This is a genomic window from Ralstonia edaphi (genome assembly GCF_958350185.1).
GTDB classification, from domain to species: Bacteria; Pseudomonadota; Gammaproteobacteria; order Burkholderiales; family Burkholderiaceae; genus Ralstonia; species Ralstonia edaphi.
On record NZ_CATWHI010000003.1, the window covers coordinates 227,199 to 339,772 of the forward strand.

Annotated in this window: 107 protein-coding genes and 1 tRNA gene (1 of these 108 only partly in view); 53 read left to right on the plus strand and 55 right to left on the minus strand. The window is 64.6% G+C overall.

What is annotated here, in order from left to right:
* Window positions 1–28: 28 nt before the first annotated feature.
* From R2669_RS11465 to R2669_RS11595, 27 genes are all read right to left on the minus strand, one after another.
* The gene (locus R2669_RS11465) at window positions 29–793 is read right to left on the minus strand and encodes an enoyl-CoA hydratase (RefSeq protein WP_316900186.1); all 765 of its coding nucleotides are present in this window, start codon (window positions 791–793) and stop codon (window positions 29–31) included.
* Window positions 794–819: 26 nt separating this feature from the next.
* Window positions 820–1,773: a DegV family protein gene (locus tag R2669_RS11470; RefSeq protein WP_316900187.1), complete on the minus strand. Its 954-nt coding sequence runs from the start codon at window positions 1,771–1,773 to the stop codon at window positions 820–822.
* A 215-nt stretch (window positions 1,774–1,988) separates the two neighbouring features.
* Window positions 1,989–3,188, minus strand: a complete 1,200-nt coding sequence (locus R2669_RS11475) for an acetyl-CoA C-acyltransferase (protein ID WP_012761166.1) — start codon at window positions 3,186–3,188, stop codon at window positions 1,989–1,991.
* Window positions 3,189–3,221: 33 nt separating this feature from the next.
* Window positions 3,222–5,702, minus strand: coding sequence for a 3-hydroxyacyl-CoA dehydrogenase/enoyl-CoA hydratase family protein (locus R2669_RS11480; protein WP_316900188.1), 2,481 nt, complete (start codon window positions 5,700–5,702; stop codon window positions 3,222–3,224).
* 190 nt (window positions 5,703–5,892) lie between these two features.
* Complete coding sequence (locus R2669_RS11485; RefSeq protein WP_102064505.1) at window positions 5,893–7,680, minus strand: acyl-CoA dehydrogenase C-terminal domain-containing protein; 1,788 nt, start codon at window positions 7,678–7,680, stop codon at window positions 5,893–5,895.
* 51 nt (window positions 7,681–7,731) lie between these two features.
* Complete coding sequence (locus R2669_RS11490; protein ID WP_021196492.1) at window positions 7,732–8,322, minus strand: TetR/AcrR family transcriptional regulator; 591 nt, start codon at window positions 8,320–8,322, stop codon at window positions 7,732–7,734.
* Between the two features lie 405 nt (window positions 8,323–8,727).
* Window positions 8,728–10,392: an acyl CoA:acetate/3-ketoacid CoA transferase gene (locus tag R2669_RS11495; RefSeq protein ID WP_316900190.1), complete on the minus strand. Its 1,665-nt coding sequence runs from the start codon at window positions 10,390–10,392 to the stop codon at window positions 8,728–8,730.
* Between the two features lie 45 nt (window positions 10,393–10,437).
* Window positions 10,438–11,706: a cardiolipin synthase ClsB gene (clsB, locus tag R2669_RS11500; protein WP_316900192.1), complete on the minus strand. Its 1,269-nt coding sequence runs from the start codon at window positions 11,704–11,706 to the stop codon at window positions 10,438–10,440.
* Window positions 11,703–12,449, minus strand: a complete 747-nt coding sequence (locus R2669_RS11505; protein ID WP_027678228.1) for an endonuclease/exonuclease/phosphatase family protein — start codon at window positions 12,447–12,449, stop codon at window positions 11,703–11,705. Before R2669_RS11505 ends, clsB begins: the two co-directional genes overlap by 4 nt.
* Before the next feature lies 1 nt (window position 12,450).
* Window positions 12,451–12,936 carry a dihydroneopterin triphosphate diphosphatase gene (nudB, locus tag R2669_RS11510; RefSeq protein WP_316900194.1) on the minus strand — a complete coding sequence of 162 codons (486 nt, stop codon included), beginning with the start codon at window positions 12,934–12,936 and terminating at the stop codon, window positions 12,451–12,453.
* A gap of 116 nt (window positions 12,937–13,052) precedes the next feature.
* The gene (locus tag R2669_RS11515; RefSeq protein ID WP_316900196.1) at window positions 13,053–13,913 is read right to left on the minus strand and encodes a hypothetical protein; all 861 of its coding nucleotides are present in this window, start codon (window positions 13,911–13,913) and stop codon (window positions 13,053–13,055) included.
* A 148-nt stretch (window positions 13,914–14,061) separates the two neighbouring features.
* Complete coding sequence (aspS, locus tag R2669_RS11520; protein WP_316888585.1) at window positions 14,062–15,888, minus strand: aspartate--tRNA ligase; 1,827 nt, start codon at window positions 15,886–15,888, stop codon at window positions 14,062–14,064.
* Between the two features lie 98 nt (window positions 15,889–15,986).
* The gene (locus R2669_RS11525; RefSeq protein ID WP_147217251.1) at window positions 15,987–16,724 is read right to left on the minus strand and encodes a DUF502 domain-containing protein; all 738 of its coding nucleotides are present in this window, start codon (window positions 16,722–16,724) and stop codon (window positions 15,987–15,989) included.
* 31 nt (window positions 16,725–16,755) lie between these two features.
* The gene (locus R2669_RS11530; protein ID WP_147217249.1) at window positions 16,756–17,103 is read right to left on the minus strand and encodes an FmdB family zinc ribbon protein; all 348 of its coding nucleotides are present in this window, start codon (window positions 17,101–17,103) and stop codon (window positions 16,756–16,758) included.
* A gap of 244 nt (window positions 17,104–17,347) precedes the next feature.
* Window positions 17,348–18,787: a high affinity choline transporter 1 gene (locus R2669_RS11535; RefSeq protein ID WP_316900198.1), complete on the minus strand. Its 1,440-nt coding sequence runs from the start codon at window positions 18,785–18,787 to the stop codon at window positions 17,348–17,350.
* Window positions 18,788–19,016: 229 nt separating this feature from the next.
* The gene (locus R2669_RS11540; protein ID WP_316900200.1) at window positions 19,017–19,646 is read right to left on the minus strand and encodes a class I SAM-dependent methyltransferase; all 630 of its coding nucleotides are present in this window, start codon (window positions 19,644–19,646) and stop codon (window positions 19,017–19,019) included.
* Between the two features lie 23 nt (window positions 19,647–19,669).
* Window positions 19,670–21,247, minus strand: coding sequence for a ubiquinone biosynthesis regulatory protein kinase UbiB (gene ubiB / locus R2669_RS11545; protein WP_316900202.1), 1,578 nt, complete (start codon window positions 21,245–21,247; stop codon window positions 19,670–19,672).
* Window positions 21,244–21,900: a ubiquinone biosynthesis accessory factor UbiJ gene (locus R2669_RS11550; protein WP_316900204.1), complete on the minus strand. Its 657-nt coding sequence runs from the start codon at window positions 21,898–21,900 to the stop codon at window positions 21,244–21,246. Before R2669_RS11550 ends, ubiB begins: the two co-directional genes overlap by 4 nt.
* A gap of 146 nt (window positions 21,901–22,046) precedes the next feature.
* On the minus strand, window positions 22,047–23,096 hold the full coding sequence (locus R2669_RS11555) for a Tim44 domain-containing protein (protein ID WP_316900206.1): 1,050 nt from the start codon (window positions 23,094–23,096) through the stop codon (window positions 22,047–22,049).
* Between the two features lie 127 nt (window positions 23,097–23,223).
* Window positions 23,224–23,955 (minus strand): bifunctional demethylmenaquinone methyltransferase/2-methoxy-6-polyprenyl-1,4-benzoquinol methylase UbiE, encoded by a 732-nt coding sequence (ubiE, locus tag R2669_RS11560; RefSeq protein ID WP_012761151.1) that lies wholly within the window; start codon window positions 23,953–23,955, stop codon window positions 23,224–23,226.
* Between the two features lie 53 nt (window positions 23,956–24,008).
* Window positions 24,009–24,425 (minus strand): gamma-butyrobetaine hydroxylase family protein, encoded by a 417-nt coding sequence (locus tag R2669_RS11565; protein WP_316900208.1) that lies wholly within the window; start codon window positions 24,423–24,425, stop codon window positions 24,009–24,011.
* Window positions 24,426–24,458: 33 nt separating this feature from the next.
* Window positions 24,459–26,303, minus strand: a complete 1,845-nt coding sequence (locus R2669_RS11570) for an ABC transporter ATP-binding protein/permease (protein WP_316900210.1) — start codon at window positions 26,301–26,303, stop codon at window positions 24,459–24,461.
* A gap of 115 nt (window positions 26,304–26,418) precedes the next feature.
* Complete coding sequence (locus tag R2669_RS11575) at window positions 26,419–26,871, minus strand: HIT family protein (RefSeq protein ID WP_316900212.1); 453 nt, start codon at window positions 26,869–26,871, stop codon at window positions 26,419–26,421.
* A complete protein-coding gene (locus R2669_RS11580; RefSeq protein WP_316900214.1) occupies window positions 26,868–30,905 on the minus strand; it encodes a DUF3683 domain-containing protein in 4,038 nt (1,345 codons plus the stop codon). The genes R2669_RS11575 and R2669_RS11580 overlap by 4 nt, the downstream gene beginning before the upstream one ends.
* 200 nt (window positions 30,906–31,105) lie before the next feature.
* The gene (locus tag R2669_RS11585) at window positions 31,106–31,687 is read right to left on the minus strand and encodes a YqaA family protein (protein WP_316900217.1); all 582 of its coding nucleotides are present in this window, start codon (window positions 31,685–31,687) and stop codon (window positions 31,106–31,108) included.
* A 57-nt stretch (window positions 31,688–31,744) separates the two neighbouring features.
* Window positions 31,745–32,992: a nucleoside recognition domain-containing protein gene (locus R2669_RS11590; RefSeq protein WP_027678244.1), complete on the minus strand. Its 1,248-nt coding sequence runs from the start codon at window positions 32,990–32,992 to the stop codon at window positions 31,745–31,747.
* Between the two features lie 31 nt (window positions 32,993–33,023).
* Window positions 33,024–33,941, minus strand: a complete 918-nt coding sequence (locus tag R2669_RS11595) for an ion channel (RefSeq protein ID WP_147217242.1) — start codon at window positions 33,939–33,941, stop codon at window positions 33,024–33,026.
* Window positions 33,942–34,102: 161 nt separating this feature from the next.
* Between R2669_RS11595 and ilvA the strand changes: the two genes are divergently transcribed.
* From ilvA to R2669_RS11610, 3 genes are all read left to right on the plus strand, one after another.
* Window positions 34,103–35,623: a threonine ammonia-lyase, biosynthetic gene (gene ilvA / locus R2669_RS11600; protein WP_147214029.1), complete on the plus strand. Its 1,521-nt coding sequence runs from the start codon at window positions 34,103–34,105 to the stop codon at window positions 35,621–35,623.
* The gene (queF, locus tag R2669_RS11605; RefSeq protein ID WP_147214030.1) at window positions 35,623–36,459 is read left to right on the plus strand and encodes an NADPH-dependent 7-cyano-7-deazaguanine reductase QueF; all 837 of its coding nucleotides are present in this window, start codon (window positions 35,623–35,625) and stop codon (window positions 36,457–36,459) included. The genes ilvA and queF overlap by 1 nt, the downstream gene beginning before the upstream one ends.
* Before the next feature lie 222 nt (window positions 36,460–36,681).
* Complete coding sequence (locus tag R2669_RS11610; protein ID WP_316900219.1) at window positions 36,682–38,004, plus strand: transporter; 1,323 nt, start codon at window positions 36,682–36,684, stop codon at window positions 38,002–38,004.
* 1 nt (window position 38,005) lies between these two features.
* Here R2669_RS11610 and R2669_RS11615 read toward each other — a convergent pair whose 3' ends face one another.
* From R2669_RS11615 to R2669_RS11635, 5 genes are all read right to left on the minus strand, one after another.
* Window positions 38,006–38,542, minus strand: a complete 537-nt coding sequence (locus R2669_RS11615; protein WP_316900221.1) for a hypothetical protein — start codon at window positions 38,540–38,542, stop codon at window positions 38,006–38,008.
* A gap of 43 nt (window positions 38,543–38,585) precedes the next feature.
* A complete protein-coding gene (locus R2669_RS11620) occupies window positions 38,586–39,269 on the minus strand; it encodes a C39 family peptidase (protein WP_062739083.1) in 684 nt (227 codons plus the stop codon).
* Window positions 39,270–39,285: 16 nt separating this feature from the next.
* Window positions 39,286–39,720 carry a hypothetical protein gene (locus R2669_RS11625; RefSeq protein ID WP_316900223.1) on the minus strand — a complete coding sequence of 145 codons (435 nt, stop codon included), beginning with the start codon at window positions 39,718–39,720 and terminating at the stop codon, window positions 39,286–39,288.
* A gap of 124 nt (window positions 39,721–39,844) precedes the next feature.
* Window positions 39,845–41,134 (minus strand): hypothetical protein, encoded by a 1,290-nt coding sequence (locus R2669_RS11630; RefSeq protein ID WP_316900225.1) that lies wholly within the window; start codon window positions 41,132–41,134, stop codon window positions 39,845–39,847.
* 704 nt (window positions 41,135–41,838) lie between these two features.
* Window positions 41,839–43,554, minus strand: coding sequence for an AMP-binding protein (locus R2669_RS11635; protein WP_316900227.1), 1,716 nt, complete (start codon window positions 43,552–43,554; stop codon window positions 41,839–41,841).
* Window positions 43,555–43,786: 232 nt separating this feature from the next.
* Here R2669_RS11635 and R2669_RS11640 point away from each other — a divergent pair, with 232 nt between their 5' ends.
* The gene (locus R2669_RS11640) at window positions 43,787–44,296 is read left to right on the plus strand and encodes a gluconokinase (protein WP_316900855.1); all 510 of its coding nucleotides are present in this window, start codon (window positions 43,787–43,789) and stop codon (window positions 44,294–44,296) included.
* 16 nt (window positions 44,297–44,312) lie between these two features.
* Here R2669_RS11640 and R2669_RS11645 read toward each other — a convergent pair whose 3' ends face one another.
* Window positions 44,313–45,107 carry a hypothetical protein gene (locus R2669_RS11645; RefSeq protein WP_316900229.1) on the minus strand — a complete coding sequence of 265 codons (795 nt, stop codon included), beginning with the start codon at window positions 45,105–45,107 and terminating at the stop codon, window positions 44,313–44,315.
* Between the two features lie 54 nt (window positions 45,108–45,161).
* Window positions 45,162–46,133, minus strand: a complete 972-nt coding sequence (locus tag R2669_RS11650; protein ID WP_316877228.1) for an alpha/beta hydrolase — start codon at window positions 46,131–46,133, stop codon at window positions 45,162–45,164.
* 204 nt (window positions 46,134–46,337) lie between these two features.
* On the opposite strand from R2669_RS11650, the gene R2669_RS11655 reads away from it, so the two are divergent.
* The 3 genes from R2669_RS11655 to R2669_RS11665 are packed head-to-tail and all read left to right on the plus strand — an operon-like array spanning window position 46,338 to window position 48,046.
* Window positions 46,338–46,772: a YeeE/YedE family protein gene (locus R2669_RS11655; RefSeq protein ID WP_316900232.1), complete on the plus strand. Its 435-nt coding sequence runs from the start codon at window positions 46,338–46,340 to the stop codon at window positions 46,770–46,772.
* Window position 46,773: 1 nt separating this feature from the next.
* Complete coding sequence (locus R2669_RS11660; protein WP_316900234.1) at window positions 46,774–47,187, plus strand: DUF6691 family protein; 414 nt, start codon at window positions 46,774–46,776, stop codon at window positions 47,185–47,187.
* Between the two features lie 49 nt (window positions 47,188–47,236).
* Window positions 47,237–48,046 (plus strand): c-type cytochrome, encoded by an 810-nt coding sequence (locus R2669_RS11665; RefSeq protein ID WP_316888619.1) that lies wholly within the window; start codon window positions 47,237–47,239, stop codon window positions 48,044–48,046.
* A 110-nt stretch (window positions 48,047–48,156) separates the two neighbouring features.
* Here the strand turns inward: R2669_RS11665 and R2669_RS11670 are convergent, their stop codons facing one another.
* Window positions 48,157–48,990: a hypothetical protein gene (locus tag R2669_RS11670; RefSeq protein WP_147217157.1), complete on the minus strand. Its 834-nt coding sequence runs from the start codon at window positions 48,988–48,990 to the stop codon at window positions 48,157–48,159.
* Window positions 48,991–49,142: 152 nt separating this feature from the next.
* A complete protein-coding gene (locus R2669_RS11675) occupies window positions 49,143–49,724 on the minus strand; it encodes a tetratricopeptide repeat protein (protein ID WP_147217159.1) in 582 nt (193 codons plus the stop codon).
* Window positions 49,725–50,054: 330 nt separating this feature from the next.
* Between R2669_RS11675 and R2669_RS11680 the strand changes: the two genes are divergently transcribed.
* Window positions 50,055–50,633 carry a TetR/AcrR family transcriptional regulator gene (locus R2669_RS11680; RefSeq protein ID WP_316888621.1) on the plus strand — a complete coding sequence of 193 codons (579 nt, stop codon included), beginning with the start codon at window positions 50,055–50,057 and terminating at the stop codon, window positions 50,631–50,633.
* Window positions 50,634–50,647: 14 nt separating this feature from the next.
* On the opposite strand, the gene R2669_RS11685 is transcribed toward R2669_RS11680, so the two are convergent.
* Together R2669_RS11685 and R2669_RS11690 are read right to left on the minus strand one after the other, a co-directional pair.
* On the minus strand, window positions 50,648–51,418 hold the full coding sequence (locus R2669_RS11685; protein ID WP_147217163.1) for a glycosyltransferase family 2 protein: 771 nt from the start codon (window positions 51,416–51,418) through the stop codon (window positions 50,648–50,650).
* 54 nt (window positions 51,419–51,472) lie between these two features.
* Complete coding sequence (locus tag R2669_RS11690) at window positions 51,473–51,733, minus strand: phosphopantetheine-binding protein (RefSeq protein WP_147217165.1); 261 nt, start codon at window positions 51,731–51,733, stop codon at window positions 51,473–51,475.
* Between the two features lie 405 nt (window positions 51,734–52,138).
* Here R2669_RS11690 and R2669_RS11695 point away from each other — a divergent pair, with 405 nt between their 5' ends.
* From R2669_RS11695 to R2669_RS11740, 10 genes are all read left to right on the plus strand, one after another.
* A complete protein-coding gene (locus tag R2669_RS11695; RefSeq protein WP_316900236.1) occupies window positions 52,139–52,813 on the plus strand; it encodes a COG4648 family protein in 675 nt (224 codons plus the stop codon).
* A 25-nt stretch (window positions 52,814–52,838) separates the two neighbouring features.
* Window positions 52,839–54,536, plus strand: a complete 1,698-nt coding sequence (locus tag R2669_RS11700) for an AMP-binding protein (protein WP_316900238.1) — start codon at window positions 52,839–52,841, stop codon at window positions 54,534–54,536.
* Window positions 54,533–55,495, plus strand: a complete 963-nt coding sequence (locus R2669_RS11705; RefSeq protein ID WP_316900240.1) for a lysophospholipid acyltransferase family protein — start codon at window positions 54,533–54,535, stop codon at window positions 55,493–55,495. Before R2669_RS11700 ends, R2669_RS11705 begins: the two co-directional genes overlap by 4 nt.
* Window positions 55,492–56,088, plus strand: a complete 597-nt coding sequence (locus R2669_RS11710; RefSeq protein WP_206272290.1) for a LolA-related protein — start codon at window positions 55,492–55,494, stop codon at window positions 56,086–56,088. Before R2669_RS11705 ends, R2669_RS11710 begins: the two co-directional genes overlap by 4 nt.
* 13 nt (window positions 56,089–56,101) lie before the next feature.
* Window positions 56,102–58,522 (plus strand): MMPL family transporter, encoded by a 2,421-nt coding sequence (locus tag R2669_RS11715; RefSeq protein ID WP_316900242.1) that lies wholly within the window; start codon window positions 56,102–56,104, stop codon window positions 58,520–58,522.
* On the plus strand, window positions 58,519–59,382 hold the full coding sequence (locus R2669_RS11720) for a polysaccharide deacetylase family protein (RefSeq protein WP_316900244.1): 864 nt from the start codon (window positions 58,519–58,521) through the stop codon (window positions 59,380–59,382). The genes R2669_RS11715 and R2669_RS11720 overlap by 4 nt, the downstream gene beginning before the upstream one ends.
* A 72-nt stretch (window positions 59,383–59,454) precedes the next feature.
* Window positions 59,455–60,672, plus strand: coding sequence for a beta-ketoacyl-[acyl-carrier-protein] synthase family protein (locus R2669_RS11725; RefSeq protein ID WP_316900246.1), 1,218 nt, complete (start codon window positions 59,455–59,457; stop codon window positions 60,670–60,672).
* Complete coding sequence (locus R2669_RS11730) at window positions 60,669–61,472, plus strand: beta-ketoacyl synthase chain length factor (protein WP_316900248.1); 804 nt, start codon at window positions 60,669–60,671, stop codon at window positions 61,470–61,472. Before R2669_RS11725 ends, R2669_RS11730 begins: the two co-directional genes overlap by 4 nt.
* Window positions 61,469–61,930: a hotdog family protein gene (locus R2669_RS11735; RefSeq protein WP_316900250.1), complete on the plus strand. Its 462-nt coding sequence runs from the start codon at window positions 61,469–61,471 to the stop codon at window positions 61,928–61,930. The genes R2669_RS11730 and R2669_RS11735 overlap by 4 nt, the downstream gene beginning before the upstream one ends.
* A 23-nt stretch (window positions 61,931–61,953) precedes the next feature.
* Window positions 61,954–62,214, plus strand: a complete 261-nt coding sequence (locus R2669_RS11740; RefSeq protein ID WP_332394797.1) for a hypothetical protein — start codon at window positions 61,954–61,956, stop codon at window positions 62,212–62,214.
* Between the two features lie 88 nt (window positions 62,215–62,302).
* Here the strand turns inward: R2669_RS11740 and R2669_RS11745 are convergent, their stop codons facing one another.
* Window positions 62,303–62,851, minus strand: coding sequence for a single-stranded DNA-binding protein (locus R2669_RS11745; RefSeq protein ID WP_147217184.1), 549 nt, complete (start codon window positions 62,849–62,851; stop codon window positions 62,303–62,305).
* Between the two features lie 88 nt (window positions 62,852–62,939).
* Complete coding sequence (locus R2669_RS11750) at window positions 62,940–64,103, minus strand: MFS transporter (RefSeq protein ID WP_186829331.1); 1,164 nt, start codon at window positions 64,101–64,103, stop codon at window positions 62,940–62,942.
* Between the two features lie 243 nt (window positions 64,104–64,346).
* On the opposite strand from R2669_RS11750, the gene uvrA reads away from it, so the two are divergent.
* Window positions 64,347–67,211, plus strand: a complete 2,865-nt coding sequence (uvrA, locus tag R2669_RS11755; protein WP_316900252.1) for an excinuclease ABC subunit UvrA — start codon at window positions 64,347–64,349, stop codon at window positions 67,209–67,211.
* 66 nt (window positions 67,212–67,277) lie between these two features.
* Here uvrA and R2669_RS11760 read toward each other — a convergent pair whose 3' ends face one another.
* The 3 genes from R2669_RS11760 to R2669_RS11770 all read right to left on the minus strand — a co-directional run bounded on the left by R2669_RS11760 (window position 67,278) and on the right by R2669_RS11770 (window position 70,329).
* Window positions 67,278–68,954 carry a Na/Pi cotransporter family protein gene (locus tag R2669_RS11760; RefSeq protein WP_147217191.1) on the minus strand — a complete coding sequence of 559 codons (1,677 nt, stop codon included), beginning with the start codon at window positions 68,952–68,954 and terminating at the stop codon, window positions 67,278–67,280.
* 19 nt (window positions 68,955–68,973) lie between these two features.
* Entirely contained in the window at window positions 68,974–69,594 is a 621-nt protein-coding gene (locus tag R2669_RS11765) for a LysE family translocator (protein ID WP_316888635.1), read from the minus strand.
* Between the two features lie 126 nt (window positions 69,595–69,720).
* Window positions 69,721–70,329: an adenine phosphoribosyltransferase gene (locus R2669_RS11770; protein ID WP_316900254.1), complete on the minus strand. Its 609-nt coding sequence runs from the start codon at window positions 70,327–70,329 to the stop codon at window positions 69,721–69,723.
* Window positions 70,330–70,437: 108 nt separating this feature from the next.
* On the opposite strand from R2669_RS11770, the gene R2669_RS11775 reads away from it, so the two are divergent.
* Window positions 70,438–71,016: a DJ-1/PfpI family protein gene (locus tag R2669_RS11775; RefSeq protein ID WP_316888637.1), complete on the plus strand. Its 579-nt coding sequence runs from the start codon at window positions 70,438–70,440 to the stop codon at window positions 71,014–71,016.
* A 38-nt stretch (window positions 71,017–71,054) separates the two neighbouring features.
* Window positions 71,055–71,459 (plus strand): ribbon-helix-helix domain-containing protein, encoded by a 405-nt coding sequence (locus R2669_RS11780; protein ID WP_316877246.1) that lies wholly within the window; start codon window positions 71,055–71,057, stop codon window positions 71,457–71,459.
* Between the two features lie 9 nt (window positions 71,460–71,468).
* Here R2669_RS11780 and R2669_RS11785 read toward each other — a convergent pair whose 3' ends face one another.
* Window positions 71,469–73,448 (minus strand): monovalent cation:proton antiporter family protein, encoded by a 1,980-nt coding sequence (locus R2669_RS11785; protein ID WP_147217199.1) that lies wholly within the window; start codon window positions 73,446–73,448, stop codon window positions 71,469–71,471.
* A gap of 309 nt (window positions 73,449–73,757) precedes the next feature.
* Here R2669_RS11785 and R2669_RS11790 point away from each other — a divergent pair, with 309 nt between their 5' ends.
* The 12 genes from R2669_RS11790 to R2669_RS11845 all read left to right on the plus strand — a co-directional run bounded on the left by R2669_RS11790 (window position 73,758) and on the right by R2669_RS11845 (window position 83,594).
* The gene (locus R2669_RS11790; protein WP_147217240.1) at window positions 73,758–74,741 is read left to right on the plus strand and encodes a KpsF/GutQ family sugar-phosphate isomerase; all 984 of its coding nucleotides are present in this window, start codon (window positions 73,758–73,760) and stop codon (window positions 74,739–74,741) included.
* Between the two features lie 16 nt (window positions 74,742–74,757).
* Entirely contained in the window at window positions 74,758–75,354 is a 597-nt protein-coding gene (locus R2669_RS11795) for a KdsC family phosphatase (protein ID WP_147217201.1), read from the plus strand.
* Between the two features lie 4 nt (window positions 75,355–75,358).
* A complete protein-coding gene (gene lptC / locus R2669_RS11800; protein ID WP_147217203.1) occupies window positions 75,359–75,991 on the plus strand; it encodes an LPS export ABC transporter periplasmic protein LptC in 633 nt (210 codons plus the stop codon).
* Between the two features lie 59 nt (window positions 75,992–76,050).
* Window positions 76,051–76,638: a lipopolysaccharide transport periplasmic protein LptA gene (lptA, locus tag R2669_RS11805; protein WP_147217205.1), complete on the plus strand. Its 588-nt coding sequence runs from the start codon at window positions 76,051–76,053 to the stop codon at window positions 76,636–76,638.
* A gap of 30 nt (window positions 76,639–76,668) precedes the next feature.
* Window positions 76,669–77,457 carry an LPS export ABC transporter ATP-binding protein gene (gene lptB / locus R2669_RS11810; protein WP_147217207.1) on the plus strand — a complete coding sequence of 263 codons (789 nt, stop codon included), beginning with the start codon at window positions 76,669–76,671 and terminating at the stop codon, window positions 77,455–77,457.
* Window positions 77,458–77,553: 96 nt separating this feature from the next.
* Entirely contained in the window at window positions 77,554–79,062 is a 1,509-nt protein-coding gene (locus tag R2669_RS11815; protein WP_316888642.1) for an RNA polymerase factor sigma-54, read from the plus strand.
* Window positions 79,063–79,112: 50 nt separating this feature from the next.
* A complete protein-coding gene (gene hpf / locus R2669_RS11820) occupies window positions 79,113–79,466 on the plus strand; it encodes a ribosome hibernation-promoting factor, HPF/YfiA family (protein WP_004633388.1) in 354 nt (117 codons plus the stop codon).
* Between the two features lie 346 nt (window positions 79,467–79,812).
* On the plus strand, window positions 79,813–80,268 hold the full coding sequence (gene ptsN, locus R2669_RS11825; RefSeq protein WP_004633390.1) for a PTS IIA-like nitrogen regulatory protein PtsN: 456 nt from the start codon (window positions 79,813–79,815) through the stop codon (window positions 80,266–80,268).
* Window positions 80,269–80,341: 73 nt separating this feature from the next.
* The gene (hprK, locus tag R2669_RS11830) at window positions 80,342–81,316 is read left to right on the plus strand and encodes an HPr(Ser) kinase/phosphatase (protein ID WP_004633393.1); all 975 of its coding nucleotides are present in this window, start codon (window positions 80,342–80,344) and stop codon (window positions 81,314–81,316) included.
* Between the two features lie 186 nt (window positions 81,317–81,502).
* Complete coding sequence (locus R2669_RS11835) at window positions 81,503–81,856, plus strand: PsiF family protein (RefSeq protein WP_316888644.1); 354 nt, start codon at window positions 81,503–81,505, stop codon at window positions 81,854–81,856.
* A gap of 91 nt (window positions 81,857–81,947) precedes the next feature.
* Window positions 81,948–82,841, plus strand: a complete 894-nt coding sequence (gene rapZ / locus R2669_RS11840) for an RNase adapter RapZ (RefSeq protein ID WP_147217211.1) — start codon at window positions 81,948–81,950, stop codon at window positions 82,839–82,841.
* Window positions 82,842–82,940: 99 nt separating this feature from the next.
* Complete coding sequence (locus tag R2669_RS11845; protein WP_147217213.1) at window positions 82,941–83,594, plus strand: LON peptidase substrate-binding domain-containing protein; 654 nt, start codon at window positions 82,941–82,943, stop codon at window positions 83,592–83,594.
* 30 nt (window positions 83,595–83,624) lie between these two features.
* Here R2669_RS11845 and mutY read toward each other — a convergent pair whose 3' ends face one another.
* From mutY to mutM, 3 genes are all read right to left on the minus strand, one after another.
* On the minus strand, window positions 83,625–84,773 hold the full coding sequence (mutY, locus tag R2669_RS11850) for an A/G-specific adenine glycosylase (RefSeq protein ID WP_316888646.1): 1,149 nt from the start codon (window positions 84,771–84,773) through the stop codon (window positions 83,625–83,627).
* Window positions 84,774–84,876: 103 nt separating this feature from the next.
* A complete protein-coding gene (locus tag R2669_RS11855; protein WP_147217217.1) occupies window positions 84,877–86,820 on the minus strand; it encodes a dynamin family protein in 1,944 nt (647 codons plus the stop codon).
* Between the two features lie 287 nt (window positions 86,821–87,107).
* The gene (gene mutM, locus R2669_RS11860; protein ID WP_316900256.1) at window positions 87,108–87,983 is read right to left on the minus strand and encodes a bifunctional DNA-formamidopyrimidine glycosylase/DNA-(apurinic or apyrimidinic site) lyase; all 876 of its coding nucleotides are present in this window, start codon (window positions 87,981–87,983) and stop codon (window positions 87,108–87,110) included.
* A gap of 101 nt (window positions 87,984–88,084) precedes the next feature.
* Here mutM and R2669_RS11865 point away from each other — a divergent pair, with 101 nt between their 5' ends.
* From R2669_RS11865 to R2669_RS11900, 8 genes are all read left to right on the plus strand, one after another.
* Window positions 88,085–90,019, plus strand: a complete 1,935-nt coding sequence (locus tag R2669_RS11865; protein ID WP_316900258.1) for a tetratricopeptide repeat protein — start codon at window positions 88,085–88,087, stop codon at window positions 90,017–90,019.
* Complete coding sequence (lolB, locus tag R2669_RS11870; RefSeq protein WP_316900259.1) at window positions 90,019–90,642, plus strand: lipoprotein insertase outer membrane protein LolB; 624 nt, start codon at window positions 90,019–90,021, stop codon at window positions 90,640–90,642. Before R2669_RS11865 ends, lolB begins: the two co-directional genes overlap by 1 nt.
* 12 nt (window positions 90,643–90,654) lie before the next feature.
* Window positions 90,655–91,524 (plus strand): 4-(cytidine 5'-diphospho)-2-C-methyl-D-erythritol kinase, encoded by an 870-nt coding sequence (ispE, locus tag R2669_RS11875; RefSeq protein ID WP_147217224.1) that lies wholly within the window; start codon window positions 90,655–90,657, stop codon window positions 91,522–91,524.
* Between the two features lie 50 nt (window positions 91,525–91,574).
* Window positions 91,575–91,651, plus strand: a tRNA-Gln gene (locus R2669_RS11880).
* An 82-nt stretch (window positions 91,652–91,733) separates the two neighbouring features.
* On the plus strand, window positions 91,734–92,684 hold the full coding sequence (locus R2669_RS11885; RefSeq protein ID WP_004633415.1) for a ribose-phosphate pyrophosphokinase: 951 nt from the start codon (window positions 91,734–91,736) through the stop codon (window positions 92,682–92,684).
* Between the two features lie 152 nt (window positions 92,685–92,836).
* Entirely contained in the window at window positions 92,837–93,463 is a 627-nt protein-coding gene (locus tag R2669_RS11890) for a 50S ribosomal protein L25/general stress protein Ctc (protein ID WP_027678312.1), read from the plus strand.
* 170 nt (window positions 93,464–93,633) lie between these two features.
* Window positions 93,634–94,236, plus strand: a complete 603-nt coding sequence (gene pth / locus R2669_RS11895) for an aminoacyl-tRNA hydrolase (RefSeq protein WP_316877256.1) — start codon at window positions 93,634–93,636, stop codon at window positions 94,234–94,236.
* Between the two features lie 23 nt (window positions 94,237–94,259).
* On the plus strand, window positions 94,260–94,910 hold the full coding sequence (locus R2669_RS11900) for a DUF4124 domain-containing protein (RefSeq protein WP_316900261.1): 651 nt from the start codon (window positions 94,260–94,262) through the stop codon (window positions 94,908–94,910).
* Between the two features lie 69 nt (window positions 94,911–94,979).
* Here the strand turns inward: R2669_RS11900 and R2669_RS11905 are convergent, their stop codons facing one another.
* From R2669_RS11905 to R2669_RS11925, 5 genes are all read right to left on the minus strand, one after another.
* Window positions 94,980–95,243: a YfhL family 4Fe-4S dicluster ferredoxin gene (locus R2669_RS11905; protein WP_027678315.1), complete on the minus strand. Its 264-nt coding sequence runs from the start codon at window positions 95,241–95,243 to the stop codon at window positions 94,980–94,982.
* Window positions 95,244–95,293: 50 nt separating this feature from the next.
* Window positions 95,294–95,797, minus strand: a complete 504-nt coding sequence (gene coaD, locus R2669_RS11910; protein ID WP_027678316.1) for a pantetheine-phosphate adenylyltransferase — start codon at window positions 95,795–95,797, stop codon at window positions 95,294–95,296.
* 197 nt (window positions 95,798–95,994) lie between these two features.
* Complete coding sequence (gene rsmD / locus R2669_RS11915; RefSeq protein WP_147217230.1) at window positions 95,995–96,651, minus strand: 16S rRNA (guanine(966)-N(2))-methyltransferase RsmD; 657 nt, start codon at window positions 96,649–96,651, stop codon at window positions 95,995–95,997.
* 94 nt (window positions 96,652–96,745) lie between these two features.
* Complete coding sequence (locus R2669_RS11920; RefSeq protein ID WP_316900262.1) at window positions 96,746–98,098, minus strand: M16 family metallopeptidase; 1,353 nt, start codon at window positions 98,096–98,098, stop codon at window positions 96,746–96,748.
* Complete coding sequence (locus R2669_RS11925) at window positions 98,098–99,594, minus strand: M16 family metallopeptidase (RefSeq protein ID WP_316900264.1); 1,497 nt, start codon at window positions 99,592–99,594, stop codon at window positions 98,098–98,100. Before R2669_RS11925 ends, R2669_RS11920 begins: the two co-directional genes overlap by 1 nt.
* Before the next feature lie 60 nt (window positions 99,595–99,654).
* Here R2669_RS11925 and ftsY point away from each other — a divergent pair, with 60 nt between their 5' ends.
* From ftsY to R2669_RS11945, 5 genes are all read left to right on the plus strand, one after another.
* Window positions 99,655–100,851 (plus strand): signal recognition particle-docking protein FtsY, encoded by a 1,197-nt coding sequence (ftsY, locus tag R2669_RS11930; protein ID WP_316888658.1) that lies wholly within the window; start codon window positions 99,655–99,657, stop codon window positions 100,849–100,851.
* A 250-nt stretch (window positions 100,852–101,101) separates the two neighbouring features.
* On the plus strand, window positions 101,102–101,464 hold the full coding sequence (locus R2669_RS11935; protein WP_316888660.1) for a PAAR domain-containing protein: 363 nt from the start codon (window positions 101,102–101,104) through the stop codon (window positions 101,462–101,464).
* Between the two features lie 10 nt (window positions 101,465–101,474).
* Entirely contained in the window at window positions 101,475–101,999 is a 525-nt protein-coding gene (locus R2669_RS11940) for a PAAR domain-containing protein (RefSeq protein ID WP_316888661.1), read from the plus strand.
* On the plus strand, window positions 101,999–102,577 hold the full coding sequence (locus tag R2669_RS24820; RefSeq protein WP_425343189.1) for a lysozyme: 579 nt from the start codon (window positions 101,999–102,001) through the stop codon (window positions 102,575–102,577). The genes R2669_RS11940 and R2669_RS24820 overlap by 1 nt, the downstream gene beginning before the upstream one ends.
* Before the next feature lie 527 nt (window positions 102,578–103,104).
* A complete protein-coding gene (locus R2669_RS11945) occupies window positions 103,105–103,335 on the plus strand; it encodes a hypothetical protein (protein WP_316888663.1) in 231 nt (76 codons plus the stop codon).
* 79 nt (window positions 103,336–103,414) lie between these two features.
* On the opposite strand, the gene maiA is transcribed toward R2669_RS11945, so the two are convergent.
* Both maiA and R2669_RS11955 read right to left on the minus strand, forming a co-directional pair.
* Window positions 103,415–104,059 carry a maleylacetoacetate isomerase gene (gene maiA, locus R2669_RS11950; protein ID WP_316900265.1) on the minus strand — a complete coding sequence of 215 codons (645 nt, stop codon included), beginning with the start codon at window positions 104,057–104,059 and terminating at the stop codon, window positions 103,415–103,417.
* A gap of 26 nt (window positions 104,060–104,085) precedes the next feature.
* Window positions 104,086–104,787, minus strand: coding sequence for a fumarylacetoacetate hydrolase family protein (locus R2669_RS11955; RefSeq protein WP_147219270.1), 702 nt, complete (start codon window positions 104,785–104,787; stop codon window positions 104,086–104,088).
* A gap of 148 nt (window positions 104,788–104,935) precedes the next feature.
* Here R2669_RS11955 and R2669_RS11960 point away from each other — a divergent pair, with 148 nt between their 5' ends.
* The 7 genes from R2669_RS11960 (at window position 104,936) to ybiB (ending at window position 112,120) form a co-directional block, all read left to right on the plus strand.
* Complete coding sequence (locus tag R2669_RS11960; protein ID WP_316888667.1) at window positions 104,936–105,574, plus strand: ANTAR domain-containing response regulator; 639 nt, start codon at window positions 104,936–104,938, stop codon at window positions 105,572–105,574.
* 572 nt (window positions 105,575–106,146) lie between these two features.
* Window positions 106,147–107,427: a CmpA/NrtA family ABC transporter substrate-binding protein gene (locus R2669_RS11965; RefSeq protein WP_316877265.1), complete on the plus strand. Its 1,281-nt coding sequence runs from the start codon at window positions 106,147–106,149 to the stop codon at window positions 107,425–107,427.
* A gap of 63 nt (window positions 107,428–107,490) precedes the next feature.
* Entirely contained in the window at window positions 107,491–108,342 is an 852-nt protein-coding gene (gene ntrB / locus R2669_RS11970) for a nitrate ABC transporter permease (protein WP_147219248.1), read from the plus strand.
* An 18-nt stretch (window positions 108,343–108,360) separates the two neighbouring features.
* Entirely contained in the window at window positions 108,361–109,164 is an 804-nt protein-coding gene (locus tag R2669_RS11975; protein ID WP_316900267.1) for an ABC transporter ATP-binding protein, read from the plus strand.
* A gap of 478 nt (window positions 109,165–109,642) precedes the next feature.
* Window positions 109,643–110,233: a Crp/Fnr family transcriptional regulator gene (locus tag R2669_RS11980; protein ID WP_027678331.1), complete on the plus strand. Its 591-nt coding sequence runs from the start codon at window positions 109,643–109,645 to the stop codon at window positions 110,231–110,233.
* A 103-nt stretch (window positions 110,234–110,336) separates the two neighbouring features.
* Window positions 110,337–110,741 carry a VOC family protein gene (locus R2669_RS11985; protein ID WP_316900270.1) on the plus strand — a complete coding sequence of 135 codons (405 nt, stop codon included), beginning with the start codon at window positions 110,337–110,339 and terminating at the stop codon, window positions 110,739–110,741.
* A 368-nt stretch (window positions 110,742–111,109) separates the two neighbouring features.
* The gene (gene ybiB, locus R2669_RS11990) at window positions 111,110–112,120 is read left to right on the plus strand and encodes a DNA-binding protein YbiB (RefSeq protein ID WP_316900272.1); all 1,011 of its coding nucleotides are present in this window, start codon (window positions 111,110–111,112) and stop codon (window positions 112,118–112,120) included.
* 21 nt (window positions 112,121–112,141) lie between these two features.
* On the opposite strand, the gene R2669_RS11995 is transcribed toward ybiB, so the two are convergent.
* Window positions 112,142–112,574, minus strand: the final stretch of a protein-coding gene (locus tag R2669_RS11995; protein WP_102064433.1) for a pirin family protein. The gene runs 437 nt beyond the window's last position; only the last 433 of its 870 coding nucleotides appear in the window; its start codon lies off the right edge, out of view — the gene reads right to left on this strand; its stop codon occupies window positions 112,142–112,144.

Here is a 112,574-nt window from a genome sequence, read left to right on the forward strand (position 1 = left end):
GGTTTTCTTTTGCAGGGGAACGATTGGCTCAGTTGAATTTGGAGAAATCCGGGCGGCGCTTTTCGAAGAACGCCGTGAACGCTTCGCGCGCTTCCGGGGCACGCAGCATCTCGCCGAATTGCTTGCCTTCCACCGACATGCGCTCGGCGATCTGCGGCGTAGCGCCCTCCTTCATCAGGCGCTTGGTGGCGCGCAGCGATGCGGGCGGCAGCAGCGTCAGCTTGCGCGCCTGCGTCCGCACGAAAGCATCCAGCTCCCCGGCGGGCAGCACGCGATTGACCAGCCCCAGCTCGCGCGCTTCGTTCGCGTCGAAAGGCTCGCCGAAGAGCAGCTTGTCCGCCGCGCGGTGATAGCCAGCCAGTTGCGGCAGCAACAGGCTCGATGCGGCTTCCGGACAAAGCCCCAGCTGCGCGAACGGCATCGACAGCTTGGCCGTCTCGGATGCGTAGACGAGGTCGCAATGCAGCAGCATCGTCGTGCCTACACCCACCGCCGCGCCGCTCACCGAAGCGATCAGCGGCTTGGTCGCCGTGCTGATCGCCTTGAGGAACTGATGCACGGGCGCGCTTTCGTCCTTGGGCGGATTCTTCATGAAGTCTTCGAGATCGTTGCCCGCCGTGAATACGCTCTCGTGGCCGGCCAGCACAATCACGCGGATGGCGGGATCGGCCTCGGCGGCCACCAGGGCATCGGCCAACGTTTGATACATCGCGGCCGTGATGGCGTTCTTGCGGTCCAGGCGGTCAAACGTAAGCGTCAGGACGCCGTCTGCGGTCTCGGTACAAATCGACATGAAAACTCCAGGTGAAGCCTGCGCGGCTAAATCGGCACAGGCGAATCAGACAGATAACCGACGGAGAACGCGTTGGCGCCCACGTTCAACGCCACGGTCAGGCTCATCGGCGCGAGCAGCACTTCCACGCCGTGGTCCTGCGCGGTTCGCATCAACGCCTGCACAGGCTCCATGCGGCGCACGGTGTCGAGCGAACCGGAATACGTGATCGCCACCACGGGCGTGGCCAGACGCTCCTCGGCGATCATGGTTTCGGTATGCGCAAGCAGGCGGCGAATGCCTTCCTCGGAGCCCCGCACCTTGGCGATGGCTTCCGTCTCGCCACGATGCATATGGATGAGCGGACGCACGTTGAACGCCGTGCCCATCATGTAGCGGCTCCAGGTGATGCTCTTCTCGCCCTTCTGCTTGGCGCGCGTGTACATGTACAGCAACTCGTCGGGGACGAGGTAGACGTGCGAGGCATCGCGCAGGCGGTTTTCGATCACGTGCACCACGTCGCGCACCTCCGCGCCTTCGCGCAGCATGCGGGCGGCCTCGTGCACCATCAGTGCCTGGCCGGGGCCAATGGCGCCGGTATCCACGACCGTCAACTCGAACAGGCCCGAGCGGCCGGCATCCTTGCGTGGCTTGAAGCTCTTGGCCGTGGTGCCCACCACCGCGCCGGTGGCGTGGCTGTAGAAATGGCTGCGCGAGCTGGCAATCGTCAGCAGCAACGCGCGGTCGTGCTGCGTCACCACGTGCTTGAGCAGGAAATCTTCGATCTCGCGTTCGAGCAGCGGAATCGATTCGGCATAGTGATCCTGCTTGTCGACGAGGTACTTGCGATACAGCTGCGGCAGCGCCGCCTCGTCGCGGCGGTCTTCAACAAACAATTCGCCCGCACGAATGCGGAACGGCACCACGCCCAACCCAAGCTCATCGATCATCGAGCGCGGCATGTCGCATGCCGCGTCGGTCAACACGATTGTGTTTCCCATCGCGCCCTCCTCTTGGTGCACCGCCGGTGACCCGGTGGTGTGTCTCCTCTCTCGCGGAATCGTGGTTCCGCTTCTATGGCGATGCCGGCTGGGTGCCGGCCGCATTCTTCGGCGCGCTTGTTATGTAGTGCTGCGCGCGCCTGCGCAATCATGCGTGTTGAGACGGGCGATTTACAAGCAGGGGGAAGAACTTAGTCCTTCCCCCTGACGTGGGGTCACATGCGTTCGAAAATGCCCGCGGCGCCCATGCCGGTGCCGACGCACATCGTCACCATGCCGTACTTCTGGTTGCGACGGCGCAGGCCGTGCACCACCGTGGCCGCACGAATGGCACCGGTGGCGCCCAGCGGGTGGCCCAGTGCGATCGCGCCGCCCAGCGGGTTGATCTTGCTGGTGTCCAGGCCCAGGTCCTGAATCACGGCCAGGGATTGCGCGGCAAACGCCTCGTTCAGTTCGATCCAGTCGATCTGATCCTGCGTCAGGCCGCCGGCCTTCAGCGCGGCAGGAATCGCTTCCTTCGGACCGATCCCCATGATTTCCGGCGGCACACCGCGCACCGCAAACGATACGAAGCGCGCCAGCGGCACCAGGTTGAACTGCTTGAGGATCTTTTCCGACACCAGGATCAGCGCGCCCGAACCGTCCGACGTCTGCGAGCTGTTGCCGGCCGTCACGCTGCCCTTGTTGGCGAACACGGCGCGCAGCTTGCCCAGGCCTTCGACCGACGTATCGGCACGCGGGCCTTCATCCAGCGACATCGTGCGGGTCTTGATGTCGATGGCCCCGGTGCCCAGGTTCGGGAACTTCTCGATGATCTCGATCGGGGTGATCTCGTCCTTGAATTCGCCGGCTTGCTGCGCAGCGAGCGCCTTCTGATGCGACGCGAGCGAGAAAGCATCCTGCGCCTCGCGCGAAATCTTCCACTGCTGGGCGACCTTCTCGGCGGTCAGGCCCATGCCGTAGGCGATGCCGACATTCTCGTCACGCGTGAAGATGTCCGGCGACATCGACGGCGAGTTGCCCATCATCGGCACCATGCTCATCGATTCGACACCGGCGGCGATCATCACGTCAGATTCGCCCACGCGGATGCGGTCGGCAGCCATCGCCACGGCGGTCAGGCCGGACGCGCAGAAGCGGTTGACGGTGACGCCGCCCACGGTGTTGGGCAGGCCGGCCAGCAGCGCGCCGATACGCGCCACGTTCAGGCCCTGCTGCGCTTCGGGAATCGCACAGCCGACGATGGCGTCTTCGATCAGCGCCGGATCCAGGTTCGGCACCTGGGCCACGGCGCTCTTGAGGATGGTGGCCAGCAGGTCGTCCGGGCGCAGGTTCTTGAGCGTGCCCTTCGGCGCCTTGCCGATCGGGGAACGCGTCGCGGCGACGATGTAGGCGTCTTGCAGTTGCTTGGTCATGATGAAACTCCTGTCTCTCTGTCGTCGCGGCAATTAGTTGCGCACCGGCTTGCCGGTCTGCAGCATGCCCATGATGCGTTCCTGGGTCTTGGAGCTGCCGAGCAGATCCACGAAGGCCTTGCGCTCCAGCGCCAGCAGCCATTCTTCATCCACCAGCGCGCCGGCTTCGACGTCACCGCCGCACACGGCTTCGGCAATGCGCGAGGCGATCGTGAAGTCGTGCTGCGAGATGAAGCCGCCGTCACGCATGTTCACCAGCGACGCCTTGATCGTGGCGATGCCCGAACGGCCCGCCACCGGAATGCCCACCGGACGCAGCGGTGCGCGGTAGCCCGAATCGGACAGCGCACGCACTTCGTTGCGTGCAACGTGCAGCAGCTCATGCACGTTGAAGACGATGGTGTCGGTCGGTTGCAGGTAGCCGATCTTCTGCGCGTCCAGCGCGGAAGACGACACCTTGGCCATGGCCGCCGCCTGGAAACGGTTGGTCAGGAACTGCAGGATGTTGGTGCTGCCGGCTGCCTGCGCAGCCTTGGCTGCCGCCAGAGCCGCCTCCTTCAGGCCACCACCTGCCGGCACGAGGCCCACGCCCACTTCCACCAGACCGATGTACGTTTCCAGCGCAGCCACACGCTTGGCCGAATGCAGCAGCAGTTCGCAGCCGCCGCCCAGTGCAATACCCGACGCAGCGGACACAACCGGCACGCCGGCGTACTTCACGCGCATCATGCCGTCCTGGAACTTCTTGACGAACGGCTCGATGCCCTTGGCGCCGCCCATCATGAAGGCCGGCATGGCTTCTTCCAGGTTTGCACCGGCCGAGAACGGACCACCCGGTGCGCCCAGCTTCAGCGACGTCGGCTGCCACACCACCAGGCCCTTGTAGCCGGCTTCCGCCAGATCCACCGCGCGCGTCAGACCGTCAATGACGCTCGGTCCGATCGTGTTCATCTTGCTCTTGAACGAGACGATCAGCACGTCGTCCTGGCCGGCCGCGTCGTCCACCCAGATGCGCACGGCGTCGGTCTCTTCGATCGTCTTGCCATATGTGAGCGGGTTCACCGCGGTCGCACCCTTGATCGGTGCACGGAACACCTGGCGGCCGTACACCGGCAGCGTGCTGCGTTGCAGGAACGTGCCCTGCTTGGCCGACCACGAACCCTGTGCTGAATGCACACCACCGTTGTCCGCCACCGGGCCGGAGAACACCCACTGCGGCAGGGCTGCGTTCGACAGCGCCTTGCCGGCCTCGATATCTTCCTTCACCCACTCGGCCACTTGCTTCCAGCCGGCCTCTTGCCAGTCTTCGAACGGGCCGCTGTTCCAGCCGAAGCCCCAGCGGATCGCCAGATCGACTTCCGCAGCCGAATCGGCAATCTGCTCCAGGTACACCGCGATGTAATGGAACACGTCGCGGAAGACTGCCCACAGGAATTGCGCCTGCGGGTTGGTGGATTCGCGCAGCAGCTTCAGACGCTCGGCCGGCTCCTTCTTCAGGATGCGCACAACGATGTCGTCAGCCTTCTTGCCGCTCGGGCCGTACTGGCCGCTTTGCGGATCCAGCACCTTGATTTCCTTGCCTTCCTTCTTGTAGAAACCGGCGCCGGTCTTCTGACCCAGGGCGCCCGCCTCCACCAGCTTGGCCAGCACGGGCGGCGTGGCGTAGACCGGCGCGAACGGATCGTCCTTCAGGTTGTCCTGCATCGTCTTGATGACGTGCGCCATCGTGTCCAGGCCCACCACGTCCGCCGTGCGGAACGTCGCCGACTTGGCACGGCCCAGCTTCGAGCCCGTCAGGTCATCGACCACGTCAAACGGAATGCCGTACTTGGCCGACTCCGCAAACACCGCCAGGATCGAGAAGATGCCGACGCGGTTGGCGATGAAGTTGGGCGTGTCCTTCGCGCGCACCACGCCCTTGCCGAGCGCGGAGGTGAGGAACGTTTCCAGCTTGTCGAGAATGTCGCCGCGCGTGTGGGCAGTCGGGATCAGCTCAACCAGGTGCATGTAGCGCGGCGGGTTGAAGAAGTGCACGCCACAGAAGCGCGACTTCAGCTCGGCGTCAAACCCTTCCGAGAGTTCGGTGATCGACAGGCCCGACGTGTTCGACGCGAAGATCGCGTGCGGGGCGATGTGCGGCGCGACCTTTTTGTACAGGTCGTGCTTCCAGTCCATGCGCTCGGCAATCGCTTCGATGACGAGATCGCAGTCGCGCAGCTTCTCGATGTCGTCTTCGTAGTTGGCGGCTTGAATCAGGTTGGCGTCGTCCTTGATGCCCAGCGGCGCCGGCGACAGCTTCTTCAGGTTTTCGATGGCCTTCAGCGCGATGCCGCTCTTCGGGCCTTCCTTGGCCGGAAGATCGAACAGCGTGACAGGAACCTTGGCGTTGACGAGATGCGCGGCAATCTGCGCGCCCATCACGCCGGCGCCCAGCACGGCAACGCGCCGGACGAGGAAGTTGGAGCGCTGGCCGGCTTGGGGCTGCGCGCTGGTGGGGAGTTCAGTGCGGGTCATGGTGTCCTCGCGGAAAGAAGAGGAGTCGTCACCCCCGCACAAGCGGGAGCAACAAAAAGAGGCGTTGAAACCTGCTCGCGATCCGTAGCGAGCGGTTCGAGGTTGGCGGGAGAAGCCCAGCCGTACATGGGTACGGCGAGCATCGCAGAGCCAAGATCGGACCGCGCAGTAGGATCGTGGGCAGCTTTCCTTAGAACAGGTCGGCTTCGAGTGCCATCAGCGTCGCGCCGCCGGCACGTGCCATGCGGATCTGCGAAGCCGTCTCGGGCAGCAGCTTGGCGAAGTAGAAACGCGCCGTTGCCAGCTTGACCTTGTAGAAGGAGTCGCCGCTGTCTTGCTTTTCCAGGGCGATCTTGGCCATGCGGGCCCAGAAGTACGAGAACACCAGGTGGCCGACCACACGCAGATACGGCACAGCGGCGGCGCCGACTTCATCCGGGTTGGCCATGGCCTTCATGCCGATTTCCATGGTCAGCTTCTGGACCTTGTCGCCGATGTCGGCCAGCGGATTGATGAATTCCTGCATGGCTTCGTTGGTGCCTTCGGCTTCAACAAAGTCCTGGACCAGCTTGCCGAACTTCTTCATCTTGGCGCCCATGTCGCCCAGAATCTTGCGGCCCAGCAGGTCCAGCGACTGCACGGTATTCGTGCCTTCGTAGATCATGTTGATGCGGGCGTCGCGCACGTACTGCTCCATGCCCCATTCGGCGATGTAGCCGTGGCCGCCGAACACCTGCATGCCTTCGTTGGTGGCGATAAATGCGTTGTCGCTCAGGAAGGCCTTGGCGATCGGCGTCAGCAGCGCGACCAGATCCGCCGCGTCCTTGCGCACGGATTCGTCTTCGTGCGACAGCTCGCGGTCAATCTGCAGGGCGATCCAATAGCTGAATGCGCGGCCGCCTTCGGCAAAGGCACGCTGGGTCAGCAGCATGCGACGCACGTCCGGGTGCACGATGATCGGGTCAGCCGGCTTGTCCGGTGCCTTCGGGCCCGAGAGGCTGCGCATCTGCAGGCGTTCCTTGGCGTAGGCAGCGGAGTTTTGGTAAGCGACTTCGGTCAGGCCCAGGCTCTGCATGCCGACGCCCAGACGCGCGGCATTCATCATCACGAACATGGCGTTCAGGCCCTTGTTCGGCTCGCCGACCATCCAGCCCTTTGCGCCATCCAGGTTGATCACGCAGGTAGCGTTGCCGTGGATGCCCATCTTGTGTTCGATGGAGCCGCACTTCACGCCGTTGCGTTCGCCCGGGTTGCCATTCGCATCGGGAATGAACTTCGGCACCACGAACAGCGAGATGCCCTTCGTGCCGCCCGGCGCGTCCGGCAGACGTGCCAGCACCAGGTGAATGATGTTCTCGGCCAGGTCGTGTTCGCCTGCCGAGATGAAGATCTTCGTGCCGGTGATGGCATACGAGCCATCGGCCAGCGGTTCAGCCTTGGTGCGCAGGATGCCCAGGTCGGTGCCGCAATGCGGCTCGGTCAGACACATCGTGCCGGTCCACACGCCAGACACCAGCTTCGGCAGGTAACGCTGCTTGAGCTCGTCGGTGCCGTGTGCGTGCAGGGCTTCGTATGCGCCGTGCGACAGGCCCGGATACATCGTCCAGGCCTGGTTGGCCGAGTTCAGCATCTCGTACAGCGCGTTGTTGATCAGGATGGGCAGGCCCTGACCGCCGTACTCCGGATCGCAGCCCAGCGAAGGCCAGCCGGCCTCGACGTACTGTTGATACGCTTCCTTGAAGCCCTTCGGAGCGGTCACCACGCCGTCGCCGTGGTACGTGCAGCCTTCGCGATCGCCGGACTGGTTGAGCGGGAAAATGACTTCGGAGCAGAACTTGCCGGCTTCCTCGATCACCTGGTTGATGGTGTCGGCATCGATCTCCGCGTGCTGCGGCATCTCCTTCAGGTGGTTCTCCACGCCGAGAAGCTCGTGGAGAACAAACTGCATGTCACGCAGCGGTGCGGTGTATTGACCCATCTTGCAACTCCTTGGTGTGTACTGCGCGACCGCTAGGTGTGCGATGCCGCGTCAGGTTCGGTAAGACTGAATGAGTTTGTTGAGCGCCACCATGGCCAGTTCGGCACTGTTCGGCAACCGCAGGAAACGCGCATCGTGATGCAGACCCAGCTCCAGGCTGTACATCTCGAAGAGCATCAATTGCGGGTCCGCTTCTGCACGCAGATGGCCTTCTTCCTTTGCCTGTGCGATCGCGCGGGCCAATGCTGCACGCCAGATCGTCACGCTCTTGACGAGTTCGTCGCGCACCGGGCTTTCGGCACGATCGTCGTACTCCACCGCGCCGCTGATGTAGATGCAGCCCGTGGTGACTTCCTGAATGCGGCGCTCCATCCAGCGTCGCACCATGCTCCACAGGCGCGGCAGACCGCGCGGTTCCGTCAAGCTCGGGTAGAAGACTTCCTGCTCGAACCGTTTGTGATACTCGCGAACCACTTCCACCTGCAGGTCCTCACGCGAGCCGAAGTGCGCGAACACCCCGCTCTTGCTCATCTGCATGCGCTCCGCGAGCACACCGATCGTCAATCCTTCCAGTCCGTCGCGCGAGGCCAGTTCCAGCGCGGCATCGAGAATCGCTGCACGTGTCAGCTCGCCCTTGCGCATCGGCGTAGCTGCTGCGTGATTCGATTCGAGACGAGCGGTCGGGTGACGCATGATGATTTCTCTCCGTTCTTTTCTGGGGCGTGACACGCGAGAAAATTGGCTTACTGCAGGGCGCCTTTCGCGTGCCGGGCAGGACTGTAAACCAGCCTGCGCGAACACTCTAGCCCAAAATCGAACGGTCGTTCAATTATTTACAGGGCCCCTTGGAGCGGCAAGTGTTTTATTAGAAAGCGGCATCTAAATGGCAATGGGGAATCGCCATCTTTCGCGGTGCAGCGCGAATCCCGTAAAGCCTTTAAATAAAAGGCTTAGCGGGGTGTGCGCCGCACCCATAAAACGCGAGCTGCGCAGCATGGTGGAGGGGTTTTCTAGTGCTACCCATCAGTAAATAAACAGGTCAAAAAATCAGGCCGGTGGAATGCCTGTACACATGGCACCACGGCGGAAGATGCGCGCATCCATTTCCCGCAAGTCGGCTGCTACGGCCACCGCGGCAGCGCACTGGTCTAACACGTCACGCTGCAGGTCGATGCCCGGGGCGATTTCCGTCAGCGTGAGGCGCCGGGCGCCGCTGCCATCGTCGCGCATCTCGAAGACGGCGCGCTCGGTCACATAGCGCACGGGAATGCCCGATTGCGCCGCATATTCACCGTTGAAGGTCAGGTGCGACACGGCAGGCACGATCTTCTTGAGCCGTCCTTCGCGCACGATGCGCAGCTTGCCGTCTTCGGCTTCGACCTGGAGTCCCCCGGCGGTGAGCGTGCCCATGAATACGACCGAACGCGCGCTCTGCGTGATGTTGATGAAGCCGCCGACGCCCGCGACGACGGTATCGCCGCCCTCGCCAAACAGGCTGACATTGACGTTGCCGGCGCCGTCCAGTTCTGCCAGACCGAGGATGGCGAGATCGATACCGCCGCCTTCATAGAAGTCGAACTGCGCGGGCTGGTCCACCACGGCTTCGGGGTAGGCCGACGCGCCAAAGCTAAGGCCATCTGCCGGTGTGCCACCGATCGGGCCCGCCTCCACGGTAAGGGTGAAGCCGCGCGCGCCTTCCTGTTCAGCGAGGGCGCCGACGGCCGCGGGCATGCCGACGCCCAGGTTCACGACGCGCGGTTGCTGCGCGATCAGTTCCAGCACGGCGCGGCGTTGCACCAGCGTGCGGGCATCGAGCGCACCGTGTCGGCTCGTCTCCAGCGCCTCGCTGGCTTCGATGGCGTCTTCCTTGAGCTGGATCGCCTCGCCTTGCCATGGGCGGATGTAAGTCGGGTTGAACGCCTCGCCGAAGGTCATCTGGTGTTCGGCTTCATCCTCGGCAACGACCACGTAATCGACGAGGATGCCTGGCACGTGGATCGCCTGCAGGTTGTCATGCCGATCAACGAGCCGACGCACCTGCGCGATGACGATGCCGCCCGAGTTGCGCGCGGCCTGCGCCATGGCCAGCAGCTCGTGATGAAAGGCTTCTTCGTGCGTGCTGATGTTGCCGCGCGGGTCAGCAGCGGTGCCGCGCAGGAAGACGCAGTGCAGCGGGAAGCTTGGGTAAAAGAGATAGTCTTCGCCGCGAAAGCGTTCGTACTCGACCCACGAGGCTGTGCCCGCAGCACGCGCCGCCTTGGCGCGGGCGTTGATGGCGGCGCCGTGGTAACGCGCGTCAAGCTCGGTGCGGGGGTCGACGAAGGTGTGCAGGCCCATCTTCGTCAGCACGCCGGGCTTGCCGCCTGCGATGGCCCGGTACAGATGCGTGAGCACACCTTGCGGCAGGTTAAACGCGTCGCACTGCTCGGCAAGCGCCATGTCTGCGAGCCGCGTGGCCGAACGCCAATGGCCACCGACCACACAGCGCGTCATCCCGGGATTGCCGAAGTGGTTGACACCGCGCGTGGCGCGATCGCCCTGTCCGGCGGAGTAGACCAGCGTCAGATCGCGCGGCTCGCCCGTGGCCAGGAAGCGGCGCTCGAGCGCATGTGTGACGGCCTCCGCATGGCCGGCGCCGACAAACCCCGCGCATGCCACCGTCCATCCCGGCTGTACCAACCGCGCGGCTTCATCCGCTGTGATGACTTGCATGTCTCCTCCGTCTTGTTGTCTCTTGTAGGTATTAGATGTGTGCCGCTAATACTGCGCTGCGCGCCCGCTGATGACCACGCCAAGGCGCACGAGGCGATAGGCGCACCAATCCGCCAAGCGCCACCACCAGCGGCGTGCGGCGTGCGCGTCGGCCAGAACGCGGCGTGCGTGATGGGCGATGGCGTCTTCCAATGCGGCGCGCAATTCGTTGGCCACGGTGGCGTCCCACGCGACCACGTTGGCTTCGCGCGCCAGCAGCAGGCTGAATGGATCGATGTTGCTGGAGCCCACCGTCGCCCAGCGGTCATCCACCACGGCCACCTTGGCATGCAGGAAGCTGGCGGTGTATTCGTAGATCTCGACGTTGTCGCGCAGCAGCATGTGATACAGCGAGCGCGTTGCGTAGTGCTGCAACCGGTATTCGACCTGACCCTGCAGCAACAGCCGCACGCGCACACCGCGCTGTCGGCATGCAGCCAGTGCACGCATGAAACGCACGCCCGGCAGGAAGTACGCGTTGGCGATGATCACCTCGTGCCGCGCCGCGCCCAGCGCGCGCAGATATTCGCGTTCGATCGCGCGACGGTTGCGGACGTTGTCACGCAGCACCAGCGAAGCCAACACGGTTCCGGGCGCGCGTTCACTTTCTCGCCCCGAGGCGCCGCGATGCCGTGGCCGCGGGGTATCCGTCATCACCGGAAACTCAGCGGCGACGCCCGTGACGCCCACCTCGCGCATACCGGCGCGCACGCCCATCTGCCACCAGAGCCGGTCAACGGTCAGCGCTATCTGCGCGACCAGCGGCCCGCGCACCCGCACCGCGAAGTCGTAACGCGGGCCCAGCGCGGCGTCACGAAACGGCGCGTGATTCAGGTCGTCAATGATATTGATGCCGCCCACGAAGGCCACGTCGTCATCGATGACGGCGATCTTGCGATGCAGCCGTCGCAGGTGGCGGCGCTGCAGGCGGAAACCGCGTACCGGACGATAGATGCGCAGACGCACACCCGCTGCTTCCAGCATCGCGGCAATGTTGGCGGGGAGCAGGCCGGTGCCGAAACCGTCGATGGTCAGGTGAACATCCACACCGCGCTGTGCTGCGCGGGCGAGCGCTTCGGTCACGCTGTGGGCGGTGGCGTCGTCAGTGTAGATGTAGGTTTCGAGTGCGACGCGGCGTTGCGCGGCATCGATGGCTTCGATCAATGCGGGGAAAAACTCGGCGCCGCCGCACAGCAGGTCGACGTCATTGCCCGGCAGGGGCTTACCCCGCCGCCACTCGGAGCGCAGCGGCCCTGCATCGCGCACGACCTTCATGGATGTGCCAATTCAGCCAGCAGGGGCACGTGGTCGGAGCGCTGAGCCCATTCGCGGCCGGTCAGCGCGTGCGCACGTTCGATATCGAAACCGCGTACGTAGATGCGGTCCAGCCGCAACCATGGCATGTGGCTCGGGAAGGTGCGGACCGGGCGGGCATCGGCAGCCTTGTCGGCCACTTCGGTCGCACCAAGCGCCTGGCAAATCATGCGATCGAGGCGGTTGTTCCAATCGTTGAAGTCACCCGCCACCACAAGCGGCGCATCGGGTGGCACGACGGAACGCACGCGGTCGACGAGTGCCTCCGCCTGCCGCTGCCGGCTGCGTGCAAACAAGCCGAAGTGTGCGCAGAGCAAATGCACCTCGCCAAAGCCGAGATCGGTCACGGCGTGCAGCAGGCCGCGCTGTTCGAAACGGTGGTCGGAGATATCGAGATTTTCGGACAGCAGGATCGGAAACCGCGACAGGATGGCGTTGCCGTGATGGCCGTGCTCGTAGACGGCGTTGCGGCCATAGACCGTGTGCGGATAGACGTCGGTGGCCAGGTAGCGCAGCTGCGTGTAGTTCGGATCGAACAGCTCGGCGGCGACCAGGCGGTCGTTGCGGTCCTGTACTTCCTGCAGGAAGACGATGTCGGCGTCCATCGTATGCAGGCCCTGCCGCACGTCATGCACGCGCACGCGCCGGGCGATGCCTGTCACGCCCTTGTGGATGTTGTAGGTGGCAACGCGCAAACGGAGCATGTCAGGCCTGGTCCTTTGTCAGCGCCGCCTGACGAGCATGATAGGCAGCGAGGCGTTCGGGCAGCTGCAGGATGGCCTCGGCATTGCTGCGCGAGAAGCACCGCGCGGCGGCCTCTCGGTGAGGCAACCACTCGGCCTGCACATGCTCGCGCGGGGACATCCGCACCGGCACCTTGCCGCTCACCAGCAGGCCGAACCAATGCTCGGTGTTGCGCGTGATGCCCGGCGCGTAGCGATGCCGCCAGTGTGGGTAGATTTCGTATTCGATGTGGTGGCCCCAGTCGATCAGATGATGCTGGGCCGCGTCGATGCCGGTTTCTTCCAGCACCTCCCGGGCGGCCGTATCGACCAAGGGTTCGTCAAGTGCGTCGCAACTGCCCGTCACGGATTGCCAGAAACCCGGATGATCTGCCCGCTCCATCACCAACACATGCAAATCGGGCGTGTGAATGACGACGAGAACGGAGACGGGAATCTTGTGCGGCATGGGCGTGGGTTGCTGCGTGCTTCGATGACGGCGCGATCGCGCTGCAAGGCAATAGCTTACCGCAGCCAGAAGCGTGCCACCGTGACGCTCCTCGCGCTGCCATGCCGTGGCAGCGATCAGGCAGCGCGCAGCGGCCCCAGACCCGAGCGCGTGCGGGCGAGCCACAGCGCCGCCTCACCCGTCTCGGTTTCGTGACCCAGCTCGCGGCGGGCCACAGCGAGCAGCGGATCGAGCATCGCAGCATAGTCATCGGCCGCGCGCAGCGACTGCGCCCACAACGCCTCCGTACGCTCGCCGAGTTGCTGGCGCAGCCCAGTGAGCTGCGTGGTCAACTCGCGTTCGCGATTGCCCAGCGTGTTGAATTTCTGAATCAGGAAGCGCTGCACATCGGTCTGCTCCGATTGCGCGTTGGCCTGGTCGAAGCGCTCAACGATGGCCGAGGTTTCGCGCTCGATGCGGTGCAGTTCGCTGGTGCCCTCACGCTCGGCGGCTTCCAGCGCTTGCAGTGCTCGGCGTTCGGCCTGCAAAACGCGCGCGTGCTCCGCAAAGCGGAGTTCTGCCGCCAAGTGAGCTTCAGCCAGCGGACGCGGTGTGTCGTAGACGAGCGGATGCACCGGCATGCCGGGTGCGGCTGGCGGCAATGCCGCCTCAGGCAAACGCAGGTTGGCGACCGCGTGCAGCCAACGCATCCGCTCCGCTGCAAGGTGACCCAGTGCGCGCATCGCCTCAGCCAACCCCGGAGACGTCGCCGATGCGGGGCCGCCGGGATGTGCGCTCTGCGCCGCTGCTGCAATTTCGGGCACGCAGGCCGCAACCGTGGTGGCCACAGCTTCGGTCATCGCGATGGCGGCGCGCCGGGTGGCACGGCGAATCTCGATCCACGCCAGCAGTATCACCACCAGCGCGGCGATCAGCCACGTCAGCAGGAACTCCGCGTGGGCGACGACCCATGTGCGCGCAAAGTCGATGTAGTCCATCTAAACACTCCTCCTTCGTTGTCACCCAACGTGACAGAAACGAAAGATTCGGTTTAGCAGCCAATGTTCCCAATGGAAGGCGCCCAAAAACAAACCGCGCCGCCCTTGTCAGGCGGCGCGGTTTGTCGTGGAGCGTCAGCGCGGGTGCTTAGGCAGTCGTTGCTGCCGTCGGCGCAGCGACCTTGGCCTCGGCGGCGCGCAGGCGGATGTGCAGTTCGCGCAGTTGCTTTTCGTCGACCGGGCTCGGTGCCTGCGTAAGCAGATCCTGCGCACGCTGCGTCTTCGGGAAGGCGATCACGTCGCGAATCGAATCCGCACCGGCCATCATCGTGACGACGCGGTCCAGACCGAACGCGATACCGCCGTGCGGGGGCGCGCCATACTGCAGTGCATCGAGCAGGAAGCCGAACTTGGCACGCGCTTCCTCATCGTTGATCTTCAGCGCACGGAACACCTTGCTCTGCACTTCTTCGCGATAGATCCGCACCGAGCCGCCGCCGATTTCCCAGCCGTTGAGCACCATGTCGTAAGCCTTGGCGATGCACTTGCCCGGATCCGTTTCCAGGTATTCCAGGTGCTCGTCCTTCGGGCTCGTGAACGGGTGGTGCATGGCCACCCAGCGCGCGTCTTCCTCGTCGTACTCGAACATCGGGAAGTCGATCACCCACAGCGGCTTCCAGGCGTCTTCGAACAGGCCGGTGTTCTTGGCGAAGTCCGAATGGCCGACCTTCAGGCGCAGCGCACCCATCGCGTCGTTGACGACCTTGGCGCGGTCGGCACCGAAGAACAGGATGTCGCCGTCCTGTGCGCCGCTGCGCTTGAGGATCTCGGCGATCGCCGCGTCGTGCAGGTTCTTCACGATCGGCGATTGCAGGCCGTCGCGGCCCTTGGCTACTTCGTTGACCTTGATCCAGGCCAGGCCCTTGGCACCGTAGATTTCGACGAACTTCGTGTACGCGTCGATATCGCCACGCGACAGCGAAGCACCGCCCGGCACGCGCAGTGCCACGACGCGGCCGCCTTCAGCGTTGGCAGGGCCCGAGAACACCTTGAAGTCGACGTCCTTCATGGCGTCGGTCAGTTCGGTGAATTCCAGCTTGACGCGCAGGTCGGGCTTGTCCGAACCGAAGCGGGCCATCGCCTCGCGGAACTCCATCACCGGGAACTTGGCGTCCAGCTCGACCGACATGGTGTTCTTGAACACCATGCGGATCATTTCTTCAAACAGGTCGCGAATCTCCTGCTCCGTCAGGAACGACGTTTCGCAGTCGATCTGGGTGAATTCGGGCTGGCGGTCGGCACGCAGGTCTTCGTCGCGGAAGCACTTGGTGATCTGGTAGTAACGGTCGAAGCCCGACACCATCAGCATCTGCTTGAAGAGCTGCGGCGACTGCGGCAGCGCGAAGAACTGGCCGGCGTTCACGCGCGACGGCACCAGGTAGTCGCGCGCGCCTTCGGGCGTGCTCTTGGTCAGCATCGGCGTTTCGATGTCGATGAAGCCCTTGTCGTCCAGGTACTTGCGCACTTCCATCGCGACCTTGTAGCGCAGGCGCAGGTTGTACTGCATCTGCGGGCGGCGCAGGTCCAGCACGCGGTGCGTCAGGCGCGTGGTTTCCGACAGGTTGTCGTCGTCCAGCTGGAACGGCGGCGTGACGGAGGCGTTGAGCACCGTCAGCTCGTGGCACAGCACTTCGACCTTGCCGCTGGTCAGGTTGGCGTTGGTGGTGCCTTCCGGGCGGGCGCGCACAACGCCCTTCACCTGCAGGCAGAACTCGTTGCGCACGCCTTCGGCCACCTTGAACATCTCCGGGCGGTCCGGGTCGCAGACGACCTGCACCAGGCCTTCACGGTCGCGCAGATCGATGAAGATCACGCCACCGTGGTCACGACGACGATGGGCCCAGCCCGACAGCGTAACGCTCTGGCCGAGCAGTTGTTCGGTGACCTGACCGCAGTATTGAGTACGCATTTGCATGTTGTGGTTTTCCGCGAAGCGCGCCGCCACTACAGCGTCGCGCGTGAAAGTTGATTGGGGGGGGGCCGGCGTCGATTCGACTTCGTTCCGTCGCCGGCTCAGGGTGCCGCGATGGCGCCGCCCTCTGCAGGCAGCGCGGTCGGATTCGAAGGGTCGCGCGGCCCTTGAGCCGGCGACCGGTCCTCCGTCTGTTGAGAGGCATCGGGGGGGTCCATGCGGCGCGGCAGCGCTTCAGGCGCCACCACACCCATCGACACGATGTACTTGAGCGCCGCGTCCACCGTCATGTCCAGCTCGATGGTGTCGGCCTTGGGCATCATCAGGAAGAAGCCCGACGTCGGGTTCGGCGTGGTCGGCACGTACACACTGACGTACTCGCCTTGCAGGTGGTTCTCGACATCACCGCCGGGGCGGCCGGTCAGGAAGGCGATCGTCCAGGAGCCTTCACGCGGATACTGCACCAGCAGCGCCTTGCGGAACGCATTGCCGTTGGACGACAGCAGCGTGTCGGACACCTGCTTCACGCTCGAATAGATCGGGCCGACCACGGGAATGCGGCCCACCAGCGCTTCCCACCACGTCACCAGCTTCTGGCCGATGAAGTTGTGCGCCAGCACCCCGACGATCAGGATGAACGCCAGCGTGAGAATCGCGCCAACGCCGGGAATGCGCCGGCCAAACAGCTGATCCGGCTGCCATGCCGAGGGCAGCAGCGCCAGGCTCTGGTCCATCGTGCCGATGATGAGCGACAGCACCCACAGCGTGATCGCAAGCGGGACAAGCACCAGAAGACCGGTCAGGAACCATGTCTTGAGTGCGCTGGTTTTCTGTTTCATGGGGCGATGGACCGAGAGGTGAGCGATGCGATCAGTGGCAAGCGCACGACGTGCCGCAACCACCGGACGCGGCCGGCGTGCTCGCACTGGACGACGCACTGTCCGACGACGAGGCCGGTGCAGCGGCTGCGGGCGCAGCGGCATCCGCCTTGGCCGCCGTACCGGTTGCGGGCGCCGCAGCCGATGCGCCGCCCGAACCGCCGCGGAAATCGGTCACATACCAGCCCGAACCCTTGAGCTGGAAGCCGGCAGCAGTGAGCTGCTTCTTGAACGCCGGCGCGCCGCATGCGGGGCAATCCGTCAGCGGGGCGTCGCTCATCTTCTGCAGCACATCTTTGGCGTGGCCGCAGGCGTCGCATCGATAAGCATAGATCGGCATGGTGTCCTCACCCAGGAACAAACAAATGACAAGAAAGCGATTGGTTGCCCGTGCAGGCCGCGAACGCGGTGCGGGAAATACGCACGGGCTCGCGAAAGATTGGGGCAACTGCGCGCCGTACAAGTGCTGGCGCGCAAAGCCTTGAATTATAAACCCTTTTGAGGGAATTCCCGACCGCAGATTCGGAGCGGCCGATGGCGATGCGCGACAAAGTGGCACACCGCGCACGCCCGCAACGAGACGCTCAGGCTTGCGTAGCCGCCTTCGTGGTCGGCGCGCGGTTCTCGATCCACTGCGGGCCGAGCGAGCCCAGGACCATGGCGCCGAAGCTGGCCAAGAGGCCCACCAATTGTGGCGGAAGCATCGCATCCGACAGGAAGACCTCGCACCAGATCCACGCCGCCAGACCGAAGATGATGGCCAGAAGACCGCCCTGCTTCGTCGCGCGCTTCCAGAACAGGCCGAAGGCCAGCGGCACAAACGCTGCCACCAGCGTCACCTTGTAGGCGCTTTCGACCATGTGGAAGATCGACAGATGCGAGTTCAGCGCAAACAGCGTCACCAAGATCGTGAACGTCAGCACCACGGCCTGCATCACGCGCAGGAAACGCTTGTCGTCCATGTTCGGCAGCAGCGGGCGCAACACGTTTTCCGCAAACGTCACGGAGGGTGCGAGCAGCGTTGCGCTCGCGCAGCTCTTGATGGCGGAGAGCAGCGCGCCGAAGAACATGACCTGCGCGAAGATGGGTGCATGCTGCAGCACCAGGTTCGGCAGAATCATCTGCGAATCGGTATCGATGTACTTGGCCACCATCTGCGGGTCGATGAGCGTGGCGGAATACGCCAGGAACATCGGCACGAACGCAAACATGAAGTACAGCACGCCGCCCAGCACCGACGCCGTGCCGGCGATGCGCTCGGTGCGCGACGACGTCACCCGCTGGAACACGTCCTGCTGCGGAATCGAGCCGAGCATCATCGTGATCCACGCCGTCACGAAGCCAATGATTTCGATCGGATTGAACGCCGGCCAGAACGAAAACTTGCCCGAAGCCGCCGCGTGCGCCACCACCGTGCCGACGCCGCCGGCCTGCCCCGACACTTCCCAGCCGATGTACAGCATGCCGATCACGATGATGATCATCTGGATGAAGTCCGTCACCGCCACCGACCACATGCCGCCGAACAGCGTGTAGACGAGCACGCTGCCCGCGCCAATCATCATCCCAAGATCCTGAGAAACCGCGCCGTCAGACACGGTGTAGAACACCAGGCCCAGCGCCTTCATCTGCGCCGCCACCCAGCCGAGGTACGACACGACGATGCACAGGGTGGTCAGCGTTTCGGCCACGCGGCCAAAGCGGTTGCGATAGAAGTCGCCAATGGTGAGCAGGTTCATCCGGTACAGCGGCTTGGCGAAGAACAGACCCACCAACACCAGGCACAAGGACGAACCAAACGGATCGGCCACCACGCCGTGCAGGCCGTCCTTGAGAAATTCCGCGGGAATCCCGAGCACCGCCTCGGAGCCGAACCAGGTGGCGAACACCGTGGCGGTCACGACGTAGAACGGCAGGCTGCGGCCAGCCACGGCGAAATCGGCGGTATTGCGCACGCGCAGTGCAGCCCACAGGCCGATCCCGACGGAAATCACCCAGTAAACAATGACGAACCAGATCAGCATGGCAGCGCGGAAGGAAGCTGGAAAACCCATGGCGACCCGGTTTGGGCCCAGAGGCGCCGGGCAAAGTGGCCGGATTATAGCGATGGGACTGGGCGCCGGGGCATCGGTGCCAGCACGAATGCCGCCCCATTTGCCAGATTTTTGGGCGACGGCCCGCAACGGGCGTCAGCAGGCTTTTTGTTGACCGGGGCCCATGTTGCTTCGCACCAACACTGGCCAGGAAAACAGCTCAATCGGCGCGGCGGCGCCAGACTTGCCAGCGCTCGCGCCCCGCGAACACCGGAATCGAGTCCGTTTCCGCGATCGGCATATCGCTGATGCGCTCAAACGCGGGCGACAGCAGCGCGTCCAGTTCGGGCTGCGTGGTCTCGAACGGCGGTCCCTTGGGCACCGCCTCGCGGCCTTCCACGACGGCAAAGAAACCCGCCAGCAACCCGCCCGCCGGAAGCAGTTTCGCCACTTGGTCAGCGTAGTCGGGCCACAGTCGCCGAGGCATCGCACACAGGAATGCACGCTCGTAGATCCACTGCACCGGCCGAGGCGGCGAAAAGCGGAAGAAATCGGCCAATTCCACCACGTCGGCGTGCGGGCCCAGCACCGCCCTGGCCGATGCCACGGCACTCGGCGCAAAGTCGATCGCCGTGACGGGCCAACCGCGCTCGGCCAGCCAGCCGGCCTCGTAGGCGTTGCCGCAGCCGGGAATCAGCGTGGAAAGCGGCGCAGGCTGCGCTTCACAGAATTGCCGGAAGGCCACGGGCACGCCGGCCGCATCCCAGGGCGTATGCTCGCGGCTGAACCGCTCGTCCCAGAAGGCGGGATCGGCGGCGTCACGAGATTGGAAGACGGGCGGTTCGGCCATGGCGCTCGAAAGTTGACAGCGGATCAGTAACGGCCCATCCAGGCCAGCACATGTGTCGCGATGATGCCGACGGCGAAGCCGCCGACGAACAACAGCGCAGCAGACAACAACCGGTTCGTGCGCTTTTGCTCGGCAAGCAGTGCGGTCAGTGCGACGGTCTGCGCGGTGCCGTCCTCGCGGGAGCGGCGATCCAGGATCTGGTGCAGCAGGCGCGGGAAGTCCGGCAGCTTGTTGGCCCATTGCGGCGCCTCGACCTTCAGGCGCTCGACAAAACCGCGCCAGCCGATCTGTTCGTGCATCCAGCGTTCAAGGAAGGGCTTCGCCGTCTTCCACAAGTCCAGATCCGGATCGAGCTGGCGGCCAAGACCTTCCACGTTGAGCAGCGTCTTTTGCAGCAGCACCAGCTGCGGCTGCACTTCCACGTTGAAGCGGCGCGAGGTCTGGAACAGCCGCATCAGCACCAGGCCGAGCGAGATCTCGCCCAGCGGTCGATCGAAATACGGCTCGCAGCACGCACGGATGGCGCCTTCCAGCTCTTCGACGCGCGTCTCTTCGGGCGCCCAGCCGGACTCGATATGCAGCACGGCCACGCGGTGGTAGTCGCGCTGGAAAAACGCGAGGAAGTTTTGCGCGAGGTAGTTCTTGTCGAACTCCGAAAGCGCCCCGACGATGCCGAAATCCAGCGCGATATAGCGGCCCAGCGTCTCGGGTGCCACGCTCACCAGGATGTTGCCGGGGTGCATGTCAGCGTGGAAAAAGCCGTCGCGAAAGACCTGCGTGAAGAAGATCTCCACGCCGTCGCGCGCGAGTTTGTGCATGTCGACGCCGGCAGCGCGCAGCTCTTCGGTGTGCGAGATCCGCATGCCGTGCATGCGCTCCATCACGAACACTTCAGACGTGCACCAATCCCAGAACACTTCGGGCACCAGCAGCAGGTCGGACTTGGCAAAATTGCGGCGCAGTTGGCTGGCGTTGGCCGCCTCGCGCATCAGGTCCAGCTCGTCGTGCAAGTACTTGTCGAACTCGGCGACCACCTCGCGCGGCTTCAGGCGCTTGGCATCGGCCCACAGCTTTTCCATCCACGTGGCGAGGTCTCGCATGAGCGCGAGGTCGCTGTCGATCACGGGCAGCATGCCCGGGCGCAGCACCTTCACGGCCACCTCGCGGCCGTCGTCGGGGCCGCCGCGCAACGTAGCGAAATGCACCTGGGCAATCGACGCGCTCGCCACGGGGTGATGATCGAAACGATGGAACAGCGCCGAGAGCGGCTTGCCGAGCGATTTCTCCACGATGGCCGCCGCCACCTTCGGGTCGAACGGCGGCACGCGATCCTGCAGCTTGGCGAGTTCGTCGGCCACATCGGGCGGCAGCAGATCGCGGCGCGTCGACAGCACCTGCCCGAACTTCACGAAGATGGGCCCAAGCTGCTCCAGCGCCAGGCGCAAGCGCACCCCGCGGGGCAGCTTCGGCTTGCGCCCGAGCGTGAGCAGCCAGACCAGCGCGCGAATGCGGCGGCTCTTGAAGCCCGACAACGCAAGCTGATCCAGCCCGTAATAGAGGATGACGAAAACGATCTTGCCCAGCCGGAAGAAGCGCGTCATGCCGATTCACCCTGACGTGCGGTCCGGGTGGCCGGCTGCGGGCGTTTTTCGAGCCGCTCCAGCCGCTTGACCAGACGCGCTTCGGCATCTCGCAGCGCCGCCACATCGGCGGCGAACTGCGCCAGGCGCGCGTGGCGCACGAGCGTGGGCTGCTCATCGGTCAGGTAAGACGCCACCGATTCCACCAGCGAACGGCCCACGCGCGTGGCTTCGGTGCGGGCAGCCTGGGCGCCGCTCACCATGCGCTGCGCGATCACGTCGCCAAACACGCGCGAGAGGTCTTCCGCCGCATCCCAGCGTAGGTTGCGCAGCAGCGTCGATAGCACGTTGGCAAATTCGGCCTCGCCCTCGATGCGCACGTGCTTGAGCACGGCGGCCTGCCCGCCTGCGGCGTAATCGGCAGCAGCGGCCGCAAGCGGCACGACAACGGTCACGGCAGGTTCAACGTCAGGCTCGGGAGCGGTCACCAGGCCGGCGGCGTCCACCTGCAACGTCATCGACATCGGCGCCAGGTCAAAGCGCGCCACGCGGCCCGCAAACGGGCGCAGCGTCTCTTGCGCCCAGGGCTCCTGGCGCAGCAGATGGTTGAGCGCGAGCAGCAGCGGCTGCATCAGCACAAGCGGAAATGGAGACGAAGTGGCTGTCGAAGACATGCGGTGATGGTGCGCTGAAACAGCAAGAGAGCAGCAAAAAGCGGGCTAGCGGCAGGCAACAAAAAGGGCCCGCACCAGACGGTCGGGCCCTATTTTACGGGGAATGCTGAAACAGCCGTTTTGCGCCGCTTCAAGTTGCTACAGCATCACTGCAACTGCTGAATACCCGCCAACACCCAGCCGCCCGCGCCCTGCGTCGGCTTGGTCAGGTTCCACACCTCCGCAAACGGCTGGGCGGGCGCATTGGCTTCTTCGCGAATCATGCCCGAGAAGCGGACGCTCGCGAGGTACTCGGCGGCCTGCGTTTCGATACCCAGCATTTCGGCTTCAACCGAGACCACGTCGGTCTTGTTGGGCGAGGTGCCGCGGTCAGCCAGGTCCATCTTGATCTCGGCGAACATCTCCGGCGTGGTGAACTCGCGGATGTCGTTGAGATTGCCGGCATCCCAGGCGGCCTGCAGGCGAATGAAGTAGACCTTGGCGTTGCGCAGGAACGCTTGCGTGTCGAAATCTGCCGGCACGCCCCACGGCTGCTGCGGCGCAGCCGCGGCAGGTTGCGCGTGGGCAGCGGGCGCGCCCGATGCGGCCGGACCGCCCAGGTTCCACGATTGTGCAGCCGTTGCGGCGCCAGCGCCCAAGCCCGACGTGTTGCCGGTGCTCAGCGATGCGGCCGCCGGCGCAGAAGCCTGCGGGGCCGGCGCGGCAGGTTGCGGCACGTAGGGCTCACGATCGCCACCCAGCGACGGGCCGCCCGTGGCGTAGGCCGGACCTTGCGGACGGCTGCCGCGCACCTTGCGGATGATCCACATCACCACGAACGCGACAAGCGCGATCAGGATCAGGTTCGACAGCAACGAGGCAAGGCCCGCGCCCAGACCGAACTTCGACAGGAGATAACCGAGGCCCAGGCCGGCAGCCAGGCCACCCAGCATGCCGCCCCAGTTACGTCCGGGCTTTGCGGCCGGCGCGGCCGGAGCTGGTGCGGCCGGCGATGGTTGCGCGGCGGGCGCGGCCTGCTGCGTGGGCGACGGCGTTGTGGCCGGCGGCGTCTGCTGACGTTGCGTCACCGTGGACGACTGCTTGCCGATGCTGCGGCTGCCGCCCATGCGCTTGGCGTTGGCGTCGATTGCCGTGCCCAGTGCGAGCGTCGCGACCAGCGCGCCCGCCATCAATTTTCCACCCCAATGCAAACTCATCGCTGTCTTCTCTCCAATGGCAGTGACGCCATTAGATGAAGACGTCAATGCCGAAATTCAATGTGAAGGATCGTGGCATATCGCCGCAGCGCGCTGCATCGCCCATCTGGCGGAACGACGGAAACACTTAGAGGCGACGGCCGACGTGCAGAGCCACGACACCTGCTGTCAGATTGAAGTATTCGACCGAGTCCAATCCGGCCTGTTCCATCATCTGCTTGAGCGTTTCCTGATCCGGGTGCATGCGGATGGATTCGGCCAAGTAGCGGTAGCTTTCGGGGTCGCCCGCCACTTTGCTGCCCAACCACGGCAGCACCTTGAACGAGTACAGGTCGTAAGCCTTCTCCAGCGGCTGCCACACCTTGGAGAACTCCAGCACCATGACCTTGCCGCCTGGCTTCACCACGCGACGCATCTCAGCGAGCGCGCGATCCTTGTGCGTCATGTTGCGCAAGCCGAATGCCACTGTCACCACGTCGAAGTAAGCATTCGGAAAGGGAATGTGCTCAGCGTCGCACAGCGCGGTGGGGGTGAGCACGCCGGCATCGAGCAGGCGATCACGGCCGACGCGCAGCATCGACTCGTTGATGTCGGTCAGCCACACCTCGCCGGTGGGGCCGGCCTGGCGGGCGAACGCCTTGGCGAGGTCACCCGTGCCGCCCGCGATGTCGAGCACCTTGTAGCCCGGGCGGACCGCTGCCTGGGCGATGGTGAACATCTTCCACACGCGGTGCAGGCCGCCGGACATCAGGTCGTTCATCACGTCGTACTTGCTCGCGACGGAATGGAACACGCCGGCGACCTTGCCGGCCTTTTCCTGCTCATCGACCTGCTGAAATCCGAAGTGGGTTTGGCTCATGACAAAAAAAGGATGCGGATGCAGCGCGCAGGCGCCGCGAAGTGAATCGGGAATCAGTGGCTGTGGCCGCAGGCGTGACCGGCGTTCTCGGCCATCGGGGCGTCGCGGTCGACGCCGGCAGCAGCCAGGCGATCGAGATAGCCCTGCCACAACGCGTCGTGCTCAATGCCGAGGCGGTACAGGTAGGCCCAATCGAAGATGCCGGAATCGTGACCGTCGGAGAACAGCGGCCGGATCGCGTAGTTGCCCACCGGCTCGACGCCGACAATGCCCACCTCACGCTTGCCGGTCTGCAGCACTTCCTGGCCCGGCCCGTGCCCCTGCACTTCGGCCGACGGCGACAGCACGCGCAGGTATTCGAACGGCAGGCTGAACTGCTTGCCATCGGCAAAGGCGATCTCCAGCACGCGCGATTGCGTGTGGACGGTGATGCCGGTCGGGTGCGGAGTGTCGGCGGAAAGTCCGGCCATGAAAACGTCTCGTCGAGTCAGAAAAACGATGTTTCAGGAAGCGGCCAGCGCAACGTGCGCGGGCTCTTCCACCACCCGATAGCTTACCGCAGTCAACGGGTCGCCTTCGGGGACGTAGCGCAGGCGGCGATGGTGGAATCGTGCCACGGTGCTGCGGTGCGCCACGCTGACGATGGTCACATCGGGCATCGATTCGAGCATCAGGCTGTACATGAACGCTTCGGTGTCTTCGTCGAGTGCGCTCGTGGCCTCGTCGAGGAAGAGGTAATCGGGGCGCTGCAGCAAAGCCCGTGCAAAAGCCAGGCGCTGCTGCTCGCCGGGCGACAGGCGCAGGCTCCAGTTGCTCACCTCGTCCAGGAGGCCCGCCAGCGCCGGCAAGCGACAAGCGATCAGCACCTGGGTCAGACGCTCCGCGGTGTATTGGGTGGCCAGATCCGGATATGACAGCGCATCGGCGAGCGTGCCCGAGGGCAGATAGCTGCGCTGCGGCAGGAACAGCACGCGGGCATCGTCGGGAACTTCGATGCGGCCGCTGCCATAGGGCCAGATACCGGCCACGGCGCGCACCAGCGTGCTTTTGCCGCAGCCTGACGGACCGTTGACAAGCACACGCTCACCGCGAGCGAGCGTCATGTCGAAGGGCTCGACCAGCACGTCTTCGGGCTTGCGGTTCGGCAGGTTCAGCGCAAGACCACGGGCTTCGATGGCGGGTACGGCCGCGGTTTCCACCTCGACATCGCGCACGCCGGCGCGGTGCTCTTCTTCACGCTCGGCGGCACGGATGGCACGCTGGAATTCGATCAGACGGTTGGTGGAAGCCTTCCAGGTGACCAGCGTGCGGTAGTTCGTGACAAACCACGACATCGCGTCCTGAACCTGCCCGAACGCGGTGGCGACCTGCATCATGCCGCCCAGCGTCAGCGTGCCGCCAAAGTAGCGCGGCGCCGACACCAGAAACGGGAAGATGATGGCGAACTGCGCATAGCCGGAACTGGCAAAGGTCAGGCGCCGCGTGTAGTCCATCAACTGGTTCCAGTTGGCGCGGATGCGCTCGAAGCGGCCGCGCAGGATGGCTTTCTCGGTCGGCTCGCCGCGGTACAGGGCGATGCTCTCGCTGTTCTCGCGCACGCGCACGAGCAGGAAGCGGAAGTACGCCTCGTAACGCTCCTGCTGGAACGACAGCCCGATCAGTGGCCGCCCCACAAAGTGGATGATCACCGAGCCCACGATCGAGTACAGCAGCGCAAACCACACCATGTAGCCGGGAATCACAAAGTCGTGGCCACCCAGGCTGAACGCCAGCGGCCCCGACACCGCCCACAGAATCCCGAAGAATGACACCAGCGTGACAGCCGAATTCAGGAAGCCCAGCGCCAAGGTGAGCGTTGCATCGGTGAACGTGCGCAGGTCGTCGGCGATCCGTTGGTCGGGGTTGTCGGCGCTGTGCGTCTGCTCCAGGCGGTAGAACGCCTGCTTGCTAAGCCAGTCGTCGAGGAAGCTGCCGGTAATCCAGGTCCGCCACCGCATCTGCAGCATCATCGAGTAGTACAACCGCATGATGGAGCCAAAGATCAGCAATGCGGCGATCCATGAAAAGCGGCCCAGTTGCGTCCAGAATTCGCCGTAGTTCTTCTGCTCGAGCGCGTTGTAGAAAAGTCGATTCCAGTCCGTGAACAGCACGTTCATGTAGACCAGAAACAGGTTCAGGGCGATCACCAGCGCGAGCAGCCCCCAGGCCTTGTGGCGATCTTCCGAAAACCAGTACGGACGAATCAGTTGCCAGGTTTCCGACAAATTCAGCCGCCCATGGTGGACGGTCAGTTCGGAGATGGAATCCTTGTGGGAATCGGGCGTGGCGGCGGTGCGCGGTGTCGTCATGGCGAGGGCGTTGGCGCAACAGAAAGAGAATCAGACGCCGTGCGCGTCACAGGGGTTCCGCGCACGACGGGGCGATGCGTTACCAGGCGTTACCCACCGTATCGCCGAAGGGGGCTCAGGCGTCGGCCAGCGCCGCTTGCAGCGCGTACGACAGCGCCGGCAACTTGGCCGTGATCTCGGCCATGCGCGCAGTATCGGGCGCGCGTTGCTCGGGGCCCCACACGGCTTCCGGGAAATGCGTGTCCCACCGATAGCGCGGGATGACATGCCAATGCAAATGCGGCACGAAATTGCCGAAGCTGGCGAGGTTGATCTTGTCGGGCGCCAGTTCGGCGCGCAGCACGCGCTCAACCCGGGTGACGATGTCCATCAGCCAGTGGCGATCGGCATCGGACAGATCGGTCTGCTCGGCCACGTGGTCGTTCCAGATGACGCGGCAAAAGCCCGGAAAGCGCGCGTGCTCGACCAGTACCACGCGCGCGCGGCCATTGCGCCAGACGGGCTCGCCGCCGTCCGTCTCGCACAACGCGCAGCCGGGCGCGCGCTCGCCGGTCGTCGCAGCCGTCACACCAGAACCCGCTCGATGCCGCCGGCGTTGGCCTGCGCGACGTAGTCCTGCAGCCAGGTTTCGCCGAGCACGTGACGCGCCATCTCGACCACGATGTAGTCGGCCTGCACCGAAACATCTTCGGTGTAGCGCGACAGGCCCTGCAGACATGCCGGGCAGCTCGTGAGGATCTTCACGTCGCCGTTGAACGCCTCGCCGCCTTGGCCGCTGGTCTGGCCCAGACTGCGCAGCTTGTCGGCGCCCTTCTGCATCTCTTCTTCCTTGCGGAAGCGGACCTGCGTGGAAATGTCGGGGCGCGAAATCGCCAGCGTGCCCGACTCGCCGCAGCAGCGGTCATTCTTCTCGATCGCGCGAGTCTGGCCATCGGCGCCGATGTTGCCGCCCATCAGCTGGTTGACCAGCTTGGTCGGGTCCATCGTCTTGATCGGGGTGTGGCAGGGGTCGTGGTACATGTACCGCGTGCCCTGCACACCGTCGATCTTCACGCCCTTCTCCAGCAGGTATTCGTGAATGTCGATGATCCGGCAGCCCGGGAAGATCTTGTCGAATTCATACCCCGCGAGCTGGTCGTAGCAGGTGCCGCAGCTCACCACCACAGTCTTGATGTCGAGGTAGTTGAGCGTGTTGGCCACGCGGTGGAACAGCACACGGTTGTCGGTGACGATCTTCTCGGCCTTGTCGAACTGGCCCGTGCCGCGCTGCGGATACCCGCAGCACAGGTAGCCCGGCGGCAGCACCGTCTGCACACCGGCGTGCCACAGCATTGCCTGCGTGGCCAGCCCCACCTGCGAGAACAGGCGCTCCGAGCCGCAGCCCGGGAAGTAGAAGACCGCCTCGCTGTCGGGCGTGGTCGCCTTGGGATTGCGGATGATCGGGACGATCTCGTTGTCCTCGATGTCCAGCAACGCGCGCGCGGTCTTCTTGGGCAGGTTGCCCGGCATCTTCTTGTTGATGAAGTGAATCACCTGCTCGCGCACGGGCGGCTTGCCTACCGTCGCGGGCGGCCGGGCGGTCTGCTTCTTGGCGAACTTCTTCAGGATGTCGTTGCCCAGACGCTGCGCCTTGTAGCCCCAGTCGAACATCACCTTGCGGGTGAGGTTGATCGTCTCGGGGTTGGTCGCGTTCAGGTAGAACATCGCCGCTGCCGTGCCGGGGTTGAACTTCTTCTGCCCCATCTTGCGCAGCAGGTTGCGCATGTTCATCGACACATCGCCGAAATCGATCTTGACCGGGCACGGCGTCACGCACTTGTGGCAGACCGTGCAATGGTCGCCCACATCGGCAAACTCTTCCCAGTGCTTGACCGACACGCCGCGGCGCGTCTGTTCTTCGTACAGGAAGGCCTCGATGAGCAGCGAGGTGGCAAGAATCTTGTTGCGCGGGCTGTACAGCAGATTGGCGCGCGGCACGTGCGTGGCGCACACCGGTTTGCACTTGCCGCAGCGCAGGCAGTCCTTGATCGACTCCGAGATGGCGCCGATGTCGCTCTGCTGCATGATGATCGACTCGTGCCCCATCAGGCCGAACGACGGCGTATAGGCGTTGCGCAGATCAGCGGCCAGGCCTTGCGGGTCGTTGATGTCGCGCAGCAGCTTGCCCTTGTTGAAGCGGCCGTTCGGATCGACGCGGCGCTTGTAGGCAGCGAAGTCGGCGATCTCTTCGTCGGTCAGGAATTCCAGCTTGGTGATGCCGATGCCGTGCTCGCCCGAAATCACACCGTCCAGCGAACGCGCCAGCGTCATGATGCGGGCCACCGCCTTGTGGGCGTCCTGCAGCATGTCGTAGTCATCCGAGTTGACGGGGATGTTGGTGTGCACGTTGCCGTCACCGGCGTGCATGTGCAGGGCCACGAACACGCGGCCGCGCAGCACTTTCTTGTGGATCGCCTGGGCCTCGTCGAGGATCGGCTTGAACTCGCCGCCGTTGAAGATCTTGCGCAGCTCGGCGCGAATCTCCGACTTCCACGACACGCGGATCGTCCGATCCTGCAGCAGGTGGAACAGGTTGGCGTCAGGCTGATTCACTAGACGGTCGTCGATGGTCTGCGCAAGGTAGCCCAGGCCAAGGCCGATGAGGCTCGCCCGCGCCGTGGTGACAGGCGTGTCGAGATGGTCCAGCAGATATTGCCAACGTGCACGCGTGGCGCGCAGCAGTTGCTGCGCCTGTTGCACGCGGTCTTCCAGCAGTTCAGCGCTGGGGATTTCGTTGGCGTCGTCGGTGCGGCCCAGCGGCAAGTTGCTGCCGGCAAAGAAATCGAGCAGCGCGTCGGTCAGCTTGAGCTTGCTCTTGATCGACAGCTCGATATTGATGCGCTCGATGCCGTCGGTGTACTCGCCCATGCGATTGAGCGGGATCACCACGTCTTCGTTGATCTTGAAGGCGTTGGTGTGCTTGGCAATCGCGGCCGTGCGCGAGCGGTCCAGCCAGAACTTCTTGCGGGCCTCGGGGCTCACGGCCACGAAACCTTCGCCGCTCTTGCCATTGGCCAGGCGGATTACTTCCGAGGTGGCGCGCGCCACGGCGTCATCGTCGTCGCCGACGATGTCACCGATCAGCACCATCTTCGGGAACGCGTTGCGCTTGCTCTTGGTGGCGTAGCCGACCGCGCGCAGGTAGCGCTCGTCCAGATGCTCCAGGCCCGCGAGGATCGCGCCGCCGGGCTTCTTGGTCTCGGCGTCGAGATAATCCTTGATCTCGACGATGCTCGGGATCGCATCGCGCGCCTGGCCGAAGAACTCCAGGCACACGGTGCGGATCGACTTCGGCATGCGGTGCAGGATCCAGCGCGCGCTGGTGATGATGCCGTCGCAGCCTTCCTTCTGCACGCCGGGCAGACCGGCCAGGAACTTGTCGGTGACGTCCTTGCCGAGGCCTTCCTTGCGGAACTTGCGGCCTTCGATGGTGAGCGTCTCGGTGCGCAGCAGCTTGGCGCCGACCGGCGCATTGCCGTCGAACCACTTCAGCTCGAAGGTGACGACCGGCGCATCGTGAATCTTGCCGAGGTTGTGATTGAGGCGCTGGACTTCGAGCCAGTTGCCGTCCGGGTCAACCATGCGCCACCAGGCGAGGTTGTCCAGCGCGGTGCCCCACAGCACGGCCTTCTTGCCGCCCGCGTTCATGGCGACGTTGCCGCCGATGCACGACGCGTCGATCGAAGTCGGGTCCACAGCGAAGACGAGACCAGCCTTGTCCGCCGCATCCGCCACGCGACGCGTCACCACGCCGGCGCCCGAATAGATGGTCGCCACGGGGTGGTCGACGCCCGGCAGGTCGGTCATCTCGACCGCATCCAGACGCTCCAGCTTTTCCGTATTGATGACGGCCGAGAACGGCGTGAGCGGCACGGCGCCGCCGGTGTAGCCGGTGCCGCCTCCGCGCGGAATGATGGTCAGACCCAGCTCGAAGCAGCCCTTGACGATGCCGGCGATCTCTTCTTCCGTATCGGGCGTGAGCACGACGAACGGATATTCGACACGCCAGTCGGTGGCGTCGGTCACGTGCGACACGCGCGACAGGCCGTCGAACTTGATGTTGTCCTTCGCGGTGACGCGGCCGAGCACTTTCTGGGCGCGGCGGCGCAGGTCATACACCTGGGCGAACTCTTCCTGGAATGCCTTGACGGCGCGGCGGGCATGCACGACCAGTTGCTCGACCTTGGTGGCGCGCTCGTCGCCCACGGGGTCGTGATGCGAATCGTGGTCGGCCACACGGCGCTTCTCGATCTCCGCCAGGCGGTGATTGAGTGCGTCGATCAGCATCTGCCGGCGCTTCGGGTTGTCGAGCAGGTCGTCCTGCAGATACGGGTTGCGACGAACCACCCAGATGTCGCCCAGCACTTCGTACAGCATGCGTGCCGATCGGCCGGTGCGACGCTCGGCGCGCAGTTCGTCCAGGATCTGCCATGCAGACTCGCCCAGCAGACGGATGACGATTTCCCGATCCGAGAACGAGGTGTAGTTGTAGGGAATCTCGCGCAGCCGGGGCGCAGCGTCCTGCGCCGTGAGTTTGGCGTCGATCAGAAGTGGGGCATTCATGGCGTGCCGCTGGGGAGGAGGTCGCGGCAAGGAGGACAAGAGCCGCGCGGTCTTTAAAGGGCGATTGTACTGCAACGCGCGCCGTTGATGCGTTGCAGCAACGGTATCCCTGCGGCTGATATGGGCGGGAAAAGCGTCGCGTTTTCAATGGCTTGCGAAAAGCGCGGAGGCCTGCGAGTGCGCCAAACACCACGCAAACGTCACATCATCACAGCCTTGATCCAGCCGAGGATGCCGTGCCAGAAGCCGTCGGGCAGGGTCATGAGCGCCGCGGTCATGGCCAGATAGCGCAGGAATTTGCCGATGGCCATGTACATGACGCTGGGCCAGAACTTCAGGCGCAGCCAGCCGGCCAGCGTGCAGAGCGGGTCGCCGATGCCCGGCAGCCACGACACGAGCAGCGACACCGGCCCGATGCGGCGCATCCAGCGGAAGTACTTCTTGTCGAGCGGGGGCTCACGGTGGCGCGTGGGGTGCGGCACGTGCTGGGCGTGCTCGGCGTTGTGCTGCCGGCGGCGGCGCGCCAGGTGGTAGCGCACCAGCGCCAGCTTGGCCGCATAGCCCATCCACCAGTCGACCATGCCGCCCAGCGTGTTGCCGAGTGTGGCCACCACGATGGCGGGCCAGAACATGTCCGGATTGAGCTTGATGTACGCAAAGACCGCCGGCTCGGAGCCCAGCGGCAGCAGCGTCGCCGAAATGAAACTGACGACGAAGATGGCAGGCAGCCCGACCTTGGGCAGGGCGAGCGTGGCAAAAAGCGTGTCGATCCACTGTTCCATGCGATCGATTGTAGAGGGCGGGCGGCCGCGGCGTCGCTTGGGGGCCGCCCTAGCCGGTCAGGCGAAGAACAGGTAGGCGACAAGCACGGCGCCGACGAGCCCGATCAGGTCGGCCCACAGCCCGCAGGCCAGCGCGTAACGCGTGTCCTTGATGCCGACGCTGCCGAAATACACGGCCAGCACGTAGAACGTGGTCTCGGTCGAGCCCTGGATGATGGCGGCCAGCTTGCCCTGGAAGGAATCGACGCCGTAGGTCGTCATCACGTCGACCATCAGGCCGCGCGCGCCGGCGCCCGACAACGTCTTCATCAGCCCCACGGGCAGCGCCGGCACAAAGCGCGTGTCGATGCCCAGGTGCGTAAACAGCGCAGAAAGCCCCTGCATCAGAACATCCATGCACCCCGCCGCGCGAAACACGGCAATCCCCACCAGCACCGCGACGAGGTACGGAACGATGCCGATGGCGACCTGGAAGCCGTCCTTGGCGCCATCGACGAAGGTTTCGTACACATTGATGCGACGAAATGCCCCACAGACCAGGAACGCCACGACGATGGTGAGGATGGCGCCCGCGCCGATCAGGCCGATCCACGCGGCCATCTGCTGCGGCGGAAACTGGCGCAGCCACGCAAACAGCAGCCCCATCGCCGCGACAAAGCCGCCGAAATACGCCAGCAGCGCCGGCTTGAACAGATTGATGCGTTGGTACCACGCCACGGCCGCAATGCCCGCGCAGAAGCCGATGAACGTGGACAGCAACGTCGGCAGGAAGATGTCCGCCGCGTTGAAACCCACCAGCCCCTGTTTGACGGCCATGGCCTGACGGATCGCGATGACGGACGTCGGTACCAGCGTCACCCCCGCCGTGTTGAGCACCACAAACATCAGTTGCGCATCGCTGGCGCGCTGCGGCTGCGGGTTGATCTGCTGCAGCTCGCGCATGGCTTGGAGGCCGAGCGGCGTGGCGGCGTTGTCCAGACCGAGGACGTTGGCCGACACGTTCATCATCATCGCGCCGTTGGCGGGGTGGCCGGCCGGCACGGAGGGAAACAAGTGCCGCATCACCGGGTTCACGAGCCGCGCAAACAGATCGACCACGCCGGCGCGCTCGCCCACGCGCATGATGCCGAGCCACAGCGCCATCATGCCGGTGAGGCCGATGGCGATTTCGAAGCCGGTGCGCGCGGCATCGAACATACCGGTCAACATGCGCGAGAAGACTTCCATGTCGCCCTGCACCACCTGCACGCAGGCGGTGACGAAGGCGACGAGAAAGAAGGCGAGCCAGACGAGGTTCAGGGCCACGGGGGTTGCGCGTTGGAATCGGACAAGCCGCTCATTGTGCCTGCGGGGGCGTCTCGATCGGGTGGATCAGGTGGAAGTTGTCGTAGTCCACCGACGTGACGCCGCCCTCGTCGCGGATGAGGTCGGCATAGCGATAGTTCCAGCGGATCTCGTCGTGCCGCCAGGAATAGCGGGCCTGCACGGTCTGCGCGGCGGTCTCGTCGGCGCCCTCGATGGTCAGCAGCAGCAAGGCGTCACCGGCGGCGAGCGATTCTGCGGTGGCGCGATGCAGCGGGCTGGTCTCGTCGATGACGTGCATCATCACCCAGCCCAGCAGGAAGATCGGGTGCTCGCTGCGCTCCAGCTTCAGGTCGTGAATCTTGTAGATCGAGTAGCCCTCGGGCGAGACCTCGTCCTGCATCAGGCGCAGCCGGGCGGTGGCCTCGGCGATGACGTTCTGGCGCGCATTGGCGGCGCGCAGCATCAGCGTGGACTTGCCGTTGAGCGGCCGCACGACAACGTTGCGGGCAAACATGATCTTGGCGCGCGGGCGTGAGAATCGCGCAAACACCATTCCCGTCGCCATGGCGATGCCCGACATGCCGATGAAGATCTCCAGCGTGGCGATGACGTGGGCGTAGAGCGTTTGCGGGTGCATGTCGCCGTAGCCGACCGTGGCCAGCGTCTCGACGCTGAAGAAGAAGGCGCCGACGAAGCCGGGCGGCGACTGGTTCGCGATCGCGCCGTCGCCGAGCGAATACAGCCCCGCGAATACCGCATTCAGCGCCAGGAACATCGTCGCCAGCAACGCGAAGAAGGTCGGCCAGTTGACCTCCAGCGCATGGTGATAAACGTCGCGCCAGCCCAGCGGCGGCATGCCGTAGGCAATGACGTGCTGCGTTCCGGACCAGACTTTGCGGCCCCGGCGCGCGCGTCCGGCACGCTCGGAGGAAGACGACGGGGTGTTCATGGAGGCCTCTCGCCGATGATGCGCCGCGCCCGCCCGGACGCGGCCGGGGCAGTGTACCGACCGGCGCGCCCGTCCGGCAAGGCAGGCCAGGCGGGCCGGTCGGCCCAGGCGCCGCGTGATAGGCTTACGGGCTCTGTTCACGTCCAACCCCGGTCCGCACCATGGCCATCGATTACCTCAAGAAAATCCTGACTGCGAAGGTCTATGACGTCGCGGTGGAAACCGAGCTGAAGTTCGCGCCGAACCTGTCGGCGCGCACCGGCAACCGCGTCTACCTCAAGCGCGAGGATGACCAGCCGGTGTTCTCGTTCAAGCTGCGCGGCGCCTACAACAAGATGGCGTCGCTCACGCCGGCCGAGCGCAAGCGCGGGGTGATTACGGCATCGGCGGGCAACCACGCGCAGGGCGTGGCTTTCAGTGCGGCGCGCATGGAATGCAAGGCCGTGATCTGCATGCCGGTGACGACGCCGCAGTTGAAGATTGACGGCGTGCGCTCGCGCGGCGGCGAATGGGTCGAGGTCGTGCTGCACGGTGAAAGCTATTCCGACGCGTACAACCACGCCGCCAAGCTGCAAGAGAAGCACGGCTACACCTTCGTCCACCCGTTCGACGATCCGGAAGTGATTGCCGGCCAGGGCACCATCGCCATGGAAATCCTGCGCCAGCATCCGCAGCCGATCCATGCGATCTTTTGCTCGATTGGCGGTGGCGGGCTGATCTCGGGCATTGCGGCCTACGTGAAGGCCGTGCGGCCGGACGTCAAGGTGATCGGCGTGCAAAGCGTGGATTCCGACGCGATGGCGCGCTCGGTGGCCGCCGGCAAGCGCGTCGAACTGAAGGAGGTGGGCCTGTTTGCGGACGGCACGGCGGTCAAGCTTGTCGGCAAGGAAACGTTCCGCCTCACGCGCGAACTCGTCGACGAGATCATCACCGTGGATACGGATGCCATCTGCGCCGCGCTCAAGGACGTGTTCCAGGACACGCGCAGCCTGCTGGAGCCTTCGGGTGCGCTGGCGCTGGCCGGCCTCAAGCAGTATGCCGAAACGCATAAGCTGAAGAACGAATCGCTCGTGGCCGTGGCCAGCGGCGCGAACATGAACTTCGACCGCCTGCGCTTCGTGGCCGAGCGTGCCGAAGTGGGCGAGGCGCGCGAAGCCGTGTTTGCCGTGACGATTCCCGAAGAGCGCGGCAGCTTTAAGCGCTTCTGCGAACTGGTCGGCTGGTCGCGCAACGTGACGGAGTTCAACTACCGCATTGCCAGCAAGGACGCCGCGCATATCTTCGTGGGCGTGCAAATTGCGTCGCGCGCAGAGGGCGACAAGATTGCCGAGAACTTCCGCAAGCACGGTTTCCCGACGCTCGACCTGTCGAACGACGAACTGGCCAAGCAGCACATCCGCTACATGGTGGGCGGCCGTTCGCCGCTGGCAGAAAACGAGCATCTCTACCGCTTCGAGTTTCCCGAGCGGCCGGGCGCGCTGATGAAGTTCCTCTCGAGCATGAGCCCGAACTGGAACATCAGCCTGTTCCACTACCGGAATCAGGGCGCGGATTCGAGCAACATCCTCGTCGGCATCCAGGTACCGAAGAACGAGAAGCGCGAGTTCAAGGCGTTCCTCGCCACGCTGGGCTATACCTATTGGGACGAAAGCGAGAACCCCGTCTACAGCCTGTTTTTGTGATGAGCAACCAACCCGAACATTCGCCGCTCGGTAAGACCTCCGCCTACAAGACGGAATACGACCCGAGCCTGCTGTTTCCGATTCCGCGCCAGCGCAAGCGCGACGAGATCGGCCTTGCCGCCGGCACGGCCCTGCCCTTCTTCGGCGTGGATCTCTGGAACCTGTACGAGCTGTCGTGGCTGAACCTGCGCGGCAAGCCGCAGGTGGCGCTGGGCACCGTGATCGTGCCGGCCGATTCGCCCAACATCGTTGAATCGAAGTCGTTCAAGCTGTATCTGAATTCGTTCAACCAGACGAAGGTGGCGTCGCACGAAGCGCTGCAGCAGTTGATCCACCACGATCTGTCGGAAGCGTGCGGAGCGCCGGTGCAGGTCCGCATCGTCACGCACGAAGAATTTGCCCGGCAACGCATGGGCGAACTCGACGGCCTGCTGCTCGATCGGCTGGACATCGAAACGGATGTCTACCAGCCTACGCCCGAGCTGCTGCATGCCGACGAGGAAGAAAGCCCGGTCGAAGAAACGCTGGTGTCGCACTTGCTGAAGTCCAACTGCCTGGTGACGGGTCAGCCGGATTGGGGCAGCGTGCAGATCCGCTACGTGGGTGCGCCGATCAACCAGGAGGCGCTGCTCAAGTACCTGATCTCGTTCCGCGAGCACAACGAATTTCACGAGCAATGCGTGGAGCGGATCTTTACGGACATCCTGCGTCAGTGCCGGCCGGTCAAACTGGCCGTCTATGCACGCTATACGCGGCGTGGCGGGTTGGACATCAACCCGTTCCGCACCAACTACAACACGCCGTGGCCGGATAACCTGCGCAATGCACGTCAGTAAGCGCTGACGCTGCGTAAGACACACGAGGCGCCTCCGGGCGCCTTTTTTCTTGCCGGGGCGATCGGCCAAACGGGCATGCGCCCCTCGTCCATTTTGTGGACGCCAACGCCCTGTCGTTTCACGTTCGCTCGCCTATAGTGGTATCCGCAGTACGCCACCCGGGGGAATCGTGAAGGGTCCGTCCGCGCAAGCGGGCCGGGCGCTCTCGACGGGGGACATGCCATGACGAAAACGCCATGGAAGCCGCAAGGTGGGTCAACCCACGCGGTTACGTGCGCATGCCTGCTGCTCTGTGGCGGGCCGGTCCTTGCACAGACCAACGAGCCGGTGGACGACAAGCCACCCAGCCTGGAAGCGCTGCAGCGCGAGCTTGCCGATACGCAGGCGCGCCTGCAGGAACTCAAGCGCTCGATCCAGCAACAGGAAGCGTATCTTCGGCGCATGCGGCGCGCGCTCGGCATGAGCGAGGGCCGACTCGATACCGTGCGCGGTGCCGGTGCTCCCGGCGCGGGGGGCGATGCATCTCAAATTGCGCAGAACGACGAGCCGGGCACCACGCCAGTCGGCAAACCGCCGGAGCCGCCTGACCGACCGCCACGCATCGCGCAGATCTTCGACGAGCCCAGCGCGCTGACACCACCGGGCAAGGTGGTCGTCGAGCCGTCATTGCAGATGGCGTATTCGTCGTCAGACCGCGTGGCGCTGGTGGGCTACACCATCATCCCCGCGCTGCTGATCGGGCTGATCGACGTGCGGCAGGTGAAGACCACCACGCTGACCGGCACGGTGGCGGTGCGCTACGGCTTGGCACGGCGCTGGGAACTGGAAGCGCGCGTGCCCTATGTCTACAGCGCGAGCGATACCGTCAGCCGCGAGCTGTTTACCGGCACGGCGACGGACAACGCTTTCAGCTCGCACGGCCGCGGCATCGGCGATGTGGAGTTGACCGCGCGGTACCAGATCAATGCGGGCGGTGTCGACAAGTCGTTCTACATCGGCTGGCTGCGTTTCAAGACGCGCACCGGCAAGGATCCATTTGAAGTCACCACCGATTGCGTGACGCGCTGCGTGAGCAATACCACGGGCACCGGCCTGCCGCTGCAGCAGCCGACGGGCTCAGGCTTCTTCGCTGTACAGCCGGGGCTGACGTGGCTGTTCCCGACGGACCCGGCCGTGTTCTTCGGCAGCATCAGCTACCTGCACAACTTCGAGCGCAAGGATGTCAGCCTGAACCTGGTGGACGGCTCGAAGCAGTTCCTGGGCGACGTGAAGGCCGGCGACATCATCGGCCTGAACTTCGGCATGGGCCTGGCGCTGAACGAGAAGGCGTCGTTCTCCATCGGCTACGACCAGAGCATCATCGCGCCGACCAAGCAGAACGGCCAGCGCGTGCCGGGCTCGGTGCGAACCATTCTCGGCACGTTGCTGGTCGGCTATTCGTACCGGCTCTCGCCCAAGATGACGCTGAACCTGTCGGTGGGTGCAGGCCTCACGCGCGACACGCCGGACCTGACCGTCACGCTGCGCCTGCCGATCCAGTTCTAGCTCAGTGCAGCAGGGTGACGACGTTGGCCAGGGCGCCCTGCAGCACGTTGGAAAGATTCAGTTGACGGAACTGCGGCAGGCTGTTGACCGCTGCGTTGATGGTCGTCACGGCTTGCAGCGTCTGGTTGTTCAGACTGTTCTGGATGACCGTGGCCGCTGCAGCCGCGCCGGCGGCCACATCGGGCGGCGCGACATTGTTGGGCCCGTTCTGCACGAGGTTGACCGTATTGACCACCGAGGCCAGTTGCTGCGCCTGCGTGGCCGTCATGCGCGCCACATCGGGGATGTTGACCGATGCGCTCGCCATCAGATCGCCGTTGACGTAGACCGCGCGGTCGATGCCGAACGAAATGTGCAGCCCCGCGAGCGAGGGCACATCGAACCCGCCGCGCATGTCGTCGAGCTTGTCTTCGGACACGGCGTGCCAGGCATGGACCGGATTGTTGTCCATGCTGTCCATGCCGGCCGCATACGCATGCCCGGCCGCAGCCAGCGCGAGCCATCCCGCAGCCCGCGCCACCTTGCCAAACCGCTTCATGATGTCCTCCTGCCCGGCCACCGCAGGGCCACGCGCACACGATTCAGAAGTCGGACGGACCATGCTTGGGAACGACGATGTTTCCCAGGCCGCTGCGGTCCATGCCTTCCTCCAGCGGCGCACGCGGTGCCACGCGCCAGTCCGATGAAGCGTTGAACGTCGCCCCCGCCTCGCGGTTGTGGACGACGAACAGCAAATGGTTGTCCCACATGCTCTCGAAGCTCGCACGCGGAATCGCACGCGTGCCCATGGCCGGATCGCCCACGAGCACGCGCCCTTCCTGCACGCCCTTGACCACCACGAAGTGGTGATAGCCGTTCTCGGTCAACAGCACGATGGCCGGCAAGTGGGCGTCCTTCAATGCATCCAGCGGCTGCTCGAAACCGTCGGCCTCAAAGCCCAGAGAGGCCAGATAGCGTTTGATGTCGAGCAGCGAAAAGCCTTCTCGCCGGATCTTCTCCTGATTGCCATGCTCGTACATGGCCTGGAACACGGTCTGCTCGCTCACCGGGTAGCCGTACTGATACGTGAGCAGCGTCGCCACCGCGGCCGACCCGCAACTGAAGTCGAAACGCTGATGCACGGTGCGCAGGTAGCGCGCGGCCTTCATGCTCGTCACCGGCACGGCATAGGTGCCGCCGCCCGTGCCGAGCATGTCGATCGCGCCCGCCCACGCAGGCCCGCACGCCAGCGCCATCAGCACCGCACCCAACGTCTTGCGCATCATTCCGTCCTTCACAAGCTCAAGGCCGGAACTGCACGTTGACGATGGTGGCGTTCTGGATCAGCACGTTCGCTCCGCTGTTCTGGATGACCGTGGGGATCCCGCTGGCATTGGCAAACGAGCCGTCGCGCACGATGTTCGACCCCGTCGCCACGTTGACGGCGGCGTTGTCGCTCACGGTGCCCGACAGGCGCGCGTCATTGACGGTCTGGTAGAGATCCTGCGTGCCGCCGCGATAACTGTCGAGCCGATCGGCGCCCACCGCATGACCGAACCCAGGCACCGACACGGCCGCGGCGACCGGGGGACGCACCGCTTCCGTGTCGGCGACCTGCGCACCGTCTGCGATCGGCACATCGTCCGACGCCATCGTTGCTGCCGCTGGCCACACTGCCAGGCCGCATGCCAACCACCATGCCGCCCATCCTGCTGTGGTTCTTCTGTCGGATCGCATCGAAAGTCTCCTATACGCTCCAACTGCGGGCCGGACCACGGATGCAGTCCGGCCCTCTCCACCGCCATACGTGCAACGTCACCGCACGCGCGGCGGCACTTCCCCGCTCATGCCTGATACCGGGCTACTTGCCGACATTCAGGTTGGCCTGCACGTTGATGCTTTGCTGGATGAGGGACGCGAAGCCGCTGTTCTGGTTCGCCACCATCACGCCTGCTGCAGACTGGCCCACGCTGGTCATGGCGTTGGACATGTTGAACGTGCCTGCGTCCACCATGACCGTGCCGCCGGCACCGCCCGTGCCACCCACCGCGCCGTTGCCGACGCCGCCGTTGCCAACGCCACCTGCGCCGCCGGCCGCACCGACTGCGCCCACAGCGCCATTGCCCGCTGTGGACGACGCTGCGCCGTTGGTCGCGCTGCCATTGGTCGCGCTGCCGCCTGCGCCGCCGTTGCCTGCCACGTTGGTCGCTGCGCCGCCAGCAGCTCCGGCCCCGCCCGTGCTCGTGCCCGTGGCAGCGCTCGTGCCCGTGCCCGCACCGGCCGATGCCGTCGACGTGCCGCTGGTGGTAGCGCCTCCAGCGCCGCCTGCCCCGCCTGCCGAGGCACTGCCGCCGCCGGTGGCCGAGCCGCTGCCGCGATGACGGTTAGCATCGCCGCCGCTGGCGCTGGACGTGCCGCCTGCCCCGCCGCCACCGCCGCCCGCTGCGCTCGTGCTACCCGCCGCGCCGCCAAGACCCGCGCCCAGGCTGGCAGACAGCGTGCCGGAGCTGCCGCCGTTACCGCCACCGCCCGCATCGCCGCCGGCAGCTCCACCGTTGCCGCCGTTGCCCGCCACGGCCCCGCCGTTGGTTGCGCTGCCATGCGTCACGCTGCCCGAGCTGCCACCAGCGCCGCCGCTGCCGCCCGCACCGCCCGCGCCACCGTTGCCGCCAGCCCCTGCGCCGCCGTAGCCGTATCCGCCACGTCCTCCAGCCCCGCCATTGGCCGAACCGCCATTGTTGGTGGCGACATTGCCGATGCCCGACACGCTGATGTTGGTGACGGTGCCGTCCAGCTTGGAGACGGCAATCGCCTTGCTGGTGTTGAAGGAGTTGGTGAATGTTGCCGTTGCCATGCCGCCGTTGTTGGCAGCGGCGGTTCCATAGCCGTCAGCATTGGCCCAGCCGCTGTTGTCGCGGTTGCTGCCCTGGCTTTGGTTGTTGTGCTGATTCGAGTTGTCGGTTGCCGTTGTCGTTGTGGTGGTTGCGGTGTTCGTCGTCGTGTCTGTGCTGGTATTGGTTCTGGTGATGGTCGACGTGTTGGTTTGGGTCTTGTCACCCGCGCCGGACGCCGTATTCCCGATATCGGCCAATGCAACGCCAGAGACCCCCAATCCCATGGCGATCGCGGTGGCCAGTAAGGTCTTCTTCATAACGCACTCCATAAAGGTGAGAGGGACGGCTGGAAACGCAGCCAGTCAGGCCGGCGCGCTCTGCCTGTGGGAACAACATGACCCACCCCGGGGCGGCTCGTTTGCATAATCGGTGCCAACTTCCGGGCCCGCCCGACACCGCGGTTCTAAGCAATTGAAAACGCAAAAGTTTCACCGGAACGCGCGCACATAAGCGCGGGCCGTGCCGCGCAATCGTGTCGAGATGTGCAACGTTTGAGGGGTTGTTTGGGCCCTTCCGGTTGCAGCGCCGATACAACGCCATGGAACGCACGGCGGCCATGGCATGCATGACCTTCGCGCCAAGACGCAAACCACACGGACGGATGGGCGCAGCGCCGGTGTTTGAGACAGGCGATTGGCTGGGTGTTTCAGGCGTGATACATCGGCGCATCGGCGCTCACATTGCATGAGCGGCAGCCCTGCGCCGACAGAGCATCCCGTGGCGCACGTTGCGTCGGGTTGCGTGTCTCGACGACGTTTGTATCGCGAGCTGGGGGCCTCTTGCGGCCGCTCGGCTGCGAGCGCCCCCTATCAGCAAGACGCATGCGGGAAACGTGTCTCGGTTTTTACCTCGCGGCTTGCCCCGGGCAGGCAAACAAAATTGCGCGCGGCAAGCATCGTCATGGCAACGAAAAGCCGCGCGCAACCGGTTCGCATTTCAACTGCGAAACTGCGAGCTCGCTTCAGGCCGTGGCGGCCACCGTCAGCTTGAGCTCTTCGATCATGCGATCGCGCATGACGAACTTCTGCACCTTGCCCGTCACCGTCATCGGCATCTCGGTGACGAAGCGGATGTAGCGCGGAATCTTGTAGTGCGCGATCTGGCCCTGGCAGAACGTACGGATTTCGTCTTCCGTGGCCTGCTGGCCGGGCTTGAGGACGATCCACGCGCAGACCTCTTCGCCGTACTTCGGGTCGGGCACGCCAAACACGTTGACGGCCTGCACCTTCGGATGCCGGAAGAGGAATTCTTCGATCTCGCGCGGGTAAACGTTCTCGCCACCGCGGATCAGCATGTCCTTCACGCGGCCGACGATGTTGCAGTAGCCCTCGGCATCGAACGTTGCCAGATCGCCCGTGCGCATCCAGCCGTCGTGGATGGCGTCGGCGGTCTTGGCCTCGTCGTCCCAGTAGCCGAGCATGACCGAATAGCCCTTGGTGCACAGCTCGCCCTTCTCGCCCACCGGCACCACCTCGCCCGCACCGTCCACGAGCTTGACCTGCAGATGCGGCTGGATGCGGCCGACCGTGGTCACGCGCTTGTCGAGCGGATCGGTCACGGCGCTCTGGAAGGAGACGGGACTCGTTTCCGTCATGCCGTATGCGATGGTGACCTCGCGCAGGTTCAGCTCCGACACGACGCGCTTCATCACCTCGATGGGGCACGGCGATCCGGCCATGATGCCGCCGCGCAGGGTGGATACGTCAAAGCTCTTGAAGTCCGGATGTTCGAGCTGCGCGATGAACATGGTCGGCACGCCGTGCAGTTGCGTGCAGCGCTCTCCCGCCACCGTGCGCAGCGTGGCCAGCGGATCGAATGCTTCGCCCGGGAACACCATGCACGCGCCCGTGGCCGTGCAGGTCAGCACCGACATGACCATGCCGAAGCAGTGATACAGCGGCACCGGAATGCACAGCCGATCGCCGCCGCGCAGGTTCATCGCCATGGCAACGAAGCGCGCGTTGTTGACGACGTTCACATGCGTGAGCGTGGCGCCCTTGGGCGCGCCGGTCGTGCCGCTGGTGAACTGGATGTTGATGGCGTCGTCGGGCGAGAGCGTGGCCGTGATGGCATCGAGCGCATCAATGGGTACGCTTTTTCCGCGCGCGATCACCTCGGCAAAGTTGAGCATGCCCGGCGTATTGGCTTCGCCCATCCGGATGACCCAGCGCAGCGCAGGCAGCTTGGCCGCGTTCAACGCGCCCGGTTGCGCGGTCGCCAGTTCGGGCGCGAGCGTCTGCAGCATTTCCAGGTAGCGCGAAGTCTTGAACGCTTCGGCCGCCACGATGGCCTTGCAGCCGACCTTGTTGAGCGCGTATTCCAGCTCTGAAAGCCGATACGCAGGGTTGATGTTGACGAGGATGAGCCCGAGGCGCGCCGTCGCGAACTGCGTGAGCACCCATTCGACGCGGTTGGGCGACCAGATGCCGATGCGGTCACCCCGCTCGAGCCCCAGCGCGTGCAGGCCGGCGGCCAGCGCATCGACCTGTTCGGCAAAGGCGCGCCACGTCCAGCGCACGTTCTGCTCGCGGAACACCACCGCCTCGTCGTCAGGGCAGCGGCGCACCGTGTCGGCCAGCAACGCCGAGACCGTCACGTGTGCGAGCGGCACCGACGTATCGCCCACCACATACGACGCACCGTTGCGCGGTCGCGCGTCGAAAACCTCACCAGCCATGGATGTCTCCTCCAATCAACGTTGGCCTTTTTGGGGCCTTGTTCTGAATGATTTGTAACCACTGCTTCAAACGCAATTTGACGCAGGTTGACGTATTTGGCAATCCGTTGCCCGACGAACAATGACGCGGAACAATTGCTGCGCTGCAGCAGCAAAAATCGGTGGGCGTCGTCTTCAACGCGCTAACATGCCGGCCTGATGTTTTGCGCTTTCTTGCTCGTAGGGAATGACGATGATCGTAGTAGTGATGGGTGTTTCGGGTTGCGGCAAATCCACGGTGGGCCGGAAGATCGCCGAGCGGCTGGGCTGCGCTTTCCGTGATGGCGACGAGTTCCACTCCGAGGCCAACCGCGCCAAGATGCACGCCGGCATTCCCCTGAACGACGACGACCGCAAGCCGTGGCTCGAATCCATCCGCGCCTACATGGACGAGAAGACAAGCAACGGGCAATCGCTGGTGGTGGCGTGCTCTGCGCTGAAGCAGCGCTACCGCGACGTGCTGCGCGGCCCCGCCGGCAACGCTGAATTCGTCTATCTGAAGGGCGATTTCGATCTGCTGCAAGGCCGCCTTGCTGCACGGAAAGACCACTTCTTCAACCCGAACCTGCTGCGCAGCCAGTTCGACGCACTGGAAGAGCCGACCGACGCCGTCGTCGTCGACATCGCGCTGCCGCCCGAAGCCATCGTCGACGAGGCTGTCGCGCAACTGCAGGCACGCGCCGCGCACCGCCCGGCCGCCTGAACCTGCCCGATCAGCGCTAGCTGCGCGTAAGTTGCTGCAACACGGCCTGCACCTCGCCGTTGCACACGCGGCTCATGCGCTCCTGCTCACGCGGCGTATCGATCTGCTCGTGCGCCTGAAGCCCCAGTTCGATCAGCGATTGCGCACGCGGCAGCCAATGGCGCGTGAGCGCTGCCTGCAAATCGGCGGCAATGCGGTCAGGGTCTCCAAAGTAGAGCCGGCCGCCGTATTCGCTCTCGATCTCCTTGCGGATGACCTCGGCAGCGTGCGGCAGCACGGCGCGGTTGACGGCCACATGCCGCAATTCGTGCTCGCGGATGGCGTTGTACGCGCACGTGCCCGGCGCAAATTCGCGCGCGACGGTCACCCGAAAATTGTTCAGCACCAGCTCCACCGAAATGGACGGCCGCAGGCAGGTCGTGGCCGGCTGCGTGGCGATCGCCATGTATCGGCTCGTCACGTCGAAGCGCGCCAGCAGCGTCGCATACGTCTTGCCCAGCACGCGCGCTGAGCGATCGTACGGTGGCGCTTCGGCAGTGAGCTGCTCGACCGAGCGGTCGTTGGAAAAGGACAGCGGCGTTTCGGTGGCACGCACCTCCACGCGCATCGGGCCCAACGCCTGGTCGCACGCCTTGAGCCAGTGCGATTTGTTGGCATTGAAGGCGTGGGCGCCCGTTGTTCCGGTCGCGGCCACGACGTTTTCGATCGGCGCAAAGCGCACATCCGCCAGCCTCAGCCGATGCAGCCGACTCCACTGCCAGGCACCGGCCGCCACGGCCAGCACCACACCCAATACCACCACCCGACGCATGCTGGGCTCCCCGTTTGCGCATCCCGACCGGGCTACGCAGGGGCGCCGGTTGGGTCATGCCGGTGTCAGTTCCACCGGTTCTCGGTTCTCATGCTGGGCGGCAACCAGTCGCCTGATCTGCTCGCCCGATCGTTTGAGCGCTACGCGCGCCTCTGGAAGGAAAGGATAGAAGATCGGCCACACGTGCGGAAGCCGCCGCCCCATTTCTACCGAAACGGATACCCCGGCCGCCCGCGCGCGCTCGGCCATTCGGAGGGTATCGTCGCGCAGCACTTCGCTCGTGCTGACATAGCAGTGCAGCGTGGGCAAGCCCGTGAAATCGGCATACAGCGGCGAGGCGAGCGGATGATCCGTCGGTGCGCCCGAATCACCCAGGTACAACGCGGCCCCGTGCGCCATCCATGCGCCGCGAAACATCACGTCGGATTCATCGTTGTCGATCAGGCTTTGGCCGGTGGCGGCAAGATCCGTCCACGGCGAATACAGCACGGCGCCGGCCGGCAGCGGATCCGCCGCATCGCGCAAGGCCACTAGGAGCGCCAACGCCAGTCCGCCGCCAGCGGAATCGCCCGCCACGACAATGCGCGATGGGGGGACGCCTTGCGCCAGCAGCGTGCGATACGTCAACAGCGCATCTTCCACCGGGGCTGGAAAGGGATGTTCAGGTGCCAACCGGTAGTCCGGCACGCACACACGCGCCCGCGCATGCGTGGCGAGCCCAATGGTGATCGGGCGGTGGGTGCGCGGGCTGCAGAAAAAGTAGCCGCCGCCATGCAGGTAAAGCACGACCGGCGCGTCGTCGTGCAGGTCCGGATCGGCGGGTTCGATCCATTCGCCGGTGAGGCCATCGCCGTGGGCTCCAATGGCCGGCACGATGCGCCAGTCCGGCGGCAGCTCCACCGGCAAAGGCATCTTGCGCTTCTCGGCATGCAGGCGCGTGGCGATGGGATCGAAGGGCTCCCGCTCGGTCGGCTTCTTGACCTGGTTGCGCACCATTCGTGAGACGACCCAGTTCTGCCAGCTCATCGCGCAACCCTCCGCTGCAAAACCCGAGCCTAGCGAGGAAGCACTGCCCAGACAATCGGTTCCCGCCCTGTTTTGGCGCGAGTGTCCCCATCGGGCAACGCCCGGATGGCCTGGCCCTTACTTGCCCCGGCACATGACAAACAATCTATAAATTTATATATTATTGGAATCTAGATTGTCTTCCGCCCCGCGCCCTTTTTTCCCATGTCGATCGACTTCGCACATTTCACTCCCGGCGCTGCCCTCGTCGGCGGCCTGATCATCGGGCTGGCGGCAGCCGTGCTGGTGCTGGGCGCAGGCCGCATTGCCGGCATCAGCGGCATCGTCGGTGGGCTGCTGCTGCGCCCGCGCGGCGATATGGACTGGCGCATCGCCTTCCTGGTCGGCTTGATGGGCGCACCGGTGATTGCCGCACTGCTCGGCCACCCCGTAGTTCCGGAAATCGTCGCCGGTTGGGGCGAAGTGTTGGCGGCCGGGTTCCTGGTCGGCATCGGAACGCGCTACGCAGGCGGCTGCACCAGCGGTCACGGCGTGTGCGGGTTGTCGCGCGGCTCGGTGCGCTCGCTGGTGGCCACGCTCACCTTCATGACGGCCGGCATCGCGACCGTGTACGTGGTGCGCCACGTGGTCGGAGGCTGACATGGCCATCGTGATCGCGCTCGTTGCGGGCCTGCTGTTTGGCGCGGGGCTCATCGTGTCGGGCATGGCCAATCCGGCCAAGGTGCTCGGCTTTCTCGACCTGTTCGGTCAGTGGGACCCTTCATTGGCGTTCGTGATGGCCGGAGCCATTGCCGTCGGCACGATTGCCTTTTTTGTGGCGCGGCGGCGCGGCCATTCATGGCTGGGCACGCTGATCCAGTTGCCGTCAGCCACTGGCGTGACGACGCGGCTCGTGCTCGGCAGCGCCGTCTTCGGCATCGGCTGGGGACTGGCCGGTTTCTGCCCGGGCCCGGCATTGGTGGCGCTGGGCGCGGGCGTGCCAAAGGCTGTCGGCTTTGTCGCCGCCATGCTGGCGGGCATGGCCGTCTTCACGTGGCTGCAACGCAAGCGCTAGCCAGGCGGCACTGCCGCATATCAACCACAACAAACCTACAGGGGACAACATGACGCTCCGCACACTCGGCGCTGCATTGGCGCTGGCCATCGGCACATCCGCATTTGCACAAACAACGCCGGCGACGCTGCCGGTACCGGACGAAGCCACCATCCCCGCCGGCCCCATGGGCGACGCCATCAAGCGCGGCAAGCTGATCCTCACCGACACCAAGCGCCAGCTGCCGCACAACGTCGGCAACGGCCTGAACTGCACGAGCTGCCACCTCAATGGCGGCACGACGCCCTACGCATCACCATGGGTGGGGCTGACTGCCGCGTTTCCGGAGTACCGCTCGCGCAGCGGCGCGGTCATCTCGCTGCAGCAGCGCGTGAATGATTGCTTCCAGCGCTCGATGAACGGCAAGCCCATCGCCTTCGATGGCGAAGACATGAACGCCATCCTCGCCTACATGAAATGGCTCTCCAGCGGCGTGCCCGTGGGCACCAACGTGACAGGGCGCGGCTTTGAAAAGATCGACACCGCGCTCGCGCCCAACCGCGACAACGGCAAAACCGTCTACGCCCAGCGCTGCGCTGCCTGCCATGGCGTCGAGGGCCAGGGGCTGCCCAACCCGCAAGGCGGCTACCTGATGCCGCCGCTATGGGGCAAGGATTCGTTCAACGTGGGCGCGGGCATGGCGCGCATGTATACCGCCGCGGCCTTCGTGAAGCACAACATGCCGCTGGGTCAGGGCGGCACGCTGACCGCGCAGGAGGCCGTGGACGTGGCAGCCTTCTTTACCCAGCAGCCCCGCCCCGACTATGCCGCTCGCGCCAAGGACTGGCCCAAGGGCGACAAGCCCAAAGACGCGCGCTGAGCGCCGCCAGCCTTAAAACAAAAAGCCTGCGACGCAACCGCCGCAGGCTTTTTGCTTTCGCACTTCGGGGCGTTGAACGCCCTCGCAGTGCTTTCCCCGTTCAATCCTGATCAGTTGACCTTCAGCTGACCGCCGCGGCCCAGGCCGCCCTTGACGTCTTGCGCCTTGTAGCTGCGCAGCGCGACGACCATCTTGTTCCATGCGTCGATAAAGGCGACCACCGTGGCCTTGCCTTCCGGCGTCGCCGAGAAGCCCGCCAGGCCACCGCCCACGCCACCGCCAAAACCGGCCAGCACGGCGCCGTAGTTCGTCGCGGTCGAGCTGCCTTCGGCGGCGGCGATCTGCACGGCCGAGCGCACGTCGAACAGGGTCAGCGTCACGACCGAAGCCTTCGACTTTACGCTGCCGGCCAGCGCGGCGATGGCGCTGTTGCCCAGCAGGCCGCCCACGGCACCTGCCACCCCGCCGATCGGCGAGTCGTTGATGATGATCTGCGGCTCCATGTAGTAATCAGCCGCCACGCGCTGACCCTTCTGCTGCTTCGAGCCGGCGCGGTATTCGCCGGAGTTGCGCTGCAGATCGGTGATGCGCGACAGGCGCGCGTCCGTCTTCTGGTTGCCGATCGACGTGATCACGAAGCAGTTCGATTGCTGCACGGCCATGCGCAACAGCGGATCGATCGTCGTCACCTTGGTGGCGCTGCCGAACTGGCCGTACCAGTCGGCGTTGCGGCCGTCGTCCATGGCGATGGTGCCCAGCGGCGAGGCGCAGCGCTCGAGCGTCGGGTCGGCGCCCACGCTGGAGCCGCCGGCCGCGGCGCCGCTCACGCCGGCGTTCTGGCCGCCCGGAGTGACCATGCCGCCGCCTGCGCAGGCGGTCAGGGAAGCGGTGATCAGTGCTACGCCTGCGGCCTTGGCAGTGCGGCTGAGAAGATTGGTGTTCATATTGTTGTGTGGCTCACATTGAGTCGATGTTCGGCTTATGCGTCCTGCGACTCAATAAGCCCCCCTTGATCAGGCGTGCGAGGTGTGCAACAGGCTTTCCCCCTCCCCGAACTGCCTTGAAACGCTTTGAAACGGATGACTGCGGCGTCTGCTCAATACCAGTACCAGCTCGTCTGACGCCAGACGCCGAGGTACGGATAGCCCGAATACCAATAGCCGTAATAGGTGCTGCGCCATTGCGCGCGCCACTTGTAGTCGTCTTCGTCGGATTTCTTGGCGGCGCGGGCTTGCTCAAGCAGCTTCTTCGATTCCTTGTCGCCGCGGCTCACGGCAATCGAGAGCCATTTTTCGGCTTCGCGCGGGTCGGAGCCCATCTCTTCCAGCCCGAACAGGTAGAACGCGCCGAGCGCCTTCTGCGCCTGCAGGTTGCCGTGCTCGGCCGCCTCGCGCATCCAGTTCAGTGCCTGGTAGCTGTCCTGGCGGACGCCGTCGCCGCGGAAATAGCGCAGACCCAGGTCGTAGGCGGCCTTCGGCTCTCGCTTGGCAACTTCCTTGAGGGCGGTCATGCGCGGATCTTCGTCGGGGATATTCGCCTGGTCAAACGACACCTGGGCTTTCGGCCGATCGGCACAGCCGCGGTCGTCGCATACCCGCACCACATCGCTGGGCGGCTGCGGCTGGGCACACGCGGCCAGCAGTGACACGACCCCCAACATCAGCAAACGATTCCGCATTCGCCTGACCCTCTTTTTATTGTTGCTGTTGATTGGAGAGAAAGTCCGTTGAGCGCCTGGCGAGTGCCGGTCGTTTTTTGCGATCCCGTTCGCAAAACCGGCGCCGCCAGATCGGCCGCACAATGCTTTCCCTTCCGCGTCCCCGCACGGTGTGCGGGCACATGATATAGATCGGTCTACTTTAGCGGGAAGCCGGCGCCGTTGTGTTATCAAAGCGTAAAGCTGACATGGCAACAACACTTTGCGGCCAATCGGGTTCGGGGCAGATCCCCCAAGGTCGCAACAAAGCGCCGATGCTAAGATGCGGCACAGCAATCAAGAGAGGTGGCAATGCGCGCAAGCAAGCGCCAACAGGTGGTGGACAAGGCCGGCGAGCTGTTTTCCCAGCACGGCTTTCACCCCGTGGGCGTCGATTGGATCATCGATGAGTCGGGCGTTGCTCGTATGACGCTGTACCGCCACTTCGCCGGCAAGGAAGATCTGATCAAGGAAGTGCTGGAGCAGCGCTATACGTTCGTCATGGGCAGCATTGCAGAGAAGCTCAGCCCCATGCCCGACGCCACCGCCCGCCTCAAGGGCATCTTCGACTGGTACGGCACGTGGTTCCGCACCCCCGAGTTTGCGGGCTGCCTGTTCGAACGCGCGCTGGCGGAGTTTGGCGCCACCTGCCCCAAGGTGACCGACGTGGCGGTGCGCTACCGCGACGATCTGCTCGCCATGATGGAAACGCTGCTCAGGGATGTGGTGCCCGCCAAGACGGCACGGCAACTTGCGGGGGTCTACGTGATGCTGCTGTCGGGCGCCACGGCCGACGCCCGCGCGATCGGCGATCCGTCCGCCGCGTCGCAAGCCTGGCACGCCGCCGAAACCCTGCTGAACCAGGCCAGGGCCGCCACGGAAGCGGTCTGATCCCGCCGCGCAAGCTACCAGCCGCGCTGCACCCGACGCGCAATCATCGACGGCAACCGCAGCATGCCCTCCGCCGTCAGGCGCAGATGCATCCCGAAGAGCAGGACGTTGTCCCGCAGATACCGGAAATGCGAGACGCCGCCCTCGTGCGCACGGAAGTAGCGCACCGGCGCCGCCAGCCGGATCGGGCGCACGCCCGCCCAACATAGGCGCACCGCCGCTTCCGGATCGAAATCGAAACCGCGCATCCATGTGTGCCGACGCATGATCTCCGCGAGCGGCGCTATCGGATAGACGCGAAAGCCGAACAACGTATCGCCAATACCGGCCCACAGGGTCTCAATGTCTGCGCAGCCATTGGAGAGGCGCCGGCCGTGCACGCGAATCTGCGGCGCCGTCGCGTCGAACACCGGTTGGCCGAGGATCATCGCGTCAGGCGCAGCCTGCGAAGCGGCCATGAATTCGGGGATGAGGTCTGCGGGATGCTGACCATCGGCGTCCATGGTCAGCACGTAGGAAAAGCCTGCCGAGGCAGCGGCTTCCAGCCCGGCCAGCACGGCCACGCCTTTGCCGCGATTGCGCGGCAGCACGATCACGCGCAGCCCCGGGTCTTGCGCGGCCATGGCCTGCAGGCGTTCGGTGCTGCCGTCGGTGCTGCCGTCTGCCACGACCCAGACAGGGTTCCACTGCGCACGCGCGCTGCGTACGGTGTCGTCAACCTTGGGGCCAGGGTTGTAGCTGGGAATCAGAACGAGGTGCGTGGTGGAAGCGCCGGTCATCGGCATGGCGTCGGTCCGGCCAAACGTTGAAAGCGGAATGCGTCGGGCGCTGGCGCGAGCCTATCGCGTGCGGTGCGCTGCCACGTAGGCCGCGAGTGAGCCCAGCGAGGCGAAGATCTTCTGGTTGTCGGGATCGCCCGAGCGCAGCTCGAAGCCGTATTTCTTGGAGATCAGCAGCGCAACTTCGAGGATATCGATGGAATCGAGCCCGAACCCTTCGCCATACAGCGGTGTGTCGGCGGTCAGGGCATCGAGTTGAATGTCTTCGAGATTCAGTTCGCCGATCATGAGCGCGGCGAGCTCTTTTTCCAGGTCGTTCATCGGTCTTGCAACCACAGGCGGCATGCGGTGGGGATTGCGGCAGAGCCAACGACGATCTCCTTGCCCGAAGCCCCTGCCTTGTCCAGCCCAGCCTGTGAAAGGGGGTCGTTTAAGCTAGGCGGATTCTAGACGAAGGGTCACACCCCGTATAGCGCGAAACCGTGACAAAGACCGCATATCGCGACGATGACACGAAGTGACGCAAACGATTCAACGGCTTGCCCGGCACCGCAAAGCGGCAAGGGGCACGCGGAAGGCTCTGTCAAGCGCCGTACATCCGGTTACAAACACATCGCCAAGGGATCCGGCAAGACAGGCCCGCGGCCCTAGAATGTGCCCGCCCCATGATCGATTTGCCCGCTCACTGACAACCATGCAGTGCCACTCCTGCCACCTCGTCCCGCCATGCACCCACTGACCAGCTTTGCGCGCGGCGCTGCCGGCGTGGGCGCCGTGGTGGCGTATCAGGCCGGCGCGCACTACGCAGCAGCCACGCCGGGCGCGCATGGCGTGGGCCTTGCGATGGCGCTGGTGCCGCCGCTGGCAGTTGCGCTGGTGGCAGCCGCACGTTCGACGCATCGCACATGGCTGGTGCCGCTGTGGCTGCTCGTCTGTGGAGTGCTGTGGATGGTGCGCGCGTCGCTGGCCATGCATTTCGACTGGGGCCTGTACGCAGAACATGCAAGCTTCAACCTGATGATGGCCTACGTGTTCGGCCGCACGCTGGTGGCGGGGCGCGAGCCGCTGTGCACGCGCTTTGCCCACATCGTGCACGGCACGCTCACGCCGCGCATTGCGCGCTACTCGCGGCAGGTCACGCTCGCATGGACGCTGTTCTTCCTCGCAACCGCGGCCGTGTCCACCGTGTTGTTTGCCACGGCATCGACCGTAACGTGGTCGACGTTCGCGAACTACCTTTCGCTGCCGTTGGTGGGCATGATGTTCGTGGCGGAATACCTCTGCCGCCGCATCGTGCTGCGCGGCGAGCCGCGCTCCAGCCTGTTCGATGCGGTACGCGCCTATCGGCAATCGCAGCAATCGGGGCACGCCACACCCATCGCCACAGAGCGGTCCCGCTGAACCCACACGCCTCAAGATTTGCTTCATGCCGACTTACCCGCTGGTCTCTCATTCAACGCTCGACCAAACGCTCGCGTGGCGTGACGGCGCGCCCGTTTCAGCGCGCGCGTTCCTGGCCGACGTGGTGGCGCTGGCCCCGATGCTGCCGCCCGGCGGCCACGTGTTCAACGCCTGCGCAGACCGCTACCGCTTTGCCGTCGGCCTGTGCGCGACGCTGGTGGCCGGCAAGGTCAGCCTGCTGCCGCCCATGCTGACGCCGCAGATGGTGCGTCAGCTCTCCGCATTCGCGCCGGACGTGTTCTGCCTGCACGACGCGGCTGCATGCCCCGTCGACCTGCCGGGCTTCCGTTATCCCGACGCGTTAACCGGCGACGCATCGCCCATCGACGTGCCGCAGATCGACGCGTCACAGGTCATGGCGGTGTTGTTCACGTCCGGATCCACCGGTACGCCGGTGCCGCATCGCAAGACGTGGGGCGCGCTGGTGCGCTGCATGCGCACGGCAGTCGACCACCTCGGCCTGAGCGACGGGCGCGCTTTCACGCTGGTCGGCACCGTGCCGGCGCAGCATATGTACGGCTTTGAGGTGACGGTCCTGCTGGCCCTGCAGGGCGGCTTGGCGTTCAGCAACCGGCAGCCGTTCTATCCGGCGGACATTCGGGAGGCGCTGGAAGCCGTACCGCAGCCGCGCGTGCTGGTGACCTCGCCGGTGCATCTGCGGGCGCTGTTGGCATCGGAGCCTGCGTTGCCGAGCGCATCGCTCGTGCTGTCGGCGACTGCGCCGCTGTCGGAGGCGCTGGCGCGGGAGGCCGAGACGCGCTTGTCCGCGCCGCTCCTGGAGATTTACGGCAGCACCGAAACCGGCCAGATTGCAACGCGCCGCGCCGCACAGCAAACCGCGTGGCGCCTGTACCCCGATGTCCGCATGGAGTCGCGCCCCGGCACGCCGGAAGACGACGGCCCAACCGTGTGGGTCTACGGCGGCCACGTCGAAGCCGCGGTGCCGATGGGAGATGTGATTGAGCTGATCGACGAGACACATTTTCTGCTGCACGGGCGCAAGGCTGACCTCATCAACATTGCCGGCAAGCGGTCGTCGCTGGCGTATCTGAACCACCAGCTCAATGCGATTCCGGGTGTGGAGGATGGCGTGTTCTACATGCCGGACGATACGCCCGCCGCCCCACGCACGCACGGCGGCGCGGCAGTCACGCGCCTCGTGGCGCTGGTTGTAGCGCCGGGGCTGAGCGCAGCGGATGTACTGCGCGCGCTGCACGACCGCATCGATGCAGCATTTCTACCGCGCCCGCTGCTGCTGGTGGACGCGCTGCCCCGCAACGAGACCGGCAAACTGGCGCGCGACGTGCTGGCCGCACTGGTCGCACAACATTCGCACCGCAACGCGCACAAGCCTGCCATGCGCTTCACCATTCCCGTAGATCACCCGGCGCTGCCGGGGCATTTCCCCGGTCAACCGATCGTGCCGGGGGTTGTGCTGCTCGACCATGCGCTCCACACGATCGGTGCGGCACTGGGCCGCTCGTTGGATGCCTGCAAGATCAGCTCAGCCAAGTTTCTCAGCCCTGCGGCGCCCGGGGAATGGCTCGACCTCGCGTTCGAAACGACGGCGAGCAATGCCGTGCGCTTCACCATCCGCGCGGGCGAGCGCGAAGTGGCCAGCGGCGTGCTGTCCGCATCGGCGCCGCAGGGCGTTGCCGCATGAAGCGCACCGACTGGGCCGAGCGTCCGGAGCGCAGCAACCTCGCGCTGCTGCGGGTGATGACGTGGCTGTCTCTTCGGCTGGGGCGGCCGTTTGGCCGCGTCCTGCTGTGGCTGATTGCGATGTATTTCGTCGCAGCGTCGCCGCAAGCGCGGCGTGCTTCGCGTGACTATCTGCAGCGCGCGCTCGGGCGGCCGGCCACGCTGCGTGAGGTGTTCCGCCACATGTTCACCTTCGCCACGACCATCCATGACCGCATCTACCTGATCAGCGGCCGCTTCGATCTGTTCGACATCCGGTTGCAGGGCCAGCACCACGTGCACGACGTGCTGGCGCAGGGGCGCGGCGCGTTCCTGCTCGGCGCGCACCTGGGCAGCTTCGAGGTGGTGCGGGCGCTCGGCCGCACGGTGCCGGACCTGCGCGTGGCCGTCGCCATGTACGAAGAGAACGCACGCAACATCAACGCCGCGGTTGCCGCCATCAACCCGGCAGCGGCGCCGGAGGTCATTCCGCTGGGCCGCGTAGACGCCATGCTGCAAGTGCGCGAAGCGCTGGATGACAACCGGCTCGTCGGCATGCTGGCCGATCGCACGCTGCTGCGCGACGCGGGGCCGTCCGTTCAGCAGATGGATTTTCTGGGCAGCCCTGCAGCGTTTCCGCTGGGGCCGTTGCACATGGCGGCCATGCTGAAGCGCCCCGTGCTGTTCATGACGGGGCTGCACCTTGGCGGCAATCGCTACGCCGTACATTTCGATCCGTTGGCGGACTTCACCGATGTGCGCCGCGAAGACCGCACCGCCGCCGTGCAAGCCGCCCTCGCCCGCTATGTGGAACGCGTTGAGCACTACTGCCGCATCGCGCCCTACAACTGGTTCAACTACTTCGACTTCTGGCAGGATGCCGACGCGGCCGACGCGCGTGATCACGCCCCGGCCGAGCGCCAGACCACCCCAACGCCATGACTGCAACGCGCCTATTCCTCCGCGCCTTTCTGGCCATGCTCGCAGCCAGCCTGTTGGCCGCGACCGCCCACGCCGCAGATACCGCCTGGACGCTCGACCGACTGATGTCGACCCTCGCACGCAACAAGTCGGGGCGTGCGACGTTCACGGAAACCAAGACGCTCTCGATCGCGGCGCAGCCCATCGAATCCTCCGGCGAGCTCGTGTTCGTCGCGCCCGATCATCTGGAAAAGCGCACCCTGGCGCCGAAGCCCGAGCACCTCGTGATTGACGGCGACAAGCTGACCGTGGAGCGCAACCAGCGCAAGTTCACGATGCCGCTGTCGCAGTACCCCGAGCTGGGCGCCTTTATCGAGAGCATCCGCGCGACGCTGGCCGGTAACCGCTACGCGCTCGAAGCGATCTACAAGGTCGCCATCGCAGGCCACGGCGATGACTGGACGCTCACGCTTTCGCCGCTCGACGCACGCATGCAGAAGGTGGTCAGCACCATCACGCTGGAAGGCACGCGCGATGTACTGCGCAGCGTCGCCATCCGCCAGGCCGACGGCGATCATTCGCTGATGCGCCTGCAACGCGTGCCCGGCAACTGAAGACGGCGCGCACATGAAACGCTTGTACGCCCTGCGTCGGCCTGCGGTGCTGGTCTGGTTGACCGGCCTGCTGCTGTGCGCGGTCGTGATCGGGCGTACCAGCTTTACAGCGGACTTGTCGGCGTTTCTGCCGCGATCGCCGAGTGCGGAGCAGCGCGTGCTGGTCGACCAGTTGCGCGAGGGGCTCGTGTCGCGGCTCATCCTCGTCGGCATTGAGGGCGGCGACGCGGCCACGCGCGCAACGCTGTCAAAACAGCTCGCCGCCAGGCTGCGTGCCGACGCACGGTTCAGTGCCGTCAATAACGGCGAGCCCGTGAGCGAGGCGCGCGACCGGCAGTTCGTCTTCGACCACCGCTATGTGCTCAGCCCCGCCGTCACGCCACAGCGCTTTTCCGCCGAAGGGCTGCACGCTGCGCTGGGCGAAAGTCTCGATCTGCTGAGTTCATCGGCTGGGCTCGTCGCCAAGAACATGCTGCCGCGCGACCCGACCGGCGAGGTGGCGGCGCTCGTCGGCCAGCTCGACAACACGGCGCTGCCGTCGTCGATGCATGGCGTGTGGGCATCGCGCGATGGCCGGCGCGCCGTGCTGGTCGTGCAGACAGCTGCAGCCGGCTCCGACACCGATGCGCAGGCACAGGCCATCGATACCGTGCGCCGCGCATTTGAGGCGGCCGCCCGCACCGTGCCGAACGCGACGTCAACGCGCATCGTGATGACGGGCCCGGGCGTGTTCTCCGTGGAGTCACGCGACACCATCAAGCGCGACGTCGAGCGGCTTTCCACGGTGAGCCTCTTGCTGGTGGTGGCACTGCTGCTGACGGTGTACCGCTCGCCGCGCACGGTGGCGCTGGGCTTGCTGCCGGTGCTGTCCGGCGTGGCGGCGGGCGTGGCGGCGGTCAGTCTTACGTTTGGCCCGGTGCACGGGCTTACGCTCGGGTTCGGCACCACGCTCATCGGCGAGGCGGTCGACTATTCGATCTACCTGTTTGTGCAATCCGCTCGCCTGCATGGCGCCACTCCCAACGACAGCCTGCGTGCATGGATTGCCACGTATTGGCCGACCATCCGCCTGGGTGTGCTGACCTCGGTGTGCGGCTTTGCGTCGATGCTGTTCTCGGGCTTTCCGGGGCTCGCGCAGTTGGGGCTGTATTCGATTGTGGGATTGGTGACGGCCGCGCTCGTGACGCGTTACGTGTTGCCGCATCTGCGTGGTGCAGAAGTAGCGACGCGTGATGTCTCGCGCGTGGGCACGTGGCTGACGCGAGCGACGTCTGCCGCACCGCGCCTGCGCTGGCTGTTGGCGGCGGCGCTCATCGGCGCATGTACGGCGCTTGTGTTGCACCGCGATGGCTTGTGGAGCCGCGAACTCGCCGCGCTGAGCCCCGTGCCCGCGAAGAGCCAGGCGCTCGACGCCAGCCTGCGCGCAGACGTGGGTGCGCCCGATGTGCGCTATCTGGTGGTGATTCAGGCTGCAACGGAACAGGCGGCGCTGGAAGGCGCCGAGAAGATCTCCGCGCAACTGCAACCGCTGGTAGACAACGGCGTGCTCGCCGGCTTCGAAAATCCCGCGCGTTATCTGCCGAGCGATGCCACGCAGCAAGCGCGCCTTGCAAGCCTGCCCCCCGCCGATGCGCTGGCCGCCCGCATGCGCAGCGCCGTTGAAGATCAGCCGATCCGCGTGAGGCCCGATCTCTTCGCCCCGTTCATCGCCGATGTAGATGTGGCACGCAAGCAGCCCCTTTTGCGGCGCGCAGACCTGAAGGGCACGTCGATGGCATTGGCGGTGGACGCGCTGCTGACCGAGCGCGCCGGCCAATGGAGCGCCATGCTGCCACTGCGTGCACCAGCGGCCGCGCCGGCCACGGCAAATAACGCCACAAATCGTCCCAGCCTGGACGCCGCCCCGATTCGCTCGGCCGTCGCACAAGCGAACGTGCCCGGCGCGCTCTTCGTCGACATGAAGGCTGAAGCCGACCGGCTGTACGTGGATTACGTGCGGGAAGACCTTCGCCTCTCGCTCGCCGGTTTTGCGGCAATCGCGTTGCTGCTGCTCGTGGCGCTGCGCTCACCGCAGCGGACGCTCCGGGCGTTGGCGCCGCTGGTGGCGGCGGTGCTGGTGGTAACGGCCGGCTTTGCGCTGGCGCGCGTGCCGCTGACCATCCTGCATCTGGTCGGCATGCTGCTGATCGTGGCCGTGGGCTCGAACTACGCGCTGTTCTTCAATCAACGCACGCAGGCCAATGCGCCGCAGACGCTGGTGTCCCTGCTGGTGGCCAACCTGGCGACGGTGGCCGGCTTCGGCCTCCTGGCGTTTTCCCGCGTGCCGATGCTCGAAACCTTCGGGCTGACCGTCGGCCCGGGCGCCATGCTGGCGCTGGTGTTTGCCGCCATCCTGGCGCCACGCGCCCATCACGATCAGCACGCCGCCGCATGAACTCACCAACCACCTCACCGCTTGGCACAGCCCGCCGCTGGAAGCCGAGCCCGCTGATCAACGGCGCGCTGGCACTGCACGCCGGTGCGGCCGTTGCCGTTGCGGCCGATCCATCGACGTGGCCGTGGGCGGGCGGCAGCGTCATCGCTTCGCATCTCGTTCTGATGGCGGGCGGTTTGTGGCCGCGCAGCAGCTGGCTCGGCCCGAACTGGACGCATCTGCCCGCCACGGCGGGGCGGCAGATCGCGTTGACCATCGACGACGGCCCTGACCCCGATGTCACGCCGCGCGTGCTGGACATGCTTGACCAATACGGCGCCAAGGCCACCTTCTTTTGCATCGGCGAATTGGCGCAGCGGCACCCGCGCTGCGTCGAGGCCATCGTCGTGCGCGGGCACGCGGTGGAAAACCACAGTCAGCGCCATCGGCATACGTTCTCCCTGCAGGGGCCGGGCGCGTTGCGACGCGAGATTGCCGCCGCACAGGACACGCTCACGCAGATCACCGGCACGCGCCCGCTGTTCTTCCGCGCGCCGGCCGGACTGCGCAATCCGTTTCTGGAGCCCGTGCTGTGTCAGCTTGGCCTGCAACTGGCGAGCTGGACGCGCCGCGGCTTCGACACGCGCTCGCGCAACGCCGAAGCCATTGCCCATCGCCTGCTGCACGGTCTCGCGCCACGAGACATCCTGCTGCTGCACGACGGCCACGCGGCGCGCGATGCACAGGGGGCGCCTGTGCTGCTGGCCGTGTTGCCGAAGATGCTGGAAGCCGCCGCCCGCGCGCAATTGCAGTGGACGACGTTGCGCGCTGCCCTTCCCGTCCAGCCGGCGCAGACCACGCGTCCGCAAATGGCCATTTGATAAAATTTGTTAAGAATCGGCGCGCCAGTCTGCCGGACCATCCCACCCCACCATCGCCGCGACATCCTGCCCGTGAAGCCCGTCCTGCTCACGCATTTCACCGCCACGAGCTGCCTCGGACGTGGCCTTGACGCCACGCTCGACGCGTTGCGCGGGCAACGTGGCGGCCTCACGCCGTGCACCTTCCCGCGCGCTGATCTCGACACGTGGATCGGCGAAGTGCCCGGAGCCGATGCCGCGCCGGTACGTGCAGATCTGGCCGATTTCGATTGCCGCAACAACAGGCTCGCCCAGATCGGTCTCACACAGGACGGTTTTGCCGAAGGCGTTGAAGCCGCCAAGGCCCGCCATGGCGCCACGCGCGTCGGCGTATTCATCGGCACCAGCACGTCGGGCATTCTCGAAACCGAACGCGCCTACCAGCAGCGCGATCCGCAAACGGGCGCGCTGCCGGCGAGTTTTCACTACGCGCAGACGCACAACATCTATTCGCCCGCCGCGTTTGTGCGCGCGTACTTTGGGCTGAGCGGGCCGGCCATGGTGATTTCGTCGGCGTGCTCGTCTGGCGCCAAGGTGTTTGCCTCGGCGCGGCGCATGCTGGCTGCGGGCCTGATCGATGCGGCGGTGGTCGGCGGTGTCGATTCGCTGTGCCTGACCGCGCTGTACGGATTCAACTCGCTTGAGCTGCTGTCGCGGCAACCTTGCCGACCGTACGATGTGGCGCGGGACGGCATCTCCATCGGCGAGGCCGCAGCCTTTGCGCTGCTGGAGCGCGCCCCCGACGCCAACGACGCGCTGGACGACGGCGCCATCCTGCTGCTCGGCATTGGCGAATCGAGCGATGCGCATCACATGTCGTCGCCGCATCCCGAAGGATTGGGCGCCCGCGCGGCCATGGCGCAAGCGCTCGCCACCAGCGGCCTGAGCGCAACGGACATCGATTACATCAACCTGCACGGCACCGGCACGCCCAGCAATGACGCTGCGGAGGCGCGGGCCATCCAGGCGCTGTTCGACGGCACGGCGTGCAGTTCGACCAAGGGCGCGACCGGCCACACGCTCGGCGCGGCCGGAGCGTTGGAAGCCGTGATGACAGCGCTGGCGCTGCGCCATCAATTTCTGCCTGCCGGCATCAACACCACGCAGCCCGACCCGGCCTTGAACGTCAACTACCTGACAACCAGCCGCGCCGCACCTGTTCGCGCGGTACTGAGCAACGCGTTTGGCTTTGGCGGCACGAATTGCAGCCTGGTCTTTGCCCGCGCAGGCGATGTGGGGGTGTCGTCATGACCGGCCTGAGCGTCTTCATCGAAAGCATCGGCGTGCTGGGCCCCGGCCTGCAGGATTGGCCGCACACGGCTGACGTGCTCGCAGGCCGCGCATCCTACGCACACGCGCCGACGGAATTGCCGCCGCCAGCCGGCCTGCCGTCGGTGGAACGTCGTCGGACGGGGCCGGTGGTCAAACTCGCGCTCGCAGTCGGCCACGAAGCCGTCGCAGCCAGCGGACGCGATGCCGCCACGCTGGCCACGGTCTTCAGCTCGTCCGGCGGCGACGGCCATAACTGCAACGCCATCTGCGAGACCTTGGCAGGCGACGATCGCAAACTGTCGCCCACGCGCTTTCACAACTCCGTGCACAACGCGCCCGCCGGCTACTGGAGCATCGCCACACACGCGATGGCGCCGTCCAACGTGCTGTGCGCGTACGACGGCAGCTTTGCCGCCGGCCTGCTGGACAGCCTCTGCCAGGTCGCAATTGACGCCACGCCCACGCTGCTGATCGCCTATGACGGCGACTACCCGGAACCGCTGAATGCGGTGCGGCCCGTGCCCGACACGTTTGGAGTGGCGCTGGTGCTCGCGCCCGAAGCCAGCCCGCGCACGCTCGCGCGCATTGACGTCGCGCTGACCGACGCGCCGCCGACGGCTTTGGCACATACCGGCCTGGAAACCCTGTGGCACGGCAACGCCGCAGCCCGCGCGCTGCCACTGCTTGAAGCGCTGGCCGCACGGCGCGCTGGCCGCGTGGTGCTCGAGTATTTGCCCGAGACCCGCGTGCAGATCGACATCACCTTCGGCATGCCATGACGTCAACTGCGCAGCCGGCTCTGCCACTCGACCGCAACTGGATCGCGGCGCGCATTCCGCACAGCGGCGCGATGTGTCTGCTCGACACCGTTATCGCCTGGGACGATGCGCACATCCACTGCAGCGCCACGAGCCATCGTGACGCCGCCAACCCACTGCGTTCGCATGGTCAACTGGCTGCCGTCTGCGGCATCGAATACGCCGCTCAGGCGATGGCCGTGCATGGCGCGCTGTGCGATGCTGCGCAAGCACGCCCGCGCGCCGGTTTTCTTGCCAGCGTGCGCAGCGTTGAAGCCCACGTCCCGCGCCTCGACACCATCGACGCACCGCTCGACGTCGAAGCTGAACGCATCGGCGGCGACGGCAACAACGTGCTGTACCGATTCACCGTGCGCAGTGGCGCACGCATCCTGTTGACCGGCCGCGCCGCCGTGGTGCTCGACGCGTCCGTTGCATGAACCTGTTTGTGAGGATTCCCGCCGTGAAAGGTCGTCTGCTTTTGATCCCCGCGCTGCTGCTGGCGCTGCTCAGTCCCCTGGCCCATGCCGACTTGTCCGAGACCAAAGAAGACATCAAGCAGGGCACGAAGGAAGCGGCCCGAAAAACGGGCCATGCCGCGAAGGAAGCCGGGCATGCGACGGCCAACGCCGCGCGTACGGTCGGCCATGGCGTGAAGAATGCGGCGCATGCGACCAAATGCGGCGTGAAGCATCTCTTCAAGAAGCCATGTGAGAGCGACTAGAACGCCGCAACCCTGCAGACTGAAGGCCAACAAAAAACCCGGCGTCCTTGGCGGACTGCCGGGTTTTTTGTTGTGTGCCGAGAGGGACTTAGAACGGAATATCGTCGTCCATATCCTCAAAGCCATTCGACGGTGCCGGCTGACGACGTGCACCGCCGCCCTGACCGCCGCCTTCGCCGCCGCGCGAGTAGCCACCGCCTTGGCCTTGACCTTGGCTGCGGCCACCGCCGTAACCACCGCCACCGCCGCCTTCACCGCCACGCGAGTAGCCGCCACCGCCACCACCGCTGCCGCCGCCCTCACCACCGCGGCCGCCGAGCATCTGCATCTGGTCTGCGACGATCTCGGTGCTGTATTGCTTCTGGCCGTCCTTTTCCCATTGACGGGTCTTGAGACGACCTTCGATGTAGACCGACGAACCCTTCTTCAGGTATTCGCCCGCAATTTCAGCGAGACGGCCGAAGAAGGCGATGCGGTGCCACTCGGTGGCTTCCTTCATTTCGCCGCTGGCCTTGTCCTTGTAGCGGTCGGTGGTGGCCACGCGAATGTTGGTGACAGCGTCGCCGCTGGGCATGTAACGCGTTTCCGGATCGGCACCGAGATTGCCGACGATGATGACTTTGTTGACGGACGCCATGATGAGTTTCCGAAGGTAATTGAAGGGATGCCGCCGTAAAGGGCTAACGAAAAAAAGCCGACTGAAAGTGTAGCGCTGAATGCCGACCCTAGTGCCGACGCAACGCCGGCATCTGCATGGGGCTGGCGATTATAAGCCAGGCAAAAGCCAGTGCGGCGCAGGATAGGAATACAGCATGCTGCCCCGCGTGCAGCAGAATCCAGCCGCCGCCCGCACCGCCCGCAAACAGGCCCAGCGCCTGCGTCGTGTTGTACACGCCCATGGCCGCGCCCTTGCGTACGCCCGGCGCGTATTTCGACACCAGCGACGGTTGCGACGCCTCCAGCACGTTGAAGCCGAGGAAGTAGACCAGCAGCGCAATCGCCAGCGCGGCGAGCGTCGGATTCACTTCGCCCAGAGCCAGCTGCGCCACCATCACCAGCGCCACGGCAGACAGCAACACCGCCTTCATCTTGCCGCGCTTCTCGGCGGCAATGATGGCCGGCACCATCAGCACGAACGACACGCCCATCACCGGCAGGTAGATCTTCCAGTGCGAATCCACCGGCAGGCCGGCGGCTTCCAGCATGTGCGGCAGCACGACGAACAACGCCGTCTGCGTGGCGTGCAGGGCGAACACGCCAAAGTTCAGGCGCAGCAGTTCAGGGTTGCGCAGGACTTCTCGGAACGGCGCTTTCACATGCTCGGGCGGACGCGGCGGGTTGGGCACCACCCACAGCACCACGCCGATGGCGACGATGGCCAGCACGCCAATCGCCGTAAACATGCCCGGCATGCCAACCCAGCGGAAGATGACCGGCGCACTCACGATGGCGACGGCAAACGACAGGCCGATGCTGCCGCCGATCATGGCCATGGCCTTGGTGCGATGCTCCTCGCGCGTGAGGTCGGCCACGAAGGCGATCACCGCCGACGAGATCGCGCCTGCGCCCTGGATAGCCCGCCCCACGGCAATGCCCGCCACGCTGTGCGAAAACGCCGCCACCAGGCTGCCCACCGCAAAAATCACCAGCCCCGTCACGATGACGGGCTTGCGTCCGAAGCGATCCGACAGCCAGCCGTACGGGATATAGAGCACCGCCTGCGTGAGGCCGTATACGCCGATGGCGAAGGCGACGAGCTGGGTGTTGTTGCCGTCGGGCAGCGTTTTCGCAAACACCGCGAAGACCGGCATGATCATGAACAGACCCAACATGCGCAGCGCGAAGATGCCGGCCAGCGAGGCGGCCGCGCGCAGCTCAAGGCCGTTCATGCGGCCGGAGGCGGAAGTCATGGATGGGGAAGCGGAGGACATGGTGCGGAAACCGCCGCGAAAACCAGGAAGAAAAAGCGGCGACAAGAACACTTGAACGGTCTCACGGATTGCCCCATCTGGGGGCAGATACCAGCAAAACCGAAGTTCGGTATATTAGCAGGCTTACCCTTTTCCACCCCTCCGCCGATTGCCGCAGGCGGTCCGCACCCCGACGCCGCATTCAGCTGCACTCAGCCGCACATGGACGAAATCAAGATTCGTGGGGCCCGTACCCACAACCTGAAGAACATCAACCTCGATCTGCCGCGCAATCAGCTGATCGTGATCACCGGGCTTTCTGGGTCGGGCAAGTCGTCGCTCGCGTTCGACACGCTGTATGCGGAGGGGCAGCGGCGCTACGTGGAATCGCTGTCGGCGTATGCCCGGCAGTTTCTGCAACTGATGGAAAAGCCCGACGTCGACCTGATCGAAGGTCTGTCGCCGGCCATTTCCATCGAGCAGAAGGCCACCAGCCACAACCCGCGCTCGACGGTCGGCACCGTCACCGAAATCCACGACTACCTGCGCCTGCTGTATGCGCGCGCCGGTACGCCTTACTGCCCCGATCACGGCCAGCCGCTCGAAGCGCAAAGCGTGTCGCAGATGGTGGATGCCGTGCTGGCGCTGCCGGCCGACACGAAGCTCATGATCCTGGCGCCCGTGGTGGCCAACCGCAAGGGCGAACACGTCGACCTGTTTGAGGCGATGCAGGCGCAGGGTTTCGTGCGCTTTCGCATCCGCTCAGGCGGCGGCACGGCGCACGAGGCCGAGGCCAAGGTCTACGAAGTCGACAATCTGCCCAAGCTCAAGAAGAACGACAAGCATTCGATCGAGGTCGTGGTCGACCGCGTGAAGGTCAACCCGGAACTCAAGCAGCGACTGGCCGAATCGTTCGAAACCGCGCTGCGCCTGGCCGATGGCCGCGCCGTCGCGCTGGAAATGGATACCGGCAAGGAGCACGGCTTCAGCTCCAAGTTCGCCTGCCCGATCTGCTCGTATTCGCTGCAGGAGCTGGAGCCGCGGCTGTTCTCGTTCAACAACCCGATGGGCGCGTGCCCGCACTGCGACGGCCTGGGCCAGATCACGTTCTTCGATCCGAAGCGCGTGGTGGCATTTCCGAATCTGTCGCTGGCGTCGGGCGCCATCAAGGGCTGGGACCGCCGCAATCAGTTCTATTTCCAGATGCTCCAGAGCCTGGCGGCGTTCTACGACGTCGACATCGATGTGGCGTTTGAAGACCTGCCGGCTGAAATCCAGCAAATTGTGCTGCACGGCTCGGGCAAGCAGCAGATTCCGTTCACGTACATCAACGAGCGCGGCAAGACCACGGTGCGCGAGCATGCGTTCGAAGGGATCATTCCCAACCTGGAGCGGCGCTACAAAGAGACGGACTCCATCGCCGTGCGCGAGGAGCTGGCCAAGTACCAGAACAATCAGCCGTGCCCCGAGTGCCACGGCACCCGCCTGCGCCGCGAGGCCCGCTTCGTCAAGATTGGCGAGGCCGACCAGGCCCGCGGCATCTACGAGATCAACGGCTGGCCGCTGCGCGATGCGCTCACGTATTTCCTGACGCTGAACATGCACGGCGCCAAGCGGGAGATTGCCGACAAGATCGTCAAGGAGATCACCGCGCGGCTGAACTTCCTGAACAACGTCGGGCTCGATTACCTGTCGCTGGAGCGCAGCGCCGATACGCTGTCGGGCGGCGAGGCGCAGCGCATCCGGCTGGCGTCGCAGATCGGCTCGGGGCTGACCGGCGTGATGTACGTGCTCGACGAGCCGTCCATCGGCCTGCACCAGCGCGACAACGACCGGCTGATCGGCACGCTCAAGCACCTGCGCGATCTCGGCAACTCGGTGCTGGTGGTGGAGCACGATGAAGACATGATCCGCGCGTCGGATTACGTGGTCGACATCGGCCCCGGCGCCGGCGTGCACGGCGGTCAGATCATCGCCGAGGGCACGCCCAAGCAGGTGGAGCAATCGCCGGGGTCGCTGACGGGCGACTACTTGTCGGGCAAGCGCCGCATCGAGGTGCCCCAGCAGCGCACGGCACCGGACGAAGAGCGCTGGCTGCGCATCATCAACGCCAGCGGCAATAACCTGAAGAACGTGTCGGCCGATATTCCGATCGGGCTGCTGACGTGCATCACGGGCGTGTCGGGTTCGGGCAAGTCGACGCTGATCAACGACACGCTGTACCACGCGGTGGCGCGCCATCTGTATGGCTCGACGCCGGAGCCGGCAGCGCACGATCGCATCGACGGGCTGGAGCATTTCGACAAGGTCATCAACGTCGACCAGTCGCCGATTGGCCGCACGCCGCGCTCGAACCCGGCCACCTACACGGGCCTGTTCACGCCGATCCGCGAGCTGTTTGCCGGCGTGCCGTCGGCCAAGGAGCGCGGGTATGACCCGGGCCGCTTCTCGTTCAACGTCAAGGGCGGCCGCTGCGAAGCATGCCAGGGCGACGGCGTGCTGAAGGTCGAGATGCACTTCCTGCCCGACGTGTACGTACCGTGCGACGTGTGCCACGGCAAGCGCTACAACCGCGAAACGCTCGAAGTGCTCTACAAGGGCAAGAACATCACCGAAGTGCTGGAGATGACGGTGGAGCAGGCGCACGAATTCTTTGCGCCGGTGCCGGTGGTGCGCCGCAAGCTGCAGACGCTGCTGGATGTGGGCCTCGGTTACATCCGCCTGGGGCAATCGGCGACGACGCTGTCGGGCGGTGAAGCGCAGCGCGTGAAGTTGTCGCTGGAGCTATCGAAGCGCGACACGGGCCGCACGCTCTACATCCTGGACGAGCCGACCACCGGCCTGCACTTCCACGATATCGAGCTGCTGCTGAAGGTCATCTACAAGCTGCGCGACCACGGCAATACGATCGTGATCATCGAACACAACCTCGACGTGATCAAAACGGCGGACTGGCTGCTCGATCTGGGCCCCGAAGGCGGCGCGGGCGGTGGGCAGATCATTGCCAAAGGCACGCCGGAGGATGTGGCCAAGAGCAAGGCGAGCTTTACCGGCAAGTACCTGGCGCCGCTGCTCAAGCGGAAGTAAGCGCGGTCATCCGGCAACAAAAAAGCGCAGCTTCGGCTGCGCTTTTTCTTGGCGCCAATACCACCTTCAGTGGCTGGCTGGCGCTGTCTCGGCTTCCACCTCATCCGCGTCTTTCATGCGGCTGCGGTTCAGCGCCCCCGCTTCATCCAGCACCGAATACGCGGCTGCGCAGAACAACGAATTCAATCGCTTGAAATCGCTGATGATGTCCAGGTGCAGCGAGCTGGTCTCGATGCTCTCGGCCGTCTGCGCCGAGATCCGCGTGAGGTGACTGCGCGAGTAGCGTTTCTCCAGATCGCGGAAGTGCGCCTTTTCCAGCATCAGCTTCTGCGCGCTGCGCAGGTCACCGGTGAGGAACACCGACAGCGCCAGCTTCAGGTTCGTAACCAGACGCGCGTGCATGTCTTCCAGCTCTTCCATGCCGGCTTCGGAAAAGGCCAGCTTGTGCGCGATCTTCTTTTCGCGCACGTCCTGCAACAGGCGATCGAGAATGTCGCCGGCGTGCTCCAGGTTGATGGTGAGCGAGATGATGTCGGCCCAGCGCTTGCCCTCGCGCGCGTCCAGCGCTTCGTGGCTCAGCTGCGTGAGGTAGAGCTTGATGGCGGTGTAGAGCGCATCGACCTCGTCGTCGATCGCGCGCGTGGTTTGCAGCAGGCGCACGTCGTTGGTCTTGAGCACGCGCAGCGTGTTGTCGAGCATGTGTTCAACGCGATCGCCGATGCGCAGCACCTCGCGCGCCGCGTTGCCCAGCGCCAACGTTGGCGTGGCCAGCGCCGACGGATCGAGATAGCGCGGCGCGACCAGGTCGTCGATATGCGCGCCGCCCGGCAGGATGCGCGCGCACAGTCGCGCCATCGCTTCGGTAAAGCCGATCAGCAGCACCGCCAGCGCCACGTTGAACACCACATGAAACGCCACGACCACGTGTTGCGGCGCCACGCCCGCGTGCGGCGCCCACGCTGCCAGCGTGTCCAGGAAGGGCAGCGCCAGCGCGGCGCCCAGCATGCGCGAGAGCAGATTGCCGAGCGTTGCCCGGCGCGCGGCTTGACTTGATGACGGCGTGGTCGCCAATGCGGCCACGGCACTACCGATATTTGCGCCCAGCACGATCGCAAACGCCACCTTGACCGACACCGCGGCCGACGCCGCCAGCGTCGCGCAGAACAGCACCACAGCCAGGCTCGAATAGCACAGCAGCGTGAGCACCGCGCCAATCAGCATGTTCAGGCCGGTGTCTGACGAGAAGGAGCTCAGCAGCACGCGCAGCGCATTGGCTTCCACCATGGGGCTCGACGCGACCGAAATCAGCTCCAGCGCCATCATGATCAGCCCCAGACCGATGAGCACCCGCCCAAAGTGCCCCACCGCACTGCCCTTGCGCGACAGATGCAGGATCACGCCAAAGAAGATCAGCAGCGGCGACAGCCACGACAGGTCCAGTGCAAACACCTGCGCCATGATGGCGGTGCCGACGTTGGCGCCCAGCAGAATGGCCAGCGCCGACGACACGCCCATCAACCCTTGCGCGACGAATGCCCCGACGATGGTGGCCGTCGCGTTACTGCTCTGCACCAGGCACGTCACGCCAATGCCGGCCAGCAGCGCGGAGAACCGGTTCGAGACGCTGCGCGACAGCAGGCGACGCAAGTCCGCGCCGTACAGACGCAGCATGCCGACCTTGACGGTCTGCGTGCCCCATACCAACAGGGCCACGCCGGAAAGCAGCTTAAGCAGGGTGATCATTGTTGCCGTGCAGTCTTACTTATTTGGTCAGAGCCACGCGCAGGCCCAGCCCAATGAAAATACAGCCGCTCACCCGATCGAGCCACAGCGAGGCACGCGGCGTACGGCGCATCCAGCCGCCCAGCGCGGCCGCACACCAGCCGTAGATGCTGAACACGACGATGGTCTGCGCCATGAACACGCCGCCCAGCAGCAACATCTGCAGCGCTGCGTGGCCCGCCTGCGCATCCACGAACTGCGGCAGGAACACCACGAAGAACAGCGTCACCTTCGGATTGAGCAGATTGGCGAAGACGCTCTGGCGATACACACGCCACAGGTCGGGCGCCGTCTGGGGTCCAGCAGGATTCAGGCCGACGCCGCCCTTGCTGCGCAGTGCCTGAATCCCCAGCCAGATCAGATACGCCGCACCGAGCCAGCGGATCGCCTGGAACGCCACAGGCGACGATTGCAGCACGGCCGCCAGCCCCAGCGCCGCCAGCGTCGTATGGAAAAGGCAGCCTGACGCAAACCCCGCTGCCGCTGACAGCCCCGCCTTACGGCCCTGGCTGGCACCGCGTGCGATCACCTGCAGGTTGTCCGGGCCCGGCATCACCGTGATCGCGATCGAGGTCAGCAGGAACAGCAATACGTGGGGCATCGACGTCTCCCGGGGTGCGGCGGCAATGGAAAGAGTCATGCTACTGCGCACGGCAGCAGCGCGTCATATTTTTGTCACATGAACGTATGCGGCCCGTGCATCACGCGAAGGTCGCCGACGGCCCGCTCAGTGCCGGTCGAAACGGCAGACCGTGAAGAGCGGCAGACCGCCTTCGATCAGCAGTTGCGAGCCGCCCAGCTCGGGCAGGTCGACAATCGCCGCACCTTCCACCACCGTTGCCCCGAGCCGCTCCAGCAGGCGCTTTCCGGCCATCATGGTGCCACCGGTGGCGATGAGATCGTCGATCAGCAAGACGCGGTCGCCGGGCTTGCAGGCATCGGCGTGGATTTCCACCGTCGCGCTGCCATATTCGAGCATGTATTCCTCAGCCACCGTGTTGAACGGCAGCTTGCCCTTCTTGCGGATCGGCACAAAGCCAAGGTTCAGTTCATACGCCACGATCGAGCCGAGGATGAACCCACGCGCATCGATGCCCGCCACGAGGTTCAGCCCCTGCTCCATGTAGCGATGGACGAAGACGTCCACCAGCACGCGCAGGCTCTTCGGGTCCTGCAGCAGCGGCGTGATATCGCGAAACATCACCCCGGCCTGCGGCCAGTCCGGCACCGTGCGGATACGGTCACGCAGGTAGCGCGACACATCTCCGAGTTCGGTGGACGCGGGAACGGACGACAGCGTCAGCAGCGCCGCCTGGTGATGAGGGACTTGGCTCATGGCAAAAACGGGAAAGCGGGAAACGTGGTCTGCGGTAATGGGCTACCACCCGTGCCGAATGGCACCGAACCACAATGGGCAAACCGCAACCATACAGGAGACACGGCAATGGCAAAGAAAATTCTGATGCTGGTCGGCGACTACGTCGAGGACTACGAAGTCATGGTCCCTTTCCAGGCGCTGCAGATGGTCGGTCACACGGTGCATGCCGTCTGTCCGGACAAGCGTGCCGGCGATTCCGTCGCCACAGCCGTCCACGATTTCGAAGGCGCACAGACGTACTCCGAAAAGCCCGGCCACCGCTTCACCGTCAACGCCACGTTTGCCGATGTCGACCCGGCAGCGTACGACGCACTCGTCGTGCCCGGCGGCCGGGCGCCTGAATACCTGCGACTGAATGGCCGCGTGCTGGAAGTCGTGCGTCACTTCTTCCAGGCTGACAAACCCGTCGCCGCTATCTGCCACGGTGCCCAGTTGCTGTCGGCGGCGGGCGTGCTGGAAGGCAAGACGTGTTCCGCCTATCCCGCATGTGGCCCGGAAGTCACGGCCGCAGGCGGCACCTTCAAGGACATCCCCGTCGACCAAGCCCACACCGACGGCAAGCTGGTCACGGCGCCGGCCTGGCCGGCACATCCGGCGTGGCTGGCACAGTTTCTTGAAGTCCTGGGCACGCGGGTTCTACACTGATCCGGTTGCCCGCACGCCGGGCGCCCCGGAGCCCGGCCATGTGCGAAATCTTCATCCGCGCCAATCCCCATTCGTACGACAGCCTCGCGCGCTCGCTCCGCCTGCACGGTGTGGCGACCAGCGTGCGGCTGGAGTGCCTGTTCTGGGAGGTGCTCGAAGAAATCGGCCAGCGCGACGGCCTGACGGTCACCCAGCTCATCAGCAAGCTCTATGACGAGCTGTTTGAGCGGCGCGGCGAAGTGGCGAACTTCGCGTCGTTCCTGCGCGTCTGCTGCCTGCGGTATCTGATGCTGAAGCAGGATGGGCGCATTCCCGCCGATACCCGTGTGGCGATCAGTTCGCTCGATGCCGCTGCGGTGCTCGATGGCCTGCCGCCCAACTTGGCCGATGCCCCGCCGCCGCGTCGCTCGCGGGGGCCGCTGCTCGAAGCGCTCGTCAAGTAAGCGCGCGCGTCAACGCGGCGAAAGCCGCTCCTCCGCCATCTGCAGCCCTTCGGGCGTGCCGCGCAGCACAACGATATCGCCCAGCTCCAGGACGGTATCCGGATCGGGATCGAGCGCACGAATACCCTGGCGCCGGATCGCGGTGACCGACGTCTTGAACGTCTCCAGCCCCATCGTGCCGAGTTTGTGGCCGATGGCGGGCGAGCCCTTGGCCAGCGGCACCGAATGCAGGCGCACGGCGTCGCGCTCGAGCATGTCTTCTTCGTCATCCTGGCCGTGGAAATAGCCGCGCAGCAGGCTGTAGCGTGCGTCGCGCATCTCCTGCGCACGGCGCACCACCCGGCGCAACGGCACGCCCAGGAGCACCAGCGCGTGCGAGGCCAGCATCAGGCTCCCTTCGATGATCTCGGGGACGACCTCCGTGGCGCCGGCCTGCTGCAGGCGATCGAGGTCCGCATCGTCGATGGTGCGCACGATCACGGGCAGCGTCGGCTCCAGGGCCTGCACGTGATGCAGCACCTTCAATGCGGACGCCGTGTCGGCATAGGTAATGGCGACCGCCGCCGCGCGGTGGATACCGGCCGCCACCAGCGACTCGCGCCGCGCCGCATCGCCATAGACGACATGCTCGCCCGCGGCTGCAGCCTCGCGCACGCGGTCGGGGTCCAGATCCAGCGCGACGTAGCCGATGCCTTCCTGCTCGACCATGTGCGCAAGGTTCTGGCCGCTGCGCCCGTAGCCGCAGATGATGACGTGGCGCTCGGTGGCGATGCTCTGCGCGGCGATCTTCGTCATGGCCAGCGATTGCATCAGCCAGTCCGTGCGCGACAGCCGCATGGCGATCACGTCGCTGTACTGGATCAGGAACGGCGCCAGCAGCATCGACAACAGCATCGCCGCCAGGATCGCCTGGCCGAGCAGCGGGTCGATCAGTTTCATGCCGTCGATCTGGTTGAGCAGCACGAAGCCGAACTCACCTGCTTGCGCCAGCCCCAAGGCCGTCCGGATCGCCGCACCGCCACCGGAACCGAACGCCCGCGCCAGCAGCGCGATCAGCACAAACTTGAACAGCACCGGCGCCAGCACCAGGCCCAGCACCAGCGCCCAATGCTCGAAGACCACGCGCGGGTCCAGCAGCATGCCGACCGTCACGAAGAACAGCCCCAGCAGCACGTCGCGGAACGGCTTGATGTCTTCTTCCACCTGCAGCTTGTACGGCGTTTCCGACACCAGCATGCCGGCCAGGAACGCGCCCAGCGCCATCGACAGGCCCAGCCGCTCTGTCAGCGCCGCCATCCCGAGGGTGACAAGCAGCAGGTTCAGCATGAACAGCTCCTGCGAGCGCCGCGCCGCCACGAGGTGGAACCAGCGCGACAGCAGCTTCTGCCCCAGGAACAGGATCAGCACCAGCGCAACGGTGATCTTCAGCGCCGCAATCGACAGCGTCAGCACCAGGTCGGTCGGGTTCTTGCCCAGCGACGGCACCACGATCAGCAGCAGCACCACCGCCAGATCCTGGAACAACAGCACGCTGATGATGTTGCGGCCGTGTTCGGTCTCGAGTTGCAAGCGTTCGGCCAGCATCTTCGAGACGATGGCCGTGGACGACATCGCCAACGCGCCGCCCAGCGCCAGCCCGGCCTGCCACGACAGCGGATACCAGTGCGAGAGCAGCATCGAAGCCGGAATCGTCAGCAGGATGGTCAGCACCACCTGTGACGCACCCAGCCCCAGCACCAGCCGCCGCATCGAACGGAGCTTGGAGAGGTTGAACTCCAGCCCGATCGAGAACATCAGGAACACCACCCCGAACTCGGCCAGATAGCGCGTCTGGGCGGAATCGGACTCCAGCCCCGTCGCCTTCGGCCCGATCAGCACGCCCACCACCAGGTAGGCCAGCATCGGCGGCAATTGCAGCATGCGGAACAACACCACGCCGATCACGGCAGCGGCCAACAACACGAGGGCGAGTTCCAGCGGCGAATGCATGCGACGCGAAAAACCAATCGAAAGGGGTTGGACAGCGGGGACAGCGCCCGCGCATCAGGACGGTGCGTGCGCAAGCGAGCACGCAGGCGCTGCAAGACCGATGCCAGGGTATTAAACGAAGAACGCGACACGCGAGACGCCGCAGGGCAAAAAAGACGGCGTGGCGACGGGAAGAAAAGTGATTGGAAAGCTGAATGCCGCGGCGCAGCAAAACGGAGCGCCCGCACGCTCCGCGACTCCCCGCAAGCCAAGCCCCAACGCGCCACCGGCGGCCGAGGACACTGTCAATCGTTGTTATACTTCGCCGCCATGATAGCGAATTTCAATCCGGATCGAGCACTTGCGCTGGCGCAGCAAACCTTCGACATCGAAGCGCAAGCCGTCCTCGGTCTCAAATCACAGGTGTCCGCCGACTTTGCACGCGCGGTCGAAATGGTGCTCGGCTGCACCGGGCGCGTCGTCGTGTCCGGCATGGGCAAATCGGGGCATGTCGCGCGCAAGATCGCCGCGACGCTCGCTTCGACCGGCACGCCGGCGTTCTTCGTGCACCCGGCCGAAGCCAGCCATGGCGACCTCGGCATGGTCACGCGCGACGACGTTTTCATCGGCTTTTCCAATTCCGGCGAAGTGTCCGAGCTGAACGCCATCCTGCCGCTGGTCAAGCGGCTCGGCGCCAAGCTGATCGCCGTCACGGGCAACCCGGAGTCCTCGCTTGGCAAGCACGCCGATGTGGTGCTGAACTCCCACGTCGATGTCGAAGCCTGCCCGCTGAACCTTGCTCCCACCGCCAGCACCACCGCGCAGATCGCGCTGGGCGATGCGCTGGCCGTCGCCGTGCTCGACGCGCGCGGCTTCGGTGCCGAAGATTTCGCCCGCTCGCACCCGGGTGGATCGCTTGGCCGCAAGCTGCTGACGCACGTGCGTGACGTCATGCGCGCCGGCGACGCCATCCCCCGCGTGAACGAAGACACGCCGCTGTCGCAAGCGCTGATGGAAATCACCCGCAAGGGGATGGCGATGACCGCCGTGGTCGATACCGAAGGCCATGCCGTGGGCGTGTTCACCGACGGTGACCTGCGCCGCCTGCTCGAAACCCCGCGCGACTGGCGCACCGTGCCCATCCACGAGGTCATGCACCGCAACCCGCGCTCGGTCGGTCCCGACCAGCTCGCCGTTGAAGCCGTCGAAGTCATGGAAACGCACCGTATCAACCAGTTGCTGGTGGTCGACGCCGCCGGCCTCCTGGTGGGCGCGCTGCACATCCACGACCTGACGCGGGCCAAGGTCATCTGACCCGCCCACGCCGCTGATGATCACTCCGGCCCTGTTTCCCGCCGACAGCGTCCACAGCAACATCGACGCACGCTTTCCGCAGGCAATGGAACGCGCCGCACGCGTGCGTCTGATGGTGTTCGACGTCGATGGCGTGCTGACCGACGGCCGCCTGCTCGTCGGTCCCGAGGGAGAAATCAGCAAGGCGTTCGACACACTCGACGGCCACGGCATCAAGCTCCTGGCACAGGCCGGTGTCACGTCGGCCATCATTACCGGGCGGCAATCCGAAATCGTCGCCTGGCGCGCCGGGGAACTCGGCATCGAACATCTGTACCAAGGCGTAGCCGACAAGCGCGAGGCATTTGCCCACCTGCTGGCCGCCACGCAACTTCAGGCCACGGACGCCGGCTACATGGGCGACGACTGGCCCGACCTGCCGGTGATGACGATGGTCGGATTTACCGCATGCCCGGCTCAGGCCCATGCCGAGCTGCGCAGCCGCGCTCACTATGTCGCGCAGGCCACGGGCGGACGCGGCGCCGTGCGCGAAGTGGCCGACCTGATCCTGAAGGCACAAGGCGCCTACGACGCCCTGCTCGCGCAACTGCTGCACGCCCCGCAACCCTCCTGACTCCATGGCCAGCGAACGCTCCCAACGCCTCGTCTCCTCCGTGCTGCAGATCATGCTGCGCGGGCTGCCGATCCTGCTGATGGCGATCGTCTGCGGCGTCACGTTCCTGCTCGTGCAGGTCAACACCCCGCAAACCGACGAAGCCGCCACGCAGCCCAAACGCCACATCGCCGACTACACAATGGACGGCATCTCGGCCACTGCGCTGGACGAGACCGGCTCGACCAAATACCGCTTCACCGGCGTCCACATGAACCACTATGAGGACGACCTGACCTACGACGTCACGTACCCGGCGCTGCGCGTCTATGCGCCCGACCGGCCGCAGGTCACCGCCCGGGCGGATCTCGGCAAGATGAATGGCGACGGCACGATCATCGATCTGTACAACAACGCCAAGGTCATCCGCGCGCAAGGGCCCGACGCCCGCCAGGACCCGCTGATGACGGCCGACTCGACTTACTTCCAGGTGCTGCTCAACGACGACATCGTGCGCACCGACAAGCCGGTCGAGCTGCACCGGGGGCCGTCGATCATGAACGCCAACGGCCTCACCTTCAACAACGTGACGCGCCAAGTACAATTGCTGGGCAATGTGCGCGGCCGAATCGAAGGGCTGGGGGCGCCGAAGCAGTAAACTCTGCCCCCGACACCTGACAACGCCCACCGACCGCGCCCTTCTCCGACGTGATCTCCATGACTGATTCCCTCCGTGCCGCCGGCCTCGCCATCGCCGCTGCGCTGCTGCTCCCGGCCCTGCCCGCGCACGCCGAGCGCGCCGATCGCGACAAGCCGCTCGTGCTCGAAGCCGACAACGCCAGCTACGACGATCTGAAGCAGGTCTATCACTTGACCGGCAACGTGGTGCTGACCAAGGGCACCATGGTGCTGCGCTCCGACCAGGCCGATCTCCGGACCGACCCCGAGGGCTACAACTACGCCGTCGCCACGTCCAAGCCCGGCAATCTGGCGTTCATTCGGCAGAAGCGCGACAACGTCGACGAATACATCCAGGGCTGGGGCGAGCGCATCGAATACGATGGCAAGCAGGAAATTTCCAAGCTGATCACCCGCGCCCGCATGGAGCGCCTGCAAGGCGCGACGCAACTCGACGAGATCCGCGGCGCGGTCATCACATACGACGGCCAGAAGGAGTTCTACACGGCCTCGGGCGGCGCTGAAAACGCCACCGCCGCCAACCCGTCCGGCCGCGTGCGCGCCGTTCTCGCGCCGCGCACGAGCACGCCTGCCGCACCGGCATCAAATCCGGCCGCCAAGCCCTGATCCGTATCGCCTGTCTTTTCTGCTTCGCTTATGTCCGCCACCACTCTCGCCCCAAAAACTGCAGCGCCGCAGGCCGCGACTTCCAGCACGCTGGTCGTCCGCCATCTGAAGAAGCGCTACGGCACGCGCACGGTGGTCAAGGATGTGTCGCTTGACGTGAAAAGCGGCGAAGTGGTCGGCCTGCTCGGCCCCAACGGCGCCGGTAAGACGACCTCGTTCTACATGATCGTCGGCCTGGTGGCGCTGGACGCTGGCGACATCGTGCTCGACGGCGAGCACATCAGCCGCCTGCCGATCCATCAGCGGGCACGCATGGGCCTGTCGTATTTGCCGCAGGAAGCGTCGGTGTTCCGCAAGCTCAACGTGCAGGAAAACATCCGCGCGGTGCTCGAGCTGCAGGAGCAGAACGGCAAGAAGCTGTCGCAAGACGAAGTCAATCGCCGCCTCGACGGCTTGCTCGACGACTTGCAGATCGCTCACCTGCGCGACAACCCCGCGCTGTCGCTCTCGGGCGGTGAACGTCGCCGCGTGGAAATTGCGCGCGCGCTGGCCTCGTCGCCGCGCTTCATCCTCCTCGATGAACCGTTTGCCGGCGTCGACCCGATCGCCGTCGGTGAAATCCAACGCATCGTCAGCTTCCTGAAAGACCGCAACATCGGCGTGCTGATCACCGATCACAACGTGCGCGAAACGCTGGGCATCTGCGATCACGCCTACATCATCAGCGAAGGCACTGTGCTCGCTGCGGGCATGCCGGAGCAGATCATCGAAAACGAGGATGTACGCAAGGTCTATCTGGGCGATAACTTCCGGATGTAAGCCACCCTGCACGCCTACGCCTTAAGGACGTGGCAAAGCCGCACCTTAAAGCAAAATCCGTTCCATCGACCGAGTGTTGGGCATAGAATAGCCCGCATGAAACAGTCGCTCCAGCTCCGTCTCTCTCAACATCTCGCGCTTACGCCGCAGTTGCAGCAATCGATTCGATTGCTGCAGTTGTCGACCATCGAACTGCAGCAGGAAGTTGAGCAGGCCCTGACCGAAAACCCCCTACTGGAGCGGGAAAACGAGTGGCTCGACACCTCCGCACGCATTGGCGCGGACGGCTCGGTGAACGCGGTGCAAAGCAACAGCGCCACGCCGCTGCCGACCGAGTCGCCTCCGCCCGCGCCCAACGGTGGCGATAGCAGCGACGCCCCAGACAGCTACGAGAACGGCCACGACAGCGGCGCCGATTTCGACAGCGACTACGGCTCCGACCGCTCCGACTGGAGCCTCGACGACTTCGCCCGCAAGCCGCAATCCGATGAAGACGACCGCGCGCCGCTACAGTTGCGCGAAGCCGAGCAAAGCATGCGCGAATTCCTCATGGAACAACTCGCGCCGCTCAAGCTGTCGATGCGCGACAAGGGCCTCGTCATCTTCCTGATCGAGTCGCTCGACGACGAAGGCTATCTGTCGGGCACGCTCGATGAAATCCTTGCAGATCTGCCGGCCGAACTCGAAGTCGAACTCGACGAACTGCAAGCCGCGTTGCGCATGCTGCAGAGCTTTGATCCGCCCGGCATCGGCGCGCGCTCAGCCTCCGAGTGTTTGTCGCTGCAATTGCACCGGCTCGATTCGCCCGCGAAAGCGCTGGCGCTCATCATCGTCAACCAGCATCTTGAACTGCTCGCCGCACGCGACTACACGCGCCTGAAGAAGGCGCTCTCCGTCGACGAACCGGCACTCAAAGCAGCGCATGAGCTGATTCGTTCACTGGCGCCGTTTCCGGGTCACGCGTTCGGTCGCGCCGAAGCGGACTTCGTGGTGCCCGACGTGATCGTGCGCAAGACCAGCGCAGGCTGGATGGCGCAACTGAACCCCGACGTCATGCCGCGCCTGCGCATCAACGACATGTACGCGCAAATCCTTCGCAGCAGCCGTGGTGAATCGGGCGCCGCCAATCTGCAGCAGAAGCTGCAGGAAGCACGTTGGCTGATCAAGAACATTCAGCAGCGCTTCGATACGATCCTGCGTGTCTCGCAAGCGATTGTCGAGCGTCAAAAGAGCTTCTTCACGCACGGCGAAATCGCCATGCGCCCCTTGGTTTTGCGGGAAATAGCCGATACACTGGGTCTACACGAGTCCACGATCTCCCGTGTGACAACCAACAAATACATGGCGACCCCGATGGGGACGTTCGAGTTGAAGTACTTCTTCGGCAGCCATGTATCGACGGAAACCGGCGGGGCCGCGTCGTCCACCGCGATACGCGCGCTCATCAAGCAACTTGTAGGAGCCGAAGACCCGAAGAATCCTCTGTCCGATAGCAGAATTGCCGAACTGTTAGGGGAACAAGGATTCGTGGTGGCCCGTCGGACGGTGGCCAAATACCGCGAAGCCCTCAAGATCCCTGCAGTGAATTTGCGCAAGTCTTTATAGCCGCATCGCGGGCAGTTCCGGTGCGGCTCATCTTGAGAAGGAGAACCGCTATGAACTTCAAACTCAGTGGACACCACCTGGACATCACGCCTGCTTTGCGTGAGTACGTGGAAACGAAACTGGAGCGTGTGATCAGGCACTTCGATCAGGTGATTGGCGTCAGCGTGTTGCTATCGGTCGATAACCACAAGGAGAAGGATCGGCGTCAGTACGCGGAAATCAACCTGCACCTCAAAGGTAAGGACGTCTTCGTCGAATCACACCATGAAGATCTGTATGCGGCCATCGACCTCCTCGTCGATAAACTGGACAGGCAAGTGATCAAGTACAAGGACCGCGTGCAAGGACACGATCGCGACAGCATGAAGCACCAAGCCTTCCAGGCCGTGCAGATGCAGCAATAGCAGGACGGCACCGCAGAAACCGCGCCCCGAGTTGGCGCGGTTTTTTTATGCCGTGGTGCATTCGTGACGAATCCGATTGCAACGGATTTAAGTCGGGCTAAAATCTGACGAAAGTATGAATGCTGGCGTGGCGCGGCTTTTGGCGCGATGCTGGCAAAAACAGGGTCGATGCCGTGCGCACATTGCCGGCACCGGCTGATTGCAGCCCTGGGGGATTCGCTTCTCTGCCCTGCGTGGTGCACCGCTGGTGCGCCGCACAAAGCCGCGCGGCACGTGGTCTATAATGACCCCATTGTCCGCGCGCCATCTTGGTGCAGAAGGACGCCGCTCATTTCACGCATTGCACATGAATCGCTTGGCCAAACTGCTGCCGCCCGGGAACATTGCCCTCGACGTCAGCGTAACCAGCAAGAAGCGGGTATTTGAACAGGCCGGCCTGCTGTTCGAGAACAACCACGGTGTGGCGCGCGCAGTCGTCACCGACAACCTGTTTGCGCGCGAATCGCTCGGCTCCACGGGGCTGGGCGCCGGCGTGGCCATCCCACACGGCCGCATCAAGGGGCTCAAGCAACCGCTGGCCGCTTTCATGCGCCTGTCCGAACCGGTGCCTTTCGAGTCGCCGGACGGCAAGCCTGTCTCGCTGCTGATCTTCTTGCTTGTGCCTGAACAGGCGACCCAGCAACACCTGGAAATCCTCTCCGAAATCGCCCAGCTGCTGTCCGACCGTGACATGCGCGAAGGCCTCGCCACCCTGCCGTCGCCCGAGGCGATTCACCAGCTACTGACCGACTGGCGGCCCTGATCGCAGCGCAATCGGTGGCCAGCGCAACCGATTGCGAACGCGCTATGCCCCGTCGGCATCACCGTGCCCCGCTATGGAACTGACCGGCGTCATCGCCCAATCGATCTTTGACGACAACGCAGCTGATCTGAAGCTATCGTGGGTCGCTGGCCTGGAGGGCGCGGACCGCGCGTTCGACGTGGACTTCGCCAAGGAAGCGACGTCTGCTGCGGATCTGGTCGGGCACTTGAACCTCATCCACCCAAATCGCATTCAGGTGCTCGGCAAGCCCGAGATCACCTACTACCAGCGCCTGTCGGAAGAAAACCGCAAGCGACAGATGGGTGAGTTGATCTTGCTGGAGCCGCCCTTCCTGGTGGTAGCCGATGGTGTGGATCCTCCCCCCGACCTGGAGCTGCGCTGCACGCGTTCGTCCACGCCGCTGTTCACGTCGCCGATTTCCTCGGCGGCCGTCATCGATCACCTGCGCTTGTACCTGTCGCGCATCTCGGCACCCCGCGTGACGATGCACGGGGTGTTCCTCGACATCCTCGGCATGGGCGTGCTGATCATGGGCGATTCGGGCCTGGGCAAAAGCGAGTTGGGCCTGGAACTGATCTCGCGCGGCCATGGCCTGGTTGCCGACGACGCAGTCGACTTCGTGCGCCTCGGGCCGGACTTCATTGAAGGGCGCTGCCCGCCGCTGCTCCAGAATCTGCTGGAAGTGCGCGGCCTGGGCCTGCTCGACATCAAGACGATCTTCGGTGAAACGGCGGTGCGCCGGAAGATGAAGATCAAGCTGATCGTCCAGCTCGTGCGCCGCAACGATGGCGAGTTCGAACGCCTGCCGCTCGATTCGCAGTACCTCGATGTGCTCGGCTTGCCGATCCACATGGTGAAGATCCAGGTGGCCGCCGGCCGCAACTTGGCCGTGCTGGTCGAAGCCGCCGTGCGCAATACCATCCTGCGTCTGCGCGGCATTGATACGTTGCGCGACTTCATGGACCGCCAGCGCGCCGCCATGCAGGCAGAAGCCGCATCCCACTCGCCCCAGGGCCGCCTGCTTTAACAAAGCCGCCACAAAGTTTCGTATTCAGACCGGTTTACCCTAGTTTTCGCTGCGAAACGTCAACCCGACGTGCGGCCGCCCCGTTGTGGGAGGGAATGCGCCGAGCACACAACGCGGCGGCGTTCATCGCGAGCGCGGCGGCTTGTTTTCGCCCGCTCTTCTGACAGTACCAAGGAGAATACGACGATGAAACAACTGATTGCCGCTTGCGCCCTGGCGCTCCCGTTCCTGGCCGGCCAGGCATTCGCCCAAGCCAGCGCACCCGCAGCCGCCCCGGCCGCACCTGCTGCCGCACCTGCTGCCGCCCCGGCAGCCAAGAATTCGCAGCAAGACAAGATGAAGCAATGCAACATGGACGCCGCCGGCAAGAAGGGCGACGAGCGCAAGGCCTTCATGAAAGGCTGCCTGTCGGACAAACCGGCTGCGGCCGCCAAGCCGATGACGCAACAGGAAAAGATGGCAGCCTGCTCCAAGGCCAACAAGGGCAAGAAGGGCGACGAATACAAGAACGCCCAGAAAGCATGCCTCTCCAAAGGCTGAGCGTCACTTAGACTCGCTCAAAAAGGCGGCCACATCGGTCGCCTTTTTTGTTGGTCGCTGCTTTGCAACACAGGGATGCTATCCTCGCGGCATGCGGATCATTCTCATCACCGGTATGTCGGGTTCAGGGAAATCGGTCGCCCTGAACGTGCTCGAAGACGCAGGTTACTACTGCGTTGACAACCTGCCCGCGCAGTTCATCCCCGAACTGGCGCGCTATCTGGCGGACCAGGGTTATACGCATCTGGGCGTGGCCACTGACATCCGCAGCCGTGAATCGCTGCGCAAGGTGCCTGAGACGGTCACCTTGCTGCGCAAGGAACACGACGTGCGCATGCTGTTCCTGACGGCAAGCACGAACGCGCTGGTGCAGCGCTACTCCGAAACGCGCCGCCGGCATCCGCTGTCCATCCGTAACGGCCGCCCCGATACCGCCGCCAACGTGCAGGCGGCCGCCAAGGGCCTCGACACCTCGCTCATCGAAGCGATCGAGATGGAACGCGAGCTGCTCAGCCCGCTCGCTGATCCAGCGCATCGCATCGACACCAGCACGCTGCGCACGAACGCCCTGCGCGCGTACATCAAAGAATTCATCAGCGATGAGCCGCACGACATCACGTTGATGTTCGAATCGTTCGGCTTCAAGCATGGCGTGCCGACCGACGCCGATCTCGTCTTCGACGTGCGTTCGTTGCCTAACCCGTACTACGACACGCAACTGCGCCCACTCACGGGGCGCGACCAGCCCGTCATCGATTTCCTGCAAAGCCAGCCGATGGTGCTTGCAATGGCAGAGGATATTCGCGCCTATGTGGAAAAGTGGCTGCCGAGTTTCATTGCCGACAACCGCAGCTACCTGACCGTCGCGATCGGCTGCACGGGCGGCCAGCATCGCTCCGTGTACATCGCGGAACGGCTCGCCACGTACTTCCGCGCGCATGGTAATGTGTTGGTCCGCCACCGCGAATTGGCCGTAGAGGGCTGAGCCGCGCCGAGTATCTTCCGCGCGCGAACCTGTCTCATTTGGATGCGGCCTCTTGCGCGGCGCCACGCGAAGGTCTTGCCGCCTGCCGAAAGCCCGTCCATGCAAGAAGACATCGCTCTCTCGCCGTTCTCGCCGCTGCCGCCGCTGCCTACCGAGCTGCCGCTGTTTCCGTTGCACACGGTGCTATTTCCGGGCGGCCTTCTCCCGCTGCGCATTTTCGAAGCGCGCTACATGGACATGGTGCGCACGTGCCTGCGCGACAAGACGCCGTTCGGCGTCTGCCTCATTGAGCGCGGCAACGAAGTCGCGACCACAGACGGCACCACCGTGCCGGTCGACGTGGGCTGCATTGCCCACATCACCGAATGCGATATGGAGCAGCTGGGCCTGCTGATGATCAAGGTGCGTGGCACGCAGCGCTTCAAGGTGCTGTCGTTCGAGACGACGCCCAACGGGCTCATGCGCGGCACGGTCGAGCCCATTGGCGCCGACGTGGAAGACTGCAAAGGGGAACTCTTCGACGATTGCGTGGGCGCCCTGCGCCGCATCATCACCACGCTCGGCTCACGCGAAGACGGCAACGTTCCGATGGTGGAGCCGTACGAATGGAACAGCCCGAGCTGGGTCGCGAATCGGCTGTGCGAGCTGCTGCCGGTGCCGCTCAAGGCCAAGCAGAAGTTGATGGAGCTGATGGACGCCGGCATGCGCATCGAGATCGTCCATCGCTACATGAAGCAGCACCACATTCTGTGATGCCAACTCGGCCAAGCCTGCCCGCGTTGCTTAGATCAGGCTTGGCTGTACCAGCGTCTCCAGCGCCAATTTCACCGGCGCAGGCAACCCCACTGAATTGAGTTGTGCAAGCGGTACCCAACGCCAGTCGTCGTCGAGCGCCGCGGGTGTGGCGATCTCCGCGCGCAGCAGATGCATGTGCAGGCGGAAGTGCGTGAAGGTGTGCGTGAGCGCGCCGGCCATCTCCACGGTTAAGACGTCGCCATAGGCCTGCGCGGCACGACGCACGGCGCCGACATCCAACGGATGCGTGTCGAGCGCGTCGTCCATCTCGCCCACTAGCGGCAACGACCACAAGCCACCCCAGATACCGCGCTGCGGGCGACGCTGCAGCAACACGGCGTCGGCGTGCAGCGCGATGACAAGGGTGGCGGCGCGCTCGGGGATCGCCTTGCGCGGGCGCGGCACGGGCAGCTCCATCACGCGACCGGTACTGCGCGCTTCGCATAGCGATTCGAGCGGACAGGGCCGCTCACCGCTCAGGCATGCAGGCTTGCCGCGCGTGCACACCGTGGCCCCAAGATCCATCAAACCCTGCGTGTACGGTTGAATGCCTTCGGCCGGAGGCAGCACGGCTTCGGCGATGCGCCACATGGTGTCTTCGATGCGCTTGTCGCCGGGAAAGCCATCGATGCCGAACACGCGCGCGAAGACGCGCTTGACGTTGCCATCGAGAATGGCCGCGCGCACGCCATACGAAAACGCCGCGATGGCAGCCGCGGTCGAGCGGCCGATGCCGGGCAGCGTCGCCAATACTTCGGGATCACGCGGGAAGATGCCGCCGTGCTCCGCCACCACGATCTGCGCGCAGCGATGCAGGTTGCGCGCGCGCGTGTAATAGCCGAGGCCCGCCCACGCAGCCATCACGTCGTCTGCAGGGGCAGCGGCCAGCGCCTGCACGGTCGGGAAGCGCTCGATGAAGCGTGCGTAGTAGCCCAGCACCGCGCTCACTTGCGTCTGCTGCAGCATGATCTCGGAGAGCCACGTGCGATACGCGTCGCCGGTGTTCTGCCACGGCAGATGGTGACGGCCGTGACGCTGCTGCCAGGCGATGACGCGCACGGCGAAATCGTCAGGAAGCGGCGGCAATACGGGAACGGGCTGAGCAACGCGGCGCGTGCGGCGGGGGCTGGCGGTCATGCGTGTGATGGAAAAGCGGCGGACGGAACGTGCGCGCTGGCGGCGATCCTACCAGAACGAAAAAAGCGCCCGCAGGCGCCTTCTCCGTGAACGACATTGCGCGTCAGGCCGCGAACGACTCGCGCTCGAGGATCGTTCCGGCCGCGAGAATGCGGTCGGTGTACTTCGCGATGGTGCCGCTGCGCTCATCCAGCGTGTTGAGCAGCGCTTCCAGTTCGGTGATGCGCGCTTCCAGCGTATCGGTGGCCTCGTGGATGCGCTCGATCGAATCGACACGCTTGCGCAGTTGCTTCTGGTGATCGCGCACCTGCGCTTCGAGCGGCGTCATGACCGACTTCAGCCAGATCTCGATGTCGCGGTTCATGTCCTGGAAGGTGTCCAGCACGCGGCTGGCCACCGTCGAGAAGGCACCGTGTACGAGTTGCGGCTTCGGACGCGTCAGGAAGCTGAACGCGCCAAAGTGGTTGTGCGCGAGCATCAGCGTCTCTTTCAGATCGGCGTCGTAGCGCGTGCCCAAAAAGCGCAGCGGCGGCGACAGCGTGAAGCCGTGCTCGGCGTTGAACTTCTTGTACATGCCGTCAACCATCTGGTGCAGTTGGTCGATGCGATTGGCTGCGTCGCGCACCAGGCCGGTCAGGTGGGCGAACAGCTTGTCCATGTCGTCGCGCAGGCCGCGCGAGAACACGCGCTCCTTCATCTTCTCGCGCGCCTCGCGCATCGTCGAGCGGATCTGCTTGAGCTGCACGCTCTTGATGATCTCCGCGCTGTGGCGGCCGAACACCGTGCGCAGCGCCTGGAATTTGGCAATGCTCTGCTCGAACTCCTCCTTCTCGCCCTGCACGCGCATCAGCATGTGCTTGACCATCGTGTGGTTCTTGCCGCGCAGTCCGCGCAGTTCGAACAGCTGCTCGACGATGTCGCGGCGGCGCATCTGCAGCAGTTGCTGCGCACCGGCGGCCATGTCCTTCACCGCCAGCTGAACCTGCTCGGTAACGATCTCGCGACGCTGCGGAATCAGCTGATCCGACAGCACCGACTCCAGCTCCGGCAGCCGGCTCTTGGCCAGCAGTTCGTGATCGTGGCTGACCTTCGCCAGCAAGCCCTTCTGCGCCGACACCGGATACACGCGCTCGACATCGATATCGAGCACCTGCGCCGTCGTCATGATCTGGCGGCTGACTTCGCTCTCGACTTCTTCTTCAGACTTGAGCGGATCCCACAGGCCATCGACCTTGTTGAGCACCGCGATGCAGCCCTTGCGCTGGCCGCCGCCCACATGCGAGCGCCACAGTTCCAGGTCGCTCTTGGTCACGCCGGCGTCCGCTGCCAGCACGAACACCACGACGTGCGCATCCGGAATCAGGCGCAGCGTCAGCTCAGGCTCGGTTCCGATGGCGTTCAGGCCCGGCGTATCCAGGATCACCAGCCCCTGCTTGAGCATGGGGTGCGGGAAATTGATGATCGCGTGCCGCCACTTCGACACCTCGACCGTGCCGGCGGCATCCACCGAAAACGCGGCGTCGGGATCGGCGTCGTTATAGAGGCCCAGCTGCTCGGCTTCTTCCTTGGGCACGCGCACGGTTTCCACCACGTGCCGGAACGCTTCGAGCATGCCCTCCGGCGACGAAGGATCGAGCGGCACCGACAGCCAGTGGCTGCCGGCATCGCGAAAATCGGCGGTCGACGCATCGTGCAGGCGCGTCTCGATCGGCAGCAGGCGGATCGACGGCGGATAACTTTCGTCGTACATCAGCTCGGTCGGACACATCGTGGTCCGGCCCGCCGACGACGGCAGGATGCGGCGGCCAAAGTCCGCAAAGAAGATGGCGTTGATCAGCTCGCTCTTGCCGCGCGAAAACTCGGCAATGAAGGCGACCTTGAGCTTGTCGCTGCGCAGCACGCCGCGAATGCGCTGCGCGCGCATGTCAGCCTGCGCGTCGTACAGCTCCTGCGCTTGCAGCCAGTCTTGAAATTCCCCCACCGACTGCAGTACGGAAGCGCGCCAAGCGCTGTACTGCTCGAACTGTGTGCTCAGTGTGTTGTTCATCGTTCTGTCTTATTGTGTGCGCGACCCGACCGCAACAAATGCGCGCGCCCCTCGACATCGCTGTTACCGCCCATTTACGGCACAGAAATGCACAAATTTAGGTGGAACGATACAGCGAACCGCCAGCTTCCGGGCGAACTTTCCGCAAGGTTCCCCAGCCCGGGCAGACAAGTGTTGCGGGATGCCATCGGCGGCCGGACACCCCACTTCAAAAACCTTGCGAAATGGCGGCCTGATCGCTCCAGCGTCGTGCCTCTAGGCGGCTTCCGATGCCCTTGGTAGGCCGATCAGCGCTGGCAGGTCGGGCAATAGAACGTGGAGCGCTGGCCCTGCACGATCTGGCGGATCGGCGTGCCGCACACACGGCACGGCAGACCGGCGCGGTCGTACACGAAGGCTTCGAGCTGAAAGTAGCCGCTTTGCCCGTCCGAGCCGACAAAGTCGCGCAGCGTGCTGCCGCCCCGCGCGATGGCATCTGCCAGCGTGGCGCGAATAGCCTCGGCCAGCGCTGCATAGCGCGGGCGGCTGATGCGGCCCGCCGCCGTGGTCGGCCGGATTCCGGCGCGAAACAGGCTTTCCGAACAATAGATATTGCCTACGCCGACCACGATGTCGCCGGCCAGGAGCGCCGATTTGATGGCCACCCGGCGCCCGCGTGTGCGGGCAAACATCCAATCACCGTCGAATCGCGCGTCGAACGGCTCAATGCCGAGATTGCGGAGCAGCGGATGTTCGGCCAGGCCAGCTTCGTCCCCAGCGTGCCACAGCACGGCACCGAAGCGGCGCGGATCCCGATAGCGCAGTGTGATGGGTACGCCGGTTGCGTCGGCGAGTTCGATATCGACGTGATCGTGGGGGCCGGGCGCCACGGGCGCCTCCAGCACGCGCAAGGTACCGGTCATGCCTAGATGGATCAGCAGCCAGCCGCCTGCGGCATCGGCGTCGCTGGCGGATTGGCCGACCTCGGGCATGCATTCGATGAGCAGGTATTTGCCCCGGCGCAGCAGGCGGGTGACCGTCAGCCCGGCAAGCAACGCCGGCAGCGCCGGGTTGATCGGCCAGCGCAGGCCGTGATGGCGCACCACGACGCGCTCGATACGTCGCCCCGTAACATGCGGTAGCAAACCCAGGCGAGTGACCTCGACCTCCGGCAACTCAGGCATCGAACCTCCATCCCATGTGCTGCTCCAACCTTTTTTACGATGCGGGCGATTGTAGCGGTCAGGCTACAATGCCCCGAACCCCTATCCGGAGCTTCGAGACCATGCCTCACGCCCTCTCCCGTTCGCCCGCGACGCAACGCCCGCGGCGATTCCCGCGCAGCAGAACGGCCCTGCTGGCCGCGCTGGTGGCGGGAGGGCTGACGAGCCTACCGGCATGGTCGTCGCAATCGACGGCCGCCCCGGTGATCGCCCAAGCCGCACAGGAAAGTGGCACGGGTGGTCGGGCGGCCGTCCAGATTGAACGCTCGCGCCCGCGCACCGGCCTGCTGAGCTCGGAGCGCACCGATCTGCCGCGCGTCGCGCTCACTGAAGACATCATGTACCGCGTGCTGGCATCGGAAGTGTCATTGCAGCGCGGGCTGGTCGAACCGGCGTACCGTACTTACCTCGCGCTGGCGCAGGACACGCGCGACCCCCGCTTTGCCCAGCGCGCCACCGAAATCGCGTTTCTCACGCGCTCCCCCGCGCAAGCGCTGACTGCCTCGCGCCTATGGGTGGAGTTGTCGCCGACGTCCATGCCGGCGCGCCAGGTGCAGCAGCTCCTGCTGGTGGCAACGGGACAGTGGTCGGAAGTCGAGCCGATGTTGCAGGCGCAGTTGAACAAGGTCTCGCCCGGCCAGCGTGCCGATGCCCTGCTGCAATTGCAGCAGCAGATGTCCAAGAGCAGCGATCCGGCGGGTGCCGTAGGCGCGCTGCAGCGCATCGCCTCACACGACATGCAGCGCCCGGAAACGCATCTGGCCCTGGCACGCGCGAAGGTTGCCGCCAAGGATGTCCCTGGCGCTCTGACGGAACTGGACACGGCGCTCAAGCAACGTCCCGGCTATGAAGACGCTGCCATCCTGGCCGCCGAACTGCGCGCCGACGGCGACCCCGATGCCGCCATCGCCGGCCTGCGCAGCTTCCTGAAAGCTGCACCGGCGTCCATCGACGGTCATCTCGCGCTCGCGCGCATGTACCTCGTGCGCAACCAGCAGGACAAGGCGCGGGCCGAATTCGAAACACTCAAGAAGATCGCCCCCAACGATGCGCGCATCACGCTCGCCCTGGGGCTGCTGAACCTGCAGCAACGCCAGTACGACGACGCAGAGCGGTATTTGAAGGAATACGTGGCCGCCACCGCCAAGTCGCCCACGCTGAGCCCCGAACCCGGCTACCAGGGCCTCGCGCAGTTGGCCGAGGAAAAGCGGGACTACGCCGGGGCGCTCGGCTGGGTCGACAAGATCACCGGCTCCGCCAACGGCGACGCCGACGGTCAGACCGCACTGGCTGCGGGCATCAAGCGTGGCCAATTGCTCGGCAAGCTGCGCCGCATCGACGAGGCACAACAGACCTTCGACGAACTCGTCGCCGATTCCGAAGACGTGCCCGATGGCCCGCGCCGCCAGGCGCTGATGGACGGCATCCGCCAGGCCGAAATCGGCATGCTGATGGACGCCAAGGCTTACGGCCGCGCCCGCGCCCGCGTCAACGAACTGCTCAAGAGCGACCCGGACAACGTCGAATACACGTACCAACTGGCGATGCTCGAAGAGCACGACGGCCACTACGACAACATGGAAACGCTGCTGCGCAAGGTGATCGACCTGCGCCCGGGTCAGGCCATCGGTTACAACGCGCTCGGCTACTCGCTGGCCGACCGCAACGTGCGCCTGCAGGAAGCGCAGGAGCTGCTGGAGAAAGCCGTGTCGCTGGCACCGGATGATCCCTATATCGCGGACAGCCTCGGGTGGGTCAAATACCGTCGCGGCGATCTGCCTGCCGCCACCGACATCCTGCGCAAGGCGTGGACTGCCGCCCCGCAAGCCGAAATCGGCGCGCACCTGGGCGAAGTCCTGTGGCAATCCGGCAAGCAGGACGACGCGCGCCAGATCTGGACCGAAGCGTCCAAGCTCGACGTGAACGACACCACCTTGCGTGACACGCTGCGCCGCTTCGGCCAACCGGTGCCCAATGTTCCCGTGAGTGCGAATTGATGGCGATGCGGTTCACGCGCGCGCTTGGCGCGCTGATGCTCGGGGCCGGCTGCGTGCTGTTCAGCGGCTGCACAACCTTGCGGCCAGCCAACGACCTCTTCGCCGGCACGCAAGACGGCGATGCCACCATCACACGCTATCAGGGTCGCTTCTCGGCCCGATACACGCAGAACAACGCCGAGCAAAGCGCCGTCGGCAGCTTCCTCTGGCGCGAGCGCGGGCCCGACGTGCAACTTGAACTGATGTCGCCGCTGGGCCAGACACTGGCCATCGTCAGCCAAAGCAACCAGGGCGCGACGCTCGAACTGCCGAACCAGCCGCCGCGCCGCGCCCCCGAAGTCGACACGCTGATGCAGGATGCGCTCGGGTTTTCGCTGCCGGTTTCAGGCCTGCGGGACTGGCTGCGCGCGCGCCCTGCCCCCGGCACGCCGGCACGCGTGGCACGCGACGCGCAATCGCGCCCCGAAACCATCGAGCAGAACGGCTGGACGGTCCACTACGTCGCGTGGGCCGACAACGGCAACAACGCCGATGGCGCCAAGGCGACCATCCGCCGGCTCGATCTCGATCGTCAGCACGGCGCCAACGGCCCGCTCTCGGTGCGACTCGTGCTCGACCAGTAACGCCTCTTCGCCATGTCCTCCGCCCCCGTCGAGCTGCGTGACTGCCCCGCGCCCGCCAAGCTCAACCTCTTCCTGCACGTGGTCGGCCGCCGGCCTGACGGCTACCACCTGCTGCAAACCGTCTTCCAGTTGATCGACTGGAGCGACACGCTGCATTTCGCGCGCCGCACCGACGGCCGTCTCGTGCGCACCACCGATATCCCAGGCGTGCCTGCCGATGACGACCTCATCATCCGCGCCGCGCGCCTGCTGCAAGCAGAAACCGGCTGCACCTACGGCGCCGACATCGCCATCGAGAAACGCCTGCCGATGGGCGGTGGCATTGGCGGCGGCTCTTCTGATGCCGCCACCACGCTGCTTGCGCTCAATCGACTCTGGGGCCTCGACCTGCCACGCACGCAACTGATGGTGATCGGCCTGAAGCTCGGCGCCGATGTGCCGTTCTTCGTGTTCGGCCAGAACGCGTTCGCCGAGGGAATCGGCGAACAACTGACGCCCGTCACGCTGCCGCCAGCGGCCTTCGTGGTGATTCACCCACGCGTGCATGTGCCCACCCCTGCAATTTTTTCCGATGAAGGGTTGACACGCGATACGCCACTCACCATAATTACGGACTTTCCTGACCAACAAATTGTTTTCGCTTACGGTCGCAACGATCTGCAAGCGGTGGCGGAAAGGAAATACGGCGAAATCGCCCGAGCACTTGTCTGGCTGCGTCAGTTCAGCCCTCTGGCAAGAATGACCGGATCCGGCGCCTGCGTATTTGCTCCGTTCGACAACGTTGAGCATGCGCAAGCGGTAGCGGATCAGGTGCCTTCCGAATGGGAAGGTCGGTGTGCGGCAGGTCTGACGCATCACCCGCTCGCAAGATTTGCTGTGTAAGGTTTGCAGTTATCGCTTCTGCAATGGAGGCGGTAACCGATAGGTTGTGTAGGGGCGTCGCCAAGCTGGTTAAGGCACCGGATTTTGATTCCGGCATGCGTAGGTTCGAATCCTTCCGCCCCTGCCATTTTCTTCCTCATGTTCCCAGCAATAGCCCGGTTGGTGCTTCAACTGACCGGCGCGTCTGAAGTCGAAAAACAGGTGCCCCGATGAGCAGCGAAGGCTTGATGGTTTTTACCGGCAACGCCAACCCGAAACTCGCCGAAGCTGTCGTCAAGCACCTAGGCATTCCGCTAGGCAAGGCCCTCGTCGGCCGATTCTCCGATGGTGAAGTCCAGGTCGAGATTCAGGAAAACGTGCGCGGCAAGCACGTGTTCATCCTGCAATCCACGTGCGCTCCCACCAACGACAACCTGATGGAATTGATGGTGATGGTCGATGCGCTCAAGCGTGCGTCTGCCCGGCGCATCACGGCCGCCATCCCCTACTTCGGCTATGCGCGCCAGGACCGTCGCCCGCGTTCCGCACGTGTGGCGATTACCGCCAAGGTCGTGGCCAACATGCTGGAAGTTGCCGGCGTCGAGCGCGTGCTGACGATGGATCTCCACGCCGACCAAATCCAAGGCTTCTTCGATATCCCGGTCGACAACATCTACGCGTCGCCGATCCTACTCGAAGACCTGCGCAAGAAGAACTACGAAGACCTGCTCGTGGTGTCGCCTGACGTCGGCGGCGTGGTGCGCGCACGTGCGCTCGCCAAGCAGCTCGGCGTGGATCTGGCGATCATCGACAAGCGTCGCCCGAAGGCCAACGTGGCCGAGGTGATGAACATCATCGGTGAAGTCGACGGCCGCAACTGCGTGATCATGGACGACATGATCGACACCGGCGGCACGCTGTGCAAAGCGGCGCAGGTGCTCAAGGAGCGCGGCGCCAAGCAAGTGTTCTCGTATTGCACGCACCCGGTGCTGTCGGGCGGCGCCGCTGCCCGCATTGCAGACTCGGCACTCGACGAAGTGGTCGTGACCGACACCATCCCGCTGCGCGAAGACGCCATCAAGTGCGGCAAGATCCGCCAGCTCTCGACGGCTCCGCTGCTGGCCGAAACCTTCACCCGCATCGTGCGCGGCGACTCGATCATGTCGCTGTTTGCTGAATAATTCGGCACCCGAGCGGCTTACTGTTATAATTCAAGGCTTTACCGCAGAAAACGTCGATTAGACGGCACTTCTGCGGTCTCTGCGGGACGCAATATGGCGCCCCCTTCACCAGACGGCTTGGTCGCGAGTCGTCTTTTTCGTTTGGAGCAATCATGAAAGTTGTCGCTTTCGAGCGTAGCGTTCAGGGCACTGGTGCGAGCCGCCGCCTGCGCAACGCCGGCAAGACCCCGGGCATCATCTACGGCGGCGAAGCCACCCCGAAGTTGATCGAACTCGATCACAACGCGCTGTACCACGCGCTGAAGAAGGAAGCCTTCCACTCGTCGATCCTCGACATCGAAGTGGCTGGCAAGGTGGAAAAGGCGCTGCTGCGCGACTTCCAACTGCACCCGTTCAAGCAACTGGTTCTGCACGTCGACTTCCAACGCGTGTCGGCCAAGGAAAAGATCCACGTCAAGGTGCCGCTGCACTTCCTGAACCAGGAAACCGCACCGGGCGTGAAGCTGGGCCACGGCATCGTCAACCACATCCTGAACGACGTTGAAGTGTCGTGCCTGCCGGCCGACCTGCCGGAGTTCATCGAAGTGGATCTGGGTTCGCTGGAAATCGGCCAGACCCTGCACATCGCTGACCTGAAGCTGCCGAAGGGCGTGACCATCCTCACCCACGGTGGCGATGAGAACCCGGCGGTTGCCAACATCAGCGTGCCGGCTGGCGAAAAGTCCGCTGCCGCTGAAGAAGGCGCTGCTGCTGCAGGCGAAGACAAGCCGGCAGCCTAAGTTGCCGCACCTCGCACCTCGGTGCGAGCGAAAAAAAGCCCGCCGAGCCTGTCTCGCCGGGCTTTTTTTCTGCCTGAGCGGGGCGAGCCGCACCGCCTCCGGGCTGCGGAATGCAGCTATGCTTGTACGATCAAGGGGCGCGTCCTGCACCTCCATCTGACACGAATCGCATGATCAAACTCATCGTCGGCCTCGGCAATCCGGGCGCCGAATATGCGGCGACCCGACACAACGCCGGCTTCTGGCTAGTCGACCAGCTCGCTCGCATGGGCAACGTGACGCTGCGCAACGAGGCACGGTTTCACGGCTATGCAGCGCGTGCCAACCTTTGGGGCAACGAGGTGTGGTTGCTCCAGCCGCAAACTTTCATGAACCGGTCCGGCCTGGCCACCGTGGCACTCGCTCGCTTCTACAAGGTGATGCCCGATGAAATCCTGGTCGTGCATGACGAACTCGATTTGCCGCCCGGCGCCGTCAAGCTCAAGCTCGGCGGTGGTTCCGGCGGCCACAATGGCCTGAAGGACATTGCCGCACATCTGACCACGCAACAGTTCTGGCGGCTGCGCCTTGGCATCGGGCATCCGCGCAATCTGTTGCCGCCGGGCGCCGCGACGTCGGGCCAGCATGACGTCGCCAACTTCGTGCTCAAGGCGCCTCGCAAGGAAGAACAGGACCTCATCGACCGCGCCATCGATCACAGCCTTGATGCGCTGCCGGAGCTGATCGCCGGCAATGCCGAGAAAGCCATGATGCGGCTGCACACCGCGCGCTGATCAACGTCACCGAGGACACGGCCATGACACCGTTCGCCATACTCACCTCGCGCGCCGCCGTGCTGGCGGGTCTGGCGCTTGGCTTGGCAGCGACCAGCCTGCCGGCGCATGCGCAGGTATACCGCTGCAGCGAGAACGGCCAGACGACCTATTCCGACCACCCTTGCGGTACGCGCGCGAGGCCGGTGCCGATGATCGACAACACACCCACCGCCGCCGACCAGAAGGCAGCCCGCGAGCGCGCCAGCGCCGAGGCCGCCGAAGTGCAGCAGATGGAAACCGCGCGCCGCAAAGCGCAGGCTGCGGAAGATGCCCGACAAGCCCAGATTGCCGCGCAGGCTGCCGAGGAGGCGCGCCGCGAGCAACGGCAGAAAGTGGTGGTTGCGCAGGAAGGCGTTCGCTACTGCCATCGCGTCTATGTAGGGCCCGTGCCGTACCCGGCGCCATACCCGCAGCCCTATCCCACGCCGATGCCGGTAATCCGCCAGCCTCCCGCGCCTGCTTCAGGTGCGCTGCGCCAACCTGGCAATGGCCCGAAGCCGTTCGCACAAGCGCCGGTGGCGCCGACACCGATCATGCCGCGCCCGCCGCATCCGCATTACCCGCACTACCGCATCGTCTGCGAGCCGGGCTATGCGTACGAGGGGCCGGAAGACCTGCTCCCCATCCAATAAACGTACTGCCGACAAAACGGCAACCACCAATGAAAAGAGACGGCCGAAGCCGTCTCTTATCTTGTGTGCTCACGCCGCGCGTGGTGGTGCGGAGGTGAGTTGAACGTACTTGTGCATCAACTGCTCGTGCGTTTCCTCATGGGCCGGGTCCTTGGGGATGCAATCCACCGGACAGACCTGCTGGCACTGAGGCTCGTCGAAGTGGCCGACGCATTCGGTACATTTGCCCGGGTCGATCACGTAGATCTCCGGGCCCATCGAAATCGCGCCGTTAGGGCACTCAGGCTCGCATACGTCGCAATTGATGCACTCATCGGTGATTATGAGCGCCATGATGCCTTCCTTGAAATGGCCGGCGAGCCAGCGCTCGCCAAAGCGTCATTTTATTCCGATTTGCCCGACCCTTCCGACTTGCCGGTCTTTTCCTTGAGCCATTTTTCGACCGACGGGAACACGAACTTGCTGACGTCACCGCCGAGCACGGCGATTTCGCGCACGAACGTGCCGGAGATGAACTGGTATTGATCCGACGGCGTGAGGAACATGGTTTCCACGTCCGGCAGCAGATAGCGGTTCATGCCGGCCATCTGGAATTCGTACTCGAAATCCGACACCGCACGCAGGCCCCGCACGATGACGCGCGCGCCGTTCTTGCGCACGAAATCCTTCAGGAGACCGGAAAACCCTTCGACCCGCACGTTGGGGTAATGGCCGAGCACTTCACGGGCGATCTCGATGCGCTCTTCCAGCGCGAAGAAGGGCCGTTTGTTCGGGCTCTGCGCCACTCCGACGATCAGCTCATCGAAGATGTTGGATGCACGCCGCACGAGGTCTTCGTGGCCGCGCGTGAACGGATCGAAAGTGCCGGGATAAACCGCGATCACCATGGTTCCTCCACCAAGGGGAAAAGAGTATCCGCAAGCGTCGGCGTGGGACATGGCCGCGCCGGTACTGCATTCGGACACCGTTGCGTTATCGAGCGCGGCAGATCCCGAGCCTGCCGCCTGTGCCACCAGCATCCACCGGGCGTACCCGAGTTGCGGGTGCCGCCCGATGCTCATGCACCGGTTGCGAGCGGCGTAGTTTAACCGTTTTTGCGCAGCAGCAAATGTGCATGCACCGCACCGGCGCGCAGGTGTTTGTGAAGCACCAGATCGGCGGGCAGCGCGATGCCGGTGGCCGGCTGGGCATCATGTGAATCAGCACTCACATCCATCAGCGGCTGCGCTGCTTCAACGTAAATCACGCCTCCGGGCTTGACCACCCGCGTCGCGGCTTCCAGCGCGCGCAGCGTCCAGTCCTGCGCAAACGGGGGGTCGATGAACACAGCATCGAACGCAGCATCGGGCTGCCGAGCGAGCCAGGCGAAAGCGTCGCCGGAGACGATGTCGACCATGCGTGCGCCCAGCTTGTCGCGGATGGCGTGCAACGCGCGCACGGCCGGGGCGTGGTTTTCGATGAGCGTCACCTGGGCGGCGCCGCGCGAAGCGGCCTCGAAGCCGAGCGCTCCGGTGCCGGCAAAGAGGTCGGCGCAACGCCAGCCGGTCAGGTCCTGACCGAGCCAGTTGAAGACGGTTTCACGGACGCGGTCGCTGGTCGGGCGAAGGCCGTCGGCATCAACCACCGGAAGCGGCGTGCGCTTGTATTGCCCGCCGATAATGCGGACCTGCTGCGGGGCGCGCGCGTGCGACGTGGCGGTCTTGGCCTTGGGGCCTTTGGAGCTGGAGGTACGAGGTGCCATGGGCGCGATTTTAGGGGCTGTTGCCTCATAAAACGAGCGCAAACAAAAACCGGCGGGAAACGCCGCCGGTTTTTTCGGATGAAGACGCGGTACGTCAGTTCGCAGCAGCTTTTTCCGGACCGCCCACAACGATCGTCGCCATGGCCTGCGGCTGCAGCACGCGCTGGAACGCCGTGCGCACCTGTTCACGCGTGACAGCCGCGATGCGCTGCGTCCACGTATCCAGGTAGTCGAGCGGCAGGTTGTACCAGCCGATGTTGGCCACGTTATCCAGCAGCTTGCGGTTACTGTCCAGACGCAGGGGGAAGCCGTTGACGAGGTTGTCCTTGGCCGCCTTCAGCTCCGCGTCGGTCGGGCCATCGGCGACGAACTTGGCAACCGTGTCACGCACCACGCCCAGCGCTTCCTCGGTCTGGTCCTTGCGCGTCTGCAGCGCCAGTTCGAACGGACCGGGCTGTGCAGCGGGCGCGAAGTAGCTGCCGATGCTGTACGTCAGGCCGCGCTTCTCGCGCACTTCATTGGTCAGACGCGCGCTGAAGCCGCCCCCGCCCAGCACGTAATTGCCGACCAGTAGCGGGAAGTAATCCTTGTCGCCACGCGCGATGCCCGGTTGCCCGAGGATGATGGTCGCCTGCTGCGCGGGGTGCGGAATGCGGATCGTCTCCGCCTTCGGCAGCGGCATCTTGACGTCAGGCAGCGCCGGCGGCGTGGCGCCGTCAGCGGGCAGGCCACGCGTGATCTGCTCGGCGATGGCCTCGGCTTCCTGGCGGCTGATCGCGCCGATCAGCGTCACGACCGCGCGCTTGGCCGTGTAGTTGGCCTGGTAGTAGCGCACGATGTCGTCGCGCGTGATGCTCTCCACCGTTTCCGGCGAAGCGGTCTGCCCGTACGGATGCGTGCCGTAGATGGCCTTGCCGAACGCGCGCTCGGCCAGCACCGACGGTTTGGTCAGCGATTCGCGGATCGCAGCCACCAGGCGCTGCTTGTCGCGTGCCAGCACGGCATCGGGAAAGGTCGGCGCCGAGACGATCTGCGTCATCAGCGCGATGGCCGGGCCGCGCTCAACGGGGTCTGACAGCGTGCGCAGGCGCAGGCTCGTGCGGTCGCCACCGGCACCGCCGCCAAAGCTCGCGCCCACATCGGCAAACGCGTCTGCAATCGCCGCTTCATCGCGCGCGGGCGCATTGCCCTGCGCCGCAACGCCCTTGTCGAGCATGCCGGCCGTCAGCGAGGCGAGGCCCACCTTGGCGGCCGGCTCATAACGCGAACCCGCATCAACGTCGAGGTTGATGTCGAGCATCGGAATCGACGGGCTCGGCACGAAGAACACGCGCGCGCCGGTCGGTGCCGTCCAGTGTTCGATGGGCAGCGCGGCCAGGGCATTCTGCGCCGCCGCAGCAACAATGGCGACCAGCGCCGTCTTCAGGGTCAGAGACATGGCGCGCATCAACGCAGCCCTCCTTCATCGCGCATGCCGGGAACAGGCTTGCGCGCCGGTTTGTTGGGATCGATCGGTTGCGGCAGGAGCGTGGCGACGACGAGGTTGTCTTCGCTGAAGTAGGTCTGCGCCACGTGCTGGATCTGCGCCGACGTCACGGCCTTGATCTTCTCGAGCTGGCGATCGATCGAGCGCCACGACAGGCCGCTCATCTCGTTCATGCCGATCTCCATGCCCTGGCCGAACACCGAGTCGCGCTTGTAGATCTGCGCGGCCACAACCTGTGCCTTCACGCGCTTCAGTTCGGCATCGGTCACGCCTTCCTTGGCGATGCGCTCGATCTGCGCGCGCAGCGCCTGTTCGATCTCGGCGGTGGTGTGGCCGTCGGCGGGCGTGCCGTCCATCAGGAAGATCGACGGGCCGCGGTTCAGGCCGTCGTAGCCGGCATTGACGTCGTCGGCGATGCGCTTTTCGCCCTTGACGAGCTGGCTGGACAGGCGCGCGTTGTCATAGCCATCGAGCACGGCGGACAAGACCTCCAGCGCATACGGATCGACGTCTTTCTCGACATCGCTCAGGCGCGGCACCTTGTAGGCCAGCACAACGTATGGGTTCTCAGCCGGGGCCTTCACCCAGATGCGTTTGACGCCGATCTGCTTGGGCTCCTCCTGCGCATAGCGGCGCGGCAGCACGTGCGGCTTGAGCTTGCCGTACGTGCGCTGCGCGAGGCGAAAGACTTCATCGGGTTTCACATCGCCCGCGACGATCACGGTGACGTTGTTGGGCGTGTACCAGGCGTGGTACCAGTTCTGCGCGTCCTGCACCGTCATCGTGTCGAGGTCGCCCGGCCAGCCGATGGTCGGGTTGCGGTACGGGGCGGCGTTGAACAGCGTGGCCAGCATCTGCTCATACACGGTGGAACGGGCGGAGTCGTCGATGCGCATGCGGCGCTCTTCCTTCACCACGTTCATCTCCGGCTTGAACTCCTTGTCGGTGAGCTGGAGATTGGCCATGCGATCGGCTTCGAGCCCCATGACATCAGCCAGGTGCGATTTCTCGATCTGCTGGAAGTACATCGTGAAGTCGCGCGTGGTCATGGCGTTTTCACGGCCGCCCAGGGCCGCCACGCGGCGGGAGAACTCGCCGGGGCCGACTGCCTTGGTGCCCTTGAACATCATGTGTTCGAGCATGTGGGCGACACCCGTGGTGCCGTTGTGCTCGTCGATGCTGCCGGCGCGATACCACACCATGTGCGCGACGGTGGGAGCGCGGTGGTCTTCCTTGACGATCAACCGCAGCCCATTAGGCAGCTTGTATTCGTGCGTGTCGGACTGGCTGGCGCCCACCTTGCCACCGGTCATGGCGGCGGTCGGATGCCCCGGTGCAGCGGCCAGCTCCTGCGCGCCAACATGACCGGCCAGCAGGCCCGCCGCCAGGGCCGTCGCGGCCAATTGCCAGACTCGCGACCGAGCCCGGTTTGAAACGATTCGCATGGAAGAGCGCATAAGGGCTGTCTGATAAAATTCGACGCTTGATTCTAACGGCGAAATAGACTGCCTTTTACGATGTTTAGTTTCTGGAAGAAGCGCAAGGCAGAGCCCCAACCGGCCGCCGAACCCACGCCCTCAGCGGCGCCCGAAGCCGCGCAGGCGCCTGCCCCGGCTGCCATCCCTGGCGCCGCCCCCGTCCCCATACCCGCACCTGTTGCAGCCCCCCAGCCAGTCGCTGCACCGGCTTCCGCGCCCGCACCTGTCGCGGCGCCGGCCCACGTTGCCGTGCCGGACGCACCTGCTGCGCAACCTGCGCTCGACGTGCAAGCCGACGACGTCGAAACCGTCCCCACGCCCGCCGTGATCGAACAGGCCCGCAAGGGCTGGATGTCACGCCTGCGCTCCGGACTGTCGAAGACGAGCAAAGGCCTGACCACGCTGTTCGTCGGCGTGAAGGTGGACGAAGCGCTGTTCGAAGAGTTGGAGACCGCGCTGCTCATGGCCGATGCCGGTGTCGACGCGACCGAATACCTGCTCGGCGAACTGCGCCGCCGCGTCAAGGCACAGCGCATCGAAACGGCCGAAGGCGTGAAGACCGCCCTGCGCGATCTGCTGGTCGAACTGCTGCACCCGCTGGAAAAAACCATGGTGCTCGGCCGCGAGCAACCGATGGTGATCATGATCGCGGGCGTGAATGGCGCCGGTAAGACGACCAGCATCGGCAAGCTGTGCAAGCACTTCCAGACCTACGGTCAATCGGTGCTGCTGGCAGCGGGCGACACATTCCGCGCCGCCGCGCGCGAGCAACTCGTGATCTGGGGTCAGCGCAACAACGTCACGGTCGTGGCGCAGGAATCGGGCGACCCGGCCGCCGTGATCTTCGATGCAGTGAACGCCGCGCGTGCACGTGGCATCGATATCGTCATGGCCGACACCGCCGGCCGCCTGCCGACGCAGCTGCACCTGATGGAAGAACTCAAGAAAGTGCGCCGCGTCACCGCCAAGGCGATGGCCACGGCGCCGCACGAAACGCTGCTGGTGATCGACGGCAACACGGGGCAGAACGCCCTCGCGCAAGTCAAAGCCTTTGACGAAGCGCTGGGCCTCACGGGCCTGATCGTCACCAAGCTGGACGGCACCGCCAAGGGCGGCATCCTGGCCGCCATCGCGCGGCAGCGTCCGGTGCCGGTGTACTTCATCGGCGTGGGCGAGCAGGTGGAGGATCTGCAGCCGTTTTCCGCGCGCGAATTTGCGGATGCGTTGTTGGGATAACGTCCTGCGAAACCTTGTTGCACAGAAACGCCCTGAATTGTTCAGGGCGTTTCTATTTGCGGCCGAACCTGTCGGCGCTCTGCATTTATCAACACCTCGCGCGTATTAAGGCTCAACTAGCAGCCTCCGGCCAGCATGCACCCTGCGCTGATTTCAAGCACCCATTGAATTGGAATTGTCTGATTGAGACTCAGCGCATAGCGCTGCTCCAATGGAGCACTTCAGCGAAGTGCTCCATTGGAGATAGCAGATGCAAGACACACAATCTGGCAAGGTCTACGTTGCGGCGTTCAACGGCGCGAAGACAGCCAACGGCGGCGAGGTCATTCAGGGCTCTTGCACCATCCAAGATAGCGGACACACGCTCCTGCTCGTGGGCGATGAAGCTGTCTACCCAGACGGCAGCGTGGCTGCCATTACCGCGGGTGCGGGCATGGCGATGGTGGACGACGATCGTCCCGTTGCGATTATTGGCAGCCCACTGAGCAACGGCGACACCATTGTTTCGTCGCCAATCACGGCCCTGACTTTCGATGAACCGGCGGACGCGCCCATCATCGGCCTGCTTGACCCGGCGTACCGTCCGGAGCCGGCGACCGACAGCGTGATCTGAGGGGCCGATCATGGAAGACATGCGCCCCGGCCTCAGGCATGGTGACTTAACAACGACGGGTGGCGTCATCATAGCCACCGGCAGGATGCGGTTCCACGGCAAAGAGGTGGCTGCGGAAGGGGATCTGGCAACTTGTCCAGCCTGCAAATCCATGGGCCGCCTAGTCAATGACGCCTACCCAGCGTTCGGGCTTCCGGGCGGTCGCCAGCTCGCCATTCAAGGTGCGTGGATCTTCTGCAAATGCGCCAATCCCCCTCGCGCGATTGCTTCGACGGACAAGTTTCGGGTTGCGGTGAATCGGATGACCGCATCCGATGCCCAACCCCAATCAAGCACGCACACCCCGATCTTCGATGAGCAATTCCTACTAAAGGATCGCCAGGGCAATCCGCTATCAAATACGTACTACACGGCCAAGCTACCCAACGGGAAAATCAAACACGGGACCACTGATCAGTTCGGCCGCACCGAACGCATTCAGACCAATGATTCACAAAAAATTGCCGTTTACATTGGACATCGGGAGAACGCTTAATGCCGGATGCAATTTGTATTACCACAACCAACAACACCTCAGACTCCTGTGTTCCAGTTACTGTAACGAGATTATCGAAGCCATGGAAGGTATCAGATGAGGGACTATCTTTCACCGCCGTATGGGAATCAGGGTTGCTGAACGGAGTTAACTTTCAAGGACACGTTGTTACGGACGGATTCATATTGAAGGCATATTACGATAACGTGGGAATCTTGACCGTTGGATGCGGACATAGAGTTCTTCAAGCCGACAACATATCCGCCGGCCAAACCATTTCCCTAGAGCGGGCCAGAGAATTTAAGAGGAAAGATATTTCGATTTCCGAACGTCGAATCAATAACGACGTACATGTTCCACTTCTACAATATGAATATGACGCCCTTGTTAGCATTGTTTACAATACCGGGGCTGGGCAAGGGGCAAACTCGTTAATTCAGAAAGTCAATACGGGTGACTACCTTGCAACGGCGAAGTTCCTGCCAGGCTATCGCGTTGGAACCAATAGAGGCGTGCAGGCAAGGCGCGCTTCGGAGGCACGACTTTTCACAACCGGCGTTTATGATGCATCTCACTAAAATAATCGCACCAATCCTGATAACCGCATCGGGCTTCGCTTTTTCGGCTTCGGATAACAAATCCGATTGCCTGAAGCACCTTGGGGGCGGATATGGGGATGCACAATGTTACCAAGCACTAAGAATTAATCTCACCAAAGAGAACGCGAGAATTTACAAGAGCGTTTCCAAATCAATTCCCCATGGAAATTCTCATGCTCGACTATTGAACGAATACATGACCTCGCAATCGCACGCCGAGAAATTTTGCGCGCTACAACGAGATGCGGGCGCAAAATGGGAAAACAATTCCGACGGAACTATGTATCCTGCAATTTATGAGGAATGCCTCTATGAAATCAGGAAGGCACAAAATTCATTTCTTAACAATCTATTAGAGATGTCGCAATGGTAAAGAAGAAGAACAAAGAAAAACAGAGCTAGAAGTAAATCCGTTTCTCAGCGGCATTTTTCTATCCGTGTCTCTAGGCAGTGTTCTGGAAGCGCAACCCGGACTATCTCAGTGCAACAGGAGGAAAGGCATACAAATGAAGCCCTCAGCGCTTTTGACGACAACAGCAATTACCTTGGCAAGCAATGTTTATGCTGCGGGAATTTTGGAGAATTACGATAGCTTTTATGCCAAACACCCTCACGTACTGTTTGGCGATGCAATGAAGTTCGACAGCAACTCCAGCTATGCCACTCCAGGAGAACGGCTTGCCAAGTTGAAATGTGGATGGGTGGGTCGAGCAATCCGCAATACGAGTCCCGGCTAACGAATAAGGTCGAACGTCAAAGTGCGCTGGCTCCTGCGGCAAAAAAAAGGCGTCGCCACCGCGACGCCCCACATCTCAATCACGCCGCATCCGGCTGCACCCCAGGCGCAGCCCTCTGAAACGCCTCCTGCGCCATGCAGTGCTCAAAGATGCGCGCGAGCGTCGGGTAATCCTCCACCGCCACATCAAATCGCTTGCCGTTGAACACCTGCGGGACCAGGCACACGTCGGCCAGCGTCGGCGTGTCGCCAACACAGTAAGCACCCGTCAGCGGCGACTGTGACAGCCGCGTCTCCAGTGCCGCAAACCCCAGCTTCACCCAGTAGCGATACCAGTCGTTGCGCGCCTCTTCTTCCACGTTGAACGTGTTCTTCAGATACTTCAGCACGCGCGGATTGTTCAGCGGATGGATCTCGCAGGCAATCGCCAGCGCAATCGCGCGGATGTGCGCGCGATTGCTGGGCGAGCCCGGCAGCAGCGTGGGCTCGGGGTGCGTCTCTTCCAGGTATTCGACGATCGCCAAGGACTGGTTCAGCACGTCGTTGCCGTCGCACAGCACGGGCACCAGCGCATCGGGGTTCAGCTTGACGAAGTCGGGCGCGAGTTGCTCGCCCTTGAGCAGGTGCACCGGCGCGTAGTCGTACGGCAGGCCCTTGATCTCCAGGGCGATACGCACACGAAACGACGCCGAACTGCGGAAGTAGTTGTACAGCTTGATCGACATGGCTTCTGACTCTTCTGTCGCGTCTATCAAATGACCTTGACGTGCAGTTCGCCCACGCCGTCGATCTTGCCGACCATCAGGTCGCCGACGACGACCGGGCCGACGCCTTCGGGCGTGCCGGTGTAGATCAGATCGCCCGGGCGCAGCTCGAACAGGCGCGACAGATACGCAATGGTTTCCGGCACCGACCAGATCAGGTCCGACAGGTCACCGCGCTGGTGTTCACGGCCATTGACCGACAGCGTGATGGCGCCCTTGTCCGGAAGCGCCACATCCTTGGCCGGCACGATCGGGCCAATGGGCGCCGAGCCGTCGAAGGCCTTGCCGGTTTCCCAGGGGCGGCCGCCCTTCTTGGCGGCGTTCTGCAGGTCGCGGCGCGTCATGTCCAGGCCGATGGCGTAACCGTAGATATGGTTCGCTGCCGTTTCCACGGCGATGTCGCGCCCGCCCGTGCCGATGGCGACCACGAGTTCGATCTCGTAGTGGCAATCCTTGGTTTCAGTCGGGTAGACGAACTGGCCGGTCTCGCCGTCGGGGATGTAGCGGACGGCGTCGGCCGGCTTGCAGAAGAAGAACGGCGGTTCGCGGTCGGGGTCGGAACCCATCTCGCGTGCATGGGCGGCGTAGTTGCGGCCGACGCAGTACACACGGCGCACCGGAAACTGGCCTTGCCCGCCACGTACGGGAATGCCGTTGACGGCGGGCGGGGTGACGACGAAATCGGTCATGCGGGTCTCCTCGAACTAAGCTGGATTGGAACAGGTGGGGACACTGCGGCCACCGCCCCCCGGCGACCGACGAGTTTGCGAGGATACACCCGCACCGGCCCGGCGCGGTTCTTGCATGACTGGCGTGCACCCTGCCCCACTTTGCACCATGCAGACGAAGCCGCCACTCCCGCCAGCCACACCTTCGGCCCCTCCCGCCGCCGCGCCGATGCGCGTGCTGCTCGTGCGCGATCCGCTCGATGCCGAACAGATCAACCTGGAGTTGATCCGCGCCGGGCTGGCCGAGGCGGGTTTTGTGGATGTCGGCCTGGCGGACGCCGACCTGACGCTGCCCGAGCGCATTGCCGAGACACAACCCGACATGGTGATCGTCGCCTCCGAATCGGCCGCGCGGGACACCATCGAGCACGTTTGCGTGGCGACCCAGCATGCGCCGCGCCCGATCGTGCTCTTCACCGACAACGACGACGCCACGCGCATCAAGACGGCGTTTGCCGCCGGCATCACGGCCTACATCGTCGACGGGATCAAGCCCACGCGTGTGAAGGCCGTGCTGGACGTCGCCTATGCCCGCTTCGAACACGAGCGTGAATTGCGGGCCGAGCTGGACACCGCCAAGACGCAACTCGCCGAGCGCAAGGTGCTCGAGCGCGCCAAGGGCCTGCTGATGAAGCAGATGAACCTGTCGGAAGACGACGCCTTCAAGCGTCTGCGCAAGATGGCGATGGACCGCAACATCAAGCTGGTGGAAGCCGCCCAACGCGTGATCGATGTGATGGCCGGCTGAGCGGTCAGACCGCCGCCCAGTTTTGGTGCGTCGCACAACTCCGGCGCTGGAAACGCACCAGTCGCGCGCGGCGTTCCGGACTCCAAACGTGGCGTTCCGAACCTCAATCGCCAAGCTAAAAACCTCACACGTCGAGTTCTGAACCTCAATTGCCGAGCTAAAAGCCTCACGCGCCGAGCTCTGAACCTCAATTGCCGAGCTAAAAGCCTCACGCGCCGAGCTCTGAACCTCAATTGCCGAGCTAAAAGCCTCACACGCCGAGCTCCGAGCCTCAATCGCCGAGCTAAAAGCCTCGCGCGCCGAGCTCCGAGCCTCAACGGCCGAGCTAAAAGCCTCATGCGCCGAGCTCCGAGCTCGGAACGCCGAGAAAAAAGCTCGGCGCGCGGCGCTCCGAACTCGGATAGCCGAGACCCATCGCGCAACGTTGGCATACCCCTTGCAAGTGTCGCTGCGAAGCCGGTGCCAACGTGGGTATCGGCATGGGACAACGGCGTCCCGACGCACGGCTCTGCGACCCTTCCTTGGCGATGGGCGATGGCGCGCGTCGGGACGCCTTTTCTTTGGAGCCATGGATGGCCGCGCCAGACAAGACCGACGCTCTCGTCAACCCGATCAACCCGAAGCGCCGCAGCATCATGAAAGCCGCGGCGACGATTGCAGGAGGCAGTGCCGTGGCATTGATCGATCCGCTGGTGCGCGCCGGCGCCTGGGCCGCCGGTTCCGATGCGCCCGAGAAGACGGAGCTGAAGGTCGGCTTCATCCCGCTCACGGACTGCGCTTCGGTGGTCATGGCGTCCACGCTCGGCATCGACAAGAAGTACGGCATCAAGATCACGCCGTCGAAAGAAGCCTCGTGGGCCGGCGTGCGCGACAAGCTCGTATCGGGCGACCTGGATGCGGCGCACGTGCTCTACGGCCTGATCTACGGTGTGCAGCTCGGCATTGGCGGCCCCAAGAAAGACATGGCCGTGCTGATGACGCTCAACAACAACGGCCAGGCGATCACGCTGTCGAACAAGCTCAAGGAAGCGGGCGTCAAGGACGGCGCATCGCTGCGCGCGGTCATGACCAAGGAGAAGCGCGAATACGTCTTCGCGCAGACCTTCCCGACCGGCACGCATGCGATGTGGCTGTACTACTGGCTGGCCGCGCACGGCATCCACCCGCTGCAGGATGCGAAGGCGATCACCGTGCCGCCGCCGCAGATGGTCGCGAACATGCGCGTGGGCAACATGGATGGCTACTGCGTGGGCGAGCCGTGGGGTGCCCGCGCGATTGCAGACAACATCGGCTTTACCGCCGAGACAACACAGGCCATCTGGAAAGACCACCCGGAGAAGGTGCTCGGCACCACGGCGGAGTTCGTGCAGAAGTATCCGAACACGGCGCGTGCGCTCACCGCTGCAGTGCTGGAGGCGAGCAAGTTCATCGATGCGTCGGCGTCGAATCGCCGCAAGACGGCCGAGACCATCGCCGCCAAGTCCTACGTCAACACCGACATGGACATCATTCTCGACCGCATGCTCGGCCGCTACACCAATGGCCTGGGCAAGACGTGGGACGACCCGGACCCGATGCGCTTCTACCACGACGGCGCCGTCAATTTCCCGTACCTGTCGGACGGCATGTGGTTCCTCACGCAGCACAAGCGCTGGGGCTTGCTGAAGGCGCATCCGGATTACCTGGCCGTCGCCAAGCAGGTCAACCGCATCGACATCTTCAAGCAGGCGGCAACGGCCACCGGCACGCCGCTGCCCAAGAGCGACATGCGCACGGCCAAGTTGATCGACGGCGTGGTGTGGGATGCGAAGAACCCTGCTGCGTATGCGGACGGTTTCAAGCTGAAAGCCTGACGCCGCTGTCCTCCTGAACTTCCGAATTTCTGATTGCGGTCCCTCACATCGATGGAGCCCGACATGAACACGCTCGTCAAAACGTTGTCCGGCGTGCAGTCCGACGCCGCCCCTGAACGTCGCCGCCTTATTGCGCGCGACTGGTTTGTCGCCGCCGTGGTGCGGGGCTTTCCGCCCGTGCTGGGTTTCGTGCTGTTTGTGCTGGCGTGGCAGGGCATTGCCACGGCCATCCCTGCACTGCCGACACCGGCGGTGACGTGGAAAGCGGCCGTCGCGCTGTTTGCTGATCCGTTCTATCGCAATGGCCCGAATGACCAGGGCGTGGGCTGGAACGTGCTCGCGTCACTGGCGCGCGTGGGTGCGGGCTTTGGCATGGCGGCCGTCATCGGCATTCCGGCGGGCTTCCTGATCGGGCGCTTTGCGTTTCTCAATGCGATGGCCTCGCCCATCATCAGCCTGCTGCGGCCGGTGTCGCCGCTGGCGTGGCTGCCGATCGGGCTGCTGCTGTTCAAGTCGGCCAACCCGGCGGCCATCTGGGCGATCTTCATCTGCTCGATCTGGCCGATGGTGATCAACACCGCCGTGGGCGTGACGCGCGTGCCGCAGGACTACCTGAACGTGGCGCGCGTGCTGAACCTGTCCGAATGGAAGGTGTTCACGCGCGTGCTGTTTCCCGCGGTGCTGCCGTACATGCTGACGGGCGTGCGGCTGTCCATCGGCACGGCGTGGCTGGTGATCGTGGCGGCGGAAATGCTCACCGGCGGCGTCGGCATCGGCTTCTGGCTGTGGGACGAATGGAACAACCTGAAGGTCGAGCACATCGTCATCGCCATCTTCGTGATTGGCGTGGTGGGCTTGCTGCTCGAGCACGCGCTGCTGGCGATTGCGCGGCGCTTCTCGTACGACGCGGTTTGAGGACATTGGGGGAGCGCCATGACAGACAAATTCCTGCGCATTGAAAACGTCGGGCAGACGTTCAAGACCAAGCGCGGCCCGTTCGTCGCCCTGCGCGACATCGACCTGACGGTGGCGCGCGGTGAGTGCATCGCGCTCATCGGGCACTCGGGGTGCGGTAAGTCGACGTTGCTCAATCTCATTGCCGGGCTCACGCGGCCGACCACCGGCGGGTTGATCCTGGCCGAGCGCGAGATTGCCGGGCCGGGGCCGGATCGGGCGGTGGTGTTTCAGAACCATTCGCTGCTGCCGTGGCTCACGTGCTTTGACAATGTGTATCTCGCCGTCGAGCGCGTCTTCGGCAAGACCGAGACCAAGGCGCAGTTGCGTGATCGCACGCATGCGGCGCTGGCGCTGGTGGGCTTGTCGCATGCCGAGCAGAAGCATCCGCATGAAATCTCGGGCGGGATGAAACAGCGGGTGGGGATTGCGCGGGCGTTGTCCATGGAGCCGAAGGTGCTGCTGATGGATGAGCCGTTTGGGGCGCTGGATGCGCTCACGCGGGCGCATCTGCAGGATGAGTTGCTGAAGATCGTGGCCGCGACCGGCAGCACGGTGGTGATGGTGACCCACGATGTGGATGAGGCGGTGCTGCTGGCGGATCGCATCGTCATGATGACGAATGGGCCGGCTGCGACGATTGGCGAGGTGCTGACGGTGGACCTGCCGCGGCCGCGGGATCGGATGGCGTTGGCGGAGGATGCGGCTTATCACGCTTGTCGGACGGCGGTGTTGGATTTTCTTTATCGGAAGCAGAGGCATCCGGTGGCGGAGGCTGCCTGATTTGCTTGGGGGATGGTTTTGTTGTTTTAACTTGGTGGTCCATCCCCTGTTTCATCCCCTGCCGGGGCTGACTCACTTTCTTTGTCTTGCCAAAGAAAGTAAGCAAAGAAAGGCGCGCCCGAGATGGCGAATTCCTCCTTGAATTTCTGTAACCGGGCGGAGAAGGAGGCAAACTCGCTTCGCTCAGACAGGCCTCCTTCTTTTTTCCGCCCGCTTACAGAAATTCAAGGCGCCATCTAGGGCAGGAACTTCAACGGCCAAACCGGCGTGGTTTGGGCGTTTGCGTGGGCTCAAGCGTGGGTGGTGAGTGGGCGGTTCGCTTCGCTCCCTGCTTGGGGGCGCTGGACGGTTCGTATGTGGTGTTGCTTTCCCTGGCTGGGTGGCAGCCGACCCTTCTGGTACAAATGCGGGGCGAGCTTTGGCCCTGCTGCGTTTCTCTCCAGGGCGGTTCGCTTTGCCCAGCCAGGAGAGTGATCGAGTGGATACCGAAGCGTTCTTCAGGAAGGTCCGGACCTATGCAGAAATCTCGGAGGCGGCGGAGCGGGCGTGGGCTGCTCTGCTTCAACCGCGGCAGTACCGGAGAGACGAGTCGCTTGTCGTGGCGGGGGACGTGCCGACGCGGTTCGCTTTTGTTCTGGAGGGCCTGTTCTTCCAGCACTATGTCGGGCCGGAGGGCGACATGGTCATCAAGTACTTCTTTCCGGAGGGCCGGATTGCCGGCTCGGTCAGTGCGACGCTGCTTGGCAAACCGAGCCAATTTACGATCACCGCTATCGAAGACTGCAGTGTCCTGGAGTACGAATTCGCGGCGTTTCGGTCGTTGATGGCGCGCTTCCCGGATATCGCGGCGTTCTACATCCATTACATGGAGCGCCACTGGATCATCGAGAAAGAGCCAGTCGAGATCGCCTTCCGCCACGACAGCGCGATGAAGCGCTATCGCAACTTCATCAGCAGCGAGCCCGATCTGCACAGGCGCCTGAAGCAGCACCACATCGCCGCCTGGCTGGGCATCACCCCGGAAAGCCTGAGCCGCCTGCGCAAGGCGATCGCCTTGGGTGTGGGATAGGCCGGATGGCGTCTTACCAATAGTCAATGCGCCAAGAAGGTTCGCGCCCGTATCGTTCGGTCAGGCAAGCGCAGTGCTCGCCCCCAACCCAAGGAGACCTGTCATGACCAAGTCGATCTTCATCAACCTGCCGGTCGCAGACCTGCCGAAATCCAAAGCCTTCTACGAAGCCCTGGGCTTCACGAACAACCCGCAATTTACCGACGACACGGCCGCCTGCATGGTGTGGAGCGAGTCGATCTTCGTGATGCTCCTCACGCATGCAAAGTGGCAAACGTTCACCAGCCGCCCGCTCCCGCAAAGCGGATCGAGCGAAGTGATGCTCGCCCTGACCTGCAACAGCAAAGACGCCGTCGACCACATGAACGATGCCGCCGTGAAATGCGGTGGCACGGCCGACATCAACCCCAAGCAGGACCTGGGATTCATGTACGGCCGCGCCCTGGCCGACCTGGACGGCCACATCTGGGAAGCCATCTGGATGGATCCCGCCGCCATCGGTTCATGACGCCAAGCGGCAAGGCACGACAGACACATCGCCACGCCCGGCCCACCGCTGGTGTGGCCGTTGACGTTCCTGCCCTAGATGGCGCCTTGAATTTCTGTTGCAGGGAGGAAAAAGGAAGGGAAACTGTCTGAGCGAAGCGAGTTTTTCCCTTCCCCTCCCTGCGACATAAATTCAAGGAGTGGGTCGCCATCTCGGGCGCGCCTTTCTTTGGTTACTTTCTTTGGCAAGACAAAGAAAGTGACTCAGCCCCGGCAGGGGATGAAACAAGAGATGCACCACCAACAAAGAACACCCCGCGTCCCACGCTAGCGCCAGCGCAAACCCCAGCGCTATGATCAAACCCACACAAAAACCCGCCCAGCTTCCTGATGCCCGCTCCCCCCATCCTCCCCGACACCGCCGCTGAAGACGCCTTCGCCAACGGCCCCTTCCCCGCCGCCCGCTTCATCAAGGAAATCGGCCGCGGCGCCGACGGCGCCCGCGCTCTGGTCAAGCACGATGCCCGCGCGCTCTTCACCGCCATGCTGGAAGGCCGCATCTCCGACGTGCAGCTCGGCGCCATCCTCATGGCCTACCGCATCAAGGGCGAGACCCCGGAAGAACTCGACGGCATGCTGGAGGCCACGCATGCGCATTGCCGGCCGCTGCCGGCCCCGAACACGCCCGACCATGCGCTGCCGGTCGTCATCCCCAGCTACAACGGCGCCCGCCGCCAGCCGAACCTCGTGCCGCTGCTGGCCAAGCTGCTGGCACGCGAGGGCGTGCCGGTGCTGGTGCACGGCATCCGCCGCTTCGACGGCCGCATCACCACGGCGGCGTTGTTCGAAGCGCTGGGCTGGCCCGTCTGCGAACACATGGACGACGCCCGCGAGCAGCTGGAGCGCGATCGGCTGGCCTACGTGCCGATCGACGTGCTCTCGCCCGAACTGACATCGCTGCTGGACAAGCGCGAGATCGTCGGCCTGCGCAATTCCGCGCACACGGTGGTGAAGATGCTGCAGCCCATCGGCGGGCATGCGCCGCACGAGGCGCTACGGCTGGTCAGCTACACGCATCCGGAATACCGCGACACGCTCACCGATTACTTTCTGCGCCACCCGGCCAATGTGCTGCTGGCACGCGGCACCGAGGGCGAGGCGGTGGCCGATGCGCGGCGCGGCAGCGCGGTGGAGTGGCTGCACGACGGCGCGCATGAAACGGTGATCGAAGCGGTGGAAGGTTCGAGCGACGCACCGCCTGTGCTGCCTGCGGGAACGGACGTGGCGGCGACGGCGCGCTGGATTGAAGCGGTGCTCGACGGCAAGCAGCCGGTGCCGGAGCCGATCGCCAAGCAGGTCCGCGCGATCGTGCGCTGTGCACGACCGGCGCAGGCCGCCTGAGCGATCGCCCGGTCTTAGGTCTTACTTGGACGGCAGCGGAATGCGCTCCGTTTCGCCGGGCACGTGGGCGAAGGCGTCGGCCTCCCAGCGCTGCTTGGCGTCTTCAATGTCGGCCTTGTCGCTGGCGACGAAGTTCCAGTAGATGTGGCGGTGGCCGTCGGTCGGGTCACCGCCCAGCAGCATCACGCGTGACGACACCTGCGCGGTGAGCGTCACGTCGCCGCCGGGCTCCAGCACGGCAAGGTGGTGCGGGTCGAGCGCCTCGCCGTCGATGGTGACGGCGCCCTCGACCAGATACAGGCCGCGGTCTGCATGCTCGGGCGGAATCACCAGCGATGCACCGGCCGCCAGTTCCAGCGCCACATACAGCGTGCGCGAACTCACCTTCACCGGCGACGTCAGCCCGAATGCATCGCCCGCAATGACCACGCCCTGCACGCCAGGGCATTCGAGC

What these genes read in the sequence shown, in the direction of transcription:
- R2669_RS11465 (WP_316900186.1), bottom strand. Translation starts at nt 793, where the DNA reads ATGTCGATTTGTACCGAGACCGCAGACGGCGTCCTGACGCTTACGTTT.
- R2669_RS11470 (WP_316900187.1), bottom strand. Translation starts at nt 1,773, where the DNA reads ATGGGAAACACAATCGTGTTGACCGACGCGGCATGCGACATGCCGCGC.
- R2669_RS11475 (WP_012761166.1), bottom strand. Translation starts at nt 3,188, where the DNA reads ATGACCAAGCAACTGCAAGACGCCTACATCGTCGCCGCGACGCGTTCC.
- R2669_RS11480 (WP_316900188.1), bottom strand. Translation starts at nt 5,702, where the DNA reads ATGACCCGCACTGAACTCCCCACCAGCGCGCAGCCCCAAGCCGGCCAG.
- R2669_RS11485 (WP_102064505.1), bottom strand. Translation starts at nt 7,680, where the DNA reads ATGGGTCAATACACCGCACCGCTGCGTGACATGCAGTTTGTTCTCCAC.
- R2669_RS11490 (WP_021196492.1), bottom strand. Translation starts at nt 8,322, where the DNA reads ATGCGCAAGGGCGAGCTGACACGTGCAGCGATTCTCGATGCCGCGCTG.
- R2669_RS11495 (WP_316900190.1), bottom strand. Translation starts at nt 10,392, where the DNA reads ATGCAAGTCATCACAGCGGATGAAGCCGCGCGGTTGGTACAGCCGGGA.
- clsB (WP_316900192.1), bottom strand. Translation starts at nt 11,706, where the DNA reads ATGAAGGTCGTGCGCGATGCAGGGCCGCTGCGCTCCGAGTGGCGGCGG.
- R2669_RS11505 (WP_027678228.1), bottom strand. Translation starts at nt 12,449, where the DNA reads ATGCTCCGTTTGCGCGTTGCCACCTACAACATCCACAAGGGCGTGACA.
- nudB (WP_316900194.1), bottom strand. Translation starts at nt 12,936, where the DNA reads ATGCCGCACAAGATTCCCGTCTCCGTTCTCGTCGTCATTCACACGCCC.
- R2669_RS11515 (WP_316900196.1), bottom strand. Translation starts at nt 13,913, where the DNA reads ATGGACTACATCGACTTTGCGCGCACATGGGTCGTCGCCCACGCGGAG.
- aspS (WP_316888585.1), bottom strand. Translation starts at nt 15,888, where the DNA reads ATGCAAATGCGTACTCAATACTGCGGTCAGGTCACCGAACAACTGCTC.
- R2669_RS11525 (WP_147217251.1), bottom strand. Translation starts at nt 16,724, where the DNA reads ATGAAACAGAAAACCAGCGCACTCAAGACATGGTTCCTGACCGGTCTT.
- R2669_RS11530 (WP_147217249.1), bottom strand. Translation starts at nt 17,103, where the DNA reads ATGCCGATCTATGCTTATCGATGCGACGCCTGCGGCCACGCCAAAGAT.
- R2669_RS11535 (WP_316900198.1), bottom strand. Translation starts at nt 18,787, where the DNA reads ATGCTGATCTGGTTCGTCATTGTTTACTGGGTGATTTCCGTCGGGATC.
- R2669_RS11540 (WP_316900200.1), bottom strand. Translation starts at nt 19,646, where the DNA reads ATGGCCGAACCGCCCGTCTTCCAATCTCGTGACGCCGCCGATCCCGCC.
- ubiB (WP_316900202.1), bottom strand. Translation starts at nt 21,247, where the DNA reads ATGACGCGCTTCTTCCGGCTGGGCAAGATCGTTTTCGTCATCCTCTAT.
- R2669_RS11550 (WP_316900204.1), bottom strand. Translation starts at nt 21,900, where the DNA reads ATGTCTTCGACAGCCACTTCGTCTCCATTTCCGCTTGTGCTGATGCAG.
- R2669_RS11555 (WP_316900206.1), bottom strand. Translation starts at nt 23,096, where the DNA reads ATGAGTTTGCATTGGGGTGGAAAATTGATGGCGGGCGCGCTGGTCGCG.
- ubiE (WP_012761151.1), bottom strand. Translation starts at nt 23,955, where the DNA reads ATGAGCCAAACCCACTTCGGATTTCAGCAGGTCGATGAGCAGGAAAAG.
- R2669_RS11565 (WP_316900208.1), bottom strand. Translation starts at nt 24,425, where the DNA reads ATGGCCGGACTTTCCGCCGACACTCCGCACCCGACCGGCATCACCGTC.
- R2669_RS11570 (WP_316900210.1), bottom strand. Translation starts at nt 26,303, where the DNA reads ATGACGACACCGCGCACCGCCGCCACGCCCGATTCCCACAAGGATTCC.
- R2669_RS11580 (WP_316900214.1), bottom strand. Translation starts at nt 30,905, where the DNA reads ATGAATGCCCCACTTCTGATCGACGCCAAACTCACGGCGCAGGACGCT.
- R2669_RS11585 (WP_316900217.1), bottom strand. Translation starts at nt 31,687, where the DNA reads ATGGAACAGTGGATCGACACGCTTTTTGCCACGCTCGCCCTGCCCAAG.
- R2669_RS11595 (WP_147217242.1), bottom strand. Translation starts at nt 33,941, where the DNA reads ATGAACACCCCGTCGTCTTCCTCCGAGCGTGCCGGACGCGCGCGCCGG.
- ilvA (WP_147214029.1), top strand. Translation starts at nt 34,103, where the DNA reads ATGGCCATCGATTACCTCAAGAAAATCCTGACTGCGAAGGTCTATGAC.
- queF (WP_147214030.1), top strand. Translation starts at nt 35,623, where the DNA reads ATGAGCAACCAACCCGAACATTCGCCGCTCGGTAAGACCTCCGCCTAC.
- R2669_RS11610 (WP_316900219.1), top strand. Translation starts at nt 36,682, where the DNA reads ATGACGAAAACGCCATGGAAGCCGCAAGGTGGGTCAACCCACGCGGTT.
- R2669_RS11615 (WP_316900221.1), bottom strand. Translation starts at nt 38,542, where the DNA reads ATGAAGCGGTTTGGCAAGGTGGCGCGGGCTGCGGGATGGCTCGCGCTG.
- R2669_RS11620 (WP_062739083.1), bottom strand. Translation starts at nt 39,269, where the DNA reads ATGATGCGCAAGACGTTGGGTGCGGTGCTGATGGCGCTGGCGTGCGGG.
- R2669_RS11625 (WP_316900223.1), bottom strand. Translation starts at nt 39,720, where the DNA reads ATGCGATCCGACAGAAGAACCACAGCAGGATGGGCGGCATGGTGGTTG.
- R2669_RS11630 (WP_316900225.1), bottom strand. Translation starts at nt 41,134, where the DNA reads ATGAAGAAGACCTTACTGGCCACCGCGATCGCCATGGGATTGGGGGTC.
- R2669_RS11635 (WP_316900227.1), bottom strand. Translation starts at nt 43,554, where the DNA reads ATGGCTGGTGAGGTTTTCGACGCGCGACCGCGCAACGGTGCGTCGTAT.
- R2669_RS11640 (WP_316900855.1), top strand. Translation starts at nt 43,787, where the DNA reads ATGATCGTAGTAGTGATGGGTGTTTCGGGTTGCGGCAAATCCACGGTG.
- R2669_RS11645 (WP_316900229.1), bottom strand. Translation starts at nt 45,107, where the DNA reads ATGCGTCGGGTGGTGGTATTGGGTGTGGTGCTGGCCGTGGCGGCCGGT.
- R2669_RS11650 (WP_316877228.1), bottom strand. Translation starts at nt 46,133, where the DNA reads ATGAGCTGGCAGAACTGGGTCGTCTCACGAATGGTGCGCAACCAGGTC.
- R2669_RS11655 (WP_316900232.1), top strand. Translation starts at nt 46,338, where the DNA reads ATGTCGATCGACTTCGCACATTTCACTCCCGGCGCTGCCCTCGTCGGC.
- R2669_RS11660 (WP_316900234.1), top strand. Translation starts at nt 46,774, where the DNA reads ATGGCCATCGTGATCGCGCTCGTTGCGGGCCTGCTGTTTGGCGCGGGG.
- R2669_RS11665 (WP_316888619.1), top strand. Translation starts at nt 47,237, where the DNA reads ATGACGCTCCGCACACTCGGCGCTGCATTGGCGCTGGCCATCGGCACA.
- R2669_RS11670 (WP_147217157.1), bottom strand. Translation starts at nt 48,990, where the DNA reads ATGAACACCAATCTTCTCAGCCGCACTGCCAAGGCCGCAGGCGTAGCA.
- R2669_RS11675 (WP_147217159.1), bottom strand. Translation starts at nt 49,724, where the DNA reads ATGCGGAATCGTTTGCTGATGTTGGGGGTCGTGTCACTGCTGGCCGCG.
- R2669_RS11680 (WP_316888621.1), top strand. Translation starts at nt 50,055, where the DNA reads ATGCGCGCAAGCAAGCGCCAACAGGTGGTGGACAAGGCCGGCGAGCTG.
- R2669_RS11685 (WP_147217163.1), bottom strand. Translation starts at nt 51,418, where the DNA reads ATGCCGATGACCGGCGCTTCCACCACGCACCTCGTTCTGATTCCCAGC.
- R2669_RS11690 (WP_147217165.1), bottom strand. Translation starts at nt 51,733, where the DNA reads ATGAACGACCTGGAAAAAGAGCTCGCCGCGCTCATGATCGGCGAACTG.
- R2669_RS11695 (WP_316900236.1), top strand. Translation starts at nt 52,139, where the DNA reads ATGCACCCACTGACCAGCTTTGCGCGCGGCGCTGCCGGCGTGGGCGCC.
- R2669_RS11700 (WP_316900238.1), top strand. Translation starts at nt 52,839, where the DNA reads ATGCCGACTTACCCGCTGGTCTCTCATTCAACGCTCGACCAAACGCTC.
- R2669_RS11705 (WP_316900240.1), top strand. Translation starts at nt 54,533, where the DNA reads ATGAAGCGCACCGACTGGGCCGAGCGTCCGGAGCGCAGCAACCTCGCG.
- R2669_RS11710 (WP_206272290.1), top strand. Translation starts at nt 55,492, where the DNA reads ATGACTGCAACGCGCCTATTCCTCCGCGCCTTTCTGGCCATGCTCGCA.
- R2669_RS11715 (WP_316900242.1), top strand. Translation starts at nt 56,102, where the DNA reads ATGAAACGCTTGTACGCCCTGCGTCGGCCTGCGGTGCTGGTCTGGTTG.
- R2669_RS11720 (WP_316900244.1), top strand. Translation starts at nt 58,519, where the DNA reads ATGAACTCACCAACCACCTCACCGCTTGGCACAGCCCGCCGCTGGAAG.
- R2669_RS11730 (WP_316900248.1), top strand. Translation starts at nt 60,669, where the DNA reads ATGACCGGCCTGAGCGTCTTCATCGAAAGCATCGGCGTGCTGGGCCCC.
- R2669_RS11735 (WP_316900250.1), top strand. Translation starts at nt 61,469, where the DNA reads ATGACGTCAACTGCGCAGCCGGCTCTGCCACTCGACCGCAACTGGATC.
- R2669_RS11745 (WP_147217184.1), bottom strand. Translation starts at nt 62,851, where the DNA reads ATGGCGTCCGTCAACAAAGTCATCATCGTCGGCAATCTCGGTGCCGAT.
- R2669_RS11750 (WP_186829331.1), bottom strand. Translation starts at nt 64,103, where the DNA reads ATGAACGGCCTTGAGCTGCGCGCGGCCGCCTCGCTGGCCGGCATCTTC.
- uvrA (WP_316900252.1), top strand. Translation starts at nt 64,347, where the DNA reads ATGGACGAAATCAAGATTCGTGGGGCCCGTACCCACAACCTGAAGAAC.
- R2669_RS11760 (WP_147217191.1), bottom strand. Translation starts at nt 68,954, where the DNA reads ATGATCACCCTGCTTAAGCTGCTTTCCGGCGTGGCCCTGTTGGTATGG.
- R2669_RS11765 (WP_316888635.1), bottom strand. Translation starts at nt 69,594, where the DNA reads ATGCCCCACGTATTGCTGTTCCTGCTGACCTCGATCGCGATCACGGTG.
- R2669_RS11770 (WP_316900254.1), bottom strand. Translation starts at nt 70,329, where the DNA reads ATGAGCCAAGTCCCTCATCACCAGGCGGCGCTGCTGACGCTGTCGTCC.
- R2669_RS11775 (WP_316888637.1), top strand. Translation starts at nt 70,438, where the DNA reads ATGGCAAAGAAAATTCTGATGCTGGTCGGCGACTACGTCGAGGACTAC.
- R2669_RS11780 (WP_316877246.1), top strand. Translation starts at nt 71,055, where the DNA reads ATGTGCGAAATCTTCATCCGCGCCAATCCCCATTCGTACGACAGCCTC.
- R2669_RS11785 (WP_147217199.1), bottom strand. Translation starts at nt 73,448, where the DNA reads ATGCATTCGCCGCTGGAACTCGCCCTCGTGTTGTTGGCCGCTGCCGTG.
- R2669_RS11790 (WP_147217240.1), top strand. Translation starts at nt 73,758, where the DNA reads ATGATAGCGAATTTCAATCCGGATCGAGCACTTGCGCTGGCGCAGCAA.
- R2669_RS11795 (WP_147217201.1), top strand. Translation starts at nt 74,758, where the DNA reads ATGATCACTCCGGCCCTGTTTCCCGCCGACAGCGTCCACAGCAACATC.
- lptC (WP_147217203.1), top strand. Translation starts at nt 75,359, where the DNA reads ATGGCCAGCGAACGCTCCCAACGCCTCGTCTCCTCCGTGCTGCAGATC.
- lptA (WP_147217205.1), top strand. Translation starts at nt 76,051, where the DNA reads ATGACTGATTCCCTCCGTGCCGCCGGCCTCGCCATCGCCGCTGCGCTG.
- lptB (WP_147217207.1), top strand. Translation starts at nt 76,669, where the DNA reads ATGTCCGCCACCACTCTCGCCCCAAAAACTGCAGCGCCGCAGGCCGCG.
- R2669_RS11815 (WP_316888642.1), top strand. Translation starts at nt 77,554, where the DNA reads ATGAAACAGTCGCTCCAGCTCCGTCTCTCTCAACATCTCGCGCTTACG.
- hpf (WP_004633388.1), top strand. Translation starts at nt 79,113, where the DNA reads ATGAACTTCAAACTCAGTGGACACCACCTGGACATCACGCCTGCTTTG.
- ptsN (WP_004633390.1), top strand. Translation starts at nt 79,813, where the DNA reads ATGAATCGCTTGGCCAAACTGCTGCCGCCCGGGAACATTGCCCTCGAC.
- hprK (WP_004633393.1), top strand. Translation starts at nt 80,342, where the DNA reads ATGGAACTGACCGGCGTCATCGCCCAATCGATCTTTGACGACAACGCA.
- R2669_RS11835 (WP_316888644.1), top strand. Translation starts at nt 81,503, where the DNA reads ATGAAACAACTGATTGCCGCTTGCGCCCTGGCGCTCCCGTTCCTGGCC.
- rapZ (WP_147217211.1), top strand. Translation starts at nt 81,948, where the DNA reads ATGCGGATCATTCTCATCACCGGTATGTCGGGTTCAGGGAAATCGGTC.
- R2669_RS11845 (WP_147217213.1), top strand. Translation starts at nt 82,941, where the DNA reads ATGCAAGAAGACATCGCTCTCTCGCCGTTCTCGCCGCTGCCGCCGCTG.
- mutY (WP_316888646.1), bottom strand. Translation starts at nt 84,773, where the DNA reads ATGACCGCCAGCCCCCGCCGCACGCGCCGCGTTGCTCAGCCCGTTCCC.
- R2669_RS11855 (WP_147217217.1), bottom strand. Translation starts at nt 86,820, where the DNA reads ATGAACAACACACTGAGCACACAGTTCGAGCAGTACAGCGCTTGGCGC.
- mutM (WP_316900256.1), bottom strand. Translation starts at nt 87,983, where the DNA reads ATGCCTGAGTTGCCGGAGGTCGAGGTCACTCGCCTGGGTTTGCTACCG.
- R2669_RS11865 (WP_316900258.1), top strand. Translation starts at nt 88,085, where the DNA reads ATGCCTCACGCCCTCTCCCGTTCGCCCGCGACGCAACGCCCGCGGCGA.
- lolB (WP_316900259.1), top strand. Translation starts at nt 90,019, where the DNA reads ATGGCGATGCGGTTCACGCGCGCGCTTGGCGCGCTGATGCTCGGGGCC.
- ispE (WP_147217224.1), top strand. Translation starts at nt 90,655, where the DNA reads ATGTCCTCCGCCCCCGTCGAGCTGCGTGACTGCCCCGCGCCCGCCAAG.
- R2669_RS11885 (WP_004633415.1), top strand. Translation starts at nt 91,734, where the DNA reads ATGAGCAGCGAAGGCTTGATGGTTTTTACCGGCAACGCCAACCCGAAA.
- R2669_RS11890 (WP_027678312.1), top strand. Translation starts at nt 92,837, where the DNA reads ATGAAAGTTGTCGCTTTCGAGCGTAGCGTTCAGGGCACTGGTGCGAGC.
- pth (WP_316877256.1), top strand. Translation starts at nt 93,634, where the DNA reads ATGATCAAACTCATCGTCGGCCTCGGCAATCCGGGCGCCGAATATGCG.
- R2669_RS11900 (WP_316900261.1), top strand. Translation starts at nt 94,260, where the DNA reads ATGACACCGTTCGCCATACTCACCTCGCGCGCCGCCGTGCTGGCGGGT.
- R2669_RS11905 (WP_027678315.1), bottom strand. Translation starts at nt 95,243, where the DNA reads ATGGCGCTCATAATCACCGATGAGTGCATCAATTGCGACGTATGCGAG.
- coaD (WP_027678316.1), bottom strand. Translation starts at nt 95,797, where the DNA reads ATGGTGATCGCGGTTTATCCCGGCACTTTCGATCCGTTCACGCGCGGC.
- rsmD (WP_147217230.1), bottom strand. Translation starts at nt 96,651, where the DNA reads ATGGCACCTCGTACCTCCAGCTCCAAAGGCCCCAAGGCCAAGACCGCC.
- R2669_RS11920 (WP_316900262.1), bottom strand. Translation starts at nt 98,098, where the DNA reads ATGCGCGCCATGTCTCTGACCCTGAAGACGGCGCTGGTCGCCATTGTT.
- R2669_RS11925 (WP_316900264.1), bottom strand. Translation starts at nt 99,594, where the DNA reads ATGCGCTCTTCCATGCGAATCGTTTCAAACCGGGCTCGGTCGCGAGTC.
- ftsY (WP_316888658.1), top strand. Translation starts at nt 99,655, where the DNA reads ATGTTTAGTTTCTGGAAGAAGCGCAAGGCAGAGCCCCAACCGGCCGCC.
- R2669_RS11935 (WP_316888660.1), top strand. Translation starts at nt 101,102, where the DNA reads ATGCAAGACACACAATCTGGCAAGGTCTACGTTGCGGCGTTCAACGGC.
- R2669_RS11940 (WP_316888661.1), top strand. Translation starts at nt 101,475, where the DNA reads ATGGAAGACATGCGCCCCGGCCTCAGGCATGGTGACTTAACAACGACG.
- R2669_RS24820 (WP_425343189.1), top strand. Translation starts at nt 101,999, where the DNA reads ATGCCGGATGCAATTTGTATTACCACAACCAACAACACCTCAGACTCC.
- R2669_RS11945 (WP_316888663.1), top strand. Translation starts at nt 103,105, where the DNA reads ATGAAGCCCTCAGCGCTTTTGACGACAACAGCAATTACCTTGGCAAGC.
- maiA (WP_316900265.1), bottom strand. Translation starts at nt 104,059, where the DNA reads ATGTCGATCAAGCTGTACAACTACTTCCGCAGTTCGGCGTCGTTTCGT.
- R2669_RS11955 (WP_147219270.1), bottom strand. Translation starts at nt 104,787, where the DNA reads ATGACCGATTTCGTCGTCACCCCGCCCGCCGTCAACGGCATTCCCGTA.
- R2669_RS11960 (WP_316888667.1), top strand. Translation starts at nt 104,936, where the DNA reads ATGCAGACGAAGCCGCCACTCCCGCCAGCCACACCTTCGGCCCCTCCC.
- R2669_RS11965 (WP_316877265.1), top strand. Translation starts at nt 106,147, where the DNA reads ATGGCCGCGCCAGACAAGACCGACGCTCTCGTCAACCCGATCAACCCG.
- ntrB (WP_147219248.1), top strand. Translation starts at nt 107,491, where the DNA reads ATGAACACGCTCGTCAAAACGTTGTCCGGCGTGCAGTCCGACGCCGCC.
- R2669_RS11975 (WP_316900267.1), top strand. Translation starts at nt 108,361, where the DNA reads ATGACAGACAAATTCCTGCGCATTGAAAACGTCGGGCAGACGTTCAAG.
- R2669_RS11985 (WP_316900270.1), top strand. Translation starts at nt 110,337, where the DNA reads ATGACCAAGTCGATCTTCATCAACCTGCCGGTCGCAGACCTGCCGAAA.
- ybiB (WP_316900272.1), top strand. Translation starts at nt 111,110, where the DNA reads ATGCCCGCTCCCCCCATCCTCCCCGACACCGCCGCTGAAGACGCCTTC.